Origin of the sequence: Nocardia sp. XZ_19_385, from assembly GCF_015355755.1 — a bacterium.
In the GTDB taxonomy this organism is placed as follows: domain Bacteria; phylum Actinomycetota; class Actinomycetes; order Mycobacteriales; family Mycobacteriaceae; genus Nocardia.
This window is the reverse complement of the sequence record NZ_JACVEE010000002.1, coordinates 966333-1080166: the sequence shown is the minus strand read 5'-3', so window position 1 is coordinate 1080166 and position 113834 is coordinate 966333. Positions and strand designations below refer to the sequence as shown.

The following is a 113834-nucleotide window of genomic DNA, read 5'->3' as shown; positions in this document are numbered from 1 at the left end:
ACGACCGTGCACGGCGTCGAAATCTCCCCGGACATGCTGGCCCGGGCACGTTCGAGTTTCGCGCGCGAAATCGGCGCGGGCCGCCTGCGACTCAGCGAAGGATCGATGACCGCCCTGCCGTTCGACGACGACAGCCTGGACGCGGCCATTACCGTCAACACCATCTATTTCGTGCCGGACCTGGACGCGGCCTGCGCGGAACTCGCCCGTGCCGTGCGCCCCGGCGGCAAGCTGGTGATCGGCATCGGCGACCCCGAGGCGATGACGAAAATGCCGTTCACCGCTTACGGATTCACCCTCCGGCCGGTCGCCGAGGTGAGCGCCGCACTGGAACGCGCGGGCTGCGCCGTCGAACACCGGCAGCTCCCGGGCCGCCCGATTCCCACGCATCTGCTGATCGCCACACCGAAGTGAGCTACATGGCCGCTCCGCCGTCGACGCGGATCTCGCAGCCGGTCATGTAGCGGCCGTCGTCGGAGGCGACCATGGCGACCACGCCGGCGATGTCGTCCGGGCTGCCGAGCGCGCCGCCGTTGAGCCAGCCGGTCAAGCGGGCGAACAGTTTCCAGTCGGCGCCGTCGGGCTGATCCAGGATCGACTTGGTGGTGATCCCGCTGGTGATGCCGGCGGGCAGGATGTTCACCGCGCGCAGGCCCTGCTTGGCGTACTCCAGCGCGATGGCGTGGGTGAAGGCGTTGACGCCGCCCTTGGACGCCGCGTACGCCGCGAGGTAGGGCGCGGCGTTGGTGGCCGCGGTGGAAGACAGATTGACCACGCAGCTGTTCCCGGAATCCAGCAGCGCGGGCAGCGCGGCCTGGGTCATCAGGAAGGTGCCGGTCAGGTTGATGCTGATGACCTGGTTCCAGGCGTCCAGCGGCATCTCGTGCGTGCGCGCGGGTTTGAGGATGCCGGCCGCGTTCACCAGAACGTCGAGGCCGCCGAGGAATTCGAGACCCTCGGCGACGCCCGCGGTGACCGAGGCCGGGTCCGCGATGTTCACCCGCACGGTCCGCAGCCGCTCGGTCGCGTCGCCCGCCTTGTCCGCGGTGGCCTGCAAGCCCGCCTCGTCGATGTCGGCGGCGATCAGCTGGGCCCCTTCGTCGAGTAGGCGCAGGGCGATGCCCTGTCCGATTCCCGACCCCGCTCCGGTCACCAGCACTCGACGGCCCTCATATCTGCGCATGCCCCAAACTAGAACAGGTTCTTACGAGGAAGCAACGGTTTACGACGCCGAATTCCCCGGCGGGCGAGTGCAACACGTTCTACTGTGACTGCATGTCGCCTGATCCGTTCGGCCCCGCCATGCTCGGACCGGTCCACCTGCGCAACCGGATCATCAAAGCGGCGACTTTCGAGGGCCGCACCCCGGACGCGTTGGTGACCGACGAACTCATCGAATTCCACCGCAGGGTCGCGGCGGGCGGAGCGGCCATGACTACCGTCGCCTACTGCGCGGTCGCTCCCGAAGGACGCACCGACCGGCACCAGATCTGGATGCGCCCGGACGCGGTGCCGGGCCTGCAAAAGCTCACCGACGCGGTGCATTCCGAAGGCGCCGCCGTCTCCGCCCAGATCGGACATGCGGGCCCGGTCGCGAACGCGGCCTCCAATCGGCTACCCGCCCTCGCGCCGGGCCGCCAGTTCAATCCGCTCGGCATGCGATTCACCCACGCCGCCACCGAAACCGATCTGCGCCGCGTCATCGACGCGCACGCCGGCGCCGCCCGGCTGGCGGTGCGGGCCGGATTCGACGCCGTCGAACTGCATTTCGGCCACAACTACCTGCTCAGCTCGTTCCTGAGCCCGCTGGAGAACAAGCGCACCGACAGCTACGGCGGCAGCCTGGAAAACCGCGCCCGCCTGGTCCGCCAGACCGCCGACGCGGTGCGCCGCGAAGTCGGCGACTCGATCGCGGTACTCGCCAAGTTCAATATGGACGACGGCGTGCGCGGCGGCTTCCGCGGCGAGGAGAGCCGGACCGTGGCGCGGTGGCTGGAGGCCGACGGCAACCTGGACGCCCTCGAACTCACCGTCGGCAGTTCGCTGCGCAACCCGATGTACCTGTTCCGCGGCGACGTACCGCTGCGTGAGTTCGCCGCGCAGTTCCCGCCGCTGCAGCGCTGGGGCATCCGCGTCGCCGGCCGAAAGTTCCTGCGCACCTACCCCTACCGCGAGGCCTACCTCCTCGAGAAGGCGATGGACTTCCGCGCCGCCCTGAACCTCCCCCTGATCCTGCTCGGCGGCATCGCCTCCCGCACCGCCATCGACGCCGCCATGACCAGCGGTTTCGAATTCGTCGCCATGGCCCGAGCCCTGCTCTACGACCCGAACCTGATCAACCAGCTACGCGCCGAAGACCAGACCGTCTCCCCCTGTACCCACTGCAACCGCTGCATGCCCACCATCTACGAGGGCACCCGCTGCGTACTCACCGCCGGATGAGCGGATCAGCCAGGCAGTTCGGCGGGTAACTCGTCGAGGAACTTCCGGATGACCGGATCCGTCAGTTCGGGATTGGTCCAGGTACACATATGAGTGACGCCGTCAGCGGTGATCGTCTCGAGCCGGGTCTCCCCGCCGAGCTGGCCCCGCAGCGCGGACATCACGTCCTCGGTGAGCACTTGATCCCCGAACCCCCGCATGAGCAGAGCCGGCGCGGTGATTTCGGGCACATGCGACTCGATGCTCTGACGGTCGATCAAGCAGCGCACAGCAAGCCGCCAGCGGGCCCGATCGCCCCCAACCCATTCCCGCACCCACGGTTCCCGATGACGCTCCGGGTCCCCACCAACCTGCGCCGCCGCGATCGACGAACACAACGACTCCAGCGCCCCTGTCCCCTCGACCCACTGCCCCATCAGGACGTTCTCGAACCCCGCTTTCTGCGCGGGGTTGTAAGCAGCAGCCGTGGTGCCGATCAGGATGAGCCCACGCACTCGACCCTAACAGGAACGCGTTCTAGTTACCGCCCCACAAACGCCACGCCCGATCTCACTCCACAACCAAAACGAGACCAAATGCGCACATCCAGGACCACAGTCGGAGGGGTGGTTGTGGGGGGTCCGGGGGGCGAAGCCCCTCCGGCTGGGGTGTGGGGGCTCGGCCCCCACAAGTCACCAAACGAAAAAGGCCCATGCTCTCCATGAGCATGGGCCTTCGACGTTTGGTGGTGGGCGAAGGGGGACTTGAACCCCCACGTCCCGAAGGACACTGGCACCTGAAGCCAGCGCGTCTGCCATTCCGCCACTCGCCCGAGCGACTGGAAGAACTTATCACGGGTGCGTCTCGGAAACGAAATCGCCTGTTCAGCGATATCGTTGATGACTCCTGGGGGCGGTGGGAACCAGCCAGAGTTTCCAGGAGTTACAGGTGTGGACGATCGTGGATATCATGCAATGAACGTGGTCGACACACGACACGCCATGTGTGCGTGTCGTTGTTATGAAATGGGCAATGACTCGGGGAAGACGTTCGACGAAGGGAGGCCGGGGATGGGCATCGTTTCGCGATTCGAAGCTCGACTGCGCGGCACCGTTGACGATGTCTTCGCCCGCGCCTTCGGTGGCAATGTCGTGCCCAAGGAGGTGGAGGCGGCGCTGCAGCGCGAAGCCTCCGAGCACATCGAGGATGTGGGCGGCGGACATCTGCTGGCGCCGAACGATTATGTGATCACCATCAACTCCTCCGATCACGGCAAACTCGACGCCGATCACACACTCACGACCCGTGCGTTCGCCAAACATCTCCAGGACTACATCCGCGATCAGGGGTGGCAGACCTACGGCGAAGTACACGTAGCGTTCGAGGCATCACCTACGCTGCACACCGGACAGTTCAGGGCACGCGGCCGGGTCGATCCCGACGCCGGCAGCGGAGCTACACCAGCTCAACGCCCGGAACCCTCGCCACAACGACCTGCAAACCCGCAACCAGGAGCTGGCCCCATGACGCAGAACTCTGGCTACGACCCGAGCCGTGAGCCCGCGGAGTCCGATCCACGCAATCGCGGGTACGCACCGCCGCCGGCGGGGCGGCCCAACCCGCCCAACGGCGCCTATCGCGAGGAGTACCGCGCACCCTACGAGGCCGGCGCGGACAACTATCGCGCGCCCGAGGGCCAGCAGGGTTACAGCGATTATCAGAACGGCTACGACTACCAGCAGCAGGGCGGCCAGCCGGCCGGCTACCAGGCTCCGGGTGGTTATCAGGCGCCGGGCGGTTATGAGGAGCCCGGCTACGGCCAGGGCGCTCCCGGTTACGGCCAGCAAGGTTATGGCGAACAGGGTTACGGCCAGCAGCCGGCCGGTTACCAGGAGCCCGGTTACGGCCAGGGCGGCGCCGGTTACGGCCAGCAGCCGGGCTACGGCCAGGCCGACTACGGGCAGGCGCCCGCCTACGGCGAGCCGGGCTATGCGGAGCCGGCCTACGGCCAGCCCGGATACGGCCAGCAGCAGGGCTATGGCCAGCCGGGATACGCCGAACCCGGTTACGGCGAACAGGGTTACGCCGAGGAGCAGGGCGGCTACGGCCAGGCCTACTCGCAGCAGGCCGGTTACGGCGCCCAGCCCGGCTATTCCGCGCCCGCCCCGTATTCCGGTGCGGCCCCGGCGGGTTCGGGCTATTCGGCCACCCTGCAGCTGGATGACGGCAGCGGCCGCACCTACCAGCTACGGGAGGGCAGCAACATCATCGGCCGCGGCCAGGACGCGCATTTCCGCCTGCCCGACACCGGTGTTTCGCGCCGCCACATCGAGGTCCGCTGGGACGGCCAGACCGCGATGCTCTCGGATCTGGGCTCCACCAACGGAACCCTGGTCAACGGCTCGCCGGTGCAGGATTGGCAGCTCGCCGACGGCGATGTCATCCGCGCCGGGCATTCCGAGATCCTGATCCGAATCGTCTGATCCCGTAAGCTCGCGTCCAGATCACGACATGACGTGTGCGAACAGCGGTTCTGCGGTCGTATCGTGATCGAAATCGACTGACGGCCCTATGATGCTGCCTACGCGCGGCACCGTCATGGGACCGGGCAAGACCAGCAGGCCGGGTGGGGGCGAATCAGCACCTACGCGGCGGCACCGACAGACACACGGTCGAACAGGAGGTGGAACGCCGTGCAGGGATTGATCCTGCAGTTGACCCGTGCGGGGTTCCTTTTGCTGTTATGGCTGTTCGTATGGGCGGTCCTGCGGACCTTGCGCAGCGACATCTACGCGGCCTCCGGCATCCGGATCCAGCCCAGGGCCGCACGCGGTTCCGCGGTGCTGCCTTCCTTCAGCCGCGGCCAGAAGGGCGCCAAATATCTTGTGGTGACTCAAGGTTCACTCGCCGGCACGCGCATCACGCTCGGCACCCAACCGGTGCTGATCGGGCGCGCGGATGATTCCACGCTGGTACTCACCGATGATTACGCCTCCACCCGGCATGCGCGACTTTCCCCGCGTGGTGACGACTGGTACGTCGAAGACCTCGGCTCGACCAATGGCACCTATCTCGACCGCGGGAAAGTCACCACCGCCGTCCGTGTTCCGCTCGGCACCCCGGTTCGTGTCGGCAAGACAGTGATCGAGCTCCGATCGTGACACTTGTTCTCCGCTACGCAGCGCGCAGCGACCGCGGCCTCGTGCGAGGCAACAACGAGGATTCCGTGTACGCGGGCGCCCGGTTGCTCGCGCTGGCCGATGGCATGGGCGGCCATGCCGCCGGTGAAGTCGCCTCCCAGTTGATGATTGCCGCGCTGGCTCATCTCGACGACGACGAGCCCGGCACCGACTTGCTCGGCAAGCTCGACCACGCGATCCACGAGGGCAATGCCGCGATCGCCGATCAGGTCGAGGAGGAGCCCGAACTCGACGGCATGGGCACCACGCTCACCGCGATCCTGTTCGCCGGCAACAAGCTCGGTCTCGCCCATATCGGCGATTCCCGGGCCTACCTGTTGCGCGGTGGCGAGCTGGCCCAGATCACCAGAGACGACACGTTCGTGCAGTCGCTGGTGGACGAGGGCCGGATCACCCCGGAGCAGGCGCACACCCATCCCCAGCGTTCGCTGATCATGCGCGCGCTCACCGGCAACGAGATCGAGCCGACGCTGATCATGCGGGAGGCCCGCCCGGGCGACCGCTATCTGCTGTGCTCCGACGGCCTCTCCGATGTGGTGAGCGATGAGACCATCGCGAACACCCTGCGCGAGGGCAGCACCGACGAATGCGCCGACCGGCTCATCGAATTGGCGCTGCGCAGCGGCGGCCCGGACAACGTCACCGTGGTCGTCGCCGACGTCATCGATCTCGATTACGGGCAGAGTCATCCGATCGTGGCGGGCGCCGCCTCCGGTCAGGACGAGGACACGCCCCCGCCGAACACCGCGGCCGGCCGGGCCGCCGCGATGCGCCCCCCGCGGGCCGCGCCGCCACGCCGGGCCAGCGCAACTCCGGAACCGGAGCCGCCGGCGAGATCGCACAAGCTCCGCTGGATCCTGCTGTCGCTGGGCCTGGTGCTCGCGGTCGGCGTCGGCCTGCTGGTCGGCTACAAGATGGTGCGCAACAACTATTACGTGGCCGCCGACGGCGGCAAAGTGGTGATTCTGCGCGGACTTCCGGGTTCGGTGCTCGGCTATTCGATCCACGAGGTCGACACCATCGGCTGTGTGAGCAAGAACGGTGAGCTCACCATTCTGAAGACGGGCACCACGCTGCCCGCCGGGTGCCGCGCGCTCGAGGTCGAGGATCTCACCCAGACCGGACGCAATCAGGTCAACCAGGGTCTGCCGCCGGGTTCGCTCAACGATGCCGAAAGCCAGATGCGGCGCTTGGCCTCCCAGCAGCTGCTGCCGGTGTGCACGCCCAAGGAATCGGTGCCGCAGCCCGGTGTCGTGCCGCCGACCTCCACCGAGCCGGCCCCGCCCGCGGACGCTCCGACCACCACGCCGAACCCGGTCGCGACCACCACCGCCCCGGCGCCCCCGGCCGAACCGACTCCTGGGGAGACCCGGGGTACCGACATCAAGACACCGACGAAGGTGGACCCCACCGCGCCGACGTCCACGTCGGCGACCCCCCAGACGCCGGGGGAGAACTGCCGGGTGACGGACTGATGTCCGCACCGTCACCGCCGTCCGCTGGGGCCTATCCCAGTCCGCCAGGCGGCTTCGCGCCCGCGCCGCCGCCGTCCACCCGGCGCAACGTGGAACTGCTGCTGCTGGCGTTCGCGGCCTTGCTGACGACGGTGTCGCTGTTTCTGGTGGAAGCCAGCCAGGAGCAGTCGGTCTCCTGGGATATCGCCAAGTACGGCGCGGCCTACCTGGGTTTGTTCGGGGTGGCCCATCTCGCGGTGCGCCGGTTCGCGCCGTTCGCCGACCCGTTGCTGCTGCCGATTGTGGCGGTGCTCAACGGGATCGGGCTGGTGCTGATCCATCGCCTGGATCTCGGCGCGGCACAGAACGCCCGCTACAACTCGTGGACGGTCCCCTCCCCCGATGCCAGCCCGCAGATCATGTGGACCGCGCTCGGCACCATCGGGTTCATCGCGGTGCTCGCTATCCTGCGCGATTACCGCACGCTGGCCCGCTACAGCTACACCCTCGGGCTGATCGGCCTTGTCGCCCTGATGATTCCGGCGCTGCTGCCCAGCGCGTACTCGGAGACCAACGGCGCCAAGATCTGGATCCGGTTGCCCGGCTTCAGCGTTCAGCCCGGTGAGTTCTCCAAGATCCTGCTGATCATCTTCTTCGCCTCGGTGCTGGTGGCCAAGCGCGATCTGTTCACCACCGCCGGGCGGCACATGCTGGGCATGGAGTTCCCGCGCGCCCGCGACCTCGGGCCGATCCTCGCGGTGTGGATCGTGTGCATCGGCGTGCTGGTCCTGGAAAAGGACCTCGGCACCTCACTGTTGATCTTCTCCACCGTGCTGGTCATGCTCTACATCGCCACCGAGCGGGTGGGCTGGCTGGTCATCGGCGGCGGGCTGCTCGCCATCGGATTCGTCTTCGCCTACAACGCCTTCGGTCACGTCCGGGTGCGCGTGCACACCTGGCTGGATCCGTTCTCGGACTACAACAACACCGGCTACCAGATCTCGCAGTCGATGTTCGGCCTGGCCACCGGCGGTCTGGCGGGCACCGGCCTGGGCAACGGCCGGCCCAACCAGGTGCCCTTCGCCAAGACCGACTTCATCGTCACCACCATCGGTGAGGAGCTCGGCCTGATCGGGCTGACCGCGGTGCTGGTGCTGTTCCTGGTGTTCATCGTGCGCGGCCTGCGCACCGCCCTGGCCGTGCGCGACAGCTTCGGCAAGCTGCTCGCCGCCGGGCTGGCGTTCACCATGGCGATCCAGCTGTTCGTGGTGGTCGGCGGTGTCACCAAACTGATTCCGCTGACCGGTCTCACCACGCCGTTCATGTCCTACGGCGGCTCCTCGCTGCTGGCCAACTATCTGCTGCTGGCCCTGCTGATCAAGATCTCGGACGCGGCCCGCGCACCGGCGCCGGCCCGGAAGAAAGAACCCGCGGCGCCCCTCGCCGATGCCCCGACCGAGCTGTTCCGCAAGGATGCGAGGCCGCAGGAATGAACACTCCCCTACGGCGGGTCGCCGTCGCGGTCATGCTAATGATCGTCGCGCTGCTGATCAACGCCACCTACGTGCAGGTCTCCATCGGCCCCTTCGGGAAGGCCGACAGCCTGCGCCACGATCCGCGCAACTCCCGGGTGCTGCTCGACGAGTACTCGCGCCAGCGCGGCCAGATCTCCGCGAGCGGCACCGTCATGGCCAGTTCGGTCGCCACCGACGACCGCTACAAGTACCTGCGCACCTACCCGACCGAGCCGGCCGCCTACGCCCCGGTCACCGGCTTCTACTCGATGCAGTACGGCAGCAACGGGCTGGAGAAGGCCGAGGATTCGGTGCTCAACGGCTCCGACAGCCAGCTGTTCGGGCGCCGGCTCATCGACATGATCTCCGGCCGCGACCCGCGCGGCGCGAACGTGCTCACCACGCTCAACCCGACGATGCAGCAGGTGGCCTACGACCAGCTGACCGCCAAGGGCTATACCGGTTCGGTCGTCGCGATCGAGCCCAGCACCGGCAAGATCCTCACCATGGTCTCCACGCCCAGCTACGACCCGAACCTGCTGTCCGGGCACGACGGCGCGCGCGGCACCCAGGCGTGGGAGGAACTGAGCCGGGACAAGTCCAAGCCGATGCTCAACCGCGCTGTCTCCCAGACCTATCCGCCCGGGTCCACCTTCAAGGTGGTGACCACCGCGGCCGCGTTGCAGGACGGCATCGCGACCCCGGAGGACCAGTTCACCGCCGCCAATCAGATCGAACTGCCCGGCACGAAAACCACGCTGGAGAACTACAACGGCTCGCACTGCGGCAGCGGCAGCACCGCCTCGCTGTACGACGCGTTCCGGTTGTCCTGCAACACCGCCTTCGCCGAACTCAGCCAGAAGATCGGCGCATCCAACCTCAAGGACGCCGCCGCCGCGTTCGGCGTCGGCCCGAGCCGCGGCATCCCGATCCCGGTCGCCGAATCCACCGTGGGTTCGATTCCCGACAACGCGGCGCTGGCGCAGAGCAGCATCGGGCAGCGCGACGTGGCCCTGACTCCGCTGGAGAACGCGGTCATCGCCGCCACCGTCGCCAACGGCGGCGTCCGGATGGAGCCATACCTGGTCGATTCGCTGCAGGCTCCGGACCTCAGCGAGTTGTCCAAGACCAAGCCGGTCTCGGTCGGCCAGGCCGTGAGCGCCCCGGTCGCCTCCCAGCTGACCAGCATGATGATCGCTTCGGAGCAGAACACCGCGGGCGGTCAGCAGAACCGCGGCTACACCATCGCGTCCAAGACCGGAACCGCCGAGCACGGCGAGAATCCGCGCAATACGCCGCCCCACGCCTGGTACATCGCCTTCGCCCCGGCGCAGAACCCGACCATCGCCATCGCGGTGATCGTGGAGAACGGCGGCGACCGGGCGCTGGCCGCCACCGGCGGTTCCGTGGCCGCGCCGATCGCGAGGGCCGTGCTGGACGCCGGTCTGCGAGGGGGCTGAACGATATGACTGTGCGAGTGAATGTACGGAGTCCCCGATGCTGAACAACGGCGCGCTGATCGCCGACCGCTACCGCCTGCAACGGCTCATCGCCACGGGCGGAATGGGTCAGGTCTGGGAGGCTCTCGACACCCGCCTGGATCGCCGGGTCGCGGTGAAGGTGCTCAAGGCGGAGTTCTCCGCCGATCCCACCTTCCGGCACCGGTTCCGCACCGAGGCCAAAACCACCGCCCTGCTGAACGCTGCCGGCATCGCGGGGATCTACGACTACGGCGAGACCTACGACCCGTCCGCGGGTGAAACCGCCTACCTGGTCATGGAATTGGTCCAGGGCGAGCCGCTGAACACGGTGCTGAACCGGCTCGGCCGGCTCTCGGTGGTGCAGGGCCTGGACATGCTGGAGCAGACCGGGCGCGCGCTCGAGGTGGCCCATGCCGCCGGCGTGGTGCACCGGGATGTGAAGCCGGGCAACATTCTCGTGACGCCGACCGGTCAGGTGAAGATCACCGACTTCGGTATCGCCAAGGCCGTGGACGCCTCACCGGTCACCAAGACCGGCATGGTGATGGGCACCGCCCAGTACATCGCGCCGGAGCAGGCCGTCGGCGAGGACGCGACCTCCTCCAGTGACGTGTACTCGCTCGGCGTGGTCGGCTACGAGGCGCTGGCGGGTCAGCGCCCGTTCACCGGCGACGGCGCGATCACCGTGGCGATGAAGCATGTCCGGGATGATCCGCCGCCGATGCCGTCGGACTTACCGCCGAACGTGCGTGAGCTCATCGAGATCACCATGCGCAAAGACCCGAAGCAGCGCTATGCCAGCGGCGGCGAGTTCGCCGACGCGGTGGCCGCGGTGCGTGCGGGTCATCGCCCGCCGGAGCCGAAGGGCGCGGCCGCCACGGGGACCGGTCCGTTCACCGAGGGCGCCACCCGGGTGCTGCCGCCCGGCCCGACGGTGATCCTGCCCGCGCCACAGCAGGACGGCCCGACCGTGCCCTACAACGGCGCCGCCGCAAGCACTTACGGTGCGCCGGCGACGGCGATGAACCCGGGCAGCACGGCCACCCCGCCGCCCAAGCCCGCCGGTCTCACCAATACCCAGAAGTGGCTCATCGGCCTCGGCATCGGCGCGCTCCTGCTCGGCGGCGCCGCCGCCTGGCTGGCGTTCGGCGGCGACACCAATCCGCAGCCGGATCGTCCCGTCGTGACCACCACGCTGGTCCCGCCGACCACGACCAAGCCGCCGGTCACCACGACGACGCGGCCGGCTCCGCCCCCGCCGCCGGTTACCACCACGGCGCCGCCGCCGACCACCACGGTGCCGCCGACTACCACGACCGAACCGCCGACGACCACCACGGAACCGCCGACGACCACCACCAAACCGCCGACGACGACGCCGGTCCCGAGCACCACGAAGACGGGCAAGACGACCACCGACCGGCCCCCGTACTTCCCCACCCTCGACTTACCATTTCCGGATAGCCCCGGTGCTCGAGGCCCCTCCTCCACTCGTAGCGTGCCTACTCCTTCACAAGGACAACAATGACGACCCCGAAGAATCTCGGTTCTCGCTACGAGCTCGGCGAGATCATCGGATTCGGCGGTATGTCCGAGGTTCACAAGGCCCGTGACCTGCGGCTGAGCCGCGATGTCGCGATCAAGGTCTTGCGTGCGGACCTCGCGCGTGACCCCACGTTCTATCTGCGTTTCAAGCGCGAGGCGCAGAACGCGGCCGCACTGAACCATCCGGCCATCGTCGCGGTGTACGACACCGGCGAGGCCGAGGTGGACGGCGGCCCGCTGCCCTACATCGTGATGGAGTACGTCGACGGCGACACCCTGCGCGATATCGTGCGCGGCAAGGGCCCGCTGCCGCCGCGCCGCGCGATGGAGGTCGTCGCCGACGTCTGTGCCGCACTGGATTTCAGCCACAAGGCCGGAATCGTGCACCGCGATATGAAGCCCGCCAACATCATGATCAACCGCGCGGGCGCGGTGAAGGTGATGGACTTCGGCATCGCGCGCGCCCTCGCCGACAGCTCCAACCCGATGACCCAGACCGCGGCCGTAATCGGTACCGCGCAATATCTTTCGCCCGAGCAGGCCCGCGGTGAAACCGTGGACGCGCGCTCGGACGTGTACTCCGTCGGCTGTGTGCTCTTCGAAATCCTCACCGGCGAACCGCCTTTCACCGGTGACTCGCCGGTCGCGGTGGCCTACCAGCATGTCCGCGAGGATCCGCGGCTGCCCTCGCACGTCTACGCCGGCGTCCCGCGCGAGCTCGACTCGGTGATCCTCAAGGCGATGAGCAAGAACCCGGCCAACCGGTATCAGACCGCGGCCGAGATGCGCGCCGACCTGATCCGGGTGCTCGGTGGGCAGAAGCCCAGCGCGCCGATGGTGATGACCGACGAAGACCGCACCACCGTCTTCGACTCCGATGAGCCTTCCTCGCGCGGCTACCGCATGGTGGAGCGCCGGGACGACACCGCCGAGCAGGAGGCCACCGATCCCGGCGGCCCCCGGCGCACCTGGCTCGCGGTGGGCGTCGCGGCCGCGGTGGCGGTGGCGTTCGCCCTGTTCTGGGTGCTGATCGGCCCGGGCAGCCGGCCGGATCAGGTTGCCATTCCGGATCTTTCGAACAAATCGCAGTCCCAGGCCAAGGATGCGCTGCAGAAGCTCGGCTTCAACGTCGCGGTGGAGCAGAAGCCGGACGGCAAGATCGCCCAGGGCAATGTGATCGCCACCCAGCCGCTGGGTGGTTCCCGCATCGACAAGGGCAGCACCGTCACCCTGGTGGTTTCCACGGGGCCGCAGCAGGTGCCGGTGCCCCGGCTGGACGGGATGACGCAGCAGCAGGCCGAGCAGGTGCTCAATTCGCAAGGCCTGCGCATGGATCCGAACGTGCAGCGCAAGCCGTCCAGTCAGCAGGAGAAGGACAAGGTCATCGGCACCGAACCCTCGGCGGGTTCCAAGGTCGATCTCGACGAGGCCATCATCGTCACCCTCGGCGACGGGCCGGAGAAGGTGCGGGTGCCCTCGGTCGTCGGCCAGGACATCAGCTTGGCCCAGCCGAACCTGGAGGGCAGCGCCGGTTTCACGGTCAGCATCGAAGAGGTCCCGTCGTCCAAGCCGAAGGGTGAGGTGCTTTCGACCAGCCCGTCCGGCGGCACCCAGGCCGATAAGGGCTCCAAGGTGACCGTGCAGGTGTCCAGTGGCGAGATCACCATGCCCAGCGTGACCGGCATGACGCCGTCCCAGGCCGTGGAGGTGCTGCGCTCGAAGGGCTGGACCGGCAGCGCGAGCCAGATCGTCCAGCAGCCGCAGGGCACCTTCGACACGGGCAGCGTGGGACGCATCCTCGGACAATCTCCGGCAACCGGCGCTCCACTGTCCAAGACCGCCACAATCACCATCTCAGTCGGCGTTCTCGGCCCGCCGTGACACTTCCGCTCTGGGCGTACAGCTACTTTCTGGAAAACTCAGACTCCACACAGTGACCCGCTGGAGAATGGGGCTGCTCATCCGAATGCGTCAACCGCAACCAGGAGGTAGCCCCATGACCACTGCCCGCGACATCATGCGTCCCGGCGCGCACTGGATCTCCATGGACGACACCGTCGGCAAAGCCGCGCGGCTCATGGCCGAACTCGGCGTCGGATGCCTGATCGTCTCCGACGACAACGAGCGCATGCGCGGCATCATCACCGACCGCGACATCGTCGTGAAGTGCGTCGCCCAGGGCAAGTCCCCCGGCGCCACCAAGGCCGCCGACCTCTGCGAGGCCACCCCGCGCTGGGTTCCCGCCGACGCCGACGTCGAGGAGGTGCTCGACGAAATGGAAGGCCACCGCGTCAAACGCGTACCGGTGATCGACGAGGACAAGCGGCTCGTCGGCATGATCAGCGAAGCCGACCTGGCCAAGCACCTGGACGACAATCAGCTCGGCGAATGGGTCAACTCCATCTACGGCCGCCCATAGACCATTACGACAGGTCGAGGTGCCGGTTCATCGCCATCGCCTCGTCCGCGAGATCGGCCAACTCGAGCACTTCGACGCCGTGCTGCCGGAGGTTCTCCACACCCACACAGTTCGTCACAAATGTCGTCGGCTCCCGCCACGCGATGACCACCCGCGGAATCCCCGCGCGCAGAATCCGTTCCGTGCACGGCGCGCGCCCCGCGCTCGCCCGCTGCGAACAGGGTTCCAGCGTGCTGTAGATCGTCGCGCGCCCCAGCCGCGCGTCCTCGTCGCCCAACTTGTCGAGCGCCGACTCTTCGGCATGTACCTTCTCGTCGGTCTCCCGGGAGAACCCCGTCGCGATCTCCACCCCATCCGCGACGACCACCGCTCCCACCGAGAACGCCGTCGCACTCGGCGGGCACTCGCGCGCGAGTTCGATTGCCCTGCGCATGAACTGGTGATCGGTATCGTCAGCGGTCATCGGGTGGGGTCTCCTCAGGCGGGGCGGGTGTAGCGCAGCACGGCCATGTCTCCGACCTGCGCGACATCCGCCAACCGCAAACGGCGGTGTGGCCCACCGGGATAGGCAGCGGGTCCGGCGAAGCGTGGCGCGGCCGGGTCGCCGACCAGGATGGGGGCGACGGCGAGATGCAGTTCGTCGGCCAGGTCGGCGGCGAGGAACTCGGTATGGATGCGGGTGCCGCCCTCGACCATCAGCTGGGTGGTGCCGCGCTTGCCGAGATCGGCCAGCAGGGCGGCGAAGTCGACGACCGCGCCGAGGCTGACCACTTCGGCCAGCCCGGACAGCTGCTTGCCGATCCGGGCGACGCCGGCGTCGGTCGTGTAGACGAGCTTGTCGCCGCCGTGGTGCCAGAAGCGCCAGGCCGGATCCAAATCACCGCTCGCCGTGACGGTCACCTTCAGCGGGTACTCCGGCTTGCCCGCGGCGCTGCGGGCGGCGCGGCGTTCGGCACTGTTCACCAGGAGGCGGGGGTTGTCGCGGCGCAGGGTTTCCGCGCCGACCAGGATCGCGTCGGACTCGGCGCGGACCTGATCGACGCGGTCGAAATCCGCGGTGTCCGACAGTTTCAAGCGGTCCGGACTCGCGTCGTCGATGTAGCCGTCGAGGCTGACCGCTACCGAGAGCACCACATGGGGGCGCAGGGTCACTGCGTCACCAGCGCAGCGACCTCCGATTCGAGCATTTCGACCAGGCCCTCGGCGGGGCGTTCGCCGCACACCTCGAGCCAGTTCGCGAGCATGCGGTGGCCGCCTTGGGTGAGGACGGACTCGGGGTGGAACTGGACGCCGTGGATCGGCAGGTCGCGGTGGCGCACGGCCATCACGATGCCGGATTCGGTGCGGCCGGTGACCTCGATCTCGGCCGGGAGGGTGTCCTCGGGGACCGTCAGCGAGTGGTAGCGAGTGGCGGTGAAGGGGTCGGGCAGGCCCGCCAGCACGCCCTTGCCGCTGTGGAACACCAGCGAGGTCTTACCGTGCAGCAGCTCCGGTGCGCGCGTGACGGTGGCGCCGAACGCCTCACCGATCGCCTGATGGCCCAGACACACGCCGAGCAGCGGGGTCGCGGACTTCGCACAGGCATGCACCAGCGGAATGCTGGCGCCCGCACGGTCCGGCGAACCGGGGCCGGGGCTGATCAGAATGCCGTCGAAATCGGCGACTACGGCGTCCAAGTCGGCGAGCTGTGCGTCGTCGTTGCGCCAGACCACGGCCTCGGCTCCGAGCTGGCCCAGGTACTGCACCAGGTTGAAGACGAAGCTGTCGTAGTTGTCGACGACGAGTACGCGCATGCAGACGAGGTTACGTGGGATAGCCTAGAGACACACCGGAGGGCGTCCCAGCCGCGCCCGGATCGGTCCCCGACCTGCACGCCGAACACGAGGACGTCATGCCGAAGTCGAAGGTCCGTAAGAAGACCGACTACACGATCAACCCCGCCAGCCGGACTCCGGTCAAAATCAAGGGCGGCCCGTCGCCCGTCTGGTACGTGGCGATCATGCTGGGCTTCATGGTGGCCGGGCTGCTGTGGCTGCTGGTGTACTACCTGGCGGCCGAGAAGATCACCTGGATGAACGATCTCAACGCCTGGAACTTCCTGATCGGTTTCGGCCTCATGGTGGTCGGCCTGATCATGACCATGCGCTGGCGCTGACCCGCTCGAGCGTGAAGTCTGCCCGAATTAACCGGATAACAGACATGTCATTCATCCCCACCTGTGGATAAAGGTGGGGACAACTCGAGGAACGATTGGGGAAATGCGCACCGATTCCGCCCTGACCTGGTCCACTCGGACCCCCATGCTGGTCGCGGTCACGGTCGGCGGTGTCATCCTCACCGGCGCGGCCGTGCTCAGCACTGACGGCGCCAGCCGCCTGCTGATCGGCCTCGCCGCCACCGGCCTGCTGGGGTTCGCGCTGCTCGGCTACCGGCAGCGGCCGCGGCTCACCATCATCCCGGGGTCCGAACCCCGCCTGGTGGTGCGCTCCCTGACCGGCCCGTCCGAGTACTCCCGCGACCAGATCATCCGCGCCCGCATCGTGAGCTACCGCCGCCTCGGCCGCAAGAATCCGATGCTCGAGATCGATGTCGACGACAACGGCACCGAACGGCTGCTCATCTTCGGCCGCTGGGATCTCGGCACCAACCCGGAAGACGTGTTCGACACCCTTGTCGAACACGGCCTCGCCAGCCTCGCCTGACTCTCACCCTGGTGAATCGCCAACGTTTCACGTGAAGCAAGACAAGGCGGGACAGCTCAGGTCAGCGTGATCGCCCGGACCGCGATGATCACCAGCGAAATCAGCCCGATCGCGGCAATGCTCGCCCAGCCGATGCTGCGCGCCGCCTCCTGCGATTTCGCGCCGAGCCGCTCGGGCAGATACAGCAGGCCGAACGCGGCCAGCGTGCCCGCGACCAGCCCACCGAGGTGCCCCGCGATCGACAGGTGCGGGATCGAGAAGCTGATGAACAGGTTGATGCCGATCAGGATGAACATCTGATTCGCGTTCTGCCGCAAGCGCAGCAGCAGCACCGTGATCGCGCCGAACAGGCCGTACACCGCGCCCGACGCACCGGCCGTCGCCTCGAGTGGCCCCTGGAAGACCATGCAGGCCGCGGCGCCGGCGATCATCGAGACCAGGTAGATCGCGAGATAGCGCAGCCGGCCGAGCGGCGGCTCCAGCGTGCGGCCGATGATCCACAGCGCGAACATATTCAGCGCCAGGTGGATCGGGCCGTAGTGCAGGAAGCCCGAGCCGATCACCCGAATCCAGTCACCGTTGGACACCGCTGCGGGGACCAGCACCCAGTCGTAGAACAGGCGCGAGGTGAAGAAGTTCGTCCCGCCCTGAGCGTTGTCGACCAGGTTCTTGGACTGCCAGGCGGTGATCGCGTAGATCGCCACGTTCAGGACGATCAGCGCGTAGGTCACGTAGGGCGCGGCCGTCTTGCCGGCCACCGCGCCCGCGACGGTCCGGACCTGCCGAGTCCCGCGCTGGCCCTCGCGCACACAGTCGACGCAGTGCTGTCCGACCGAGGCGGGTCGCAGGCATTCGGGACAAGCAGGACGCCCGCAGCGGGTGCACGCCAATCCGGTAGGGCGATCAGGGTGGCGGACGCACGTCGGTGCGGGCGGCTGCGGGTTCATAGCATCATTCGATCGTGATCTTGGAAATCACGACCGGCTCCTTCGGGCGGTCGTTGCGATCGGTCGGGGTGTTCGCGATGGAGTCGACGACCTTGCGGGAATCCGGGTCGATGACCTCACCGAAGATGGTGTGCTTGCGGTTCAGGTGCGACTGCGGGCTCACGGTGATGAAGAACTGGGAGCCGTTGGTGCCCGGGCCCGCGTTCGCCATCGCCAGCAGGTAGCCGCGGTCGAACCGCAACTCCGGGTGGAACTCGTCGCCGAATTCGAAGCCGGGGCCGCCGCGACCGGTGCCGGTCGGGTCGCCGCCCTGGATCATGAATCCGTCCATCACCCGGTGGAAGATCGCGCCGTCGTAGAACGGGCCGGTGCTGCCACCACTCGCGTTCTGCGTGGTGTACTGCGCCGAACCATCCGCGAGGCCAAGGAAGTTCCGCACAGTCTTCGGCGCGTGGTTGCCGAATAGCGCGATCTTGATGTCGCCGTGATTGGTATGCAGCGTCGCGCTCGCAGTCTGAATCGGTGAGGTCACGTCGTCATGCTAGCCGCGGGCGGACCGCTCGCACCCGAAGTGGGTTACCGACGCGTCGCATCACACAGTAGGACCACCTGGGCTTACTGCGGGATCTCGCTGGTTGTGCCAAAGTGGTCGAATGACCTTGGGGCGCCAGCTTGTATCCGCACGTTCTCGTAACCGCCTCGTTGCCGCGGTCGCCGTCGCGCTGGCCGGAGCCGTCGCCTGGTTGCTGCGCAGCCGGCGGCCGCAGCCGCCCGCGGTGGCTCCGGAGCCGCCGCGGATCGGCTACTCGCGCAATGGTTCTCCGCAGCCCGTCAGCGTCGACGGTCGCGGCGAGGCCTAGGCTCAGGCCTCGCCGCAGCCTTCAGCGGCTGACGGTGCGCTTGTACTGACGCAGCGACAGCGGCACGAAGATCAGCAGAATGACCACCACCCAGATCAGCGTGGTCGCGACCGGATGCCGCATCGACCACACATCCGGCGGCGGCATCGCCGGATTGGTGTTGCCGAACAGATCGCGGGCCGCCTGAGTCAGGGCCGAGACGGGATTCCATTCCGCGAACACCCGCAGCACGGTCGGCAGATTCTGCATCGGAACGAAGGTGTTGGCCAGGAAGGTCAGCGGGAACATCACCATGAAGCTGGCGTTGTTGAAGACCTCCGGCGCGCGGACCAGCAGGCCGACCACGGCCATCATCCAGGACACCGCGTAGGCGAACAGCAGCAGCAGGATGTAGGCCAGCACGGCGTCCACCAGCGAGCCGCGGATGCGCCAGCCGACCAGATAGCCGGTCACCGACATCACGAACAGGCTGACCACGTTGATCACGACATCGCTGATCGTGCGGCCGAACAGCACCGCGGCCGGAGCCATCGGCAGCGACCGGAACCGGTCGATGATGCCCTTCTGCATGTCCTCGGCCAGGCCCGCGCCGGTGAACGAGGCGCCGAACACCACGGTCTGGGCGAAGATGCCCGCGATGAGGAATTCGCGGTAGCCGCCCTCCATGCCGGGCACGCTGATCGCGTTGCCGAAGACGTAGGCGAACAGCAGCACGAACATGATCGGCGACATGGTCGAGAAGATCAGCACGTCGGGCACGCGCCTGATCTTGATGACATTGCGCTTGGCGATGGTCAGGCTGTCACTGACGAGATAGGACAGGCGCTCGCCCAGCCCGGCCCGCTCCGGCTCGGCGAAGGTGGTGCCGGACGCGGCGTCTTTACGGAGCTCGGTCATCGGACGCTCCCTTCGGTCTCGAGCTGGGTGCCGGTGCCGTTGACGTAATCCTCGGCTTCGTGCCCGGTGAGCGTCAGGAAGACGTCGTCGAGCGACGGGCGCCGCAGCCCGACATCGTTGATGTGCACGTCGTTGGACCCCAGCAACCCGATCGCGTCGACCAGCGCCTGCGATCCGTTGCTGACCGGGACGGTGATCCGGCGCAGCCCAGGCTCGATGTGGATCTCGCCGTCCGCCAAGCTCTTCAGCACCTGCTCGGCGATCCCCAGTTTCGCGGGATCGGTGACGGTGAGTTCGATACGGTCGCCACCGACCAGTGTCTTGAGCTCGTCGGCGGTGCCGCGCGCGATCACCTTGCCGTGGTCGATCACCGCGATGGAATCGGCCAGCCGATCGGCCTCGTCCATGTACTGGGTGGTGAGCAGCAGCGTGGTGCCGCCCGCCACCAGCTCTTCGATGACATCCCACAGATCGAGCCGGGCGCGCGGATCCAGACCCGTGGTGGGCTCGTCCAGGAACAGCACCGGCGGATTGGCGACGAGCGCGCCGGCCAGGTCGAGCCGGCGGCGCATACCGCCGGAATACCCCTTGACCGGGCGGTCGGCCGCATCGCTGAGCCGGAACCGGTCCAGCAGCTCGCGCGCGCGGTCCTTACTGGCCTGCACGCCCATGTGATAGAGCCGGCCGACCATTTCGAGGTTCTCGAAGCCCGTCAGGTACTCGTCGACGGCGGCGTACTGGCCCGACGTCCCGATCCGGGAACGCAGCGCCTGGGGATTGCGCAGGACGTCGATACCGGCGACGGTGGCGCTGCCCTCATCCGGGATGAGCAGGGTGGTGAACACACGGACCGTGGTGGTCTTGCCCGCGCCGTTGGGGCCGAGCAACGCGGTGACGGTGCCTTCGGGCACCGAGAGATCGAGTCCATCGAGGGCGACCAACTGGCCGTAACGCTTGACCAGACCCTCAGCGACTATTGCGTCGGGCATGACTCTCCTGAGATTTGTAGGTTTCGCGAATGGGCCGATCGATACCCGAGTCAGTATTGCCCTGCGCACCGACAATTTCATCCCTTTTGCCGGGTGCGCCGGTCGCGACGGAGACGTCGAAGGCCGCATCCCGGTCCGGGCGGTGCTCGGGGGTACCGGAACGGAATGCGGCCGATTCAATCGTCGCGCGCGCCACCCCCGTGGGTCGTGCGTAGGCGGCTACCCGTTTCCACGGGAGCCGGTACTCGAGTTCCGAGCGAATCATGTGGCGATCCTCGCACCGGGGTCCGACAAGTTCGGGTAGTCGACATGCCCGAGGCCCCGAGGACACGCGACAAATACGACAGAATCCGGACGAACACGCCAGGCCCAATCCCCCTGTGCGACAGGCAGCGACCGGTCTGCATGTTTCGCCGAAACCGTCAGAGTTCCAGCTGAACGCTGGTTCCGAACCGGTAATTTCCTGAAAGACAACGGTTTTGGCAAACAATCAGCCGATACCGTACCGGCGCCGGTCAACCCGGCCGCCGCACCTCGGCGAACCCGTCGGCATACCCAGGTAAGCCAACCCCAAAAAATCTACGAAAGTGGCGTTCCCCACGCACACACAAAGGCAAATCATCGCGTAGGATCATTCTCGTCGGCCCCTCCCCCCCGGGCCGACCCTACGCGGGCCTCGGCTAACTCCCCCCCTTCGCCGAGGCCCGCTCCCCATTTCCGGGGTAGGTTTCTACCCCATTTCCGCCACGCCAACGCGCCGCCAAGCCGCGGCCAGCCGCTGCGCTCGCACCCGTCCGGCCGTCGCCAGCAGCGGACGATCCCGTTCCCACCGCTCGCGGGTCACCGCGTCGGCCTGCTGCCACAACGGATCCGATTCCGCGAGCAGGCGATCGAACTCCTCGAAGATCCCACCCAGCGCGATATGCACGCCGGGGGAAGCGGGCGCGTCCAGATCCAGGCCCCGCACCATCGCCACCATCGCGAGCAAACGCTGCAGCGTCGAGGGCGACCAGCGCGCCTGCCGGCCCACCCGCACCAGCCACCCCAGCGTCGCCGCGAGCACGTGCACGTCCTCGACCGTCCGGAACGGCTTCAGGAAATCCGCGTACCCATCCCCCGGCAGCAACCGCGCCGCCGCGTCGTCGAAAACCACTGTCGCGTGCGGGATTTCCGGCGCCATCGGCAGCGGCGGCCGGTTCGTCACCGTCACCCCGGGCTGTCCGGCGGCGACCAGCGCCGCGCGCAGCCGAGGCCGGCCATCCACCACTTCCCCGGTACCGGCGATCACCACCAGCTCCCGCGCGTGCTCCCCCATCGTCGTGAACGTCTTGGTACCGCGCACCACCCAGCCACCCTCGGCGGGCACGATCGCGGTCCGGATCGCCGACGGATGCGCCCCGCCCTCCTCGGTCGCCGATACCGCGATCAGGTCCGCCCCCGCCACCTCCGGCAACAGCTTCCGCAAGGCTTCCTGATAGCCGGACAGGAACGCGAAACCCAGCCGGTCCGCCGCGAATCCGCCCGCGACCGCGCGGTCCACCGGAGAGCGGAACGCCCGCGCGACCGCGGTGTGCCGAGCCCACGCCTGTTCGAGATCGGCAGGCGCGGCCTCGGCGATCGGTTCGGTCAGCAGATACTCGAGCACATCGTTCACTCCTGCACGGTATCCCGCGCACCGCCTACGACCTTGCCGAGGCGGCTGCGGTGTGAGCTGCGGCAAATAGCTGGAAACCATCGGCGCTCCCTCCGGGATTCTCGCTTCCCATGGGTGAAACTGGGGCATTGTCCCCAGCCCCCTGGAGGAGCCTGACCTGTGAAGCATCCGGATCTGGCGCGCAAACGGGCCCTGTACGACGCCGAAGCCCGCATCTCCTGGGTGCTGGCCGCACTGGCCGGTTTGATCGGTGCGGCGGCATTCATGCACACTGCCGGCTACTTCGTCACGTTCATGACCGGCAACACCGAGCGCGCCATCCTCGGCCACTTCAGCGACGATCGGGACATGGCTGTCGCCGCGGCCGCGCTGCTGGCGTCCTTCCTGTCCGGTGTCATCGTCGCCTCCTGGTGCCGGCGGCACTTCTGGCACGCGCACCCGCACGGCCCCACCCTGCTCACCACCGTCAGCCTCGCCGTCTCCGCGCTCACCGACCTCTACCTGGTCAGCCACAACGACGACGCCTCCCGGATCGAGTTCATCCCGATCCTGTTCGTCGCCTTCGGCGTCGGCGCCCTGAACACCTCCTTCGTCAAGGACGGCGAAGTCTCGATCCCGCTCAGCTACGTCACCGGCACCATCGTGAAGATGGGCCAGGGCATCGAACGCCACATCGGCGGCGGCGACTACGCCGACTGGCTCGGCTACTTCCTGGTCTACGCCGCCTTCGCCCTCGGCGCGTTCTTCGGCGGCCTGCTCAGCCTCGCGGTCCCCGGCTGGGCCATGCTCATCACCGCGACCGTGGTCTGCCTGCTCACCACCTGCTACACCTACCTGCACCTGGACCGGCACGGCCCACTCGAGGAGAACCCCTGACCCTCGCCAGGGCATCCGACACACTGCGAGCACTGCCGATTCACGCGGTTTCCCCATGTCACGCTGTCGAGCATGCGTAAATCCGTCCGAATCCTGGGCCTGACCATCGGTGTCCTGGCCATGAGCACGACCTTCGCCGGGCCCGCCCACGCCGGTGTCGAGGAGGCCACCTACCTGATGGTGTCGTGCGCCGTGAAAGCGAAAGGCTTCGACTACCCGCTCTGTGTGCTGAACAACCTCGAGACAGCCGGTCTGAAGTAGCCCGTCATGTGTCACTACTGCGGCTGTCGCGATATTCCGTTGATCAAGGAGTTCATCGCCGAGCACGAGGCGGTCTACAACCTCTCGGGCCAGATCGAGCGTGCGCTCGAACACGGCGATATCGCCTCGGCCCAAAGGGATTTGGTGGCGATCGAACGCCAACTGCGGGCGCACTGGGCGGGTGAGGAACAGGGCCTGTTCGCGGTGATGCGCGACGACCCCGACTGCACGAGCTACATCGACGCGCTGGAGGCGGAGCATCGCGAGATGACCCTCGCGCTGACCACAGCGGATCTGACCGCCCCTGAGGGACGCGACCAGGTGCGGGCATCCCTGGCAACGCTGTGGCCGCATATCGCGAAGGAAGAGGACGGATTGTTTCCCATGTCGCTCACCACGTTGTCCGGCGAGCAGTGGGACACCGCCATCGACGCGTGGGAACGGGTACACGGCCGCCAGGTCCCCCGCTGAACGAAAAATGGCCCACGCTCTTGATGAGCGCGAGCCACCTATCGAGTGGAGCCTAGGGGAATCGAACCCCTAACCCCTGCCTTGCAAAGGCAGTGCTCTGCCAATTGAGCTAAGGCCCCTTACCGCCCGAAACGGTACCTGTCGAGCGTTTGCGGAGTCAAACAAGCCCATGGCGAGCGAACTGCCGGATCAGGCAGAGATCAGCGGCTGGTCACTTCGTGCCACAGATCAGCGTCGTCGCGCTTGCGCAGCTTGCTGATTCCGATGAGGACGACGACCGCAATACCAACGGTGAGAAGAAGTTTCATGAGACCCACCCTACTGGGAGGAGAGGAAACGAGAAATGGCTCACGCTCTGTGTGAGCATGAGCCATATTTCGAGTGGAACGGTGGGCCTAGGAGGACTTGAACCTCCGACCTCTTCGTTATCAGCGAAGCGCTCTAACCGCCTGAGCTATAGGCCCGTAACGACTCTGCGGTGTAGTACCCGAGCCGAGGACAAAGATTACCCGACACCCCCTGGTACAACCAAAACGGCTGGTCAGGGGAACATTCCTCGGCGTGCCGGGAAATGCCGAACGGCCGGTGCCGACCCCTTGGTGGGCTGGCACCGGCCGTCGGGAGAACGTTTCCTAGTCGGGGTCGGCCAGGGTGACCTGGATACCGCCGACGAGGTCGCAGCACTGGTTGTAGATGAACGTGCCGACCGTGCCGAGCGCGGTGAACAGCACCACGTTGATCAGCCCGATGACGCCGGCGTAGCCGAAGACCGTGCCCGCGTCGATCAGGCCCACCGAACCGCTGTCCTGGGACACCATGTCGGTGAAGGTGTTGTTGAGCCGCTCCCAGACGCCCATGCCCTCCAGCACGATGTAGAGCAGGCCGACGGCCAGCATCCACACGAAGAACAGGGCCACGCTGATCACCAGCGAGATCTTCAGCGTCGACCAAGGGTCGATGCGGCGGATCTGGACGGTGGCGCGCAGGGGTTCACCGGCGGCCGCCGCGGCGACCGCGACCGGCGCCGCGGGCGACACCGGGTGGTACTGCGGCACCGAGGAGGCCTCCTGCGGCGGCAGCGGGTGCCGGATCTCGGACAGATCGGGCATGTCCTTGATGAGTTCCGGCCGCGCGATGCTGCGCGTCGGTCCGTCGATACCAACGGATTTCACCATCGCCGCTTCCTTGCGCGCGGCTTTGGCGGCAAGGTCGGTGGTGGTGCGGGCGTTGGTAACGCCGCCGTTCAGGCCGCCCGCGGGCCGCCCGGTGACCGGCGCCTGGCCGGGCCGGTACAGGTTGGACTGCGGTTCGCGCTGTGGAAGTTGCGACCAGCCTTCCTGATAAGGCGATTGGCCGCCGCCGGTCTGCTCGACCGGCTCGGACTGTTGCTCCCGCCCTTCGGCGCCGGGGTTGCGGTCCGGCGCCTTGGACGCGAATTCGTTTTGCTGATCCGGATTTTCGTTCGACTGCCCGCCTTCGGCCGAAGCGACCGGCCGGGAAATCGGCCGCGGCGGAATCGGGGACGGTGAGATCCGTTCGGTCACACCGTTCGTGTGCTGCCGCTCGTCATTCGGCTGATTCGGAGTGGTCAATGGGAATCCTTAGATCCGTTCGTTGCCGCCGCTGGTGGATTTACTCGGAACCGGTGCTGTCATCGTCGGCGAGCAGTTCGGGCTCGTCGGCGTTGCGCGCGATAGCAAGCAACGTATCCCCATCCGCGAGGTTCATCAATCGCACGCCCTTGGTCTGTCGTCCAGCCTTACGCACCTGCTTCGCCGCCGTGCGGATTACGCCGCCGCCGGACGTGATCGCGTACAACTCATCCTCGTCGTCGACGATGAGCGCACCGACCAGAGTGCCACGCTTGGCGTCGAACTGGATAGTCAATACACCTTTACCGCCTCGACCCTGTGCGGTGTACTCCTCGATCGCGGTGCGCTTGGAGTAACCGCCGGAGGTCGCGACCAGCAGATAGGTCTCGGGGCGAACCACGTTGAGCGACAACAGCTCATCGTCGGTGTTGAATCGCATGCCCTGCACACCCGAGGTGGCGCGGCCCATCGGGCGCAGCGCTTCGTCGGTGGCGGAGAAGCGAATCGACTGACCGTGCGCCGAGACGAGCAGCAGATCGTCCTCGGCGGCGCACAACGCGGCGCCGACCAGTTCGTCCTCGTCGCGCAGGTTCACCGCGACGATGCCGCCGCTGCGGTTGGAGTCGAAGTCGGTCAGCTTGGACTTCTTCACCAGGCCGTTCTTGGTGGCGAGCACCAGGTACGGCGAGTCCTCGTAGGACTGGATGCGAATGATCTGGGCGATCTTCTCATCCGGCTGGAAGGCGAGCAGGTTCGCCACGTGCTGGCCGCGCGCGGTCCGGCTCGCTTCGGGCAGCTCGTAGGCCTTGGCCCGGTACACCCGGCCCTTGTTGGTGAAGAACAGCAGCCAGTCGTGCGTGCTGGTGATGAAGAAGTGCTTGACGATGTCGTCCTGCTTGAGACCCGCGCCCTGCACGCCCTTGCCGCCGCGCTTCTGCGAGCGGTAGAGGTCGGTCTTGGTGCGCTTGGCGTAACCGGTCTCGGTGACGGTGACGACCACGTCCTCGCGGGCGATCAGATCCTCGTCGGCGACGTCGCCGTCGGCCGCGACGATCCGGGTGCGGCGCTCGTCGCCGAACTTCTCGACGATCTCACGCAGCTCGTCGCGCACGATCGCGCGCTGCCGCTCGGGCTTGTCGAGAATGTCCTTCAGGTCCGCGATCTCGGCTTCGATCTTCTCCAACTCGTCGACGATCTTCTGCCGCTCCAGCGCGGACAGGCGACGCAGCTGCATATCGAGAATGGCCGTGGCCTGGACCTCGTCGATGTCCAGCAGCTGCATCAGGCCGACGCGCGCGGTATCGGTATTGGCCGACCGCCGGATCAGCGCGATGACCTCGTCGAGCGCGTCCAGTGCCTTGACCAGGCCGCGCAGGATGTGGGCCCGCTCCTCGGCCTTGCGGAGCAAGTACCGGGTACGCCGGACGATGACTTCCAACTGATGCGTGACGTAGAGCCGGATCATCTGGTCCAGGCGCAGCGTGCGCGGCACACCGTCGACGATGGACAGCATGTTGGCGCCGAAGCTGGTCTGCAGCTGGGTGTGCTTGTAGAGGTTGTTCAGCACCACCTTGGCGACGGCGTCACGCTTGACCGTCACCACGATGCGCATGCCGACGCGGTCGGAGGACTCGTCGTGGATATCCGAAATGCCCGCGATCTTGCCGTCTTTCACCTGCTCGGCGATCGCGTTGATGAAGTTGTCGGTGTTGACCTGGAACGGCAGCTCGGTGATGACGATGGTGGTGCGGCCGCGATTGTCCTCTTCGATCTCGACGACACCGCGCATGCGGATGGAGCCGCGACCGGTGCGGTAGGCGTCCTGGATGCCCTGGCCGCCGACGATCAGGCCGTAGGTCGGGAAATCCGGACCCTTGACCCGCTCGATGCACGCTTCGAGGGTGGATTCCTCGTCGGCGTCGTAGTTCTCCAGCGCCCAGTAGACGGCTTCGGCGAGCTCATTGAGATTGTGCGGCGGGATATTGGTCGCCATGCCGACGGCGATGCCGTTGGAGCCGTTCATCAGCAGGGCCGGCACCCGGGCGGGCAGCACCGTCGGTTCCTGCGAACGACCGTCGTAGTTCGCTACGAAATCGACCGTCTCGTGGTCGATCTCGCGCAGCATCTCCATGGCGAGCGGCGTCAGACGGCACTCGGTGTAACGCATGGCGGCCGCGCCGTCGTTGCCGCGGGAACCGAAGTTGCCCTGGCCGTCGACCATCGGGTAGCGCAGCGACCACGGCTGGGCCATCCGGACCAGAGTGTCGTAGATCGACGAGTCGCCGTGCGGGTGGTAGTTACCCATGGTCTCGGCGACCGGACGAGCGGACTTCACATAGCCGCGATCGGGACGGTAACCGTTGTCGTACATCGCGTAGAGCACGCGCCGGTGCACCGGCTTGAGGCCGTCGCGCACATCGGGCAGCGCACGGCCCACGATCACGCTCATCGCGTAATCGATGTAGCTGTTCTGCATTTCGTTCTGGATATCGACCGGTTCGATCCGGTCCCCGGCCCCGCCGTTGGGTGGCAGAGTGGTCTCAGTCATGCGGTGGTCTCCTTAGATGGCCAGGCCTGAAAGCGCTGGGAAGCTGCTGGATTCAGGTCGGGCTAGACGTCGAGGAAGCGAACATCCTTGGCATTGCGGGTGATGAAACTGCGACGCGCCTCGACGTCTTCACCCATCAGGATGGAGAACAGTTCGTCGGCGGCGGCGGCGTCATCGAGGGTGATCTGGCGCAGCACCCGCACCGACGGATCCATGGTGGTCTCCCACAGTTCCTTGGGGTTCATCTCGCCCAGACCCTTGTAGCGCTGCACGCCGTCGTCCTTGTTGATCTTCTTGCCGGACGAGAGGCCGGCCTCCATCAGCACGTCGCGCTCCCGGTCGGTGTAGGCGAACTCGGGCTCGCTGCGCTGCCACTTGAGCTTGTACAGCGGCGGCTGCGCGAGGTAGACGTGCCCCTGCTCGACCAGCGGGCGCATGAAACGGAACAGCAGGGTGAGCAGCAGCGTCGAGATGTGCTGGCCATCGATGTCGGCGTCGGCCATCAGCACGATCTTGTGGTACCGCAGCTTGGCGATATCGAACTCGTCGTGGATGCCGGTGCCGAACGCGGTGATGATCGACTGGACCTCGTTGTTCTTGAGGACCCGGTCGATGCGCGCCTTCTCGACGTTGATGATCTTGCCGCGCAGCGGGAGGATGGCCTGGTACATCGAATCTCGGCCGGACTTGGCCGAGCCGCCGGCGGAGTCGCCCTCCACGATGTAGATCTCGGACTTGACCGGGTCCTTGGACCGGCAGTCGGCCAGCTTGCCCGGCAGACCGCCCAGATCGGTGGCGGACTTGCGGCGCACCAGCTCGCGCGCCTTACGCGCCGCGACGCGGGCCTGCGCGGACGAAACCGCCTTGTTCACAATGGTCTTCGCGTCGGCCGGGTTGGCCTCGAACCAGTGCTGGATATGCTCGTTGCACGCCTTCTGCACGAACGACTTGACCTCGGTATTGCCCAGCTTGGTCTTGGTCTGGCCCTCGAACTGCGGCTCACCGACCTTGACGCTCAGGATGGCGGCCAGGCCCTCACGGATGTCGTCGCCAGTGAGGTTGCCGTCCTTGTCCTTGATGAGCTTCTTGTCCTTGGCGTACTTGTTGACCACCGTGGTCAACGCCGCGCGGAAGCCCTCCTCGTGCGTACCACCCTCATGGGTATTGATGGTGTTGGCGAAGGTGTGCACAGATTCCGAGTAGCCGGAATTCCACTGCATCGCGACCTCGAGCTCGTGGCCGGGGCCCTTGCCGGTGAAGGACACGATCGAGTTGTGGATCGGCTGCTTGGTCCGGTTGATGTGCTTGACGTAATCCTCGAGCCCGCCCGGGTAGTGGTACGTGCGGGTCTTCACCTTCGGCGTGCTCGCCGCGGCGGTGTCCTCGGCATGTTTCGGCGCCTCGGCGGTCTCGCTGACCACCTCATCGGTGATTTCGCTGGCGGTGACGCGCTCATCGGTGAGGGTGATGGTGAGTCCCTTGTTCAGGAACGCCATCTCCTGCAGGCGGCGCGAGACCGTCTCGAAGTTGTAGGTGGTGGTCTCGAAGATCTCCGAGTCCGCCCAGAACCGGATGGTGGTACCGGTGCGCTTGGTCGGCTCGCCCTTGATCAGCTGGCCCGGCTTGGCGTCCTTGTAGGTCTGGCTCCAGTGGAAGCCGGCGTTGTCGATCTCGGCCTCGAGCCGGCTCGACAGCGCGTTGACCACGGAGATACCGACACCGTGCAGACCGCCGGACACCGCGTAGGAGTCGGAGTCGAACTTGCCGCCGGCGTGCAGCTGGGTCATGACCACCTCGATGGTGGGGATGCCCTGCGCGTGCATGCCGGTGGGAATGCCGCGGCCGTCGTCGACCACCTCGACGCCGCCGTCGGCGAGGATCCGCACATCGACGCGCGAGGCGTGACCAGCCATCGCCTCGTCTACGGAGTTGTCGACGACTTCCCAGATCAGATGGTGCAGCCCGCGCTCACCCGTGGAGCCGATGTACATACCCGGCCGCTTGCGAACCGCCTCGAGCCCTTCGAGGACCGTGATGGAGGAAGCGTCGTAATCACCGGATGTTGCTTTGGTCGAGCCCGATTCGTTGGCAGCCACTTGTCGGTAGCTCTCCTTACTTGCTGATCCTCGGGACAGCGGCCGGACAGTACGCGTGAAACCCCGTAGTCTGGACTGGTCGAAATCTGGGGTCCGAGAGCGTGCCGATCCGAACGCGCCGAAGGTTCGCCGCTAGTTACGCCACCATCCTACTGGTAGACCCAAGCCACAGTGCACCTAACACACCCCTCACGGCTCCGTGGCTCAAAGAAATCGACTCCACACGTGTCCCGTCGGCCATCCGGCGGTTTGATCCGTCTCTCCGACCGCCTAGGGCGCACTAGTTACTTGCCCCGAAATAGCGTGGTCTACCCGTAGGTGTCGCGTGGGCCGCGACCGCGGACGTGGCGTTCGCCCTTGCGCCAGCTCGGAGCTGCGGGCCCGGTGATCTTCAACTGGGTGACGATGCCGTTCCCCACCGCGGCCGCGATCTTGGCCAGGATCTGGCTCTGCAGCATGCGCAGTTGGGTTGCCCAGGCGGTGGATTCGGCGGCGATGGACAGCACACCGTCCTTCAGCGTCACCGGATTCGCGTGCGAGGCGATGTCCTCCCCCACGACCGTCGACCACTGACCGAAGACCATGCCCTCGGCGACCTTTGCCGACCAGCCTCGATTCTTGGCGAGGGAGCCCGCGAGTTTGAACAGGGGCTGTGGATCACGGGCATCCGGACCCGGGCCGGACCATCCCGAACGACCACGGCGCGCACCGGGGCGCAGGCTCCGCTTCGGCGAGGCCCGGCCCTGGCCGACCGATTTACCGCTGGCCCGCGCCGCCGCCCTGGCCTCCTCGAGGGCGCGCCGGGCCAGATCGACACCGCGCAGCTCCGGTTCGCCGCCGGGTGGTTGTGCACCGGCGCCGTGCTGTTCCGACTGGTCGGTCATCACCTGCTCCGTTCCGGGTTGTCCCCAGTTTTGCCGAGTTGTCCCCAGGCGCTGATGCAGCTGGCCGGGGGTGGAAATCCCGTGGTCAGCGGCTCGAGCACACAAGATCGAACGTCTGTTCGCCCCGGTCAAGTGGGTGTTCTGCACAACAACCACAATTCGAGCCACCAAGCCGCAGGACGGTGGCGGCGGCGATTCGTGCCAAGTTGTCCACAGAACCTGTGGATAACTCTTCGAGCCGGTGACCACCGCCGATCCGGGGACGCGGCGGAGGGAACTCTACGGGAGATCACCGACATCGCGCTGTCCCAAATCGTCAGGTGTGACGATTCGAGAGGTGCGCCGGTCTGCCTCCCCGGTGGTTTCCACCCGCAGCGGCACCGCCTCGAGTTCGGCCGGCACATCTTCGGGGACGGCGGCGGTGATGAGGACCTGCTCGGCGCCGGCGGCCACGGCGGCCAGCGCGGTGCGGCGGCGGCGGTCGAGTTCGGCGAAGACATCGTCGAGCAGCAGGACCGGCTCGGTGCCGCCGGCGCGCAGCAGCTCGAACGCGCCCAGCCGCAACGACAGGGCGAACGACCACGATTCCCCGTGGCTGGCAAAGCCTTTCGCCGGCGAGCTGCCCAGCAGCAGGTCCAGGTCGTCGCGGTGCGGGCCGACCAGGCACACCCCGCGTTCCAATTCCTTGGATCGGGCAATCCCCAACTCGCGCAACATGATCGCTTCCAGATCCGGGGCGTCACCGGGCTGCGGTTCCCGCGCCGGGTCGAGCAATTCCGGTGGCAGATAGCCGCTGCGGTATCCGATTGCGGCGGGCCGGGATTCGGGCGCGATCGATGAATAAGCCTGTGCAAGATGGGGATAAAGATCGTGCACCAGGCGCAGCCGCTGCGCCAGCAACTCTGCGGCATGGGTCGCCAGGTGGCCGTCCCACACGTCGAGGGTGCTCAGATCCGACTTCGAACGTGCCTGTCGTCCAGCGGTTTTCAGCAATGCCGAGCGCTGGCGCAGCACCCGGTCGTAGTCCGCCCGTACCGCGGCGAGCCGTGGGAGCCGAGCTGTGCACAACTCGTCGAGGAAGCGCCGCCGCTCCCCCGGATCGCCGCGGACCAGCGACAAATCCTCCGGCGCGAACAACACCGTCTGCAGAATGCCGAGAATCTCGCGTGGCCGGCGCACCGGCGATCGGTTGATCTGTGCCTTGTTGGCCGCGCCGGCGTTCAGTTCGACATCGATGCGCAATTCCCGGCCGGTGTTGACCACGGTGGCGCCGACTCGGGCCTTCGGGGCGCCTATGCGGATCATCGGCGCATCGGCGGCGACCCGATGGGAGGCGAGTGTCGCCAGGTAACCGATCGCCTCGACCAGGTTCGTCTTGCCGTTGCCATTCGACCCCAAGAAGACGGTGCGGCCTGGGGATAATTCCAGCTCGGCCTGTTCCCAGGACCGGAAATCACGCAGTGACAGCGCCCGGATGAACATCGTTAACCCATTCTGACCTGCGGAAGAACCCGTCCCCACGACGATTGGACCGGGTTGCACCCGGTTATGCACAGACGTTTGCACCCCTGGGGATCAGCCCGGCAGCCGGACCGGCATCAACAGGTAGATGTAGGGGCTCGGCAGCGCGGCGAAGGCACCGGAGTCGAGCACTTCGGGCTCGACCTCGCCGACCGGCAGCAGCACCGCGGGGCGGCTCGGCGTGGTGAACCCGAAGGTGACCCGATCCGAGTGCAGCGCCGAGAGACCGTCGACGAGATAGCCGGGGTTGAACGCGATGGTCAGCGGTTCGCCGCGGAAATCGGCCTCCAGCCACTCCTCGGCGCGGCCGGCGTCGTCGCCACCCGCCGACAGCAGCAGACCCTCGCTGGAGAACTCCAGGCGCACCTGGGCCCCGCGCTCGGCCACCAGCGCGACACGCTTGATGGCTTCGGACAGCGCCGAGACCGACAGCGTGGCAATGGAAGTGTGCTCCTTGGGGAGCAACTGGCGGAACTTGGGGAACTCGGCATCGAGCAGGCGCGTGGTGGTGCGGCGACCGGCGTTCACGATGCCCAGCAGGCCATCCGCGCCCGCTCCTGTGCCCAGGGACAGCTGCACGGGGGCATCGGAGGCACCGAGGGTCTTGGCGGCCTCGGAGAGCGTCTTGGCCGGAATCAGCACCGCGGTCTCGATATCGGACTTCTCCGGCTTCCACTCGATGTGGCGCACCGCGAGGCGGAACCGGTCGGTGGCCGCGAGAACGACCTTGGAGCCCTCGATCTCGACGCGGATACCGGTGAGCATGGGCAGCGTGTCGTCGCGGCCGGCGGCGACGGCGACCTGGCCGACCGCCTCGGCGAAAACATCCACACCGAGTTCACCGGTCATCTGCGGAACTTCGGGAAGCTGGGGATAGTCCTCGACCGGCATGGTGGGCAGGGAGAACTTGGCGCTGCCGCAGCTGATCAGGACCCGGGTGCCGTCGACGGAGACATCGACCGGCTTGTTGGACAGCGCCTTGGTGATGTCGGCCAGCAGGCGGCCGGAGACGAGAACCTCACCGGGACCGGCGACCTCGGCGGCGACGCGCATCTGCGCGGACACCTCGTAGTCGAAGCCGGAGACCGTCAGGCCGTCCTCGTTGGCTACCAGCAGCACACCGCCCAGGACGGGCACCGGAGGCCGGGAGGGGAGGCTGCGTGCGACCCAGGCAACGGATTCCGCGAAATCCTCACGGGCGACCCGAAACTTCATGCTTTCCATCGCCCGATCTGTCCTCTCCCAGTCTTGGAGTCGATACTGCCGTGATCCGTGTGCGGGGCCGAACGTCGTAAGAGGGTACTGGATCGGCCGCCCCTCGAAAGTCTGGCATGGGCGACCGAGAACAAACCGTACTCGGGAAGTCCGGATGAACCTAGCCCGACCCTCCGGTGCATGCACCAGTGAGTGCCGGGATGTGTGTGAACGAGCGAGTTCCGGGTATCGCGTCGATCGAGTCAGCCGAACTTGCCGATGCGTCGATCGGTGCCTGGCTCCTGCCCTCGATGCGCTCTTCGGCGAGTGGCTCGGTGCGTGACCCTCCTCGACGGACTTTCCACACACCCTGTTTTGAAGAGATCTCTCTAATTGAGAGAACTGAAGTAGTAGTAGGCACTGTGGAATCTGTGGACTGCGCCTGTTTTAGCAGGTAGCGATGCATGGTGCCGTGGGGATGGCCGGCGGATGACTCGAGGATGAACCGGGGGTGTCTGTGGACGCCGGAAAGTTGTCCCGCATTCATCCTCGAGTGCTCCTCGAGTTGTTCCACCGTAAACCGGCGTTTGTGCACACGTGTGCAGGAACAGGTGCACAACTCGAGGATTCCTCGAGGACTTAACAGGGACTCCTCGAGGAATCCACAGGCGTTAACCGACTGTCTGCCTGGTCAGTGCCTGTGGGTAGCTGCGGCTGTTAGCGATGGGGACAACTGCCTGTGAGTGGCGGCTCCCAGGCGGCCTCCACAGGGTGTGTGCGAATCGGTGCACAACCTCGAGGATTCCTCGAGGACTTAACAGGAATTCCTCGAGGAATCCACAGGCAAAAAAATGCACCGCCCCAGTTCAGGGCGGTGCACAGGTGTGGATAACGTTATCGGGAGCGTTGTTTGATTCGGGCTGTGAGTTCTTGAACCTGGTCGTACACGCGGCGGCGTTCGGTCATCTCCTTGCGCACTTTTTTCTCCGCGTACATGACCGTGGTGTGGTCTCGGCCGAACGCCTGGCCGATCTTCGGCAGCGACAGATCGGTGAGCTCGCGGCATAGATACATCGCGATCTGGCGGGCTTGCGCTAGCGGCCGGGCCTTGCCGGGACCGGTCAGCTCCTCCAGCGTGGTGTTGAAGTACTCCGCGGTCACCGCCATGATCGTGGCCGCGTTGATCTCCAGCGCCGCGGTTTCCGGCATCAGATCGCGCAGCACCACCTCGGCCAGCGGCAGATCCAGCGGCTGCCCGTTCAGCGAGGCGAACGCGGTGACGCGGATCAGCGCGCCCTCCAGCTCCCGGATATTGCGTTCCACCCGGCTGGCGATCAGCTCCATCACGTCGTGCGGCACGTCGAGCCGGTCCATGCGCGCCTTCTTGCGCAGGATCGCGATCCGGGTCTCCAGCTCCGGCGGCTGCACATCGGTGATCAGGCCCCACTCGAACCTGGTCCGCAGCCGTTCCTCCAGCGTCGCCAGCTGCTTGGGCGGCCGGTCCGAGGACACCACGATCTGTTTGTTGGCGTTGTGCAGGGTGTTGAAGGTGTGGAAGAACTCCTCCTGGATGCCTTCCTTGCCCTCGATGAACTGGATGTCGTCGACCAGCAGGATGTCGGTCTCGCGGTAGCGGCGCTTGAACGCCACCTTCCGATCGTCACGCAGCGAGTTGATGAAGTCGTTGGTGAATTCCTCGGTCGAGACGTACTTCACCCGCATGCCCGGGAACAGCCGCTGGGCATAGTGCCCGGCCGCGTGCAGCAGGTGCGTCTTGCCCAAACCCGAAGCGCCCCAGACGAACAGCGGATTGTAGGCACGCGCGGGCGCCTCCGCGATGGCGACCGCGGCGGCGTGCGCGAACCGGTTGGACGCACCGATGACGAAGGTCTCGAAGGTGTACTTGGCGTTCAGGCTGGCCGAGGAGCTCGGCGCCGGCGTCTCCTGAGTTTTGGTGAAGTAGGTCGGCCAGGAGTTGCGGGCGCTGACGATCGGCTCGTCGTCGTCCTCGTGATCGGGATGCGCGGGCCTGCTGTCGCGGGCCGGCTGTTGTTCGCGGGGCTGGTGCTCCCGGCCGGGGTGTTCCCGCGCCTGGTGCTCCCGCGGCTGGTGTTCCCGGCTCGGATGCTCCCGGCCGGGATGTTCCCGGACCGGCTGATGGACGGCGGCGATCACCGGCTCGGGCTCGTCGTGGTGCGACGACCGACCGCCCGGATCGCGGCCGGGACCACGCATCGGGACCGGCTCGGGGGTGAACAACGACTCCTGTCCGGGCGGCCCGGACTCGCGGCGCGTGGACTGACCATTCGGCCGGGCGGCCGGCTCGGGCGCCGGCGCGGCCGGCGCCGAGACCGGGGCCGGGTAGTCCTGCCCCGAGTAGTAGTCGTTGGCCGGACCGTATTCCGGCATCGGTTCGTACTCCGGCTGCGGCTGATAGTCGGGCTCGTAATTCGGGGCGGGCTGGTAGTCCGCGGCCGGGGCGTAGTCACCGCCACCCTGCTGATAGTCGGGTGCGGAGTCGTAGTCGGTGGTCGCGCCGTAGCGCTGGGGCTGGCCGTAGTCGCCACGCGCCGAATAGTCCGGCGCGGGGGCGCGGCGGGGTTCCCGGCGTTCGGGCCGGCTGGTCATCCGCGCGTGCCGCGGATTGGCCGCCGACCGGTCGCTGGGCGACTGGGGCGGTGCGGCGATCCGCACGCCGAGCCCTTCGACCTGGGGGCCGAGGCGGCGACCCAGGGAACGCAGGATCGGTTCGCGCAGATCGCGTTCGATGGCTTCCTGGGCCAGCGACGAGGGCACCGAGAGCAGAGCGAAGCCCTGCGCCACGGTGATCGGCTTGACCAGCTTCAGCCAGGCCTGCTGTGCTCTGGTCACCGGGGGGATGGCGCCGTCGGGCGAGCCGGTGGTGAGCTCAGCGATCACCTCGGGCCACACAGTGGCCAACACGTTCTGCTCGTCGTCCATGCAGTGTCCTCCCCAGTAGATTTGTCGATAGGCGCAGACGACCGGGGCATGCGGGCATCTAAGGTAGCGGCGAAGGGCAGCCGTCGGCCTACGAATATGCCACCGGAGGGGTGTTTCCACACAATTATCCACAGATGTGGAAAACCCTGGGGACATGTGAAATACGCTTCAGCTCGGCCGGTGTGTCGCTCTCACCTGCCGATATTCAGCTATCGACTGGCTACCGCCGGGGCGCCGCGCACATCCCCGCGGCTAGGGGTGTTGATAGGTGAGCAGGGAGTCCACAGCCCTGTTCATAGGTTGACCTGGTCCGACGACCGGCTTCGTGGGGGCTGAGTTTGACCCACATCTAGGGGGTAAGTACCCTCGTACAGTCACCCCTTGGTGCGGTGGCGGTCCTGTGCTGACCGCGTTGAGGTCGTTACCGACCCTGTGCGCCAGGACCGACGCGCATCGATGATGACCAGACTTGCAATGCTTTGTGTGGCTCAGCATCGCGCAGAATACGTTTTACCGACCAGCTATCGGGCGCCGCCTGGCGCCCACAAACTCGAGGAGTGTTGACCGTGGCCAAGGGCAAGCGGACGTTCCAGCCGAACAACCGTCGTCGGGCGCGCGTCCACGGCTTCCGTCTCCGGATGCGGACCCGTGCGGGCCGCGCCATCGTTGCCGCGCGTCGCGGCAAGGGTCGCAAGACCCTGACTGCCTGATCCTCGCATTCGGACGCTCGGGTGTTGCCTGAGCCGTATCGGTTGCATCATCGTGCCGACTTCTCCCGGACGGTGCGCCGCGGCCAGCGAATCGGGAGGCGAGATCTGGTCGTACACGTGCACGTTCGCGGGTATGACGGAATCGTGGGCACGAGTTCACCTGACGGCGCAGCATCTCCGGGGCTGAAGGCTCCGGCGGGTGCGCTGGTCCGCGTGGGCGGTCCGCGATTCGGATTGATTGTCAGCAAGGCGGTGGGCTCCGCGGTGATTCGACACCGTGTGGCCCGCCGCCTGCGTCATATGTGCGGCAAGGTGATCCACGATCTACCCGCCGAGGCCGATATCGTGATCCGTGCGCTGCCCGGCGCCGCCGACGCCAGCTCGGACGAGCTACTCCGTCAGCTCCGGGGCGCGTTGCGCAAACTCGATGGGGCCCGGTCGTCGTGAGAAGCCTCGTGCGGCTGCCGGCTCGCTTGTTGATCTTCTTGATCGAGCTGTACCGGACCTACGTCTCCCCCACTCGAATGCCGGTGTGCCGCTTCACACCAACCTGTAGCGAGTACGCCGTCACCGCGCTACGCACCCGGGGCCTGTTCGTCGGGCTCGGACTGACGGTCGTGCGACTGCTCAAATGTGCGCCCTGGCACCCTGGTGGGTGGGACCCCGTTCCGGAGCGCCGCACGCGTGCCCGGGATGGGGCCGCTGCCGACACTGCCACGTCCTCCGACGACGCAGCGGCGCCACACGCTTGTAAAGGATCACCGCCCGCGGTGATCGGCGAACCGAACGACGGGAGTGCATAGAGCCGTGCTCGACTTCATTTATTACCCGGTGTCCTGGATCCTCTGGTTCTGGCATCGAGTCTTCGCGGCCATCCCCGGCCTGGGCAAGGACAGCGGTATCGCCTGGGCGCTGGCGGTGGTCTTCCTTGTCTTCACGCTTCGCGTCGTGCTCTACAAGCCGTTTGTGAAGCAGGTCCGCACGACCAAGCAGATGCAGGAGCTGCAGCCCCAAATCAAGGAGCTGCAGAAGAAATACAAGAACGACCGCCAGAAGATGGCGCTGGAGATGCAGAAGCTCCAGAAGGATCACGGCTTCAACCCGCTGATGGGCTGCCTGCCCATCTTGGCGCAGGTGCCGGTGTTCCTCGGTCTGTTCCATGTGCTGCGGTCGTTCAACCGGACCGGCCACGGTTTCGGTCAGCTCGGCATGAGCATCCAGGACAACGCCAACACCCCGAACTACGTCTTCAACGCCGCCGATGTGCAGTCGTTCCTGAGCGCTCGTCTCTTCGGTGCGCCCATCTCGGCCTTCATCACCACCCCGGTGAGCGAGCTGCAGGCGTTCGCGATCGATGGCCAACTGCCCTCCAGGGTCGCCATCGGCGCCGTCGCGATCCCGCTGATGATCATCGCCGGTCTGGCGACGCACTTCAACGCGCGCGCCTCGGTGGCCCGCCAGAGTGCGGAGGCCGCGGCCAACCCGCAGGCCGCGATGATGAACAAGCTCGCGCTGTGGGTGTTCCCGCTCGGCGTGCTCGTCGGTGGCCCGTTCCTGCCGATCGCCATCCTGCTGTACTGGGTCGCGAACAACATCTGGACCTACGGGCAGCAGCACCTCGTCTTCGGCCGTATGGAGAAGGAAGAAGAAGAGAAGAAGCAGCAGAAGCTCGAGCAGCGTGCGCAGAACGCGCCGAAGCCGGGCGCCAAGCCGGTGAACGTCCGGAAGAAGCAGTCGACCGACGCCGATGCGATGGACGTGGTCGAGGATGTGGTGGACACGGTTTCGTCGAACGGCACCGGTGCCGCCAAGCCCAAGAGCTCGGCCCAGCGTCGTTCGGGTGGCGGCCAGAAGCGTCCGAACCGCGGTCGAGCCAACCAGAAGCGGCGGCGCTGACACGCCCGCTCGCACTGAGCAGCAACCCCTTGATCGCGTACCACCCGGCGGCGATGGCCAGGCGGTCGCGGCGAGCAGATGAAGGAAAACCAAATGACTGTTGAGACCGACGGAGGGGACGCCACAGTGGCGACGACGATGGTGAGCGCCGAAACGGAACCAGCTGAAGTCGCGACCGACTCCGAGGAAGCCCTGATCGAAGAGGGCGAAATCGCGGGCGACTACCTCGAGCAGTTGCTCGATGTGCTGGATTTCGACGGCGATATCGATCTGGACGTCGAAGGCGATCGCGCGGTGGTGAGTATTGATGGCGGCCGGGATCTCTCGAAGCTGGTCGGCCGTAATGGCGAGGTGCTCGACGCGCTGCAGGAGCTGACTCGCCTCGCGGTGCAGCAGGCGACCGGTGTGCGTAGCCGGCTGATGTTGGATGTGGCCGGCTGGCGGGCCAAGCGCCGTGAGGAACTGAGCGAGCTCGGTACCGCCGCGGCGCAGCGGGTGCTGGAATCGGGTGCGCCCGAAGCGCTGGCGGCGATGACTCCGTTCGAGCGGAAGATCGTGCACGACGCGGTCGCCGCCGTCGACGGCGTCGAGAGCGAGAGCGAAGGCGTGGAGCCGAATCGCCATGTGGTGGTCGTTCCCGCCTGATTCTTGGGTGGGGTTGGGGGACGGAACGTTTCGTCACCCTGACGTTTTGGACAGGGCCTCTGGTTTCCGGACCGGAGGCCTTCTCCATGTCCCGGGTGCAGTGCTCGGTGTCCGGTTCAATACTGTTGACCTATCGAACGCGGAAGGATGTTTCACGTGGAACGGGATCTCGGTGAAAGCACTCCCCTGCCAACCGAGTTGGAACCGCCCGCCGAAGCCGCCACGGTTTTCGGCGACCGGTTGGATATCGCGCGGATGTACTGTGCGGCGCTCGCCGGCGCCGGCGTGGAGCGCGGGCTGATCGGTCCGCGTGAGGTGCCGCGGCTATGGGATCGGCACATCCTCAACTGTGCGGTGCTCGGCGAGCTGATCCCCGAGGGCGCCACGGTGGTGGACATCGGCAGCGGCGCGGGACTGCCCGGGATCCCGCTCGGCATCGCGCGACCGGATCTCCGGATCACGTTGGTGGAGCCGCTGTTGCGCCGCACCATCTTTCTGAGCGAGTTCATCGAAGCCGCCGGGCTCGACATCACCGTGGTGCGCGGGCGCGCCGAGCAGTCCGGTGTGCTGAAGGAAGCGGGTGGCGCGGACATCGTCACCTCGCGTGCGGTCGCGCCGCTGGCGAAGCTGGCGCAGTGGTCCCTCCCCCTGCTCCGTGATCACGGGCGGATGCTCGCGCTGAAGGGCGTCAGCGCGGCAGAGGAACTGGAGCGCGACGGCCAGGCACTGGCGCGCGCCGGGGCGAGCAATGCTCAGGTCCTCGAGTGCGGCGCGGGTCTGGTTGCCACGCCGACTCTGGTGATCAGTGCGGAACTACTCCCCCGGGCCGAGCGGACTACACGTCGTGCGGTGCGCGGCAAGAAGTCACGCGACTGAGCGGATCCGCACCCGCGCCGCTTGTTTCACATGAAACATCGTCACTCAGTGTCGTACACCGGAGTGCGCTGTTTCATGTGAAACATGCGAAAGTTCAGGCCGTTCGGCAAGGGCGGTACCGGTCAATTCGCTTGTCCTCTGCGCCGCACCGCGATTCAGCTTTCTAATCCCGCTCAGTGCTGGCAAGCTATGTCACGTCGGGCGTGAGCGTTGTTGCCGCGAAGGAATATTGGTACGCGGGATGACTCCGCTCGATGTTCAATCCGACTCAGCTGTTTTGAAGTCACATGCATCGGCGTTCGGCCGATGGTGCGTGATCTGAAGTTCTCGGTTAGGAGCTGTTATGTCGAGCGGTCCGGCGAAGAATGTTTCACGGGAAACGACGTCGCGCGTGCCGGGGATGCTGGACTCCAGCAACCTCGACCAGGAAGCCTTCGGGAGCACACCGTTCGGGCACATCTCCCCTAGCGAGACCCCGATCGCGGCCGAAGCCCAGCGCGCCAGCCAGATATTGCATCCAGGAAAGGTGACTGTGCCGAAACCGCACGAGCAACGCATCATCACCATCGCCAATCAGAAGGGCGGCGTCGGTAAGACGACAACGACGGTGAATCTCGCCGCGGCCCTGGCGCATCAGGGGATGACCGTTCTCGTGATCGATCTCGATCCGCAGGGCAACGCCAGCACCGCCCTCGGTATCGAGCATCATTCGGGTGTGCCCTCCAGCTACGAGCTCCTCATCGGTGAGGTCTCGGTGAAAGAGGCGATCCAGCAGAGTCCGCACAACGAGCGGCTGCTGTGCATCCCCGCCACCATCGATCTGGCCGGCGCCGAGATCGAACTGGTCTCCATGGTGGCCCGCGAAGGCCGACTCAAGGCAGCGATCGAGCAGGCGAACATCGCCGGCTACGACATCGATTACGTGATGATCGACTGCCCGCCTTCGCTCGGTTTGCTCACCGTCAACGCGCTCGTCGCGGCGAAGGAGGTGCTGATTCCGATCCAGTGCGAGTACTACGCGCTGGAGGGTGTCGGGCAGCTGCTCCGCAATATCGGTCTGGTGCAGGCGCATCTGAATCCGCACCTGCACGTGTCCACCGTGATCCTCACGATGTACGACGGCCGCACCAAGCTGGCCGACCAGGTCGCCGACGAGGTCCGCGCCCACTTCGGCGACGCGGTACTGCGCTCGGTGATCCCCCGCAGCGTAAAGGTCTCGGAGGCACCGGGATACGGCATGACGGTGCTCGATTATGATCCAGGCTCCCGGGGTGCGATGAGCTACCTCGACGCGGGTCGGGAAATGGCGCAGCGGGCGATGACGAAGGCCGCTACTGGCGGCGCGGCGTGAGAATGCTCGGTCTGCTGGCGACGAGAAGGGATCGGTAAGCCGATGAGTCAGGCGAAGAAGGGTGGGCTGGGGCGCGGCCTGGCCGCATTGATCCCGACGGGGCCGGCGGCCAATCCGGCGGCCATGGGTGCTACCCATGGCATCGCGCCGGGAATGGGCAGCGCCGCGGCCAACGTGGTGATCGGTGTCGATCCCATCGGCCCGCAGCCTGCCTCGGCCTACCTACATCGGGTCCCCGATCCCACCGACGACGACGCCGATCTGAACCTGGCGGGCGCGACCTACCGCGAGATCCCGCCGGCGCAGATCGAGCCGAACCCGAAGCAGCCGCGCCACGTCTTCGAGGAGGAGGCGCTCGCGGAGCTGGTGCACTCCATCAAAGAGTTCGGCCTCATGCAGCCGATCGTGGTGCGCCGGGTGGAACCGGGCGTCGATCGCTTCCAGCTCGTCATGGGCGAGCGGCGCTGGCGGGCCTGCCAGGAGGCGGGGCTGGAGAGCATTCCGGCCATCGTCCGCGAGACCGCCGATGAGGCGATGCTGCGCGACGCCCTGCTGGAGAACATCCACCGGGTGCAGCTGAATCCGCTGGAAGAGGCGGCGGCCTATCAGCAGCTGCTCGAGGAATTCGACGTCACCCATGAGGAGTTGGCGTCGCGCATCGGCCGTTCCCGGCCGGTGGTCACGAACATGATCCGGTTGCTGAAGCTGCCGATCCCGGTGCAGCGCCGGGTTGCCGCGGGTGTGTTGTCCGCCGGGCACGCGCGTGCTCTGCTCGGGCTCGAGGCCGGCGCCGACGCGCAGGAAGTGCTCGCCGCGCGGATCGTCGCCGAGGGCCTATCGGTGCGCGCCACCGAAGAGGCGGTGACGCTCGCGAATCGCGATCCGGAGAACGCTGCCACTCCCCCGGTTCCGCGCCGCAAGCCGATCCATATGCCGGGTCTGCAGGATGTCGCCGAGCGGTTGTCGGAATCCTTCGACACTCGGGTGACGGTGAGCCTAGGTAAGCGCAAAGGCAAGATTGTCGTCGAGTTCGGTTCCGTCGAGGATCTCGAGCGCATCGTCGGAATGATGCAGGCCGAACAGCTCGGCTAGTGACGAAAATCGCCCCGGAAACCCGGCAACCCCGCACTTGACGCCGAAACGTCACTGTGACGGCGCATTTCAGCGCTCGGTTCTGCCGGTCCGAACGGGCGCACTGACAACAGCACAGACCCTTTCGAGTGACCTGCAAGCAGTCACTAGCGGCGAGTGGAGTGAGGCGGGTTCCCTTTGATCGCTTATTCTTGCGGGCGAGCAATGGCAACAAAGCGGCGTGCGCGAACGCATGGATGAATCGGACAGCTGGAGGCTGAGCAGAGCGGTGTCGACCAGCGTCACAGCACTTTCCCTCGGAGAACTCGATAAGCTCCCGGCACACGCCAGGCGCTGCGTTTTCTGGGAGATGGATCCCGCCGTCGCCGCGGATTCCCGCGCATTCAGCGACCCGGTCTTCGAAAAGGAAGCCTGGCTGTCCACGGTCCTGCTGGAGTGGGGCTCGTGCGGTCAGGTCGCCGCGGTCGACGGCAAGGTCGCGGGATGTGCGTTGTATTCGCCGCCGAGCGACGTTCCGCGCGCCGCCTTGTTCCCCACCTCCCCCGTGAGCCCGGACGCGGTCCTATTGACCACGCTGCGGACCGAATTCCGCTATTCCGACTCCGATGTACCGCACCGGCTGCTGCAGGCGGTGGTGGCCGATCTGGTGCGTCGTGGTGTGCGGGCACTGGAAGTGTTCGGTATCCGCAACGGCCCGGCCACCCAGGCCATGTCCGATCGTTCGGTCGGTTCGATGATGCTGATGGAGCGGATCGGCGCCCCAGTGCGGGAGAACCCGGCCGCCGACTGCTCGCCGGAGACCTGCATGATCGACGCCGACTTCCTGGAGGACGCCGGGTTCGAGGTGGTCGCGGCGCATCACAAGTTCCCGCGCCTGCGGTTGGAGTTGAACTCCGATCACGGCTGGAAGGAAGACGTGGAACGCGCGCTCGATCAGCTGCTGGCGGCCGCGGAGCTCACCGTGCCGTTCCGCATCGGCGCCGCCTAGTACCGACAGCGAAGAGCCCCTGTCCGGATCATCCGGCAGGGGCTCTTTCGTCAGTTGTCGGGGCCGAGGGCGCTCAGGCCCGGTCGGCGGCCGCCAGTTCTTCGGCGAGCAGCTCGGCGAAAGTGTATGTGCCGGTGGGCTGGTCGTCCTGGCCGAGCAGATACAGCCGCTTCACCGAGATCAGGATGGCCTCGGCGATGACATCACGCATGCGCGGATTGGTGAGTACCGACGCGTCGTAATCGTTTGTCAGATAACCGATGTCGATCTGCACCGTCGGCATCTTGGTGAGCCGCAGCAGATCCCAGGTGCGGGAGTGGGTCCGGCAGTCCTGCAACGAGGTTCGGGCCACCACCTCGCGCTGGATGAAATCGGCCAGCACCTGGCCGATCATCGACACCGAGCCGTGCGAGTTGCCGAAGTGGAAGCCCGCCACGCCGTTGGCGGCCGGGCTCGGGTTGGTCGCGCAGCGCAGTGAGATCATCAGATCGGCGTCGAAGCCGTTCGAGGTTTCCGCGCGCTCGGCATCGGTGGGGTTGGCGCCCCACGGCCGGGACAGGAATGTCTCCATGCCGGTGGCGGCCATCCGGCCTTCCAAGCGGCTCGCGAGATCCCAGAGGATCTCCGATTCGTACACGTCGCCGTATTCGGTGGCCACGGGGTGACCCTTGTCGGGACCACCGAGACCCGGATCGATGACGATCCGCTTACCGGTCAGCTGCGGGCCGGCCCGGTGCACGACTTCTTCCTCGGTGATCCGGTGCGGGTTGCCGCCGGTGACGCGGGCGCCGAGCAGTTCCAGCGAGCGGAGCGTTTCCGGGCCGCAGATGCCGTCGGCGGACAACCCGATCTCGCGCTGGAACGCGGTCAGCCCGTCGTGTGTTTCCTTGCCGAAGTAGCCGTCGACGCGATGCACATAGAAGCCGAGGTCCTGCAGGCGACGTTGCAGGGTTGCGACATCGTCGCCGTACAGCGGTGCGGCCAGCTGATAGATGAGAGTCCGGGAGCCCAGCCGGTAGGAGGCTTCCTTGAGCGCGCGATAGGTCGCGGGGCCCACGACGCCGTCGACCAGCAGGCCACGATGTTGCTGGAACGCGCGGACGCCGGAATCGACCTGGTTGTCGAACACCGCTTCGGTGTCTTTCCAGTATTCGCGTGGGTCCGCGGAACCGGTGCCTGCGATGTGCCCGTGTAGAAATCCGAGACTTGCCAGGGTGCTCCGAACCTCTGCGACGGCTGGACCGGTATCGCCGTGACGAAGTCGGTGCATGCGTGAGAGCCCTTTCCTTCCGTCAACCCGGGTACCCACTCATGCGAGGGTCTAACACCCTGCGCACGACCGGAGCTGTGCTCGCGTCGATTGTCTCAGACCTGGCCCGGAATTCGGCAATTCACGGGGTCCAGGGCATCCTACGGCGCGTCGTGGGGCCGCGATGTCCTAATGACACCGCGAATTACAGCACCGGGCTCTGGGGGATTAAACGGGGAGATTACCTGATCGAACCCCGCAGTCGGACTACGGGGTTCGTTAGGGGATTTCCCGGGTCAGATGATGCCTTCGAGCTCGCGCAGCAGCGCCGCCTTGCCCTTGGCACCGACGATCTGCTTGACCGGCTTGCCCTTCTCGAAGAGCACCATGGTCGGGATCGACAGGATCTTGTACTCCTTGGCGGTCTCCGGGTTGGCGTCCACGTCCACCTTGGCGATGGTCAGCTTGTCGGAGTGTGTGCCCGCGATCTCCTCCAGCACCGGCGCGACCATCTTGCAGGGGCCGCACCAGGTGGCCCAGAAGTCGACCAGCACGGGCTTCTCGCTGAGCAGCACCGTATCGGCGAAGTCCTTGTCGGTGACGGTGACCGTGTTTGCGGACATGGATATCTCCTTGAATCGGGAAATGGGGAGGTCTAGTTCGCCGCGACGGGCTTGCCCGCGTGATCGAGCGTGTTGCTGGTGATGTCACCCTGCTCGGCCAGCCAGCGCTCGGCGTCGATCGCGGCACGGCAGCCGGTGCCGGCCGCGGTGATGGCCTGGCGGTAGGTGTGGTCGACCAGGTCGCCCGCGGCGAACACGCCGGGCACCGTGGTGGCGGTGCCGGGGTGCTGCACCTGCACGTAGCCCTCGGCGTCCAGCTCCACCTGGCCCTTGACCAGCTCGCTGCGCGGGTCGTGGCCGATCGCCACGAACAGGCCGGTCGCATCCAGCTCGGAGGTTTCGCCGGTCTTGGTGTCGCGCAGGGTCAGCGAGGTCACCTTGTCGGTGCCGTGCACCTGGAGGACCTCGGCGTTGAGCCGGAACTCGATCTTCTCGTTGGCCTTGGCGCGCTCCAGCATGATCCGCGAGGCGCGGAACTCCTCGCGGCGGTGCACGATGGTGACCTTGTTGGCGAACTTGGTGAGGAAGGTCGCTTCCTCCATCGCCGAGTCGCCGCCGCCGACCACCACGATGTCCTGGCCACGGAAGAAGAAGCCGTCGCAGGTGGCGCAGGCGCTGACGCCGCGGCCCAGCAGGTCCTGCTCCCCCGGCACGCCGAGGTAGCGGGCCGCCGAACCCATGGCGAGGATGATCGCGTAGGCCTGGTAGGTCTCGTCGCCGACGGTGACGGTCTTGATCGGGCCGGCCAGGTCGATCGCGTCGACGTCCTCGGTGCGGACGTCGGCGCCGAAACGCTTGGCCTGCTCCCGCATTTCGTCCATCAGGTCCGGGCCCATGATGCCCTCGCGGAAGCCGGGGAAGTTCTCCACCTCGGTGGTGGTCATCAGGGCGCCACCGAACTGGGTGCCCTCGAAGAGCAGCGGCTGGAGTTCGGCGCGGGCCGCGTACACGGCGGCCGTGTATCCGGCCGGTCCGGAGCCGACGATGATCAGGTCGCGAACTGGCGTTGTCATGGGGCCCTTCCGAGAAGAAAACGTGGGACGGTTCGGTCAACAACAGCCTAATGTCCGTTGTTCCCGGGGGAATTTACCCGTCCCGCGGCCCTAACCGATGTCGGTGACGTTCTTCACCTGCGGATCGCCCGGTGTGCAGTTGGTCCCGACGACCAAGGCGGTGATCTTGCGCCCGTCCGGGCCGCTCAGCAGGATCAGGACCGCCTCGGCGCCCTTGAATCGCATGTCGGTGGAGCCCAGCAGCTTTCGATCGCCCAGGCCGGCCGCGGCGACGCAAGCGGAGAGGGTGGGGCGGTCGGCGAGGGCGCCGGTCACCTCGAAGCGGCCCAGGGCGGCCAGGGCGACGGAGGCGGGGAACACATCGTCGTCGACGGGCGCGGAGGTCGGCGGCTGGGCAGTCGGAGTGCCGGGGGTGGTCGCGGCGTCACGGAAGAGCTGGATCGCGAAACCCGCCCCGGTGAGCAGTACGACGCCCGCGGCGGCCGCCGCGAGCCAGCGCAAACGCCGGCCTCGGCGCTCGGCCAGCGAGATCGGCGCATCGGGGCGTTCCGCCGGCGCTGCCGGTTCCTCGGCGGACTCGAGCTCCTCGGCGAAGGACTCCAGCCGGGCCGCCACGTCGGCGGGCATCGGTTCGGGGGCGCGGTCGCTACCGGCCAGGGCGCGCAGGGCGGCGTTCACCTCGTCGAGCGAGTTCAGGTAGCTGCGGGCCTCCGGATCCTTGCGGACGACGGGCCACAGCTCGGCGCTGACTTCGGGCGTCAGATTGTCCGCGTGCAGGTCGGCGAGCAGCTCCGGCGAGAACGGAGGCTGCGGATCGGACCGTGTCGCCATCGCACCTCCAGTGGTCTCGTATTGCTGCCGTGTAGTACATCGCTGGGTTGTTCGTCACTATTAATGACGCATCCCGGCTACTTCCGGTTCCGTGGATCTCGCAGAAATTCCAGACGTTCTTGCAAACGTTGCCGACCTCGGGCACAGCGACTCTTGATCGTGCCCTCCGGTACGCCCAGCAGCGCGGCCGCGTCGGCCACGCTATACCCCTCCATCTCCACCGCGACCAGGGCGGTGCGCTGGTCCGGCGGCAGCGCGAACAGGGCGCGTTCGACCACCATCGACATCTCCATCTCGGCGAAGGCGTCCCGGTCGTCGAGGGGTTCGGGCACGTTCTCCGGACTCAGCGAGAGCGCGCGGCGGGCCTTGTTGCGCCGGATGCGGTCCAGGCAGGCATTGACCACGATGCGGTGCAGCCAGCTGCGTACCTCGGACTCCCCGCGGAACGACGCGGCGGTGCGATGCGCCGCCAGCAGCGCGTCCTGGAGCGAGTCGGCGGCGTCCTCGCGGGTGTAGGAGGTGCGCACGGCGGTCTGCCACAGGTGGTCGTTGTGCCGGCGCACCAATTCGGAGAAGGCGTGACGCTGCCCGCGCGCATGCGCCCGCAGCAGCTCGATATCGGAGAACTCGTCCGGTGCGAACGGCCGGGCGCGGAAGGCGACCGGACCTGAAGGGCCCCCGCGGGAACCCCCGTTCAATTCGGACAAAGCCAAACCCCTCCGACGGCGCTCGCAAGCGACAGCCAGGCCGGCCGTCACCATCTATTTCCCGCGGCATCCAGGATCGAGACGCTCCCGGGAAAAAGCTCCCCACAGAGAGCGCGTAGCGATCATAACCGGGTGACCGGCCACGTCGGGTACTTGGGAGCCGCACGGATTGGACACGTGCGTGCGAGGGTGGCACGGATTGGACACGTGCGGAGCTTCGATATCTACCGGGCGGCGTCGAAGCGGAGGTCGGCGATCGCGGTTTGGAACTGACCACCGGAATTGCCGAGGCCGGTGACCCAGACGAGCACATAGCGGGCGGGTTGGTCGGCGCGCACCGAGATCTCGGTGACGCCCTCCCCTAGTCGTGCCGAGCCGATCAGCTGGGTCTGATCCAGCGTCGGCGAATCGGTGGGCGAGGTTCTTATCTCCACCGACGTGCCCGGGCTCGGCGAAGTGATCGACACGTTGGTCAGCTTCGCCGGGCTCGGGAGCGTGGCTAGGAGCCCGATGCCCTTCTTCAGGGCGGGGAACTGCTGGAAGTACTGATCCGTCTTCCAGACGGTGCCGGGATTGTGGTCCAGCACCGCGCTCACGGTCCCCGCGTTGTCGGGGGTGCCCTCCGGGGAGAACACCTCGACCTTGGCCACCGGCACCGGCACACCGGCGGGCGCGGCGGCACTCGGCGCCGCCGGGCTACCGGAGGCCTGTGTCGGCGCCGCCGTCGACTCGGTGGTCAGGCCGATATTGCGCTGCTCGTTGAGCGGCTGATCGGAGGCGGTCGGCGCGAACAGGCTGACCATCCACCAGATGATGATGCCGACCACCAGCGCGGCCAGGATGCCCAGGCCGACCATGATCCACATCATCCGCTGCGAGCGTTCCCGTTCCTGCGCGAGCAGTTCCGGGTCGGCCAGCGATTCGTCGACGACGGCCGCGGCCTGCGCGTTCTGGCGCTGACCCAATCTCAGCACCGGGATGAAATCGGTCTTCTGATCGACGACCGACGCCTGCTCCAGCACGTGCTGGACGGTGGCGGCGGTGCGCACACCCTTGTTCGATTCCAGCGAGCGCACGGCGACCGCGGAGATCTCGAAGGGCACCTCGGGCCGGATCTGGCGCGGCTCCACGGGGGTGCCGTCCGGGCCGAAATCGGCCAGGCGCAGACCGCCGACGGTGGCCGCGGCACCGGTCATGCCGCCGGCGCGGATCGGCCAGCGCGCGGTGATCAGCGCGTAGAGCATGGCGCCGAGGCCGCGCACGTCGGACTGTGCGTCGGAATCGGACAGGGTGCCCGGGAAGGCGAGCACGGCGTCACCGGTCGCGCTGATCCGGACGCGATCCGGGTTATCGATGGACAGCGAGCCGCCGCCGCGGTGCGCCAGTTCGGCGGCCGAGGCGAGCGCCCGGATGGCGCGGGCCGCACCGATCGGGGACGGCACGGTTTCGGCCATCTCCCGCAGCGAACGACCGGGCGTCCACTCGGCGACCACGATGCCGCCGGAGCTGCCGCGCACCACGTCGAGGACGCGGGCCAGACCGGGCGAACTGATCCGGCCCAGGCGCAGTGTGCGCGACAGGATCGCCTGCGGGCCATCGTGTCCGGAGTTCTCGCCGGACTTCTGATCGGCGTCGACGAAGGTCAGCGCGACCTCGCGGTCGAGTTTGATGTCGAGGGCCTGCCAGAACTTCAGGCCGCGGGCGCCACCGTGCGGGGCGAGCAGCCGGTAGCGGCCACCGGCCACCGAGGCGCCCGCCATCAGCTTGGGACCGCGCGGGCCCCGGCGGGCACCCGGATCGACGCCCGGGGGCGGCGCCTGCAACGGCGGGATCGGGATCATCCCGGTGTCATACATCGGATCGCGAGGCGCGGGGCCGTCGTTGTCGCGCCGCCCGGGCGCGGGATCCGGAGTGGGGTGTTCGATGTCGGTCTCCAAACCGCCGGCTGTGGCCGCCGCTGTTTCAGGGGCGGACGGGACGCCGCCCACCGCCGCGTCGTCGCTCACCCTCGGTCCTCCTTCGCCCTGATTTATCGAGGTGCCGGCGAATTCGCCACTTGTGCTTCTCTGCCGAACAGGGTACGGGAACTCGCCCCTGCTGGTGCGGTCAACAGCCACGTCTCGGATGACGGGCAGCACCATGGTTTGTGCGTCCATGTACGGGTCGAATCCGGAGTAACCGTACGGGTCCGGCCTGCGGAACACCTGCGTGGCGTACTCGTCCTCGACCGGGGTGTCGAGATCCAGATCGGGCGCGGGGGGCGTGATACCCAGCCGCCGCGACACCGCGACCGTAATTGCAACGATTTCAGGAACACCGGCGAGTCGCATCAAACCGAACGCCACGGCGAGCAGCACGATGCCGTCGATCGCCACCCGGATCAGCGAGCCGGGTCCGCCGAAGGAGTTCGAGAGCCGGTCCAGCCCGAGCACGGTGTCGACGATGAGCATCACCGCACCGCCCGCGATCGAGGCCAGCACCACGCGGGTGATGGTGCGCCCGACATTGGCCATGCGCAGATCGCCGAGACTGCGATGCAGCAGGTAACCGCCGATGCCGGCGCCGACCGCGAAGCTGATGCCGTTCACCGCGCCGAGCACGATCACGACCTGATCGGGGGTGCGCGCGATCATCGGCGCCAGCGCGGAGAGCACGATCTTCACGCCGGTGATGCCGAGGATGATCCAGGTCGGGGTCCAGGCCTGATGCCGGGCGTAGAACACGCGCAGGTGAATCAGCACCAGCGAGTACGGGATCAGCGTGAACGCCGACCAGGCCAGCGCCGTGCCGAGCCGTTGGGCGTCGCCGGAGAAGCGCGCGTACCCGAACAGCGCCTCACCGATCTGCGGGCCCGCCAGGGTGAAGAAGGTGACCACCGGCAGCAGCGCGATCATGCTCAAGCGGGTGGCGACCGACAGATCGTCGACCACCGCGGGGGTGTCGTCGGCGGCGGCGTTGCGGCTCAGCCGCGGCATGATCGCGGTCAGCAGCGTGACAACCAGGACGCCGTACGGCAATTGGAGCAGCAGCCAGGTATAGGAGTAAATGGCCGGGCCGGCGGCGTCCGCCTCGGAGGACACATGGTTGGCGAAGATCATGCCGACCTGGCTGATCGCCACGTACAGGATGATCGCCGCGCCCATCGTGCCGAACTGCCGGAGCCGATCGTCCAGGCCCCACAGCGGGCGCAGATCGATGCCCTCGCGGCGAATCGCGGGCAGCAGGCTCAGTGCCTGGACGACCACACCGAGGGTGACGCCGACACCGAGCACCAGCAGTTTCGGATCGCTCATCCGCACCGGGTTCAGCGTGATCTCACCGGGTGTCAGCGCGTAGAGCGCGAGCACGGCGAGCACCACCACGTTGTTCAGCACCGGCGCCCAGGCGCCGGGCTTGAAGTTCTCCCTGGTGTTCAGGATCGCCGTGAGCAGCGCGGACATGCCGTAGAAGAGGATCGCGGGCAGCAACAAGAAGGTCAGCGCGGTGGTGAGTGCGGTGTTGACCTTGCCGTCGGAGGCCACGAAGACATGGGTCGCGAGGATCGGGGCGAGCGCGGTGGTCAGCACCGTGGCGGTCAGCAGGACCGCGAACGCGGCGGTGATGAGTCGTCTGGTGAAGGCCGCGCCGCGGTCGGGATCTTCCTGTTCGGCGCGCACCAGCGTCGGAACCACGATCGCGCCGAGCACCGCGCCGAGTACCAGCTCGGCGATCATGTTCGGGATCAGGCTCGCGGAGGTGAACGCGGAGGCGATCTCCGGGCCGAGCACGGCCGCCAGCATCAGTACCTTGCCGAAGCCGGTGATGCGGCTGATCAGTGTCGCGACCGCCATCGAACCGGAGTTGCGGAGCAGCCGTCCGCCGGCGCTTTCCTTGGGTTCCGCTTCCGGTTCCTTGGTGGCGACCGGCCACTCCTGGGTGCGCGGGCGCCGCACCGGGTCCGGGCGTTCCGGCCGGCGCTGCTGGTGGGCCGGATGCGCGGGCGCCGGGTTCGGTTGCGGCGGTGGGTAGTTCGGGGGTGCGGCGAGCCGCCTGGTGGGCTGATCCGGATGCGGATGACCAGGCTGGGGCTGCTGACGTGGGTCGGGCCGGCCGGGCGGCATCGGTGGTCTGGGCCGGCCGGGCGGAGGCTGCTGCCGATCGCGCGGGGCGGGCGGCGGCGGGTAGGACTGCTGCCCTGGATGCGGACGCGGCGCCGGTTGACGTGGATCGGGGCCGGGGCGGCCGGGCGGCGGGGGCACCGGTCTGCCTTGCGGCGGCGGAACGGGGCGGCTGACCTGCGGCCGACGCGGCGGCACACCATACGGATCGCGGTGCGTCATGCCCGGCTCTTCTTGCGGCTCGGACTGCTGTAGTCGCCGTTCCCACGGTGCCGCAGGGGCCCGGCGGGCGGGCGGCCCGTCAGGTCTTTCCTCCGGTCGAGGGGGATGAGCGGACAAATCATCGTCGCTCATCATGCCTCCTGTACCGAGCCGGACCTGTGCATCCGGCTTGCTCGAGCTTTCGGCGTTTCGCCATTTGTCACCAAAACACCGACACCCATCGAGCTCTCCCCCATTGTGCACACCTGTGGAAGGGTCGGCTCAACTCTCGTCACGCAGTACCCGTTTCCGTGCCCGCAGGTAGCGGTTGACGCGGCGCCGGGTGCCCGGATCGAACCCTTCGTCGGCCGGATCGGGCTCTCCCCGGAACCGGTGCCACAACCGGCGCCCGGCAAGCAGGAACAACAGCAATCCAGCACATGCGGTAATTATCGCCAACGCCTGACCGTAGGCGTTCGAGCGCACGGAGACCGAGGTCGGATGACCCAGGGGGACGCCGTCGGGTGTGGTAATGGAAATGGGAACGACCAGGTTACGGCTGTCGTCGATCTCGGTCGGGACCTGGAACGAGCGGGTTCCGTTGGGCGGCAACTGCTGTTCGCCGATATCGGTGATATTCGTCTCGGCCGGTGCCTCGATCCGGAATCGGATGCGGATCGAGACCGGCAGATTGTTGCGCGCTACCAGCAGCAACGGGCTCTGTTCGGAGGCCAGGGTGTAGACGCCGCCCGGCGGCAGCACCGTCACCGAGTTGTAGAGACTGTCCAGCTCGCGGGTGGTCTGATCCTGGCGGCGCTGCGCGAAAGTGTCCGGCTGGGCGGAGTTTCCGGTGCGGCGATCCGAGAGGGTCAGCACCCGGATCAGGTCGTCGCGCAAGGGGGTGAGGAAATCCCGTGGCGTCGGCTGGGATTCGGGAACCTCGACCAACGCGTTCAGCAGGTCGGTGATCCGGGCATTCTGGTCCCGCGCCGGGGGCACGAACCGGCTCGGCACCGCGTCGCGTGCGGCCTGGCCCAGATAGTCCAGCTCGTAGGGCTGCGGGTCGGGCGGTTCGGCGAGCAATTCGGTGAACGGGCGCGGGGTCGCGAGGTTGTTGCGCATCAGCAGGTCCAGCTGCTTGAGCAGCGCCGACGCCTCGTCCTTGTTGGCGCCCCACTGCTGCGGGGGCATGAGCAGCTGCGAACGCGGGCGGCCCGCCAGGGGATTGAGCGCGGTCCAGGTGATCGCGCCGAGCGCGTCCTGCAGGCGGGCCGTGCGGGAATCGTTGGTGACGTCGTAGCGGACCCGGCTCGGGGTGTAGGACGGGGTCGGCGGGTTGGAGCCGACCGCGGCCAGTGCTGTCGCCGACCAGATGTCGAAGGGCGCGACGTGCAGCGCGGGGTCGGCGGGCGGGGCCGCCGGCGTCGACGGGGTGGGTGTCGTGGTCGTGGTGGGAGCCGCCGAGGTGGCGGTCGGTGTACTCGACGGCGTTGCGGGCGTGGCGGATTCGGCCGGGGCGGGGTCGTCCTGGGGCGCGGTGATCCCGGGTATTCGGACCATGTCGGGTGCGGCGGGCTCCGGCAGCGCCGTCCGGGAGGTGGTGGCGGCGGTCTGCGGAAGATCGCTGGCGCCCGCCGTGCCGACCGGGACCGCCGCCGTATCGGCGAGCACCGCGGTCTCGAAACCGTGGCTGCGCAACAGCATTCCCGCACCGGAATCGATGCTGCCGGAATCGGGCAGGCTGACGCCGCGCACGGACTTGGTGGTGAGGAGGGTGTCGACGATATCGGCGGGCGCGTTCAACGCGCGCGCGGACAGGTCCGGGTCGTTCACCGCCGCCAGCGCGGACACGTCGACCTGCGCGAACGGCAGCGCCACCGTGCAGGTCGAGGCGGCGACCGTGCGCAACCGGTCCAGCCAGGCCTGCGCCGCCTCGGCGCCGGCGCCCGCGCGGGTCTGGCCGTCCGGATCCGAGGGGCTGGCCAGCACCCGGTAGCCCTTGGTCATGGCCTGCGCGGTGAGCAGCAGATCGGGATCGACGGCGACACAGATCGCGGAAGCCGGGTTGTTGCGGCCGCTGTTGCCGATCGCGGTTTCCAGCGCGGCCAGCAACTGCTCCAGCCGCCCGCCCTTCGCGAGCGAAGCGGCCAGTTCGTCGTCGGTCAGTTCGGCTTTGCCGTCCACGGTGCCGGGGACGCCCGCCACCATGCGCGGACGGTCGGCCAGGGGCCAGATCAGGGTGGTCGCCACCGGGACATCCGGCGGGGCCGGTGCGGCGGGCTCCTCGGGAGTGGGCGGTAAACCGAGCACCGGCAGCAGGAACCGGGCGTCATCCAGACGCGCCTGACTGCCGTAGGCCGGTTCCCCGTTGACATTCAGCAACAACGGATAGATACCGGCCTGCGTCAACCCGAGCGAGGCTTCGCCACTCCCCCGCAGGTCGATACTCAGCGTGAACTGTTTGCGCTGCCCCGGACTGAGCCGCTCGGCCACGTCCTCGAACGGGCCGGTCACCTCGTAGTTGATCTGGTCCAAGCGCAACGCGTACCGCAGGTCACTGGGTGTGGTCACCGCGGCGGCGCGCTGGATCCGGACACTGATGTCGTCGACCACCCGGTCGCCGATATTGGTGACCGTGCCCGACACCGTCAGGCGCGGCTCGCTGGTGGTCGTCACCGTCGACGGCGACACCGAATCCAGCGACAGCTTCAGGAATTTCGGGGTGGACGCATTGTTCGACCCGGTGGGCTGCGCACCGGCCAGCACCGGCACCGCGAGCATCGAACCGATCAGGGTCAGGACCGCCACGATGATCCGGCAGAGTCCTTGCGTCATCGCTTGCCGGTCTCCATCCGGTCGATCAGCTTGTTCGCCACCTCGGCCAGTCGCCGTTCGTCCGCGTACGCGAGCCGGGAATGCAGCTCGCTCAACGGAACCCAGGCGACCTGGGTGACTTCCACATCGGCGTCGGACAGCTCACCGCCGACCGACCGCAGGAGATAATGATGCACGGTCTTGTGTACCCGGCGGCCCTCGGTCACGAACCAGTAATCGATACTGCCCAGTTCGGCGACCACGACACCATTGATTCCGGTCTCCTCGGCCACCTCACGAATCGCGGTTTGCTCGGGCGTTTCGCCCTCTTCGATATGGCCTTTGGGTAGCGACCACAGCAAACGACCACGACGATCGGTGCGCCCGATCAGTGCGGCACTGCGCTTTTCGCCCGGACCGTCGAGCCCGTCGACGACCAGGCCACCGGCGGAAGTTTCCCGCACGGTGCGCATGCGCGGCTTCGGCGCAGCGTTGGGGGCCGAACCGCGGCGCCGAGGCTGGCGGCGTCGACTGTTCGCACGATCGGCCGGAGACACTCAGCAAGCTTAGACGGTGGGTTCGGTACGCCTGAGTCGGAGACCGTGATCCTCGCGCTTAGGAGCTGGTGCGGAAGGTCGGTAAGCTGCCGTTTCGTGGTTTCGCCCAAGTCCGAGGATGCAGCAGTAGATCGACGTACCCGGTTGCTGGCTGCGGCCGCGGTCACCCTTGGGGGGTTGTCGGAGGTGCTGACGCCGCTCGGGGCGCTGTTCGCGGCCCGCGGCCATGACCTCTATCTGGTCGGCGGCAGCGTGCGGGACGCGGTGCTCGGGCGGCTCGGGACCGATCTGGATTTCACGACCGACGCGCGGCCCGATGTGGTGCTGGAGCTCATGCGGGGGTGGGCTGATCACCTGTGGGATACCGGCGGCTTGGCGTTCGGGACGGTCAGTGCGTCCAAGGGCGGTCAGCAGCTGGAGATCACCACCTTCCGGAGTGACAGCTACGACCGGGTTTCGCGCAACCCCGAGGTGACCTTCGGTGACACGCTCGAGGCCGATCTGGTGCGGCGTGATTTCACCGTGAACGCCATGGCGGTCAAGATCGGGGCGGACGGATCGCTGGACTTCCTCGATCCGCTCGGCGGCATGGACGCGCTGCTCGAAGGAATGCTGGATACGCCTGCGGCGCCCGAGGATTCGTTCAACGACGATCCGCTGCGGATGCTGCGCGCGGCCCGGTTCGTCGCGCAGCTCGGGTTCGAACTGCATCCGCGGGTCGGCACCGCGATCACCGCGATGTCCGAGCAGATCGATCGGATCACCGCGGAACGGGTGCGGACCGAGCTGGACAAGCTGATCGGCGGTGCGCATCCGATCGACGGCATCAACATCATGTGCGAGACCGGGCTGGCGCAGCGGGTGCTGCCGGAGGTGCCGGCGATGAAGCTGGAGATCGACGAGCATCACCAGCACAAGGACGTGTACTGGCATTCGCTGACGGTGTTGCAGCAGGCGATCGACCTGGAGGACGGCGATCCGGATCTGGTGCTGCGGTGGGCGGCGCTGCTGCACGACATCGGCAAGCCCGACACCAAGCGCAACGAGCCCGGCGGCGGGGTGAGCTTCCACCACCACGAGGTGGTCGGGGCGAAGATGGTGCGTAAGCGGTTGCGGGCGTTGAAGTATCCGAAGCAGTTCACCGAGGAGGTGGCGCGGCTGGTGTTCCTGCACCTGCGGTTCCACGGCTACGGCAAGGGGCAGTGGACGGATTCGGCGGTGCGCCGCTACGTCACCGATGCCGACGAGCTGCTGCCGCGGCTGCACAAGCTGGTGCGGGCCGACTGCACCACGCGGAACAAGCGGCGGGCTGCCGCGCTGCGGGCCACCTATGACGATCTGGAAGTCCGGATCGAGCGGTTGCAGGAGGAGGAGGACCTGGCGAAGGTCCGGCCCGATCTGGACGGCAACGCGATCATGGAACTGCTCGGGCTGCGACCGGGCCCGCAGGTCGGTAAGGCGTGGTCGTATCTGAAGGAATTGCGCCTGGATCGCGGGCCGATGAGCCGGGACGAGGCCGAGGCCGCGCTGCTCGAATGGTGGAAGACGCAGGCCTGAAACCGATCAGAAGATGATCAGGGTGGTGCCGGTGACGATGGCCGAGCGGATTTGAGCGAGGTCGAACGAGCCCGTCATCTCCGGTAGGTCGACGCGGAAGCGGACCAGGTCGCCGTCGCGGGTGGCGTGCACGATGCGGGCGTGATTCGGCAGGCCGTCCATCAGAATCGCCGGCGCGGTGATCAGGTTGCGCGGTAGTCGCATCCCCCACCAGGTGGCCTTCTCGATCCGCACGGTCAGCAGGTTGTTCTCGACGGCCGCGTCGACCAGCGCGACGAGTTTGTGCTTGCGGTGTCTGGCCTGGATGAGGCCGCTGTCGTGCACGCTCAGTTCCCAGTCGAATCCGCGCTCGTTGAGCCAGCCGACCAGGGCCTCGGTGGTGACGGTGCCGTCCAGGTCGAAGTGCTGGGCGCGGACCCTGGTCGGCACGCCGGGGATCAGCCGGACGCCGTGGGCGATCAGGGTGACCGATTCGATCGAGTGCTTGTCCCAGAGCACCCGGGACAGCACGGTTTTGGTCTGGAAGTGCGCGCCCCGGCGCCGGACCTTGAGGACCTGCAAGGTGGCGTGCAGCTCGTGGCCGAGCAGGGTGGCGTTGATCTCCTGGCCGCCGAACCGGCTCAGGATGCCTTCGCTGAGCATGGTCATCAGCACGTCCGGCATGAGGGCGGTGACGGTGCCCGCGCCCAGGTCGGCCACCGGGTCGACCCAGGACGTGGTGACCGAAACCCACTGGTCTATCCACGACTGGTCGAACAGGCGCTTACCGGCTTCGACGGCCCGCAGCGGCGACCATGACTTCGGATCGAAATACGTGGCCATGATTGGTCCGAGCGTACCGGCGGGGCCCGGAAACGCCCAGCGGCGTGGGAAAATTAGGCATGGACCAGCCCCTCGACCTCAACAGTGATCTCGGCGAAGGCTTCGGCCCCTGGGCGATGGGTGACGACGTGGCCATGCTCGACATCGTCACCAGCGCGAATATCGCCTGCGGGTTCCATGCGGGTGATCCGTCGATCATGCGCCGCACCTGTGCGCTGGCCGTCGGCAAAGGGGTGCGGATCGGTGCGCATGTCGGATATCGGGATCTGGTGGGTTTCGGCAGGCGCGCGCTCGCGGTGCCGCCCGCCGAACTCCGCGACGAGGTGCTCTATCAAATCGGCGCGCTGGACGCTTTCGCACGCGCGGCCGGTGACCGGGTGCGATACGTGAAACCGCATGGTGCGCTCTACCATTCGGCGGCACAGGATCAGGGGCTCGCCGACGCCATAGTCGAGGCGATGACGACATACGATGCGGAGCTCGTGCTGCTCGGGCCGGCGGGCACGCTGCTGGAGCAGGCGGCCGCGGCGGCGAAACTGCGGTTCGTCGGCGAAGCGTTCGCCGATCGGGCCTATCTCCCCGACGGCGCGCTGGCGCCCCGCTCCGCCGCCGGTGCGGTCTTGTCCGCGGACGCGGCTGTCGCGCAGGCGGTTTCGATCGCCACCACCGGCGCCGCGAGCACGGTGGACGGTGGCCAGGTGGCCGTCACGTCGGCGAGTATCTGTGTGCACGGTGACTCGCCCGCCGCTGTCGAGATGGCGCGCCGGATCCGCACCCGGCTGACGGAACTGGGTCTAGCCCTGGAGTCGTTCGCATGACCGAGGTGATCCGTGCCGCCGGTGATCGCGCCCTGCTGGTGGCACCGACCGGCGGGATCGCCGATCTGGCTGCCGCCCTGCGGAACCGAGATGTCCCGGGCGTAGAGGATGTCCTGCCTGCTGCGGAAACCCTTCTGGTGACCTTGGATTCGCCGAACGACGCGGAGCGAGTCCGCCGCGCCCTGGGCGAGCTGCTCGAGGAGGCCGCCGATGATGTTTCCCGTGGAACACTGTCGCGCAACGACTTTCCCGAGCCTTTGGTGATTCCGGTTCGCTATGACGGAGTCGACTTGGACGACGTCGCGCGGCTGCTGAACCTGAGCACCGCGGAAGTGGTCGCCGCCCACACCTCGACGACCTGGCACTGCGGATTCGTCGGCTTCGCCCCGGGCTTCGGCTATCTCGAATCCGCCGACCATCGCCTCACCGTCCCCCGCCGAGACCAGGCGCGAACCGCCATCCCGGCCGGTGCGGTGGCGCTCGCGGGCGGCTACACGGCCGTATATCCGCGCAGTACGCCCGGCGGCTGGCGACTCATCGGCCACACCGACTTACGCATGTGGGATGTCGATCGCGATCCGCCGGCCCTGATCCAGGCCGGGTCCGCCGTGCGCTTCGTCGAGGCGGACGCATGATTCTCATCGATGCCGTCGGTCCCCTGGCCACGGTGCAGGACCTGGGCCGCCCGGGTTGGTTCGGCTCCGGCGTCGGCGTGGCGGGCGCGGCCGACCGCGGCTCCTTCCGCCTGGCCAACCGCCTGGTCGGCAACCCGGAGAACTTCGCGGCGATCGAAGCACTGCTCGGCGGGCTGACGCTGCGGGTCGACCGCCATCACACCGTGGCGGTCACCGGCGCACCCGCGCCCGCCACCGTCGACGGCACCCCCGTCGGTCCCGCCAGCGTGCTGGAACTGCGAGCGGGACAAACACTTCGGCTCGGCCTCGCCGGCACCGGCCTGCGCAGCTATGTCGCGATCCGCGGTGGCATCGACCTCGCCCCGGTCCTCGGATCCCGCAGCCGTGACACCCTGTCCGGCATCGGCCCGGAACCACTGCGCCCCGGCGACCGCCTGCCGATCGGCCCGGCGCCGGACACCCTGCCGATCGTCGACGTGGCGCCGGTGGCCGCACCCACGGCGGCCGCCCTCGAGGTCCGGGTCGTGCTCGGGCCTCGCGACGACTGGTTCACCGACCCCGCTGCCTTGTTCCTCGGCGAGTGGACGGTCTCCGCCGATACCGACCGCGTGGGCGCCCGGCTGGATCGCCGCACCGGTCCGCCCTTGGCGCGCAAAGCATCCGGTGAGCTACCGACCGAGGGCATGGCGCTCGGCTCGATCCAGGTGCCGCCGAGTGGACAACCGGTCGTCTTTCTGGCCGACCACCCGATCACCGGCGGTTACCCAGTTCTCGCAGTCGTCGTGTCCGCCGACATCGACGCGATCGCGCAGGCCCGCCCGGGTCGAATCATTCGCTTCCGCCCGGACCGCTGACCGGAAGGTCAGGACTTCTCGGCGGCTGCTTTGAGAGCTTGCAGGCGGGTCTCCTGGACTTTCTGGATCTTGGCGGTGCTGTAGATCAACGGGATGAGGACGCCGCTCATGGATTCCGAGACGGTGACGCGGGTGTTGTTCGCGTCGACAGGTTCGAGGACGTGGCGGTCGACGGCCTTGAGCCACATTGCTTTTCCGGACCAGGTGAGTTCGCGCTCGGGGGTGACCACGGCGAAGGTGGAGTTGACGACGCCGTTGCCGAGGGTCCACTCGAAGGTGCCGCCGGGAGTCACCTCGGTCAGCGTCTTCAGTTGGAAGCCGGGGTACCAGTTGGGCCAGTTGGCGACGTCGACGAGCAACTGCCAGACCTTGGCCGCGGGGGCCGCGATGACGATGCCGTGCGAGCTGTTGAGCTGAGCCGAGTCGTCCAGGCGGCCGTTGGCGGCGTACTCGCGGTGCAGGGTGCCGAGATCCGGTCCGCTGTAGAACAAACCGCTCGCCATGAGCTTCTCCCTGGGGGTCGACCGTGTAGAGCGGGAGTCCGCTGTCTTCCGGTACACGGCCGACCATACGTTCCACGGCAGGGAATTTCGCCGCGGAACTGTCAGCCCAGAGTGAACAAATTGCAGGCGGTAAGGGTCGTGATTACTACCAGATCTTCACGCGCTCAGCGGGTTCCATGTACAGCGCGTCGCCCGGCTTGACGTCGAAAGCCTCGTAGAAACTGTCCACATTGCGGACGACGGCGTTGCATCGGAATTCCGGCGGCGAGTGCGGGTCGATGGAAAGCCGGCGGATGGCCTCTTCGCTGCGCGCCTTGGTGCGCCAGACCTGCGCCCAGCCGTAGAAGACACGCTGCAAGCCGGTGAGGCCGTCGAGCACCGGAGGTTCGGCGCCCTCCAGCGAGATCCGGTAGGCCTCCAGGGCGATCGAGAGCCCGCCCAGGTCGCCGATGTTCTCGCCGACGGTGAACGCGCCGTTGACCTTGTGGTCGTCGGCGAGCTCCTGCGGCGACAAGGCGTTGTACTGCTCGATCAGAGCCGTTGTGCGCTTACCGAATTCGGCCCGGTCGTCATCGGTCCACCAGTCGACCATATTGCCGTCACCGTCGTACTTCGCGCCCTGATCGTCGAAACCGTGTCCGATCTCGTGGCCGATCACCGCACCGATACCGCCGTAATTCGCGGCGTCGTCGGCATTCATGTCGAAGAACGGCGGCTGCAGAATGGCGGCCGGGAAGACGATTTCGTTCATGCCCGGGTTGTAGTAGGCGTTCACCGTCTGCGGGGTCATGAACCATTCGCTGCGGTCCACCGGGCCACCGAGCTTGTTCAGGTCGCGGTCGTGGTCGGCGGCGTAACCGCGCCGGTAGTTGCCGACCAGGTCGGCCGGATCGATCTCGACCGCGGAGTAATCACGCCAGTTGTCGGGGTAGCCGATCTTCGGAGTGAACTTCTCCAGCTTGGCCAGCGCGGCCTGCCGGGTCTCCGGGCTCATCCAGTCCAGCTGGGAGATATTGCGCCGGTAGGCCTCCTGCAGGTTGGCCACCAGCTCCACCATGCGGGCCTTGGCATCCGGCGGGAAGTGCTGGGCCACATACAGTTTGCCGACCGCCTCACCGAGCAGCGCCTCGACCAGGGACACGCCGCGCTTCCAGCGTTCCCGGTTCTCCGGCTGGCCGCTCAAGGTCCGGCCGTTGAAGTCGAAGCTCTCCTCGACCAGTTCGTCGGTCAGGTAGGCGGCGCGCGAGCGGATGATCCGCCACGCGGTCCAGGCCTTCCAGTCGTCGAGGGATTCCGACGCCCAGGTCTCGGCGAAGGTGCGCAGGAACTCGGGCTGCCGCACGACCACCTCGGCGAACAGTTCGGGTCCGGATTTTTCGACGCCCGCGCCGAGCGCGGAAGTCCAGGCCGCCCAGTCGAACTCGGGGTTCGCCGCGGTGAGCTCGGCGAAAGTGGTGAGGTTGTAGCTCAATTCGGCGTCGCGCCGCTTCACCACGTCCCAGTGCCCGGCCGCGAGTTTCTTCTCCAGTTCGAAGACGCGTTCCCCGATGGCGTCCAGATCCTGCGGCAGCAGCGCCCCGATCCGCGGATCGGTGGCCGCGAGCGCGAACATCCGCCCGATGTGCGCGATGTACTTGGCGCGGATCTCGGCGAAGTCGTCCTGGCGGTAGTAGGACTCGTCGGGCAGGCCGATGCCGGCCTGGCTGGTGTGCGCCAGATATCGATTGGAGTTCTTGTCGTCGGTGTCGACGTAGAAGGCGATCGCGCCACCGACGCCGGTGCGCTGCAGTCGACCGAGCAGCGCCGCGAAATCGGAGCGCTCGCCGACCGCTTGGACCGCGGCGAGTTCGTCGGCGATCGGGGCCAGCCCGGCCGCGGTGACGGTCTCGGTGTCCATGAAGCTGGAGTACAGATCGCCGATCTTGCGGGCATCGGTGCCCGCCTCGGCCTGTTCGGCGGCCGCATTCTGGATGATTGCCTGCACGTCCAGCTCGGCCTGGTCGTAGAGCGCGCGGAAGGCGCCGTCGACCGACCGGTCGGCGGGAATCTCGTAGGTGTCCAGCCATTTGCCGTTGACATGCGCGAACAGGTCGTCCTGCACCCGCACGGCGTCATTCAGGTGAGACAGATCGATACCGGAGGGGCTCGTCAGTTCGGAAGTCACGGTCTCCAGTATGCCGTCGCGCCGGAGTGCTCGGTGGGGCGGAAAGCATCCGGGCAGCAAGCAACCAGACAACAACTACCCGCGACCAGCACAGCGGGTGAGAACGGCTTCGCAGCCGAGGTAAGGGATCTAGCGGGTTTGCAGGGTGCGGTCGAATTCCCCGTCGCGGGCGCCCGCCCGGAAGGCGGTCCATTCGTCAGGGGTGTAGGTGAGGGTGATGTCGCGGTGGCGCAACGTCGCGCTGCCGTCGGCGGAGGTGTGCACGAGCAACTGAGCGTGTGCTCGCCCACTGTTGAGGAGCTTCAGGAACGAATTCCATTGGCTCTCGGTGACCGTGATGATGGGCTCTTCGGCAAGGCGGTTGGCCGGGTTGCGGCGGTATTTGCTGTCACGGATGAGCACCGCATCACCATCGAACCGGACCTCTACGCATTGATTGCCGTTGTTGGATCGAGACGATGTGAACCAGCCGGTGTGATCCGGCCTTGGGCTTGCGGTGGTGGCCATGCGCAGGATTTTACACTTTGTCATAGGCTCTGATCAGCGCCAATGATCCGTCACGAGAAAGAGATTGGCCGAGCGCGCGGACGTAGGCGAAGCCGAGATCGCGCACCATGTCCGGATCTTCGACGGCGCCGCCGAAGACCGCGCTCTCGGCCCAGCCGAAGGTCGGGAGCTGCTGGCCGGCGAAGTCGATCAGATGGAAACTGGAGCCGCCGAGGATCGCGCCCGCGGTGGCGGTGAACGGGATCACCCGCACCTCGATGTGGTCGTGCTTCTCCAGCAGATCGGACAGGTGGCTCAACTGCCCGCGCAGCACCTGCGGCCCGCCGGTCTGCTGACGCAGTGCGGCTTCCCCGATGACCGCCGTCAGCTCCACCGGGCCCGGCCCGAATAGTCGTTCCTGCCGCCGCATCCGGATCCCCACCAGCTGTTCCACCTGCACCGGCCGGATCATCACGTCGGCACTGATCAGCGCGCGGGCGTAGTCCTCGGTCTGCAGCAGACCGGGCACGATCAGGCTGTCGTAGCTACGGATGCTCTGCGCGCCGAATTCCATGCCGTAGAGGCGTTGCAGTTCCGGGCCGAGCAGGGCCGAGGACTTGGTCCACCAGCCGCGCTGCTTGCTGGCCTCCAAGAGCGCGAGCAGTTCCGCGCGTTCTTCGGCGTCGACCTCGAGCAGTTCGAGCACCGGGCCGATGGTGTTCACGGTGAGGACGCGGCGGCCCTTTTCCACATGTGACCAGTTGGCGGCGGTGAAGCCGACGCGTTTGGCGAAGGTCGCGGAGTCGAAGCCACGCTGTTCCCGTAGTTCCCGCAGCCGCAACACCAGTTCCCAACGCGCGACGGTAGGCGAAACGGGTGCCATGACTGGCGATGCTACGCCCGGGCGATTCCCCTGCGTGTGACTATTGTCAACCCAGTTTGGCCGGGCTACTGTCGCATCCAAGCTGGTCAGCTCACCCGTCATATCGATCCATCGATGCATCGAGGCGAGGTTCGTATGAGTACGTCCCGCAGAGATCCCGGGAGTCCTGAAGCTTTCGCGGCGACCCAGGATGCCCTCGCCCGGTGCCGCCGATATCGCAAGGAGCATGGGCTATACGGGGTGGTCGATCCGGCGCTCGGCCGAATCATGCTGGAGGTGGGCGCGGTTGGCGCGGTCGTCATGCCCGCCACGCTCGGCGAGCGGGTGCGGGCGCTGCTGGCGCTCGGGCAGGCGAGCAGCGGGCCGGTCATCGCGCATCCGCGTTCAGGCCGGTGGACGTTTCTGACCGGGCCGACCGATAACTCGTATCTGGATATGGCGCTGTTCTCGGATCTGTTCCGGGTGTGCGCGTCGGTCGCGCTGCCGGGCAGCAGATTGGTGCTGCCCTCCCCCGCCGACGAGGAAGGCGGCTACCGGGTGTGGATCGACCCGCCGCAGCGCGACTTCCGTCCGTTGCTCGGTGATGTGGTGGCGGCGACTCGCGCCTGCTCGGCCCGCATCAAAGAACCCGCGCGAGAATGAGCTACTGCCCGCCCAGGCGCGCGTGCATCTCCCAGATGAGGATTTCCGCGGGCGCGTGGGCGGTGACGCGCTGACCGCCGGATCTGGTGAGCCGCACGGCATCGCCCCCGTACAGCGGGCCCACGCCTTCCATCTCCACTTCACCGCGCGCGACGAACACATGCAGATACGGCGCGTCGGGTAGGTCGATGACCTGCGGCGCGCCCTCCGCGCCGAGCATCCGCGCCACATGAAACGCCGAGTGGCTGCTGTTGATGGCGATGGCGGTGCGATCGCGATAACGCGGCAGGCCCGAGGCCACCGTCACCAGGCCACCGCCGGCTAGTTCGTCGTCGATTTCGAGCTGCTGATAGCCGGGGGTCAGGCCGGGCTCGTCCGGCACCACCCACATCTGGACGAAATGCACCGGGTCTTCGTGCGCGGCGGCGGCATCGGAGAGCCGCCAGGAGTCGTTCTTCTCCGAATGCAGGATCCCCGCGCCCGCGCTCATCCGCTGCGCCAGGCCCGGATAGATGACACCGCTGTGGCCAAGCGAATCCTGATGCACCAGGCTGCCGCCTAGCACCCAGGTCACTATCTCCATGTCGCGGTGCGGGTGGGTCTCGAATCCTTGCCCGGGCAGCACGACATCTTCGTTGTTGACCAGCAGCAACCCGTGGTGGGTGTTCTCGGGGTCGTAGTGCTCACCGAAGGAGAAGGAGTGCTTCGAGTCCAGCCACGATATCCGGGTCTTCATACGGTCGCCGCCGCGGTGGATGTCGACGTGGGGAGTCGCGAGCGTGGACATAGATAAGGTCCCTCCTTCTCCGACCTGCGTTTCAGGGTGGGAGCACCTCCGACGGGGTACCCCGAATTCCGAGTAAATTGTCCTGCACTCGGCATTTTACCCAGCGACTTTCGGGTGAACGCCAGGTGAGGAGTACCGGCCAGGCTGGGGAACGGGGCAAATGGCCCAGTAGGGTACGCAAAATATCTGCGCGGCAACGGAACCGGAGGTGATCCACGATGCGTCCAGAGACGCTCGAGCGCATCGAGCGAGATCTGCGCGCCGCCGCGCGGGCCGAGGGCATCACCGACTTCGTGGTCGGCGTCGCGGTCTTCCAGGACCGCAAACTGCTGGTGGTGCGCCGGGTGCCGGACGCCTATTACGGCGGGATGTACGAGCTACCCGGCGGCGGCGTCGAGTCCGGGGAGACCTTCGCCGAATGTGTCGAGCGGGAATTGCACGAGGAGACCGGGCTGCGGGCGCGCGGCATCCTGGAATTCCTCGGCGGCGTCGACTACGCCACCCGCACCAAGGCCAAAGTCCGCAAATTCTCCTACATCGTCGAAGCGGAGCCCGGCCGGGTGGAACTGGCCCCCGGCGAGCACGACGCGCACGCCTGGATCGACGCGGGCGCCCTCGAGGTGCTGCCCTTCACGCCCGATACCCGCGAGACCATCCGGGCCCTGGTCGATTCGCTGGATCAGCCGCATCCGGCCTGACCGGCCGCGCTCATCGGCCACCCGGCACAATCAGCACGATGTCGACAGCCTCCGCCCCGCCCGAGTCGGTGCCGTTGCGTACCGCGCTGCGCGACAGTCCGGGCGTGCTGCGCCTGTCGATCGTGCGGTTCACCGGACAGTTCGGCGACGGGATGTTCCAGGCGGCGCTCTCCGGGGCGATCCTGTTCAATCCGGAGCGGCAGACCGATCCGCTCGCGATCGCCGCCGGTTTCGCGGTGCTGCTGCTGCCGTATTCGCTGATCGGGCCGTATGCGGGCGCGCTGCTGGATCGCTGGGACCGGCGCGCGGTGCTGTTGGTGGCCAATGTCTTACGGGCGGTGCTGATCGGCGCGGTCGCGCTCGGACTGCTCGCGGGGGTCGGCGAGACACCGCTGCTGCTCGGCGCACTGGCGGTGGTCGGGATCAGCCGGTTCGTGCTGGCCGGGGTGTCGGCGGCGCTGCCGCGGGTGCTGGCGCAGCAGTGGCTGGTGCCGATGAACTCGGTGCTCGCGACGGTGGCATCGGCGTGCGCCGGGGTGGGTGCGGCGGCGTCGGTGGCGATCATCGGCGTGCTCGGCGCGGGCGATTTCGCGTCGGCGGTGGCGGTCGGGGTGAGTGCCGCCGGGTCGGTGGCCGGCGCGGTGCTCGCCACCGGGTTCCGGGCGCGGGTGCTCGGGCCCGAGGACGGCGCCGCGGGCCACGGGAGCGCGCTGCACGCGATCGCGACAGGGCTGCGCACCGGTGCGGTCGCGGTGTGGCATTCGGCGCAGGTGACCACCGCGATGATCGGTATCGGCGCGCATCGAATCGTGTTCGGCACCAACACATTGATCATGGTGCTGGTCTTGCGTGAGACCCCGGTGGCCGGTGGGTCCGGATTGGCCAGTGGGCTGCTCGGGTTCGGTGTCGCGATCGCGGCGGCCGCGGCGGGCATGCTGGTGGCGGCGGTCGTCGCGCCGCTGCTGATTCCGCGGCTCGGGCGGCCGCGCACGGTGGTGGCTGGGATGCTGACCGCGACGCTGGTGCAGTTGACGCTGGTGACGCCGATCGCGGTGGCGCAGGCCGGGCCCGTCGCCGAATACGCGCATTATCTGCTGCTGGTGGGTGCGTTCCTGTTCGGATTGGCCGGGCAGACGATCAAGCTGACCGGTGACGCGACGATGCAGATCGATATCGATGACGCGCGGCGCGGGCAGGTATTCGCGCTACAGGACACCGTCTTCAATATCGCCTTCGTGCTGGCGATTGCCGTTGCGGCGCTGGTGATTCCGGCCGACGGCCGATCGCTGCCGGTGGTACTCACCGGTGCCGCAGTGTATTTCGCCGGAATTGTGGCAATTGTGCTCAATGCCCGGCGCGCTCGTCATTCATTCGGCCAGGATGCCTCGGTCTGATCCAGGAGCTCGAAATCGCGCGGCGTGCGCAGCGAATCATGAGGCAGCACCGGATATTCCGCGAGCACCTGCGCGAGATCGGCGGTCATGACATTGTCCGGCGCGGGTTCGAGTGCGGGCTCCGGTTCCGGCCGGATGGTCCACTCCAGTGGTTCGTTGGCCGAGTCGAAGCCGGTGACCAGGTGATTCCAGGTGCCCAGGCCGGACGGGTCGGTGTAGAAGTGGTCGAGCACGCCGTCGTCGTTCAGGTCGAGCGCGGCCACGTCGGCGACACCGGCGCCGTGGGTGTCCCACAGCGCGTCGTCGAACAGGCCGTCACCGTCGAAATCCAACTGCACCGCGTCGACCGTGCCGGTGCGGGCCAATTCCAGATCGGCCGGTGAGGACCACACATGGACTTCGCCGGCACCCGTCCCGAAGACGTATTCGATATCGCTCATATCCACTTGGACGCAGCCCCGCGGAATTCGGTTCCATATCGAATGTATTCCGACCGCCCGGCTTCCCACAGCTCCGGGCGCGCTCCGGTAAGTTGACCTTCCGGTTTCGATCCGAATCGACAGGGAGTCAACAGATCATGGGATTGCTGCCGGAGAAGCTGGATGCTCCAGTCGTCTTCGGAGTCGTCCTCACCGGACTGCTCTGCATGCCGCCGCCCGCCCAGGCCGAATCGCATCCCTGGGCGCCGCCGCCGGTCAATCTGTGCGGTGAGATCGGCTTCGATCCGCTCTTGCGCCTGCCCGATCCGAGCCTGCCGCCGCCACCGCCGGTCCATATTCCGCCGAAGATCGAGATTCCGATCATCGTCCCCGAGTTCACGCCGGTGCCGGTGCCTGATCCGCCACAGGACAACACCCGGGTCGAACAGGAGCGACTGCCCGCGGATCCGTGCCGCAACCCGTGCCCGGATATCCGGGATACGCCCAAGCCCGAGGAATCGACGGAACCGGAGTCCCCGGAGACCCCGGATACCGGGTCGAGCTCAGGTTCCGGCTCGAATTCCGGCTCGGGCAAGTTCGAGTTGCCCCGGCTCGAGATCAAACCGGAAATCGAACCCATTCCGATCCCGTACGAGCGGGAGGTCCCCGGCGAGCAGGTAGAAGCGCAACCCGCCCCGGCGCGGGTGGTGCATCCCATCGAACCCGGCCCGGTGGCCGAACCCGTCGCCGCGCCGCGGGTCGAGCAGGTGGAGTTGGTCAACCAGGTCACCGGCCGCGGCTCGATCAACCGCACCGACATGCGCTGGCAGGTCGACGGCACCGACCTCGGCCTGATGTGGGAGACCAAGCCGGGTGAGGTCGCCGTGGTCTTCGGCGACACCTTCGGCGACGGCTGGGTCACCGGCGGCGCGGGCGGCCCGGACTGGCGCAGCAACGTGCTCGGATTCAGCACCGACCGCGATCTCGCCGACGGCCTGACCATCGACACCTTCGTGCAGGACAGCCGCTGCCACGCGGCCGAATTCCTGTCCAGCCGCAAGGTCAAGAACTGGGAGACCACGGTCATCCCGACCTCGGGCTTCGCCCTGGGCGATCGCCAGTACATGAGCTACATGTCGGTGAACCGCTGGAGCCGCATCCCCGGCCTGTGGTCCACCAACTACGGCGGCATCGCCTACTCCGACGACGGCGGCAACACCTGGGTCAAGGACCAGCATGCCAAGTGGGACAACGTGTTCGGCCGCGGCCGGTTCCAGGTCGCCGCGATGGTTCCGCAGGGCGACTACGTCTACATGTTCGGCACACCGAACGGCCGCGTCGGCATGATCGCGCTGGCCCGCGTCGCCAAGGCCGAGGTTCTCAACAAGTCGGCCTATCAGTACTGGGTCGACGGCAACTGGGCGCCGGCCGCCGAGAACGACGCCTCCCCGGTGGTTCTCGGCCTCGCCAGTGAGATCTCGGTGCGCTACGACGCGGCCGCGGAGCAGTGGCAGATGGTCTACCTGGATCCGGGCAAGGCCTCGATCGTAGTCCGGAATTCCGCTACGCCCCAGGGCATTTGGACCGAAGCGGCACCGCTGGTCTCCACCGCCGACTATCCGAAGTCCTACGGCGGCTTCATCCATCCCTGGTCCACCACCGAGGACCTCTACTTCATGGTGTCGGCCTGGGACAGCTACAACGTCTACCTGATGCACGCGAAGCTGAAGCCGCCGGAGTGAGTCAGCGCAGGCGCTGCTCGGTGTCGGCGTCGAAGAAGAAGATCTCGTTCAGCTTGGGGCGCAGCCGCAGGCGATCGCCGAGCGAGATCTGGAAGTGCCGGTCGACGCGGGCCACGACCTTGCCGGAGCGGCTGGACCACTGCTCGGTGATCGGGTGGCTGTAGACGAACGACTCGGCGCCGAGTTCCTCGAGTAGCTCGGCGTCGACGGCCAGGCTGTTGTCCGGATCGGTGGTGACCTCCCAGGATTCCGGGCGGATGCCGACGATGATGCGGGACCGGGAGCTGTTGTTGGGCACCGGGATCCGCAGATCGTTGAGGACGGCGCGGCCGTCTTCGACGGGAGCTTCGAGCAGGTTCATGCCCGGGGAACCGATGAAGCCCGCGACGAAGGTGTTCAGCGGGTTGTCGTAGAGCTCGCGCGGCGCGGCGATCTGCTGCAGTTTGCCGTCGAGCATCACCGCGACGCGGTGCCCCATCGTCATGGCCTCGACCTGGTCGTGGGTCACGTAGACGGTGGTGGTGCCCAAGCGTTTCTGCAGGGCCGCGATCTGCGAGCGGGTGCTGACCCGGAGTTTGGCGTCCAGGTTGGACAGCGGCTCGTCCATGCAGAAGACCTGGGGGCGGCGGACGATGGCGCGGCCCATGGCGACGCGCTGGCGCTGGCCGCCCGAGAGTTTCGCGGGCTTGCGGTCCAGCAGGGTTTCGAGCTCCAGCATCTTCGCGGCCTCGACCACCCGAACCTTGGTGTCGGACTTGCTCATTCCCATATTGCGCAGCGCGAAGCCCATGTTCTCCGCGACCGTCATGTTCGGGTAGAGCGCGTAGGACTGGAACACCATGGCGACGTCACGGGCCCGAGGGGGCAGCCCCGTGACGTCTTTACCGCCGATCAGGATGCGCCCCTGCTCGACCGATTCCAGCCCTGCGAGCATGCGCAGACTGGTGGATTTGCCACACCCCGACGGGCCGACGAGGACGATGAATTCCCCGTCGGCGATGTCGAGTTCGAGTTTGTCGACAGCAGGGCTCGGCGCACCGGGATACTGGTGCGTCACCCCGTCGAAGTGCACTGTAGCCATGCTGTCCGTCTCCTAACGCGTTGTTACTTGGGCAGTTTCGGGGTGATCTGCCGGTCGATGATCGCTTGCAGCTGGCTCTGCACCCCGGCGAACGCGGTCGCCGGATCGGCGTTCTGGAGCGCGATCTGCTCCAGGCCCGTGCCGATGATCTGGTCACCGCCGGGGACGAAGACACGGGCGTAGTCCTGCGATTTGGTCAGCGCCAGCTGGTCGATGGCGACCTTGGCCTTGGGGTTCTTGGTCAAGAACTCCTGCTCGCTCGGATCGTTGACCGCCGATTTCCGCACCGGCATGTACCCGGTGTTCTGCGAGAAGTACGCGGTGTTCGCGGCGTTGGTGATGAACTCGATGAACTTGAGCGCGTTGACCTTCCGCTCATCGGAGATGCGCGCCGGGATCGCCAGACCCGCACCGCCGGTGGTGACACCGGGTCCGCTGGGATGCGGCAGGAACGCGGTGCCGAATTCCAGCTTGCCTTCGGAGTTCTTCGTGATACCCCGCAGGTCGCCGGTCGAGGCGATGGTGGAGGCGATGACGCCCGCACCGAAGTCCGTCGCGATCGCCGGCTTCACACCCGCGTACTTCTTGGTGTGGACCATATCCCGCAGGAACTGTCCGGCCTTGATGGTGTTGGGGTCGGTGAACTTCAAAGTCCACTTGTCGGAGTACGCGCCACCGAAGGTCCAATTCGGTCCTTGGAAGGTCCACGCGAAGTAGTTTTTCGCGTCACCCCAGCCGTGCGCCAGCTTGCCGTCGCCGACGATGGACTGGATTCTCGGGCCCCACTCGTCGAATTCCTGCCAGCTTTCCGGGCCGCGGTCGGGCAGACCGGCTTTCGACCAGACGTCCTTGTTGTAGTAGAACAGCGGCGTCGAGCGGGCGTAGGGCAGCGCGTAATGCTTGCCGTTGAACAGGTAGTCCGCGGCGAGCGCGTCGACGTAGTCGTCGAGCTTCACCCCGGCCTCGCCGAAGTGCCCGTCCAGCGGTTCGATGGTGCCGTTGAGCGCGTAGTTGAACCACCAGACATCCGACAGCACAACGACATCCGGCAGGTCACCACCGGAGAGCGCCGCGTTGAACTTCTGCGACACCTCCTCGTAGTTCTTGCCCGCGTCGACCAGGTTCACCTTCAAATCGGGGAACTTGGCCTGGAAGCGGTTGATCAGCTCGAGCTCGTAATCCTTCGAGGTGCCCGGGTGATTCGACCACCAGTTGATGGTCTTGCCATCCCCGCCCTGTTTGCCGCCGCCTCCGCCCGCGCACGCGGTGAGGGCGATGCCGGCGGCGGCCGCGCCGGCCAGGCCGATGAACCCGCGTCTGGACAGATGGGGGAATTGTGAAGGGGGCATTGGGATCTCCTGTTTTCAGCCCTTGACCGCACCAGAGGTGAGGCCTTTGATCATGTGGCGTTGCAGTAGCAGGAACACGATGAGAATCGGCAGCATGGTGAGCAGCGTCCCCGACATGACCGGTCCCCAGTTGGTGACGGAGGTGTTCTCGGTGTTCTGCAAGAGCGTCAGACCCACCGGCAGCGTGGCGACCTCGGTGCTGTCGGCCATGAGGAACGGCCAGAGGTACTCATTCCATTCGTTGACGAGCGTGACCACCGCGAACGCCACCATGGTCGGACCCGACATGGGCAGCACCACCCGGGTCAACAGCCGCCACCAGCCGGCGCCGTCCATGCGCGCCGCCTCGATCACTTCCGAGGGCAGCGACAGGAAGTGATTGCGCATGAGGAAGGTGCCGAAGGCGACGCCGCAGAGCGGAACGATGATGCCCTGGAAAGTATTTCGCCAGCCGAGCTGGGCGATCAGCGCGTAGTTGGAGATGACGGTGATCTGGTTGGGCACCATGAGCGCGGCGATGATGACCAGGAAGACGAACGTCTTGCCGGGGAAGCGCAGGAAGACCAGGCCATACGCGCTGAGCACCCCGAGCACGAATTTCACCACCGCGATGACGCCGGTGACGATCAGCGAGTTCCGGAGGAAGGTCCAGTACGGCAGCGTCGTCGTCGCGTCGCTGTAGTTCTGCGGACGCCAGGTGTGCGGCCAATAGACGGCGGGCTGGGTGTAGATGTCCGGGCGTTCCTTGAACGAGGTGATGAAGATCCAGAACAGGGGCACACCCACGATGATCAGCACGCACACCATGGCGGCGTAGCCGAGCAACGTCGCCAGCCGCTGCTGGCGACGGTACGAAATCGTTTCGACAGCAGTCGTTTTCACTGCTCACCCCCATCCATGACGCGCACCTGAAAGAGGGTCACCAGCAGTAGCACCAGGAACATGATGGTGGCGACGGTGGCGCCGTAACCGGCGCGGAAGTTCACGAACGTCTCCTGATACACCTGGTAGACCATGGTGGAGGTGCTGGTGCCGAGCGGCCCGCCGCGCGTCATCACATTGATGATGTCGAAGACTTGCAGCGAGTTCAGCAGCACCGTGATGGACAGGAAGAATGTCGTCGGGCGCAGCTGCGGCAGCAGCACTTTGGTGAATGTCGTCCACCGGCTGGCTCCGTCGATCTCGGCCGCTTCCATCAGTTCGGCCCGGACCCCCTGCAGCGCGGCCAGATAGATGACGAAGGCGTAGCCCAGGTTCTTCCAGATATAGGTGACCGTCACCATGAACAGAGCCCACTCGGGGTCCTGGTAGAAATCGGGCACCTGCGCCACGCCCAGCTTGTGCAGCACATCCTGGATCAACCCGAAGCTGGGATCGAAGACGAACTGGAAGGCGACGCCGATCGCGGCGCCGGAGATGACGAACGGCGCGAATACCGCGGAGCGGACCACATTGCGGCCGAACAGCTTCCGGTCCAGCAGCAGCGCCAGCGCCAGGCCCAGCACCATGGATCCGACCACGGCGGCCACGGTGAAGATGAGGGTGTTGGAAACGATCTGCCAGGAGTCGTCGCGGCCGAACCACTCCGTGTAGTTCTCGAAGCCGATGTAGGTGACGAACTGGTCGGAGATATTGAAGTCGGTGAAGGAGAGCCGGATGTTGTCGATCAGCGGCCGGTATGTGAACAGCGTGAGCAGCGCCAGGTTCGGGGCTACCAGCACGAAGAACAGTGCGTAGTCCTGCCACGGCCGCCCGCGCCACCCCTTACCTCGGGGTTGCGGGAGTACACGCTCGGGTCTGGATCGCACCGCGGAAGCTTTGCGGCGCACAGCAAATAGAGAGTTAACGCCGTCGGGCGTCGAGCTGAACACTCCGCGCATGCGCGCAAGTGAACCAAGGACCAGACAAACCGGTCAGCGGATTCGCGTAATTGATCATTTAGTTCCGGGAACGCCGAAGGGCCACCGGAATCCGGTGGCCCTTCTTCGTTCAGCTAGGACGCGGTCAGTTCCAGTCGCCCAAACCGTCACGCGCGTTGAGGGTTCCGCCGGTGGTGTTCTGCACGATCACCGGATCGCCCTTCTTCACGTTCTCGAAGAACCAGCGACCGTTGTCGGTGCTCACGTTCAGGCAGCCGTGGCTGGCGTTCGAAACACCTTGCTGTGCGACCGACCACGGCGCGGCGTGCACGAAGATACCGCTGTTGGAGATCCGGGTGGCGTACTCGACCTCGACCTTGTAGCCCTCGGGATCGGTGATCGGCACACCGTAGGTGGAGGAGTCCATCGTCATCTTCTTCAGCTGCTCGCCGACGATGTAGATGCCGTTGGGGGTCTCGTGCTTGGGCTTGCCCATCGAGATCGGCATGGTCTTCACGACCTCACCGTTGCGGGTGATGGTCATGGTGTGGCTGGCGTCGTCGGCGGTGGCGATCACCGCGTCACCGATCTTGAAGGCGCTGCGGGTCTCGCCCGCCTCCACGGTCACGTCGGTGTTGTCCGGCCAGAAATCGTTCGGCCGGAAACGCACCTGCTTGTCGCCCCACCAGGTGAAGTGGCCGGGCGCGGTCTTGGACGAGGTCACCTTGATGACCTTCTCCACGGCCGCGCGGTCGCCCTCGGCGATCGGGTCCTTGAAGTTGATGATGATCGGCTGCGCGACGCCGACCGTGTCGCCGTCGGCGATATTGATGCTCGGCGGCGCGAAGGTGACCTTCGGGGCCGGATCGGTGGCCGAGGAGCCCAGCCCGGGGAACCCGGGGATCAGCGGCTCGGCCTGAGCCGGAGCGACGATCAGGGCACCGGCCGCCGCGATGGCCGCAGACAATAGGACGCCCTGCCGGAGCCGACGGGAGAGCCGGGATTGCGATCTCGGCAGCGACCTGTTGTGCGAACCGGCATGCATAGGTACCTCATCCATTCCAAGAAATAAATAGAACTGACCCGACCCCGTCCGTCCTTCCTACCCGCCGGGCGCGACCGGAAGCCAGCGCGTTTCGGGATTGATACGGGCCGACCGGCCGGTGTGTCCTACGACACAGAAGTTGTTGAGGGTCACCAACATTGACTAAAGGTGCCGGTCACCCCGGCGAGTCCCGGGCGGGATCGAATCGCGTCCGTCCGTACGGTTTTGGTAGCCACCAAACCGGTTCGTGATGAAGATCACGCCGTTCTAGGCGCGCAGCCCGAACGGTGTCGCCAGGCAGCTCGCCCCGGTGGCCGAGTTCCACGCGAAGGCCCCCGACCCGAGGCACACCACCGTGTTCTCGGCGGTGCTGACCTGAGCCCGCGATCCGTTCACCGCGATCGAGATGCCGAGAGTGTCGCTCGCCGGCCCCTCGCCGGAGAGCGTGGTGAGTGCGATCGCGTCCGGCCCCAGGCCGATGGCGATCGGCATGCCGCCCGTGCCTTCGCTGGCGCCGACCCCACCGGCCGCGCCGATGCCGAGCGCGACCGCGCCGAGGGTGGCATTGGCGTAGCCGACGCCGTCGAAACCGGCGGCCCGCGCCTGCCCGATCGCGTCGGTGACCGCGCGACAGGCGGTGCGCCCATCGATGACGGTGATGTCGACGCCACTGTCGGACGCGCAGTGCACATCGGTGGCGGTGGCCGGGCCGGGCAACAGGAACGAGGCTCCGGCCGCAGCGGACGCCACACCGAGCGCGCTGATCAGCTTCACGGACTGCCCCTTTCCCTCCACCGGTCACCCCACCCTAGTGGGCAAAGTTGAAAGAATCGTGTTTCTACTGGTCCCCGGCACGGCGCGGCAGTGGCGCCGGCGCCTTGTTACGAGTCGACGCACGGGCGGCGATTATGTAAGCATGGCGTGTTATTTCGGCGGGCAGCTCGGGAGGACTGTACGTGTCAGGTCAACTCGAGCGACTCGCGCTCGGCATCAGTGCTGTGGTGGCCGTGCTGGCCCTGGTCGCGTGCGGGGAAACCATTCCGGGTCAGGCCAGGCCGGCCGGGGACGGAACCGTCGACGCGGTGGAGACCAGCACCACGAAAACCTCGACGGCGAAACCGAGTTCGAGCCCCAGGTCGAGCACGAGCAAATCCGGTAGCCCGACCACCCCGGACCAGGGTGGTGACATCGACTTCGACGCGGCCGTCGGCGACTGCGTCAGCCTCGGCGGCGCCAGCAACGACCCGAAGATCGAGAAGGTCGCCTGCGGCAGTAAGACTTCGAACTACAAGATCATCGGCAAGGTGCCCAACACCTCGCAGTGTGTCAGCGATCGCGACAGCTATTACGCCGAGAAGCGCAACGGCGTGCAGACCGGAGCGCTGTGCCTGGACATCGACTGGGTGGTCGGCGACTGCATGGACGTCGGCGGTGAGGACCCCAAGCGCGTCGACTGCACCGACACCACCGCCGCCGAGGGCGTGAAGGTGGTCAGCATCAAACAGAACACCGCCGAGGTGGCGTCCTGCGGCACGGGCTCCGGATTCACCTACAAGGAACGCAAATTCGTGGTGTGCGTCTCGGACATGTAGCCCCGCGCTGTCGGTGCGGGTAGCTACCTTGTATCGGTGAGCACCCTCTCGGAGTTGCCCCGCTTGCAGTCGGCCAACGGCCGCTGGATCCTGCTCGCGACGATTCTCGGTTCGTCGGTGGCCTCGCTGGACGCGACGGTCGTCAACATCGCGCTGCCCCGCATCGGCGCGGATCTGGACACCGATGTGGCGGGCCTGCAGTGGACCTTGAACGGGTACACGCTCACCCTGGCGGCGTTCATCCTGCTCGGCGGCTCGCTCGGTGACCGGCTCGGCCGGCGCAAGGTCTTCATCTGGGGCGCCATCGGTTTCGCGATCGCCTCGGTGCTCTGCGGCGCCGCGATGAATATCGAGATGCTCGTGGCCGCGCGCGTCCTGCAGGGCATCGCGGGCGCGATGCTCACCCCGGGCAGCCTAGCGCTGATCTCCTCCTCCATCGACAACCGCGACCAGGGCGCCGCGATCGGGCTGTGGTCCGGGTTCGGCGGCGTCGCGGGCGCGCTCGGCCCGTTCCTCGGCGGCTGGCTCATCGACGTGGTGGGCTGGCGGTCCATCTTCTTCCTCAATGTGCCGCTGGTGCTGGTGGTCGTGCTGGTGGCGCTGCGCCACGTGCCGGAGAGCCGGGATCCGGACGCCGTTGCCCGCCTGGATGTTCCGGGCGCGGTAGTGGTCGCGCTCGCGCTCGGTGCGCTCACCTTCGGCTTGATCGAGACCAACGCGCTGCTCATCGCCGGTGGTCTGCTGCTGCTGGCCGCCTTCGTGGTGATCGAACTGCGCAGCGATCATCCGCTGGTGCTGCCGGCGCTGTTCCGCTCCCGGGTCTTCACCGCGGCGAACCTGGTCACCCTGGCGGTGTACGCGGCACTCGGCGGCGTGTTCTTCCTGCTCGTGCTGGAACTGCAACTGGTGGCGGGCTATTCGCCGCTGATGTCGGGGGTGGCCACGGTCCCGATCACGCTGATCATGCTGGTGCTGTCGGCGCCGGCCGGCCGCTGGGCGCAGGTGCACGGCGCCCGCCTCCCGATGACGCTCGGTCCGCTGCTCGCCGCCGCGGGCCTGATCCTGTTGCTGCGCATCGGCCCCGACACCGTCTACCTCACCGATGTGCTGCCCGGCGTGTTCGTCTTCGGGCTCGGGTTGGCGGTGCTGGTCGCCCCGCTCACCGGGGCCGTGCTCGGCGCGGTGCCGGCCAGCGAGGCCGGTGTCGCCTCCGGCGTCAACAACGCCGTCGCCCGCACCGCCCAGCTGCTCGCGGTGGCCGCGCTGCCCGGCCTGGCGGGCATCTCCGGATCCCTGTCCGACGCAACCGAGTTCGACCGCGGCTTCGCTACCGCGATGTGGATCTGTGTGGGGCTGCTGGTGGCCGGAGCGCTGCTGGCGGCGGTGCTCTTGCGTCCGGAGCGCAAACCGCCGGTGCAGCTGCGTAAGGCGCCGGAGCCGGACCGCATCGACTGCGTCCCGCAGTGCGCGATCTCCGGCCCGGCGGTCGCCCCGCGCCGATCGCTGTCGGGGGCCTGAGATCCGCTGCCCGGAAACGACGATGGGCGGGCGCCTGTGCGCCCGCCCATCCTCGAGTTGTCCGTCCTAGATAGGCCGGTAACCAGCTCCGACGCCGCCACGGGCGTTGATGTCATCCATGATCACGTTCATGTTGGTGCCGACCTCGGGACCGAAGCAGGCCAGGGCGAGGTAGGCGTTCACCATGCCGACCAGCGTCGAGCCGACGACCACCGGCGCACCGGAATCGCCTTCCACGACACACATCTGGGACCAGGTCTCGATCTTGCTGTCGAACACGTCACCCCACGCCAGACCGCAGGTATTGCCGGTGGTCCGGCCTTCCTTGCAGACGATCTGCGGGAACGACGGCGGTGCACCGATTCCCGTGATGGTGACGCCGCCGATCCGGTTCACCGGCACGATCCGGCCCGGCTCGAACTGGATGACCGCGTAGTCGAGGTCGTGGTTGGAGTAGACGAATCTGCCGATCACGCCCGCGTCGCGGTCGGACTCGGCGTAGACCTGCGCACCCGCCTCGCCGCAGTGGCCGGCGGTGAGCCCGACGAGCCGGTCCGCATTGTCGTAACCGACTGTGGTGACGGTGCATTCGAATTGGTTGTCGATGATGATCCCGGAGCCACCACCCAGGACCGGCGGGGCGGGCGCGGCTTGCGCGGCTCCAGCGCCCGTCCCGAGCAGCGCCGCACCCAGGGCTACGGCGAAGGCAGCGTGCGCCACCTTGGCGAGTTTGCTGAACATGTCCCTCCAGACGTCGGAAGCCCGCACGATATCAATCTGTCGCACCCATCGTGTCAGTATTCGGTCTCGGGCGCGTCATGTAGGGGTGGGTGTCGCTGATAGCGAGGCCCTATTGAAACCGTTTGAACGGTCGTGAGATTTGTATTTCGGGGACGGCATCCGATTGTGCAATTGGCATTCGAAAACAGTCGTTTTTTAGATGAATGTTTTCCTGGTAATTACCCCGAGATACTCCCCACCAGGCGGTAACACCGCAGGTTAACTGTAACGGGTTCTAGAACTTGGCCTGGCTTTTTGGGGCACATCCCAAATGATGGACGCCTATCCCTGGCCTTTTCCCAAGCAGTGACATCAATCTATGACTGCAATCACATGACCATGGTGTGTTCTGCACTACTCCGTAGTAAGGTGCGTCAAGCAAACAGTCGTCGGGGTTGTCCAACCTGGCGTCGAGAGGGGATAGCGAGTGCAGTCGACCAAGAGCCCACCGAGGTCACGGTTCAGTGATGCGGTCGATTGGACGAGGGGTTACTGGGAAGATCATCCGAAGAAGTCGCTGGAGACCTTCGGCCGCCAGATCCTCATGGGAATCGCGGCTGTCGCAGAGCTTTTCGTCTCGATCTTCCGGCGCCGCTTCCCCTTCAACGAATTCGTCCGCCAGTGCGCCTTCATGTCCAATGTGGCCGCGGCGCCAACGCTGTTGGTAGCCATCCCGATCGGCGTGATCGTCTCGATCCAGGTCGGCGCGGTCGCCGGCCAGGTCGGCGCCACCTCGTTCATCGGCGCGGCCAACGGCCTGGGCATCATTCAGCAGGGCGCGCCGCTGGTCACCTCGATCATGATCGCCGGCGCGGTCGGTTCGGCGATCTGCGCCGACCTCGGCTCGCGCACCATTCGTGAAGAGATCGACGCCATGAAGGTGATGGGCGTGGACCCGATGCGCCGCCTGGTCGCCCCTCGGCTCGGCGCCGCCATGCTGGTCAGCGTGTTGCTCTGCGGCTTCGTGGTTTTCGTCGGCTTCCTGACCGGCTACATCTTCAATATCTTCGCCCAGAACGGCACCCCCGGCTCTTACATCGGCACCTTCTCCTCGTTCGCCGTCACCTTCGATTTGTTCGTCGCGCTGCTGAAGTCGCTGATCTTCGGCCTGCTCGCGGCGATCATCGCCTGCGACACCGGGCTCAATACGCGCGGCGGACCTGGCGGTGTCGCCAATTCGGTGAACTCGGCGGTGGTTTCCTCCGCAATCATGTTGTTCGGGGTGAATCTCATCATCACCCAGATCTACAACACTCTCTTCCCCCCACAGGTGGTCTGAGCCGGTGTCCTCAACTTATGTGCCGCCACTGCTGCGGCCCCTTCAGCAACTCAGGCGTGCCGGGCAAGCTCCGGTCGACCTGCTCGCGCGCCTGGGTCACCAGGTCTTCTTCTTCCTGCGGTCGGTCGGCTCGATCCCGTTGGCGCTCAAGCACTACCCCAAGGAAGTGTGGCGCCTGCTCTCCGACGTCACCTGGGGCAACGGCAATCTGGTGGTCGGCGGCGGCACCATCGGCGTCGTCGTCATCCTGAGCGCGTTCGGCGGTATGACGGTCGCCATCCAAGGCCATACCTCGCTGAACCTGCTGGGTCTGAGCCCGATCACCGGCGCCATCTCGGCCTTCGCCACCACGCGTGAACTCGGACCGCTGCTGGCCTCCCTGGCATTCGCCGCGCAGGCCGGGTGCCGGTTCACCGCGCAACTGGGCGCGATGCGGATCTCCGAGGAGATCGACGCGCTGGAATCCATTGCGATCCGCCCGCTTCCGTACTTGGTGAGTACCCGGATGTTCGCCGCGATCGTGGCCATCATCCCGCTGTACTGCCTGGGCCTGGCCGTCGCCTACATCTCCTGCTCGCTCACCGTGCAGATGATCGGCGGCACCGCCAGCGGAACGTACGCGCACTACTTCTATCAGTTCCTGATACCCACGGACGTGATCTACTCACTGGCGAAAGCGATCCTGTTCGTCGCGATCACCACGTTCATCCAGTGCTACTACGGCTTTTTCGCCTCGGGTGGCCCGGAAGGCGTCGGTGTCGCGGCCGGCCGGGCGATCAAGATGTGCATCATCCTGGTCGTCTTCGCGGACCTGTTCATGACGCTGGCGATCTGGGGTACCGACGCTGGAATCCGGATATCGGGGTAGGGCGAGATGATCATTGATCCGAGTGGGCGCGGGCCCACGATGCGGCAGCTGATGGTGGCCGGTGTGGCGGGACTTATCGTCTTCGCGCTGATCATGGGCTTCCTGATGGCTCGCTACCGCGGCTATTTCGTGCCGAAGGTGAATGTGGTCGCGCAGTTGACCACCACCGGCGACGGACTCCCGGCCAAGGCGGATGTGAAGTTCCGCGGCGTGCTGGTGGGCGCCGTCAAGGACGTCGACGTCGCGGCCCGGGGCGAAACGCAGAACGTCCGGATCGAGATGAAACCCGATCTGGCCAAGGGCGTTCCGTCCAATGTCACCGCGCGTGTGGTGCCGTCCAACCTGTTCGCTGTCACCTCGGTCGAGCTGGTCTTCAACGGTCCGTCCGATCAGTTCCTGCGCGAGGGCGCGGTGATCGAGGAGGATCGCAGCCAGGGCACCATCGCGTTGCAGGACACCCTGACCTCGGTCGAGAAGGTACTCGACAAGATCGACCCGGTGCAGTTCGGCCGCGTGCTCGGCACGCTGTCGCAGGCGCTGGACGGCAGCGGCCGGATGCCCGGCTCCACCGTCGAGCGGCTGGATCGCTGGCTGCTGTCGGTGGACCAGTCGATCCCGGATCTCGGTGTGATGCTGGGTGACTTCGCGGGCTCGCTGCACGCGCTGAACCAGTCCGCGCCGGAACTGCTCGACGTGGTGAACAGCTCGGTGCAGACCGCGCGCACCATCGCCGATCGCCGCGCCCAGCTGGTCGAGCTGATCACCGGCACCAGCTCCACCGTGGACAAGGTGAACGATCTGTTCGCGCGCAATCCCGATGTGGGCAAGCAGCTCACGGCCGGCACCAGTGACACCTTCGGCGCGCTGGCCGCGGATCCGCAGTCCGTCACCCAGGCGATCGTGAACCTGGGCAATTCGACGGCCAAGCTGAACACCGTCTTCACCTGGGGTCCGCAGAAGCAGATGGTGTGGAACCTCGGACTGACCTTCACTCCGTACAAGCCGTGGACCGCCGCGGACTGCCCGCGCTACGACGAGCTGGCCGGACCGAGCTGCGCCACCGCGCCGGCGGAGGCGATCCTGCCGCCGCTGCCGGAGAATCTGAAGCCACGCAGGCTGGACTCGTCCATCGGCTTGCCCGCGTTGCTGCCGATCCCGGGTCTGCCGATGATCCCGGGCCTGACCACCGAAGGTGCGCCCGCGCCGACCGCACAGGATCCGACCAAGCCGTTCGCCGGCACTCCGCTGGAGGGTCTGTTCCCGTGGCTGCCGGGTCTGCTCGGCGGCGAGCCGGCGCCCGCGGCCCCCGCCGCTCCGGCGGAACAGCCGGAGGTCAAGCCGGCCGCCGCGCCCATCTCCTACCAAGGCGAGGACGCGATGACGCAGCTGCTCGGTCGCAAGCCGACGGCGTCGGAAGTGTTGTTGCTGAGCACGATCATGAGGAACGGAACCCTGCAAGTGACTCCAAGTGGGGGTAGCCGGTGAGTATCAAGAAACCACTGATCGGCTTCGGTCTCTTCGCGATCGTCTCGATCCTGGTGACCGTGGTCGTCTGGAACACCTTGGCGCGCATCGTGCCCGGCGACACCAGGACCTACTCGGCCGTCTTCAGCGACGTGCTCGGTCTGCGCGAGGGCGATGACGTCCGGATGGCGGGTGTGCGTGTCGGCAAGATCGAGAAGATCGAGCTGGACTCGAAGAACAATGCCAAGGTGACCTTCATCGTCCAGGCCGACCAGACGGTCTACGACGACACCAAAGCGCTGGTCCGCTACCAGAACCTGATCGGCCAGCGCTACGTCGCGCTGGCCCCGGGCCAATCCTCGTCGCCGCAGCCGCTGAAGAACAAGGCGACCATTCCGCTGGAGCACACCGAACCGTCCTTCGACGTGTCGGCGCTGCTCAACGGTTTCCAGCCGCTGTTCCAGGTGCTGCAGCCCGACCAGGTGAACCGCCTGTCGGAGACCTTCATCCAGGCGCTGCAGGGTGACGGCGTCTCGTTGAGCGCGTTCGTCGCCCAGGCCGCGGCCTTGGCCTCGGACTTCCAGCGCCGCGACGTCATCCTCACCGACGTGATCGTGAACCTGTCCGGCGTGATGCAGGGGCTGGCCAAGCGAGGTGATGAATTGGAGACCCTGGTGACCCAGACCCGGTCACTGATCGGCGGGTTGTACGAACAGGGCCAGTCGCTGCAGACCTCGACGGTGGCGATCGCGGACGCGACCAGCTCGCTGGTCGACATGATCGGCAAGGTGCAGCCGAAGATCCAAGAGGCGCAGAACTCCACGCGCTCGGCACTGACCCTGTTGATCGCCACGGGCGCGCAGCTCGATCAGGCGGCGGTCGATTTGCCCGCCGTCCTCGCCAACGCGGGTGTCTTCACCTCCGAAGGCACCTTCGCCAACGCCTATCTCTGCCATCTGGATATCTCGCTGTACGGGGTGTTGTTCCCGCGCGGTTTTATCGAGCGGACCGGACTCGGCGGCAAAACTCACTCGGCGGTGTGCAGGCCATGATGACCAAACTCAAGCGCAGATTCGACAACAACCGCTACTTCTGGCTCGGCATCCTCGGTGCTGCCGTCGTCGTGGTGCTGCTGGTGGTCTCCAGCGTGTTCCGGCTCCTCGGGGTCGGCGACCAGACGGTGAAGGCGGAATTCGCCCAGGCCGCCGGCATCCGCGTCGGCGACAAGGTGGACGTCGCCGGCGTGCCGGTGGGCACCGTGGCCGGGGCGAAGATCGAGGGCGATCACGTCCTGCTGGAGCTGAACGTCAACAGCGACCTGAAGCTGGGCCCGGACGCGCGCGCGTCCATCAAGATGGCCACGCTGCTCGGCGCTCGCTATGTCGACCTGGAACCGGGCGACGGCTCCGGCCTGCCCGGCAAGCGAATCCCGAAGTCCAACACCGACGTTCCGTACAACCTCGCGGACGTGGTGCAGATCGGCACGCCGAAGTTCGAGGCGCTCGACACGCAGAAGCTCAACGAGTCGCTGAACCTGATCAACCAGGAACTCAGCAACCCGGAGCTGATGGCCCAGGCGCTCGACTCGGTCGGTGCGCTGGCCAAGGTCATGGACAAGCGCAAGACCGAGGTGGACGGCCTGCTCAAGGACCTGAACAAGGTCACCCAGCTGCTCGCCGACAACCGCAACAGCGTGCTGCTGATCATCACCCAGGGTGAGGCGATCGCCAACCGGGTGATGGAACGCCAGGGTCTGCTGCGTCAGCTGCTCGACAACGTGGCCACGCTGACCCGCCAGCTGCAGGAGCTCGGCGCCGAGAACGACGGTCAGCTCGGGCCCACGCTGGACCAGCTCAACACCGTGGCCGAGGGCCTGCAGAAGAACAAGGACAACCTGGACCGGCTGCTGTCCATCGCGCCGACCTCGGTGCGCTACCTGGCCAACGCCTGGGGCAGCAACGGCAACTACGCCGAAGTCGGCCTGCCGTGGCTGTTCCCCGACAACTGGCTGTGCCGGGTGTCCGTGATCGAGGGGTGCCAGTGATGAACGTGAGGACCCTGTTGAGGAATCAGAAGCTCCGTCGCTCAGTCTTACTGGGCGCGACCGCGCTGGCCATCGGCAGCTGCTCGATCTTGCCGAGCTCGGTGAACAACGCGCTCGGCACCACCACGCGCATCACCGCCGACTTCGAGAACATCGCCGGTATGTACGAGGGCAACCCGATCACGGTGCTCGGGTTGCAGGTGGGCAAGGTCGACAAGATCGTGCCCAAGGGCACCTTCGTCGAGGTGCACATGTCCATCGACAACGACACCAAGATCCCCAAAGAGGCGATCGCCGCGATCATCTCGCCGTCCATCGTCACCGACCGGCACATCGAGCTGACCCCGGTCTACACCGGCGGCGACGCGCTGAAGGACGGCGAGCACCTGCCGTTGCAGCGCACCCGCACTCCGGTCGAACTGGACACGATGATCAAGACCATCGACCAGTTCGCGGCGGCGCTCAAGCCGCAGGAAGGCCAGGAGGGCATCGGCGCGCTCTCCGGCCGGGTGCTGTACCCGATGGTGAACGGCAACGGCGAGAAGATGCGCGACACCCTCAACGCGCTGTCCGGCGCGTTGAAGGTCGGCGTCGACAACAAGGACGCGGTCTCCAACATCATCATCAAGCTCAACGAGCTGACCACGATGCTGGCCGAAAACGACCAATCGGTGCGCGATTTCAGCAACCGGATGACTCAGATGACCGGCTTGCTGGCCGAGCAGGCACCCGGTCTGCAAGCGACGCTGCAGCAGATCAACGACTTCCTGGCCAACACCAGCTCGGTGTTCGTGCAGTACGAGGACAAGCTGTCGGGCACGCTCACCGGCTTGACCACCGTGACCGACCAGCTGCGCGCGAACGCCTACGGCCTCACCGAGATCGTCGACACGGCACCGATGCTGCTGCAGAACATGGACCGCGTGGTGAACCGCGACAAGCAGTTCATCCGGCTGCACGGCGTCATCGGCACCGCGCTCAGCGGCGAGATCGTCAGCGTGTTCTGTGAGCGGATCCAGATGCGGGCCGACGGCTGCCGCACCGGCAACATGCAGGACTTCGGGCCGGACTACGGTCTGACCGCCGCACTGCTCGGACTGACGAAATGACGAACCGAATGAGCAAGGCTCGTAAAGCGATTGTGGCACTGGCGGGGGTGGCGGCCATCGGGGTCAGCTCCGGTTGCGGGTTCACCGTCGAGGAGTTGCCGCTGCCCAAGCCGGGCCCCGGCGACGACACCTACATCCTGCACGCGGTCTTCGAGAACGCGCTGAATCTGCCCGATCAGGCCAAGGTGAAGATCGGTGGTTCCGATGTCGGCGTGGTCTCCAACATCAAGACCAAGAACTTCCAGGCCGTCGTCGACCTGACCATCCGCAAGGACATCGAATTGCCCAAGGGCAGTACGGCGGAACTGCGGCAGGCGACCCCGCTCGGCGATGTCTTCGTCGCGGTCTCCAAGCCGAAGACCGATCCCGGCGTGCAGATGCTCCAGGACGGCGACACGTTGCCGCTGGATGTGACCTCGGCCGGCGCCACCGTCGAAGAGCTGTTGCTCTCGGTCTCCATGCTGTTCAACGGCGGCGGCATCGCCAGCCTGAGCCGGCTGACCTCGGAGCTGGACTCCATCGTCGGCGGCCGCGGCGACCAACTCGCGCATCTGATCAAGGAAATGACCGGTGTTGTCGGCAGTCTCAACGCCAACACCCAGCACATCGACAACGTGCTCGGGAACTTCAGCACGCTGGCCACCACCATCGAGGTCCGGCGCAACGAACTCGGTGAGGTCGCCGACACCCTGCCGCCGATGATCGGCGCGGTCGCGGAGAACAACCGGGCGCTCGGGGATCTGCTCACCAAGGTGGCGACCACCAGCGCGGCGCTCGGGGACTTCTCGAACACCACCGGTGATCAGCTGGGCGACCTGCTGGTGAATCTGCGCAACCTGATGGACGCGCTGGCCGCGACCGGCGACAAGTTCGGGTACGCGCTCGACCAGCTGCACGAGATCCGGCCGAAGGCCGACGCCAGCTTCAAGGGCAAGGGCTTGGCCACCTACGCCACCCTGACCATGTTCGATGTCGGTCTGCTGACCGACCCGGCGAACAGCAAGATGTTCGACCTGAACGATCTGTCCGACTTCACGGGCAGCTTCCTTCAGGTACTGCAGGTGATTCAGAACCGGGTGGAGGGGGGCCAGCGATGAACAGAGTCGGAAACGTGCTCCGAAGCAAGCTGTTCCTGTCCAACGCGGGGCTGGTCCTGGTGCTGATCGTCGGCGCCACCTACCTGTTGATCAGCATCATGCGGGTCAATCCGCTGCAGGAGACCTACTCGGTCACGGTCAATCTGGACCGCTCCGGCGGCTTGCAGCCCGGCAACGATGTGACCCTGCGTGGCTACCGGGTCGGCAAGGTCAAGTCCATCCAGTTGACCAATCGGGGTCAGGCCATCGCCGCGACCGCCGAGATCGATTCCGATTACCGGATCCCGCAGGACACCCTGATCTCGGTGCAGGCGCTGTCCGGCGTGGGTGAGCAGTACATCGATTTCCGGCCGGAGGGTGAGCAGGGCCCGTTCCTGCGTGACGGCTCGGTGGTCGACTTCGATGCCTCGCGGATCAAGACCCCGACTCCGGTCTGGTCGGTGCTCGACAACACCACCGCCCTGATCTCGCAGGTCGACCCGGACAAGTTCGCCGTCATCCTGTCCGAGCTGGATATCGCGCTCAGCGGTGGCCCGGATCAGCTGCGCGGCCTGGTCAACGGCATCAGCCTGGCCTCCTACGGCCTGGATAATCTGCTGCCGCAGACCACCAACCTGATCGCGAACCTGCAGACCATCACCGAGACCACCTCGCACGCTCAGCCCGACCTGGCGACCCTGACCGCGAATTCCGGTGTGCTGTTCAACCAGTTCAACAACGCCAACGCGGAGCTGCAGGCGATCCTGGATCAGGCCCCGGGACAGTTCTCCAGCCTGGGCGCGGTGCTGGACCGGACGGCCGATCCGATCACCAGCCTGGCCGCCAACTTCGTGGCTATCACCAAGGCCGCGCAGTTGCGCAAGCCGGCGCTGCGGGCGTTGTTCCCGTCGCTGGCGCTGGGACTGGACGCGCTCGGCGTGCCCGCCCACGATGGTGAATTCCACACCATCCTCGATGTCTGGCCCCGCCCGACCTGCTACTACGACACCCCGATGATCCGTAACGAGGTCGTGTCGGACAACACCATGCCCAAGTGGAACTACTGCGTGAATCCGCCTCCGGGCCAGCAGATCCGGGGCGCGGCCAATGCGCCGCGTCCAGACGTGCCGAACAACGGCGCGCAGATGCCGCCGAACGCCGATCCGAACGAACGGACGTTGCCGCCGGTGCGGTGAGCGAACGAAGTGAGCGAACCATGTCACAGCGTGCCTGACACATGCCGAAGCCGAGCGTCAGCGAGGCGCAGGCATGAGTCACACCCCGTCCGAGGGCACTCCCACTGGACGGGGCATACTCGCAGCAACGCGTACGGTTCGCCCAGGTGAGCCGCTAGCCGATCGGCGCCCCCGGGCGCCGGGAAAGTGCAGGTTGTATCGATGTCCAAGGACGACGCCGACACCAACAAAGACGCCGAGGTCACCGAGAAGATCGAGGCTACGGACAAGGCCGAGGCCGATAAGACGGTCAAGGCCGAGACCGCCGCGGTGACGGCGAAGCCGGACCTGGCCAAGAAGGACGCCAAAGCCGACGTTCCGAAGGCCGCGGACTCCCCCGCCGGTTCCGGGGGTCGCTCCTCGAACCTGGTGCCGATCATCGCCGCTTTCGCCGCCGGCATCCTGCTCGTCGCGGCGGCCACCGCCGTGACCCTGTTCTACATGCAGGCCAGCAAGAAGAGCGACGAGCTGGCCGCCATCGACTCCGCCACCAAGACTGCCTGCGCCTTCGGCCGCGACGTCTCGACCTATGACTTCTCCAAGGACCTCCCCGCCTACTTCAGCAAGGTCAAGGACGGCGCCACCGGCGAGTTCCTCAAGGAATTCGACGACGCCAGCAAGGCGCTGAGCGACGCCATGGTGCAGGCGCAGGTGAAGTCCTGGACCGACAACGTCGAGTGCGGCTACCAGTCCGGCGACACCAGCCAGGCCAAGGTGCTGGTCACGCTGGCCAACTACCGCACCAACTTCACCCAGGCCACTCCCGATCGGCAGTACGTCGCGATCGTCGCGGATCTGCAGTACACCGACGGCAAGTGGAAGGTGAGCAAGCTGGATTCGCCGATGCTCAAGGGCGCGGGCTCCGCGCTGCCGGGCGCGACGAACCCCGCGCCGCAGGCGAACACCCCCGCCCCGGCGCCGAGCGGTGAGCCGAAGCCGGGTAACTAGCCCCCCAGGGCAAAGAAAGAGCCTCCGGCGCAGTGGGTCCCAGTACCACTGAGCCGGAGGCTCTTTTGGCTGCTCAGAACAGGGTCAAGGTCTGAGCAGCCGCAGGCGCGGACGCCTTCTCCGGGGTCGGTGCCGGAGTCGGCTTCGCGGGCGCCGCCGGTGCCTTCTCGGCCACCGGCTTATCTACTGGCAGCGCCGTGTCGGTGCTAGGCCCTGCCGCTGCCGCCTTCCGTGCTGCTTCCCCAGCCAGCACGTCAGCCTTTTCATTGAAGTAATTCCCCACGTGCCCGCGCACCCAGCGGAACCGCACCGGTCCGGGACGGGTGGCGATGGCCCGATCGATCTGCTTGATGATCTCGACGTTCTTCACCGCGCCGCCGCTGGCGGTGCGCCAGCCGTTGATCCGCCAGCCGTTGATCCACTCCGAGGAGCATTTGATGGCGTAGAGCGAGTCGCTCTCGATGAGCAGCGGCTCGGCTCCCGGGTGCGCGATGATCGCCTCGTACACCGCCCGCAGCTCGGCGATCTGGTTGGTACCGGACGCGCCTCCCCCATTGTTGGATCCCCCCTGGTGATTGACCCAAGCCCAGCCGATGGCGCCGCCGGGGTTGCGGAGGCAGGATCCGTCGGTGCTCACGATGATCATGGCTGGCACCCTACGCAATCCGGCCGACAAGATCGGTACCGTGGAATTCCTCTATCTCCCTTCGCAATTGCGACTCGGTGCGGCGTAGCGCCGAGCGCACCGCGGAATCCACCAGGCGGGCGCATACGCGGCCGGTGAATCCTCGCGGAGCAGAGTACTCCGCTTCGGAGGTGAGCACCGCACGCCCGTAGCCGAGCGGATCGAAGCGCAAGGTCAGCGTCCCGGAAAGCGGACCACGCAGGGTATAGCCGATCACCACATTGCGGCGGTACTCGGTGATTTCGCAGTCCAGAACAGGTCGCCAGATCGCGATCCGGGCGGTGGCGGCGTACCGGGCGCCGAGGCCGTGGTCCATCTCGCCGATCGGTTCGAACGCGCCGACGGCGAACATCCAGTCCGGAACGAAGACGTAGTTGTCGGTGTAACTGAACGCCGCCTCAACTGGAGCGCCGACATCGCTCGCGTACTTGATGTGGCCCATGCGGCCCTCCCTGCCCGATTTCCGGCGGCGATCCACGGCTGCGCTAAAAGTACTACAGCTCTCCTCTTTATTAAGGCTTATCCGGGAATCCCCGCGAAACTTCAGCTGCGCAGCAAATCGACGATGTGGGCGGCGATCGGCATGGCCGAGGTGGCGGCGGGTGAGGGTGCGTTGAGGACGTGCACCATGCGCGGCGTGCGTTCGATCATGAAGTCGTGCACCAGGGTTCCGTCGCGCAGCACCGCTTGGGCGCGGATGCCCGCCTCTTTCGGCTGCAGGTCGGCGAGCGTCAATTCCGGGCAGTAGCGACGGCATTCCGCCAGATAGCCGCGCTTGAACAGGGAGTTGCGCAGTTCCCGCACACCGGTTCTCAGGTGGTTTCGCGCGACGTGGTGCAGGCCGCGGTAGCCGAGGACCTCGCGGGCGTCGCGCAGGTCGACGCTGCCTTTGCGGTAGCCCTCGCGGGCGAGACCGAGCACCGCGTTCGGGCCGACGGTCAGGGAGCCGTCGATGGTCGGGCTCAGATGGACGCCGAGGAACGGGAGGCTCGGATCGGGCACCGGATAGATCAGGGTGCGCACCAGGCCTTTTCGTTCCGGTGGCAGCTGGTAGTACTCGCCTCGGAAGGGCACGATGCGAAAATCGGTGGGCAGGCCCGCGAGCCGGGCCATGCGATCCGCTTGCAGGCCCGCGCAAACGACCAGCTGCCGGGCGGTCCAGGAACCGGCCGGGCCGGTCGCGGTGACCGTATCGCCGGTTTCGGTGAGGGCCGTGACCTCCGCACCGAGCACAATTTCCCCGCCCGCTCGGCGTACCGAATCAGCGAGTGCGACAACAACTTTCGTGAAGTCGATGATGCCAGTGCCCGGGACGAACAGGGCGCCGGTGCCGGTGACCCGGGGTTCGCGGCGGCGCAGCTCGGCGGCATCCAGCAGCTCGACTTCGACACCGTTGCTGACCGACCGCTCGTGCAGGGCCAGCATGCGCCGATACTCCCCGGAATCGGTGGCTACCAGCAGTTTTCCGCAGACTTCGAACGGAATGCCCTGCGCGGCCGCGAATTCCTTGGTCCACTGTGCGCCGCGGCGGCACAGTTCGGCCTTCAGGCTGCCCGGCTCGTAGTAGATGCCGGAATGGATGACACCACTGTTGTGCCCGGTCTGGTGGGTGGCCAGGGCCTGGGATTTCTCCAGCAGGACCAGGCTGGATCCGGGATAACGACGCAGGATTTCGTCTGCGGTGGCGACGCCGACGATGCCGCCGCCGAGCACGCAGAAGTCGTACGGAGTGGAGGTCGTCACACGGTAATGGTGCCAGGCGTGGACGCCGGTGCGGGGCTGCGGTTCAACTGGATCGCGTGCTCGCCGAGTGCCGGGTCGGAGAAGACCAGGGTGACGCCGGAGCGGGTGTCGAGTTCGGTGCGCAGGCGCGTGACGCCGGGCAGTTCGTCCTGTGCGCCGAGGCCCTCGCGGACCGGTTCGGACAGCAGGATGTTCGACAGCGTCGAGAACACGTTGGTATCGAGGGTGATTGCGAAGGTATTGGTGCGGACCGGCGCGACGTGCGCGCCGACGTAGGCGGTATCGCCCAGATGCAGCGTCCCGGCCAGCCCAGGCGGTGTGCCCGGCACGGTCGAAACGACCTGCGGGACAACCTGTTCCGGTACGGCAGTGGGTGTCCGGAAATGCGCGGGCAGTGGGGTGTGCTCGCTGGTCAACAGCACTTTGCCGACGGCCGGATCGAATCCGGGCTCGTCCGAGGTGGATTCGCCGGGCTCGAGCGCCGGGGCGGGCGGCGCTGACTCCGAACGCTGGATATCGGTCATCTGGCTCATGATGTAAGCGCCTGCGGCGCCGGTGAACCCGATACTTGCGGCACCGGCGAGCACGATGGCGATATGCCGGATGACCTGGGCAGGATTGTGTGCGTGCACGATGCTTCCCCTTCCCTGGGCGCCCCTTATCTCCCCTGACGACGGCCCGCATCGTTGAAAGCCGTACGCCCGTCCAGATTACGGCCCCGGGTGCGACGCCCGCGCGTACGTGCGAGCAGGATCACAACGCGCGGTGCGCAAGTGTGAACTCTGCGAATGCGGGTAGATGACACCGGCATGTTTCTGGAAGGCGTCTTACGGGTAAATAGGGGGGTAGTCGGCGAGCGTCATCCTCGACTGCCACATCGAGACACCCGGCCAACGGCGTCCGGCCGACACGAACGGCGCACCCAAGTGTGATGCTCGCCGGCTCCCGAATTCTCGGATCGGGGGCCGGGTGGCTCCGGCCGGACTTCGCGTCCGGCCGGTTACCCGTTTCAGCTGAACTGACCCGCTTTTCGTCCTTCGCCGGTGGGTCCGGCGAAGGCCTGCGCGATGGTCAGCCAATGCGTGGCGTCCGCACCCTTCGTCTCCAGCGCCAGATCGTCACGATGACGGCGCTGTGTCACCAGCAGGCAGAAGTCCAAGGCCGAGCCCGTGATTCGCTGCTCCGCGTCCGCCGGGCCCCAGGTCCACACCGAACCGTCGGGCGCGCTCAGCTCCACCCGGAACTCCTCCGCGGGCGGATTCTCGCCGCGCACCTGATAGGCGAAGTTCCTGGTCCGGACCCCGATGTGGGCGATATTGCGCAGCCGCGCGGCCGGCGCGCGGGTGGCGCCGAGGGCGTCCGCGACGTCTTGGCCGTGGGCCCAGGTCTCCATGATGCGGGCGGTGATCATCGAGGCCGCGCTCATCGGCGGGCCGAACCAGGGCAGCTTGGTTCCGGCGGGCACCGCGCGCAGCGCGTCGATCAGCCCGGTGCGGCCGCGCTGCCACCGATCCAGCAGCTCCGCGGGCGGCGCCGTGGCGGCTTCCGCTGCCGCTTCGTCGACGAAGGTGAGCGCCTTCGGCCCGGCCTCGGCGACCAGGGCCATGAAGCGTTCGGCATCGGCGGCGGCGATGGTGGCGACCTCGTCGGTCCAGGCGAGGTGGCCGATCTGGTGCGCGACGGTCCACCCCTCGGCGGGCGTGAGCCGCGCCCAATCCGCCGGGGCCAGCGGGGCAACCAGCGATTCCAGGTCCGCGCATTCCGCGGCGAAATCGCCGAGCAGCGCCTCTAGGTCAGCCATGCCGCTCAGCATCGCAGCGGGGTCGGAAAAATGCAAGCACGCGTGCTTGTTTATCGCGCGGTCACCAACCGAACAGCACCAGGTGCGCCGCACCCACCACCAGCCCGAGCAGCGCACCGTGCAGATACAACAGCCACGCGTCCTGCTCGACCGAGGCGTAGAACATCTCCATGAACTCCCCCGGGCTCAGCTGCTGCAGCTTGCGCGCGGCGAACTCATCGATCTTCTTTGCCTGCTCGCGGGAGAACTCCTCGTCGGCGATCATGCTCGGTGCCAGGCCCACCGCCGCCCCGGCCGCGCCGACCTTCAGATTGTCGAACTGCCGCTTACCGAACGCGGCCCGCACCATCGACGTGGTCGGGCCCAGCTGCCGGTGGATCTCATCGGCGACCAGGCGCTCGATCAGCTGCCGGGTCTTGTCGCCGTTGGGGCCATCGAGTAGTTCGCTCGCCAGATTCGGCAGCGTCAATACCTGATAGGCCAGGATGTGCGCGAGATCCGTCGCCGCCTGCGGCTGCCGCTTGGCCAGCAGCGCCTGCCGCCACAGGTACTTGTAGCGCGGCTGTGGATCGCCCGGCTCGAACACCATTTTGACCGCGATGACATTGACAGTCACACCGATCGCCGCCGCGCCGGCCAGCACGATCACCCACGCGGGCAGCCAGCCGATGATCGGAATCTGCTGGTGCACATGCAGATACAGCGCCATCAATAGGCCGAACGGCCCGCCGAGCAGGCCGATCCGCACCATGAACTTCAGTTCCGGGGCCGCGATGGTGGTGGTCAGGTCCTTGAGGATGTACGGGTTGTCCTGCAGGTACCGGATGACGAAGCTCTTGATATCGATGAGCTGATCGATGTTGTCGCCGAGGGTTTCGAAGGCACGCTCGCACAGCGCCGGCAGTTCCTTGTCGATGCGCTGGTAGATCACCTGCTTGACCTGCCGCGGCACCGACCGCCACAACTCCGGGTTCTCCCGGTACATGATCTCGTCGACGATCGGTTTCACCTGGGCGCGGGCCAGTTCGGCGATGTAGTCGGCGATGCCGTCGAGGTCGAGCTCGTGGATGAAGTCGCGGGGGCTGCCGATCCGCATCAGCGCTTTGTCGACGCAGATACTGGCCATCTTCTCCGCCCGCGCCGGAATGAAGCCCTGGAAGCCGAGCCGCCGCCCGTCACCGGAGAAGGTGGGCAGCACCTGGACCCGGCGCGGGAAATACGGATACAGCAGATGCAGGCCCGGAATCCGGATACCGCGGAACTGCACTGGCCAGAACAGCATCAGCACGCCGGTCCAGTTGGTGAGCCAGCCGGCCAGCGCGCTGAAGATCGGGAACGTGATCAGTTCGACCACGAACTTGGACTGGCCGGTCAGCTGCTCCCAGTCGATGAACACGCCGGAGGCGAGTGTCGCCATCGTGGGATCCCCCTAGAGCCTGACCTGAGAAGTTAAGGCCCCAACAGTCTCATTGCGTTCACAGGGGTGTCAACGCGGGCGGGCTGGTGCAGATAGGTGCCGAAGCCCTGCACCCAGTCGATCAGCCGGCGCTGCCGCCGCCGCAGGTCGCGCATGGTGGGACCGCCCGGACCGAGGCTGTGCCGGGTGGCCTGGCGGGCCATCCGGCGGGTGCGCCGGGTGATCAGCATGGCGGGTTCCTCGGCCGGAGCGATCCCCCGCTCGACGGCGGCGGAGATGGTGGAACGGAACCAGCGCCGCTCGCCCCGCAGCACCGCCGTGTAGATCAGCGCGAAGATCAGCACCGCCGCAACCATCCGCAGCCCCACGATGACGAGCGCCAGACCGTCGTCCGGCTGCGGCGAATCCCACAGGAAGTGGAACAGGACGCCGAGCAGATAGAACTGCACGAACACCCGGACCCGTTTGGCCATCGGCCAATCCGAGCGTGCGACGGCCTGCACGATGCCGATGCCGGCGAGCGCGGTGAGCATCCAGTGCGAGGTGATCCCGGTGACGAACCGCAGCGCGCCCACCAGGATCGCGTCGGCGGCCGTGGGCTGAGCCGCGTTCAGTCCGGCGTTGGCCTCGTAGGTGGCGTTCTCCACGACCTGGAAACCGAGTCCGGTGAATCCGCCGAGCAGCAGGCCGTGGATGGGCCGCCACAGCCGCGACCGGCACAGCCAGGCGACCACGAAGACACCCAGGCCCTTGATCGCCTCCTCGACGATCGGCGCGGAGATCGCGGCCTGCCAGTTGATGGCGAACGCGTCACCGGCCAGGTTCTTGATGACCTCGAGGTTGTGGTCGTTGGCCCACATGGCGACGCCCGGTCCGGCCAGTGCGCCCCAGAGAAAGCCCAGGACCAGGGGTCCGATGATCCAGCGATGTGCCCGCAGCCGGTCCAGGTGCAGGATCAGCCCGCCGAAGACGACGAGGCCGGCGAGCACGAACGGCGCGCCGGCGAGGCTGTCGCGCCAGGTCAGGAGCAGCACCGGCAGCAACTGGTAGAGCAGGCCGAGTCCGCCCGCGAGCAGCGCCGCGCAGTAGACCCAGAACACCGGGGATCTGATCACTGCTCGACCTGGAGCGTGTCGACGATCTGGTCCAGCTGATCCAGTGTCGCGTCGTCGCCGTGCAGCACCAGCGTCACCACGAGATTCTTGTTGCCGAGGATGGCGCAGACGCCCTTGGCCTCGGTGCCGCGGCAGACCGGTCCGGCGAATCCGTGCCGGTTCCACAGCTCCCAGTCCCGGTCCCATTCGGCGGGGAAGCCCTCGACGCCCAGCACCTTCAGCCGCCAGTCGGCCGCTGCGCCGAAGTCGGTCACGCCGTTGACGACGTTCACGGCGAGGACCGAATCGTCTCTGGTCAGCAGGGCGGCGGAGCCGTCGCCGGTCGCGCGGCGGTCCCAGCCGTCGACGCCGGCGAAGTTGACGGTGTCGGGTTCGGTGCCCGCCGCGGACAGCTCGATGACCGAACCCGCGCTCTGCGGGGTTTCCCGGTCCGGGACGACGAGGGCCAGGATCGCGGGAACGGCGATGAGCGCGGCCAGCACCACGAGGACGACAGCGGCGACTCTCCAGTCGACGCGCCGCGGCGGCGGGCTCTGCAGGACATCCGCCATCCGCACCGCGGGATTCCGCCAGGCGGGATCCGGATCCCAATCATCGTGTGGCACGCCACTCATATCCAACGCTCCGCTCGGCCTCTATCGCGTCAAGTAACCGAAGAAACTGGCCATCACCTGCGGCTCAGTCGGCCCAACGATAGGGCAGCCGGACGACCATTCCGGTGAGCGACGCGGCGCGGCTGCCAGCGCGTATTCGCCGACAGCGAACGTGGGCACGGATCTGGAACAAACCCGGAACGGGCGGGGTTGACTGGGCATCGCTCAACTTTCAGAAGGGTCGAAGACGTGACTACACCTCAGAACCTGCCGGTGCTGTTCCTCACCGATCCGATCGTGCTGCCGGGCATGGTCGTGCCCATCGAACTCGACGAATCCGCGCAGGCCGCGATCGATGCCGCGCAGGCTGCCAAGACGGATCAGGTACTCGTCGCACCCCGGCTGGACAACGGCTACGCCTCCTACGGTGTGGTCGCCACCATCGAGCAGGTCGGGCGGATGCGCGGTGGCGCGCCCGCCGCGGTCCTGAAGGCCGAACGGCGGGCCAAGATCGGTCACGGGGTCACCGGGCCGGGCGCCGCGCTGTGGGTCGAGGCCGAACCGGTCGAGTCCGGTGTGGCCGACGGACGCACCAAAGAGCTTGCGGCCGAATACAAGAAGCTCGTCGTCTCGGTGCTGCAGCGGCGCGAGGCCTGGCAGATCATCGACGCCGTCAATCAGCTCGACGATCCCTCCGCGATCGCCGACACGGCCGGCTACGCCTCCTACCTGACTGCCGACCAGAAGCGGGAACTACTCGAAACCCCGGATATCGCAGCGCGTTTGACCACGCTGATCGACTGGACCAAGGCGCACATCGCCGAGGCCGAGGTCACCGAGAAGATCAGTGACGAGGTGCGCGAGAACCTCGAGAAGACCCAGCGCGAATTCCTGCTGCGCCAGCAGCTCAACGCGATTCGCAAGGAACTCGGCGAGGACGAACCCGACGGCGCCGACGACTACCGGACCCGCGTCGAGCAGGCCGACCTGCCCGCCGAGGTGCGGGAAGCGGCGTTGCGCGAGGTGAGCCGGTTGGAGCGGTCCAGTGATCAGAGCCCGGAAACCGGGTGGATCCGCACCTGGCTGGACACCGTCCTGGAACTGCCGTGGACGGTGAGAACCGAGGACAGCACCGATATTTCGGCGGCGCGCGCGGTATTGGACGCCGATCACCACGGGCTGGACGAGGTCAAGGACCGCATGGTCGAGTACCTGGCCGTGCGTGCCCGCCGCGCCCAGCGCGGACTCGAAGTGGTCGGTGGCCGCGGCTCCGGCGCGGTGCTGGTGCTCGCCGGTCCGCCCGGCGTCGGCAAGACCTCGCTCGGTGAATCCGTCGCCCGGTCCCTGGGCCGCAAGTTCGTCCGCGTCGCCCTGGGCGGCGTGCGCGACGAGGCCGAGATCCGCGGCCACCGGCGCACCTACGTGGGTGCGCTGCCCGGCCGGATCGTGCGCGCCATGAAGGAAGCGGGATCGATGAATCCCGTTGTGCTGCTGGACGAGATCGACAAGGTCGGCGCGGACTTCCGCGGTGATCCGGCGGCGGCGCTGCTCGAGGTGCTCGACCCCGCGCAGAACCACACCTTCCGCGATCACTACCTGGATCTGGATCTCGACCTGTCCGACGTGCTGTTCATCGCCACCGCGAACGTGGTGGAGTCCATCCCCGGCCCGCTGCTGGACCGGATGGAGCTGATCACCGTCGACGGGTACACCGAGGAGGACAAGGTCGCCATCGCCCGCGACTTCCTGGTGCCGCGGCAGTTGGAGCGCAACGCGCTGACCGCCGAGGAGGTTTCGATCAGCGAGGCGGCGCTGCGGGAGATCGCGGCGAACTACACCCGGGAAGCGGGTGTCCGGCAGATGGAGCGGTTGGTCGCGAAAGCCTTGCGCAAGGCCGCGACTCGGCTCGCCTCGGCGCCGAGCCTGGGTTACGACACCGAACTGGGCTACGACACCGGTTCGGGCGCAACGGCTCTGACCATCGATCTCGATGACCTGAAGGACTACCTGGGTCGCCCGCGCTTCACCCCGGACGGGATGGAACGCACCGCGGTCCCCGGTGTCGCAACAGGTTTGGCGGTGACCGGCATGGGTGGCGATGTCCTCTACATCGAGGCCAACGCCGCCGAGGGCGAGCGTGCGCTCACCCTGACCGGGCAGCTCGGCGACGTCATGAAGGAGTCGGCGTCGATCGCCCTCACCTACGTGCGCTCGCACCTGGAGGAGATCGGCATCGAACCGAAGGTGCTGGACCGCAATATCCACATCCACTTCCCGGCGGGCGCGGTGCCGAAGGACGGTCCGTCGGCGGGCGTCACCATGGTGACGGCGCTGGTGTCGCTGGCGCTGGGGCGTCAGGTGCGCGCGGATGTGGGCATGACCGGTGAGGTCACGCTGAACGGGCGGGTCCTGCCGATCGGCGGCGTCAAGCAGAAGCTGATGGCCGCGCAGCGCAACGGTCTGAAGACGGTCTTCATCCCGGCCCGCAACGAACCGGACCTGGATGACGTCCCGGCCGAAGTCCTTGCCGCCCTGGATGTTCGCCCCGTCGCCGACGTGGCCGACATCCTGGCCTACGCCATCGAACCGGTGCGCGAAGCGTCGCTGACTGCCCCGAAGTTCGCCGCGACCGCCTGAGATAGCCGAACCGGGCCGGGCACGGAATCCTCCGTGCCCGGCCCGGTTTCGTTTCAGTTGCCGTCGAGGGTGCGCTCGACCGAGCGGGTAGTGCCCTGCGCCACGGCGCACAGCACCGGCTCGGAATCGTCTGTCTCGGCATAGATTTCGCAGCTGACGACCGCCTGGCGGCGGGTGGCGCCGGTGACCTTGGCTTCGGCGCGCAGCCGCGTGCCGGATGCCGGGCGCAAGTAGGTGATGGTGAAACCGCCGGTCAGGACATTCGCGCCGAGCACAGTGCCGGCCGCGAAGGTCAGGGCGTTGTCGGCGGCGTAGGACAGCACTCCCCCGTGCACGAAACCGAACTGCTGGCCGAGCTCCGGCCGGATCGGGATGATCAGGGTGGCGGCCCCGTCGCCGAAGGCGGTGACCTCGGTGCCTACTAGTTGGGCGAAGGGCTGGGCGGCCAGAACCTGCTGGGCGAGTTCGTGATTCAAGGTGATCGAGTCGGTCATCGGGAAGCTCCTCGGTGGCGTCGGGCGGGGTCAGCGGTCGTCAGCGCGGAGCGCTACCCAGGCGGCGTCGGCCAGTTCTTTGCCGACATCCTTGGGCGCGGTGCGCATATCGCCGCCGAGCCATTGGCGTGCGTACTCCTGCGCCGGGCCGAGCCACAGCGCGTAGACGAGGTCGAATTCCAGGTCGCGGACCGCGCCGTAGCGGGCATGGGTGCGCCACCAGCGGTACACGTTGACGAAGAATTCCCGGTTGCTGTCGCTGTCGCGCATGCCGGGCGGCCGGGATGAGGCGAGAACCTTTGCCCGGTACTGGTTTTCGGTGACCCACCGCAGATGCTCGCGCACGCCCGCGGTGACCCCTTCCTGTGCGTCGGTGCTCTGCCCCACCGCGACCCAGAAGTGCTCCTGATAGTCGGCCAGCGCGTGCGCCCACACCTGGCGGTACAGCTCGGCCTTGTCCGGGAAGTGGTGATAGAGCGCCCCGACGCTGGCCCCCGCGGCATCGCGGATCTGCGTCAGCGTCGCATCGAGCGTGCCGTGCTCGGCGAACTGCCGCTCGGCCGCCAGCAGCAACCGATCTCGAATCTTCATATCCAGAATTAAATTCTGTTTTGCGGACATGCGCAAGGGCTGCGGGTGTTTCCGCGGGCTCAGTAGGGTCGGCGGCGGAGCCAGGTCCAGAAGTTCCGGCGCGGATTGCGGGCCTCGATGTAGCCGGACTTCACGCGGCCGTCGAAGCGCAGCAGCGGTGCGCCGGTCAGGTGCGGTACCCGCAGCTTGCTCGTCATGTGGCCGCTATCCACCGTGACCTGATCGAAGTCGATGCCCCAGCCATAAGGCAGCACCAGTTCCAGCGAACCAGAACCGATAGCGACGTGCGGGTTCACCTCCTGGTGGACGCACACTGCTTCGGTGAAGTCGAGGTGGATATCGCCCGAACCGCATTCGAGGGTGATGCTCGTCGGGACCACCCAGCGGCCCCGCTTGTCCCGCGATCCGCTCTTGGTGCGCAACTCGATCGGCGGCGCGGCCATCCCGGGCAGATCCGCGGTCACCGCGACCAACTCGTCCTTGGTCCGCGCCGCGTAGACCTGCGCCAGCCGCCGGTCCAGTTCGATCAGGTCGAGCCGGCCCTCGCCGACCGCGACCTGCAGCTGCCGTGCGGCGAGCGCGCGTTCCGGGTCACCGACCCGCACAGCGGGTACCGGTAGTGCATTGTCGGCCGATTCCGTCATCGAGCCCTCCCTCGCTCGGCTCCACCGAATCCTACGACGCGTGTCTCGGTATCGCGCGTGAGCTGGACATTTGCCCCTGCTTGTCGGTGCGATGGGGTAAGACAGACATATGGCCAGATGGCTGCTGCATGTCGATCTCGACCAGTTCCAGGCGGCGGTGGAGTTCCGCCGTCATCCGGAACTGCGCGGTCAGCCGGTCATCGTCGGCGGCAACGGTGATCCCAGCGAGCCGCGCAAGGTGGTCACCTGCGCGTCCTATCCGGCCCGGGCCTACGGGGTGCACGCGGGGATGGCGTTGCGCTCGGCGCAGCGCAAATGCCCCGACGGTGTCTTCCTGCCGCTGGACATGGTGACCTACGAGGAAGCCTCCGAGGAGGTGATGTCGCTGCTGCGTACCTTCCCCGGCCGGGTCGAGGTGTGGGGGTGGGATGAGGCCTTCGTCGCCGCCGATACCGATGATCCGGAGCGGCTCGCCACCGAAATCCGCAGCGCCATCGCCGAGTTGGAGCTCACCTGCGGTGTCGGGATCGGCGACAACAAGCTCACCGCCAAACTCGCCACCGGTTTCGCCAAATCCGTGAGCAAATCCGATGCGCCGGCGGCGGGCGACGGTACCGGCATGTTCCGCCTCACCGCCGCCAATTGGACCGAGGTGATGGCGCACCGCCCGACCTCGGCACTGTGGGGTGTCGGGAAACGGATCGCCGCCCGCATGTCCGAGCTGGGCATCGAAACCGTCGGCGATCTGATGGCCGCCGACCGGCAGCGCCTGGCCGCCGAGTTCGGCCCGAACACCGGGCCCTACCTGTGGGTGCTCGGCAGGGGTAAGGGCGACACCGATGTGGTCACCGAGCCGCGAGTCCCCGTGGGCCGCAGCAAATCCGAGACCTTCGCGCAGGATTTGACCGAGCGTGCCGACATCGAAGCCCAGGTCGCCCGCCTCGCCACCGAGGTCGCCGAGGAAATGGCCGCCGCGGGCCGCACCCCGTTCCGGGTCTCGGTCACGGTGCGCAGCAACACTTTCTATACCCGCAGCAAACAAACGAAACTGCCCGAACCGACCGGCGACGTGGCCGTCATCGTAGACACCGCCGTGCGCATTCTGGACCGCTTCGAGCTGGAGCGCCCGGTCCGTCTGCTCGGCGTCCGCCTCGAACTCCTGCCCGAATAGCGGTTATCGCCAGCGATGTACGACGGCGACGGGTCTACCGGCAAAGTCCGCGGCGGTCACCGCCAACTGCCACCCGGCGTACGCGCTGTCCTGCAGAAATCCCTTGCCTGTGTCGACGTCCACCCAGGATCCGTCGGGTAGTAGGCAGGTGTCGGTTCCGATGTCGGAGAGCTGATTCCACGCGTCGACCCAACGCATTTCGATTTCCGCGGCAGAGACGTGGTCCGCAGGATCTTGGTGCGTCATGCGACCACACTAGGTTTCCCGGATGCTCTTCTCCACCTGTGGAATCCCACCACTACACCGGCGGCACTCGTATGCTCGAGGCCATGGAGTTCTGGGCGATGGTGGCGCACCGGTCGGATAACGGCATCGAATTGACGCGGCAGAAGGTCGGCGAGGAATTCCTCGGCCCGGGCACCGTGCTGATCAAAGTGCACTATTCGAGTGCGAACTTCAAGGACGGTCTGGCCGTCACCGCGGGTGGCGGCGTGGTCCGCGAGTACCCGATAGTGCCGGGCATCGACCTCACCGGTGAGGTCGTCAGCTCCGAGGACGACCACTTCGTCCCCGGCGATCTGGTGGTGGCGCACGGCTACGACATCGGGGTCTCGCACCACGGCGGTTTCGCCGAGTACGCCCGCGTCCCGGCCGAGTGGGTGGTGAAGCTGGAGGGCTTGTCCCCCCGCGAGGCCGCCGCCCTGGGCACCGCGGGCTTCACCGCGGCCATGAGCGTGCAGGAACTGCTGAACCGCGGACTCACCCCCTCCGATGGCTCGGTGCTGGTCACCGGCGCGACGGGCGGAGTGGGCAGTGTCGCGGTCGACATCCTTGCCGGCCTCGGTTTCGAGGTGGTCGCCTCCACCGGCAAAAAGGATGCGGCAGAACTGTTTTCCGCACTCGGCGCCACCGAGGTCATCGGCCGCCTCCCCGAAGACCCGGACGCGAAACTTCGCCCCCTGTCCAAGGCCCGCTGGTCCGCGGCCGTCGACAGCGTCGGCGGAAAGTCTCTCGCCTACGTCCTCAGCTGCATCGCCTACGGCGGCACCGTCGCGGTCAGCGGCCTCACCGGCGGCGCCGACCTCCCCACCACCGTCATGCCCTTCATCCTGCGCGGCGTCGCCCTCTTCGGCATCGACTCCGCCCACTTCCCCATCGACCAGCGCCGTGACCTCTGGACCCGCCTCGGCAAAGAACTGAAACCCCAGCATCTTTCCGCCATCGAGAACCTCGCCCCCGTCACCGAGGCCCCCGAGGTTCTGCGCGCCATCCAATCCGGATCCCATTCCGGCCGAACTGTTCTGGCTGTCGCGGGCGCCTTCTGACCTCCGGCCGCGGTTACAGTCCAGCGACTGCGAGGGCAAGGACCAGCGGGGCCCACCACAACCGTTCGAGGAACTGCGCGTCCGCTGCCGACAGGTTCAACCACAGTGCGGCAATCAACAGCGAGATCGACAGTCCGGTTGTGCAGAACGCCGCGACCAGCAGGGCCCAGGTTGCCCGTCGAAGCCGGGGCCACATGCCCTTTCTCCGCAGCGAGGCCTAGGTGGCCACCAACGACGTCAGACCGGTCACGATCATGAGCACGGAGTAGGTCAGGGCGAAGATCTCACCGGGAAGATCAGTGACGGACAACGTATTCAGGGTCGGCGAATGTCTGATGTCACTCAGGCTCCAGGATCCGACGAGCACCGTCGCCCCCACGATCCACAGGGCGCCGACATAGCGGTCGAGCCGCCGGGAATCGGTGAGAATCTGCAACGCGATCACCGTGAACGCACAGAACGAGATGGTCGCCAGCAGGACAGAGGCAAGCAGCGCGGTCGCGCTACCGATCAGCTCCAGTGAGATGTGGTTGACCCGGTTCACCACCGGGGGTATCGCCAGGATGTAGGCGGCGCTCAAGATAGCGAAAGCTGTTGTGAAAAACCTGGATTCAGGTGCTGACCGCCACCACCGCAGCCGATATGCCGTCACAACCGCCAAGACGATCGCCCACCCCGTTGCTTCGAACATCACGCCCGCGATTCTAGGTAGGCGGCTTCGGTAGCCCGAGCATTCCGCCGTAGATTCGCACGGCACGATCCCCGATCCCCTCGGGCTTCGCACCGTCGGCGGCTATCAAATCGAAGGCCAGCGCATAGATTTCCTCGACGGTGGTCTCGAGTGCGCGGGCGATGGCCCAGAGCTGGCCTGGTTTGGGGTGCGCCTGGCCTCGTTCGATCCGATCCCAGGTGGCGCGCTTGATCTCGACCGCCGTGTAGATCGGCTCCCGTTCTTTCCCCTTCGCGCGGCGAAGATCCCGAATCGCCTGAGCGACAGCGTAATCCAGTCGCTTCTGTTCTTCGGCGTTCAGTGAATCTCCCGTCGCCTCCGTCCTCGGTTCGTCGGTTCCGGATATTACATGCGCGCGGTGACCGCCAGCGATTGCGGTACTCAATTCTGAGTACTATGTTTTGGAGGCAGCGTGGGGGCCCGCGCCGATCGGGAGAAAATCCGTTGCATCCGTTGATGATTGGCCGATGCGCGTACCGGCCCGAGTGGGGATCCACGCTGGCCCCGAGTTGCAGCCGAAGGGGGGTTGCAACCCGGGGGTATACAAGAAACCCGGCCGGTTCGGGGGGTCCGAACCGGCCGGGCTTCTTGTATTCGTTTGTGCTACCTGGCAATTGCGAGCTCTGCGGTTTTCTCGACCGTTTCCGGTGCGGTCTTGTTGGGCCGCATGACGAACAGGGCAACGATCGCGGCGGCCAGGACGCCCACGCCGCCGACGAGGAAGCTGGCGGTCATGCCGGTGGCGAAAGCCTCTCGGGCGGTGTTGATCAGCGTGGAGTCGCCGGTGGCGGCGGCGACCGCGAAGGCGTCGCCGATGGAGTGGCGGGCGGCTTCGGGTGCGTCGTCGGGCATGGCGTTGGTGAAGCCGGTGGACAGGATGGAGCCGAGGACCGCGATACCGAGAGCGGCGCCGGCCTGCTGGATGGTGTCGTTCAGTGCGGAACCCGCACCCGCCTGCTCCTCCGGGACCGCGCTCATCAGGGCGGCGATGGCGGCGGGCTGGGCGAATCCGGCACCGGCGCCGAGCACGACCAGGGCGATGGCGACAGTGGTGAATCCGCTGTCCGCCTGCAGGTTCGACAGCAGGCCCAGGCCGGCGGTGGTGATCAGCATGCCGGTGACGGCGAGGGCGCGGTTGCCGACCTTGGTGCCCAGGCCGGCGCCGATACCGTTGCAGACGATAGAGGCCAGCAGCATCGGGATGAGCGCCATACCGGCCTGGGTGGGCGAGTAGCCGAGCACGAACTGCAGGTACTGGGTCAGCACCAGCAGAATGCCGCCGTTGGCGACCTGCACCAGGGTGAGCGAGAGGCTACCGCCGGCGAAGTCGCGGTCCCGGAACAGGTTCAGCGGCACCATCGGTTCGGCGACGCGCTTCTCCCAGACGATGAACGACACCAGGCTGACGACGGCGATGGTGAGGGTGATCAAAGTGGAGGCGTGATCGAAGCCGCCCTTGGGGAATTCGATAATGGTCCAGACCAGGGCGGTCATACCGATCATGGACAGGACGGCCCCGGGCACGTCGGGCTTGGTCTGCGGACCCTTCGATTCCGGCATCAGCACCAGCGCCGCGATGATGGCCACGATCGCCACCGGAATGTTGATCAAGAACGCCGCGCCCCACCAGAAGTGCGCGATCAGCACGCCGCCGAGCACCGGACCCCCGATCAGGCCGAGCACCGACGCGGCGCTCCACGCGCCCATCGCCTTACGCCGTTCCTCGTCGTCGAAAACGGTGATCAGGATGGACAGCGTGCTCGGCAGCACCAGCGCGCCACCGATGCCCATCACGGTGCGGGCCACGATCATCTCGACCGAGCTGTCGGCCAGCGTCGCGCCGAGTGAGGCCAACCCGAACAGGGCCAGGCCGATGATCATCACCCGCCGCCGGCCGTACCGGTCGGCCAGGCTGCCCGCGGTGAGCAGCAGGCCGGCGAACACCAGGATGTAGGAATCCAGGATCCACTGAATGTCCTGAGCGCTCGCGCCGAGGTCCTCGGCCAGCGACGGCACCGCCACCGCCAGCACGAAATTGTCGATGACCAGGACCAGGGTGCTCAGGCACAGCACCACCAGGATCCACCAGCGCTTCGGGTTGCGGGTGTCGATCGCGTCCATCGGAAACTCTTCTCTCGCTGTGTTGCGTACGCTGTTTGCGTGTTGCGAACACTGTACGCATCAATTCATGGCGTTCGCAAGTGCGAACATGGTGCGCTAGGCTGGCGGAAACGAAAGGAAGCCTTATGCCCAGCGAGAAGCCGCAGGTCGGATCGGTGTGGACGCGCCCGCGCAAAGGCCGGGATCAACCCGCGCTCACCCGCGAGCACATCGTCGCGGAGGCCATCGCCCTGCTGGACGCCGAGGGCATGGATGCCCTGACCATGCGCCAGCTCGGTGCCCGCCTCAACGCCGGGGCCACGTCCCTGTACCGCCATGTCGCCAACCGCGACGAACTGATCGAACTGGTGGTGGACGAGGTCTACGGCGAGATCGCCATCCCGGGCATCGACTCCCCAGCCGAATGGCGCACCGCCACCGTCCAATTCGCTGGCAACATGCGCGCCATGATCCTGCGTCACCCCTGGATGGCCATCACCCTGAGTCAGGTCGGTCTGTCACACCTGGGCCCCAACGTCACTCGGATGACCGACCGCATGATCGCCCTGTTCCAAGCCGGCGGTTTCGCCGCTGATGAAGTCGGCGACGCCATCAGCGCACTGAGCTCCTACGTCGTCGGCGGCAGCGTCAGCGAAGCCGCCTGGCTCACCACCATCGCCCGGTCCGGCCAGACCGAAGCCGAATTGGTGGCCGGGCTGCGCCCCGCCGTCGAACAGGCCGCCGCCGAATTCCCCCGCCTCACCGCCGATCTCGCCACCGAAAGCTGGAACCAGGACCCGGCCGAAGTCCGCACCCGCAAGTTCACCTATGGGCTGGAGCGGCTCCTCGACGGGCTCGACCCCCGCCGCAACGCCTGAGTCGCCGACAGCCGCGCCCCACCTGTGCGGTGGCACGGGTGGGGTCGTGGAACTGCGGATTTGGTCAGGCGGCGACTTCGACTGTGTCGTCGGCGAATTGGGTGCGGTACAGCTCGGCGTAGCGGCCTTCGGCGGCCAGGAGCTGGGTGTGGGTGCCGCGTTCCATGATGCGGCCGTCTTCCAGGACGAGGATGAGGTCGGCGGCGCGGATGGTGGAGAGGCGGTGCGCGATCACCAGGGCGGTGCGGCCTTCGAGCGCTTCGGAAAGCGCTTCCTGGACAGCGGCTTCCGAGGTGGAATCCAGGGAGGCGGTGGCCTCGTCGAGGATGACCACCCGGGGCTGCTTGAGCAGCAGGCGGGCGATGGTGAGACGTTGGCGTTCGCCGCCGGAGAGGCGGTAGCCGCGTTCGCCGACCACGGTGTCCAGGCCGTCCTGCAACGAGGCCACCAGGTCGCCCAGGCGGGCGCGCTCCAGGGCATCCCACAGCTGCGCTTCGGTGGCTTCCGGGCGGGCCAGCAGCAGGTTCGAGCGGATCGAATCGTGGAAGAGATGGCCGTCCTGGGTGACCAGGCCGACGGTGTCGCGCAACGACTCGGTGCTCAGCTCCCGCACATCGGTGCCGTTCAGGCGCACCGCGCCGCTGTCCACGTCGTAGAGCCGGGAAACCAGTTGGGCCACAGTCGATTTACCGGCTCCCGAGGAACCGACCAATGCGACCAGCTGGCCGGGCTCGGCTCGCAGCGACACATTGTGGAGCACATCCACCCCACCCCGGGTGTCCAGCGTAGCGACTTCTTCCAGCGAGGCCAGCGATACCTTGTCGGCGGACGGGTAGCCGAAGGTGACGCCGTCCAACTCCACCGCGACCGGACCCGCGGGCACCGGCACCGCACCGGGCGCGTCCTCGATCAACGGCTTCAGATCCAGCACCTCGAAGACCCGCTCGAAGCTCACCAGCGCGGCCATGATCTCCATGCGGGCGCTGGCCAGCGCGGTCAGCGGGGTGTACAGCCTGGTCAGCAGCAGTGAAAGGGCAACGACCGCACCGGCATCCAACTGCCCGCGCAGGGCGTACCAGCCACCGAGGCCGTAGACCAGGGCGAGTGCCAGCGCCGACACCAAGGTGAGCGAGGTGACGAATACCGTCTGCAGCATCGCCGTGCGCACCCCGATATCGCGGACCCGGCGCGCCCGCAGCGCGAACTCATCCGATTCCTGCACCGGCCGGCCGAACAGCTTCACCAGGGTGGCGCCCGGCGCGGAGAACCGCTCCGTCATCTGCGTACTCATCGCCGCGTTCAGCTTCGCCGCCTCCCGCTGCAGCGTGGCGAGCCGATTGCCCATCCGCCGGGCCGGGATCACGAACACCGGCAGCAGCACCAGCGCGAGCAGGGTGATCCGCCACGAAATGGTGAGCATCACGCCGAGTGTGAGCAGCAGCGTCACCAGGTTCGCGACCACGCCGGACAGGGTGTCGCTGAACGCCCGCTGCGCCCCGATCACATCATTGTTCAAGCGGCTGACCAGCGCACCTGTGCGAGTCCGGGTGAAGAACGCGATCGGCATCTTCTGCACATGGTCGAACACCGCGGTACGCAGATCCAGGATCAAGCCCTCACCGATCCGCGACGACAACCACCGCGTACCGACCCCGAGCGCGGCATCGAGGAGCGCGATCACACCGATGACCAGCGCGAGGATGACGACCACCCGCGCCGCCGCGCCGCCGACAATGTTGTTGACGACCCGCCCGGCCAGCACCGGAGTGGCCACCGCCAGCAACGCCGACACCACGCTGAACACCAGGAACACCGCGATCCGCGCCCGATGCGGCTGCGCGAACCGCAGGATCCGCTTGGCCGTCGCCATGCTGAACGGACGCTGCTCATCGGGCGCGTTCATCCGCCGATACATCTGGCTGTACGCCACCGATTCGATATTCACGCTCGCACTCCCTCTCACTCCCAGCCCATTCAAGCCGGTACCCCCGACACTAGAACCTCAACATTTGTTCAGATCAAGCCATTCCCCGGCCACACCGTCCTTCCGAACCTAACGCCGCCTCGAAAACCAAGGGAGGCTCTGCCGCTACCACTCACGACGGCTGCCGCCATACCCCCGGTGACGCGCAGGTGCCCCGGGGTGTTCAGGCGCGGGCATAGGCTGGCGGGGTGAGCGAGGATCGGGTGGTGGAGGCGTTGCGCGAGCGGGTCAGCTGCGCGGTCGATCTGTCGCCGCGGCGACGTGCGGAGTACTCGTCCGACGCCTCGAACTATCGGGTGCTGCCTGCGGCGGTCGTCTTTCCGCGCGGCGATGAAGACGTGGCGGGGGTGCTCGAATTCGCCAGGGGTAATGGGCTTTCGGTGACGGCGCGTGGGGGCGGGACCTCGGTGGCCGGCAATGCGATCGGGGAAGGGATCGTGCTGGATTTCAGCCGGTACATGAATCAGGTGCTGGAGCTGGATCTGGAACAGCGGGTGGCGCGGGTGCAACCCGGGGTGGTGCTGTCGGAGTTGCAGCGGCAGGCGCGGGGGCACGGGTTGCGATTCGGACCGGATCCGTCGACGCAGGATCGGTGCACGCTCGGGGGGATGATCGGGAACAATGCCTGCGGACCGCGGGCCGTGGCCTGGGGGCGGACCTCGGACAACGTGCGGGAACTGCGGATACTCGACGGGCACGGGGTCGAGCGGAGCCTGGGCAACGACCTGGCTGTCGTGCCAGGGCTGCCGGAATTCACCAGGGCGAACCTCGCCGTGCTGCGGACCGATCTCGGACGGTTCGACCGGCAAGCCTCCGGGTACGGGCTGGAACATCTGCTGCCGGAACGTGGTTCGGCGGTAGCGAAAGCGTTCGTCGGTACCGAGGGCACCTGTGGACTACTCCTCGATGCCACCGTCGACTTGGTTGCCCTGCCCGAGGCGACCGTACTGACAGTGCTCGGTTACGACGACATGGCCAGCGCCGCAGACGATGTCGCGGCCGTTATGCGCTGCACCCCGATCGCTGTCGAAGGAATCGATTCGCGTCTGGTCGATATCGTGCGTGCACACCGGGGGACAGTCCCGGAGCTACCGCGCGGCGGCGGGTGGCTGTTCGTGGAAACCGCGGGTGACAGTCCCCAAGGAGCGTGGGACGCCGCCGTGGGCCTGTGCAAAACCGCCAGCGCGCTCGACGCTCGTATCGTCACCGAACCTGCTGAAGCAGCGGCACTTTGGCGTATCCGAGCCGACGGCGCCGGTCTGGCCGGTCGGACACCCGACGGGAAACCGGCTTGGCCTGGCTGGGAAGACGCCGCGGTCCCGCCCGAGCACCTCGGCGCGTACCTGCGCGACTTCGCCGACCTCACCCGCGACCACGACGTCGACGGCCTGCTCTACGGCCACATCGGTGACGGCTGTATCCACGTGCGCCTGGATCTGCCGATCAAAGATGCGCCACAACGCTTCCGGGCATTTCTTTTCGATGCCGCCGAACTGGTGGTCCGCTACGGTGGCTCCCTCTCCGGCGAACACGGTGACGGCCGCGCCCGATCAGAACTCCTGCCGATCATGTACTCCCGAGCAGTCCTCGACGTATTCGCGGAGTACAAAGCACTTTTCGACCCGGATCACGTCCTCAACCCCGGTGTCCTGGTGAATCCCCAGCCGATCGACACCGACCTGCGAGCTACGGCGCTACCAATAGTCGCCGCCACCAACGGTTTCGCTTTCCCGCACGACGACGGCGACCTCGCCACCGCCGTCCACCGCTGTGTCGGCGTCGGAAAGTGCCGAGCCGACACCGGCCCCTCCGGCGGCTTCATGTGCCCGTCCTATCTCGCGACCGCCGACGAAAAGGACAGCACCCGCGGCCGGGCCCGCGTCCTCCAAGAGGTTGTCCGCGGCGCCCTCCCGTGGGACTCCCCCGCCGTCGCCGAATCCCTCGACCTTTGCTTGTCCTGCAAGGCCTGTCGCTCCGACTGCCCCGCCGGCGTTGACCTCGCCACCTACAAATCCGAAGCCCTGCACCGCCGGTACCGCCGTCGCCTCCGCCCCGTCGACCACTACACCCTCGGCTGGCTCCCCCGCTGGCTCGCCCTGGCAACCCGGATGCCGCGCACCGCCAACGCCGCGGCGAACATCGAATGGCTCCGCCGAATCGGTCTGCGCGCCGCGGGAATCGACCCCCGGCGCGCAGTCCCCCGTCTCGCAGACCGCAGCCTGCGACGCCAACTGCGCGAAAGTAGCTGGGCCCCGGAGGTCCTAGATCCCGCAAACCGCCGCCTACTGCGCAAACGCCGGTGGCACGCGCGGGTGATCGAGGCCTCCGGTTCCGAATCCGTGGAACAACCGGAAGTCCTGCTCTGGATCGACACCTTCACCAATGCTTTCGACCCCGAAATCGCACTTACGGCAATTCGATTGCTGCGATCGCTCGGCTATCGGGTCCGAATTCCACAGCGCCGGGTGTGCTGTGGACTGACGTGGATAAGTACGGGCCAGCTGGATGCGGCGCGAGCGCGGTTGCGAGCAACGTTGGACGAGCTCGACGAGCACGTGCGAGGGGGCGGGATCGTGGTCGGCTTGGAGCCGTCCTGCACCGCGGTGCTGCGGGCCGATCTACCGGAGCTGCTGCCCGACGACCCGCGTGCGGCGCGGACCGCCGCAGCCGTCCGTACCCTCGCGGAGTTTCTTGCGGCACAACCCAACTGGCGGCCCGCGCGCAAAGAGGGTGCGGAGGTGGTGGTGCAGCCGCACTGCCATCAGCACGCCGTGCTGGGCTTCGACGCCGACCGGCAACTACTGGCCAGGATGGGCGTGCGAGTGCGGGAGATCGCCGGATGCTGCGGTCTCGCAGGCAATTTCGGCATGCAGCAGGGGCACTACGACGTTTCGGTGCAGGTCGCCGAGAACGGCCTGCTGCCTGCCCTACGCGAGGAGCAGGATGCGACGCTGCTCGCCGACGGCTTCTCGTGCCGTACCCAAGCCGAGCAACTGGCGGGACGTAAGGGCGTGCACTTGGCCCAGTACCTGCTGGACGACTGAGCTCGCCGCACGCAGCGGCGAGCTCACGCGACCTTCAGCTGCCGAAGGGCAGGGTGCCGGGCGGGATGGAGTAGCCCGAGCTGCCGGGGGAAATGGCGCCCCAGAAATTGAGCAGCGCGTTGAGCAGGTTGGTGACCATGAAATATTTCCTCCGAGCGTGACGACTGGCAAAAGCTTTGCGGAACAAGATCGTTATCGCCACCGGCAATTCTCCTGTTAGCCCGGTGCGGATATCGCGGCGCGCGACGGGCAGAATGGTGCGGTGCGTGAACAGGCGGCTGTTGCCGAATCCGGCCTGGTCCGGACGGTGACCTCGGACCGCCCGGTCGATCTCGCCCACACTATTGCCCCCTTGCGCCGGGGCATGGGTGATCCTTGCCACATCGATGCCGCGGACGGCACGCACTGGCATGCCTCGCGGATGCCGTCCGGCCCGGTGACCTATCGCCTCGCCCAATCCGATCGGCATTCGGTGCGGGCCCGCGCCTGGGGTCCGGGCGCCGCCGAATTCTTGGACCGGCTCGAGCACATGCTCTGCCTCGACGAGGACGTCTCCGCTTTCACCCCGGACCACCCGAAGCTGGTCGAGGCGCACCGCCGCTTCCCCGGCCTGCGCATGCTGCGCACCGGCTTGGTCTTCGAGGCGCTCGTGCCCGCCGTCCTGGAACAGAAGGTGCATACCCAATCCGCGTTCGCCTCGTGGCGCAGCCTGGTCCGGAGATTCGGTACGCCGGCACCCGGCCCCGCCCCGGCCGGCCTCACCCTGCCCCCGGATGCCGACACCTGGCGGCGGATCCCCTCGTGGACCTACCACCGCGCTAATGTCGGCCCGCAACGCTCCCAGACCATCGTCCGCGCCGCCCGGCTCGCGGAATCATTGGAGCGCACCGCGATTCAGGACCCTGCCGAAGCCGCGCGCCTGCTGCGCACCATCCCGGGCATCGGTATCTGGACCGCCGCCGAAATCGGCCAGCGCGCCTTCGGTGACGCGGACGCCCTCTCGGTGGGCGATTTCCACCTCGCCGCGATCGTGGGCTGGACCCTGCTCGGCCGCCCGATCGAGGACGACGAGATGGTCGACTACTTGGAACCCC

At 67.0% G+C, this 113834-nt stretch carries 109 protein-coding genes and 3 tRNA genes (2 of these 112 cut by a window edge); 50 read left to right on the top strand and 62 right to left on the bottom strand.

The window, feature by feature from the left end; translation table 11 throughout:
• On the top strand, positions 1 to 414 hold the 3' portion of the coding sequence (locus IBX22_RS17710) for a class I SAM-dependent methyltransferase (protein ID WP_194816653.1). It extends 210 nt beyond the left edge of the window; 414 of the gene's 624 nt are visible here — the last part of the coding sequence; its start codon lies beyond the left edge, outside the window; the stop codon is at positions 412 to 414.
• Position 415: 1 nt separating this feature from the next.
• On the opposite strand, the gene IBX22_RS17705 is transcribed toward IBX22_RS17710, so the two are convergent.
• Complete coding sequence (locus IBX22_RS17705; RefSeq protein WP_194816652.1) at positions 416 to 1183, bottom strand: SDR family NAD(P)-dependent oxidoreductase; 768 nt, start codon at positions 1181 to 1183, stop codon at positions 416 to 418.
• 92 nt (positions 1184 to 1275) lie between these two features.
• On the opposite strand from IBX22_RS17705, the gene IBX22_RS17700 reads away from it, so the two are divergent.
• On the top strand, positions 1276 to 2442 hold the full coding sequence (locus IBX22_RS17700) for an NADH:flavin oxidoreductase (protein ID WP_194816651.1): 1167 nt from the start codon (positions 1276 to 1278) through the stop codon (positions 2440 to 2442).
• A 5-nt stretch (positions 2443 to 2447) separates the two neighbouring features.
• Here the strand turns inward: IBX22_RS17700 and IBX22_RS17695 are convergent, their stop codons facing one another.
• Together IBX22_RS17695 and IBX22_RS17690 are read right to left on the bottom strand one after the other, a co-directional pair.
• Entirely contained in the window at positions 2448 to 2936 is a 489-nt protein-coding gene (locus tag IBX22_RS17695; RefSeq protein ID WP_194816650.1) for an alpha/beta fold hydrolase, read from the bottom strand.
• Between the two features lie 231 nt (positions 2937 to 3167).
• Positions 3168 to 3253: transfer RNA gene (locus tag IBX22_RS17690), tRNA-Leu, on the bottom strand.
• Positions 3254 to 3491: 238 nt separating this feature from the next.
• Here IBX22_RS17690 and IBX22_RS17685 point away from each other — a divergent pair.
• The 8 genes from IBX22_RS17685 (at position 3492) to IBX22_RS17650 (ending at position 14034) form a co-directional block, all read left to right on the top strand.
• The gene (locus tag IBX22_RS17685; protein ID WP_194816649.1) at positions 3492 to 4904 is read left to right on the top strand and encodes a DUF3662 and FHA domain-containing protein; all 1413 of its coding nucleotides are present in this window, start codon (positions 3492 to 3494) and stop codon (positions 4902 to 4904) included.
• 210 nt (positions 4905 to 5114) lie between these two features.
• Entirely contained in the window at positions 5115 to 5582 is a 468-nt protein-coding gene (locus tag IBX22_RS17680) for an FHA domain-containing protein (protein ID WP_194816648.1), read from the top strand.
• The gene (locus IBX22_RS17675) at positions 5579 to 7096 is read left to right on the top strand and encodes a PP2C family serine/threonine-protein phosphatase (protein WP_194816647.1); all 1518 of its coding nucleotides are present in this window, start codon (positions 5579 to 5581) and stop codon (positions 7094 to 7096) included. Before IBX22_RS17680 ends, IBX22_RS17675 begins: the two co-directional genes overlap by 4 nt.
• Positions 7096 to 8568: an FtsW/RodA/SpoVE family cell cycle protein gene (locus IBX22_RS17670; RefSeq protein ID WP_194816646.1), complete on the top strand. Its 1473-nt coding sequence runs from the start codon at positions 7096 to 7098 to the stop codon at positions 8566 to 8568. The genes IBX22_RS17675 and IBX22_RS17670 overlap by 1 nt, the downstream gene beginning before the upstream one ends.
• Positions 8565 to 10049 carry a penicillin-binding protein 2 gene (locus IBX22_RS17665; protein ID WP_194816645.1) on the top strand — a complete coding sequence of 495 codons (1485 nt, stop codon included), beginning with the start codon at positions 8565 to 8567 and terminating at the stop codon, positions 10047 to 10049. Before IBX22_RS17670 ends, IBX22_RS17665 begins: the two co-directional genes overlap by 4 nt.
• A 37-nt stretch (positions 10050 to 10086) precedes the next feature.
• Entirely contained in the window at positions 10087 to 11598 is a 1512-nt protein-coding gene (locus IBX22_RS17660; RefSeq protein ID WP_194816644.1) for a protein kinase, read from the top strand.
• On the top strand, positions 11595 to 13496 hold the full coding sequence (gene pknB, locus IBX22_RS17655) for a Stk1 family PASTA domain-containing Ser/Thr kinase (protein WP_194816643.1): 1902 nt from the start codon (positions 11595 to 11597) through the stop codon (positions 13494 to 13496). The genes IBX22_RS17660 and pknB overlap by 4 nt, the downstream gene beginning before the upstream one ends.
• Before the next feature lie 115 nt (positions 13497 to 13611).
• The gene (locus tag IBX22_RS17650) at positions 13612 to 14034 is read left to right on the top strand and encodes a CBS domain-containing protein (RefSeq protein ID WP_194816642.1); all 423 of its coding nucleotides are present in this window, start codon (positions 13612 to 13614) and stop codon (positions 14032 to 14034) included.
• 4 nt (positions 14035 to 14038) lie between these two features.
• Here the strand turns inward: IBX22_RS17650 and IBX22_RS17645 are convergent, their stop codons facing one another.
• From IBX22_RS17645 to IBX22_RS17635, 3 genes are read right to left on the bottom strand one after another with little or no spacing between them, the layout of a single operon-like run.
• Complete coding sequence (locus IBX22_RS17645; RefSeq protein WP_194816641.1) at positions 14039 to 14497, bottom strand: deaminase; 459 nt, start codon at positions 14495 to 14497, stop codon at positions 14039 to 14041.
• A gap of 14 nt (positions 14498 to 14511) precedes the next feature.
• On the bottom strand, positions 14512 to 15186 hold the full coding sequence (locus tag IBX22_RS17640) for a dihydrofolate reductase family protein (protein ID WP_194816640.1): 675 nt from the start codon (positions 15184 to 15186) through the stop codon (positions 14512 to 14514).
• Entirely contained in the window at positions 15183 to 15827 is a 645-nt protein-coding gene (locus IBX22_RS17635; RefSeq protein ID WP_194816639.1) for an aminodeoxychorismate/anthranilate synthase component II, read from the bottom strand. Before IBX22_RS17635 ends, IBX22_RS17640 begins: the two co-directional genes overlap by 4 nt.
• Before the next feature lie 98 nt (positions 15828 to 15925).
• Between IBX22_RS17635 and crgA the strand changes: the two genes are divergently transcribed.
• Together crgA and IBX22_RS17625 are read left to right on the top strand one after the other, a co-directional pair.
• Positions 15926 to 16189, top strand: a complete 264-nt coding sequence (gene crgA, locus IBX22_RS17630) for a cell division protein CrgA (RefSeq protein WP_194816638.1) — start codon at positions 15926 to 15928, stop codon at positions 16187 to 16189.
• Between the two features lie 103 nt (positions 16190 to 16292).
• Positions 16293 to 16736: a PH domain-containing protein gene (locus IBX22_RS17625; protein ID WP_194816637.1), complete on the top strand. Its 444-nt coding sequence runs from the start codon at positions 16293 to 16295 to the stop codon at positions 16734 to 16736.
• Positions 16737 to 16792: 56 nt separating this feature from the next.
• Here IBX22_RS17625 and IBX22_RS17620 read toward each other — a convergent pair whose 3' ends face one another.
• Positions 16793 to 17683 carry a rhomboid family intramembrane serine protease gene (locus IBX22_RS17620; protein ID WP_194816636.1) on the bottom strand — a complete coding sequence of 297 codons (891 nt, stop codon included), beginning with the start codon at positions 17681 to 17683 and terminating at the stop codon, positions 16793 to 16795.
• 4 nt (positions 17684 to 17687) lie between these two features.
• Positions 17688 to 18215 carry a peptidylprolyl isomerase gene (locus tag IBX22_RS17615; protein WP_194816635.1) on the bottom strand — a complete coding sequence of 176 codons (528 nt, stop codon included), beginning with the start codon at positions 18213 to 18215 and terminating at the stop codon, positions 17688 to 17690.
• A gap of 121 nt (positions 18216 to 18336) precedes the next feature.
• Between IBX22_RS17615 and IBX22_RS17610 the strand changes: the two genes are divergently transcribed.
• Positions 18337 to 18543, top strand: a complete 207-nt coding sequence (locus IBX22_RS17610) for a hypothetical protein (RefSeq protein WP_194816634.1) — start codon at positions 18337 to 18339, stop codon at positions 18541 to 18543.
• Between the two features lie 21 nt (positions 18544 to 18564).
• On the opposite strand, the gene IBX22_RS17605 is transcribed toward IBX22_RS17610, so the two are convergent.
• From IBX22_RS17605 to IBX22_RS17590, 4 genes are all read right to left on the bottom strand, one after another.
• Positions 18565 to 19440: an ABC transporter permease gene (locus tag IBX22_RS17605; RefSeq protein WP_194816633.1), complete on the bottom strand. Its 876-nt coding sequence runs from the start codon at positions 19438 to 19440 to the stop codon at positions 18565 to 18567.
• Complete coding sequence (locus IBX22_RS17600; RefSeq protein WP_194816632.1) at positions 19437 to 20429, bottom strand: ATP-binding cassette domain-containing protein; 993 nt, start codon at positions 20427 to 20429, stop codon at positions 19437 to 19439. Before IBX22_RS17600 ends, IBX22_RS17605 begins: the two co-directional genes overlap by 4 nt.
• A complete protein-coding gene (locus IBX22_RS17595; protein WP_194816631.1) occupies positions 20407 to 20694 on the bottom strand; it encodes a hypothetical protein in 288 nt (95 codons plus the stop codon). The genes IBX22_RS17600 and IBX22_RS17595 overlap by 23 nt, the downstream gene beginning before the upstream one ends.
• Positions 20695 to 21159: 465 nt before the next feature.
• A complete protein-coding gene (locus tag IBX22_RS17590) occupies positions 21160 to 22083 on the bottom strand; it encodes an acyl-CoA dehydrogenase family protein (RefSeq protein ID WP_194816630.1) in 924 nt (307 codons plus the stop codon).
• A gap of 159 nt (positions 22084 to 22242) precedes the next feature.
• On the opposite strand from IBX22_RS17590, the gene IBX22_RS17585 reads away from it, so the two are divergent.
• The 3 genes from IBX22_RS17585 (at position 22243) to IBX22_RS17575 (ending at position 23691) form a co-directional block, all read left to right on the top strand.
• Entirely contained in the window at positions 22243 to 22959 is a 717-nt protein-coding gene (locus tag IBX22_RS17585; protein WP_309234655.1) for a YoaK family protein, read from the top strand.
• Between the two features lie 72 nt (positions 22960 to 23031).
• On the top strand, positions 23032 to 23220 hold the full coding sequence (locus IBX22_RS17580; protein WP_194816629.1) for a hypothetical protein: 189 nt from the start codon (positions 23032 to 23034) through the stop codon (positions 23218 to 23220).
• Positions 23221 to 23226: 6 nt separating this feature from the next.
• On the top strand, positions 23227 to 23691 hold the full coding sequence (locus IBX22_RS17575) for a hemerythrin domain-containing protein (protein ID WP_194816628.1): 465 nt from the start codon (positions 23227 to 23229) through the stop codon (positions 23689 to 23691).
• A 46-nt stretch (positions 23692 to 23737) separates the two neighbouring features.
• Here IBX22_RS17575 and IBX22_RS17570 read toward each other — a convergent pair.
• The 10 genes from IBX22_RS17570 to dnaA form a co-directional block, all read right to left on the bottom strand.
• Positions 23738 to 23810, bottom strand: a tRNA-Ala gene (locus IBX22_RS17570).
• An 81-nt stretch (positions 23811 to 23891) separates the two neighbouring features.
• Entirely contained in the window at positions 23892 to 23999 is a 108-nt protein-coding gene (locus IBX22_RS37480; RefSeq protein WP_228538854.1) for a DLW-39 family protein, read from the bottom strand.
• A gap of 82 nt (positions 24000 to 24081) precedes the next feature.
• A tRNA-Ile gene (locus tag IBX22_RS17565) sits at positions 24082 to 24155 on the bottom strand.
• Between the two features lie 168 nt (positions 24156 to 24323).
• Complete coding sequence (locus tag IBX22_RS17560) at positions 24324 to 25283, bottom strand: DUF3566 domain-containing protein (protein WP_194816627.1); 960 nt, start codon at positions 25281 to 25283, stop codon at positions 24324 to 24326.
• Positions 25284 to 25323: 40 nt separating this feature from the next.
• A complete protein-coding gene (gyrA, locus tag IBX22_RS17555) occupies positions 25324 to 27831 on the bottom strand; it encodes a DNA gyrase subunit A (protein ID WP_194816626.1) in 2508 nt (835 codons plus the stop codon).
• Between the two features lie 62 nt (positions 27832 to 27893).
• A complete protein-coding gene (gene gyrB / locus IBX22_RS17550; RefSeq protein ID WP_194816625.1) occupies positions 27894 to 29927 on the bottom strand; it encodes a DNA topoisomerase (ATP-hydrolyzing) subunit B in 2034 nt (677 codons plus the stop codon).
• 308 nt (positions 29928 to 30235) lie between these two features.
• Entirely contained in the window at positions 30236 to 30811 is a 576-nt protein-coding gene (locus IBX22_RS17545) for a DUF721 family protein (RefSeq protein WP_194816624.1), read from the bottom strand.
• Positions 30812 to 31090: 279 nt separating this feature from the next.
• The gene (gene recF / locus IBX22_RS17540) at positions 31091 to 32293 is read right to left on the bottom strand and encodes a DNA replication/repair protein RecF (protein ID WP_194816623.1); all 1203 of its coding nucleotides are present in this window, start codon (positions 32291 to 32293) and stop codon (positions 31091 to 31093) included.
• A 93-nt stretch (positions 32294 to 32386) separates the two neighbouring features.
• A complete protein-coding gene (dnaN, locus tag IBX22_RS17535; RefSeq protein ID WP_194817762.1) occupies positions 32387 to 33547 on the bottom strand; it encodes a DNA polymerase III subunit beta in 1161 nt (386 codons plus the stop codon).
• An 873-nt stretch (positions 33548 to 34420) separates the two neighbouring features.
• Complete coding sequence (gene dnaA / locus IBX22_RS17530; RefSeq protein ID WP_194816622.1) at positions 34421 to 36487, bottom strand: chromosomal replication initiator protein DnaA; 2067 nt, start codon at positions 36485 to 36487, stop codon at positions 34421 to 34423.
• 566 nt (positions 36488 to 37053) lie between these two features.
• Between dnaA and rpmH the strand changes: the two genes are divergently transcribed.
• The 9 genes from rpmH (at position 37054) to IBX22_RS17485 (ending at position 44045) form a co-directional block, all read left to right on the top strand.
• The gene (gene rpmH, locus IBX22_RS17525; protein ID WP_194816621.1) at positions 37054 to 37197 is read left to right on the top strand and encodes a 50S ribosomal protein L34; all 144 of its coding nucleotides are present in this window, start codon (positions 37054 to 37056) and stop codon (positions 37195 to 37197) included.
• Between the two features lie 21 nt (positions 37198 to 37218).
• On the top strand, positions 37219 to 37644 hold the full coding sequence (gene rnpA, locus IBX22_RS17520) for a ribonuclease P protein component (RefSeq protein WP_194816620.1): 426 nt from the start codon (positions 37219 to 37221) through the stop codon (positions 37642 to 37644).
• Positions 37641 to 38000, top strand: a complete 360-nt coding sequence (gene yidD / locus IBX22_RS17515; RefSeq protein ID WP_194816619.1) for a membrane protein insertion efficiency factor YidD — start codon at positions 37641 to 37643, stop codon at positions 37998 to 38000. Before rnpA ends, yidD begins: the two co-directional genes overlap by 4 nt.
• Before the next feature lie 4 nt (positions 38001 to 38004).
• Positions 38005 to 39093: a membrane protein insertase YidC gene (gene yidC, locus IBX22_RS17510; protein WP_194816618.1), complete on the top strand. Its 1089-nt coding sequence runs from the start codon at positions 38005 to 38007 to the stop codon at positions 39091 to 39093.
• Between the two features lie 138 nt (positions 39094 to 39231).
• Positions 39232 to 39738: a protein jag gene (locus tag IBX22_RS17505; protein WP_194817761.1), complete on the top strand. Its 507-nt coding sequence runs from the start codon at positions 39232 to 39234 to the stop codon at positions 39736 to 39738.
• A 147-nt stretch (positions 39739 to 39885) separates the two neighbouring features.
• Positions 39886 to 40614, top strand: a complete 729-nt coding sequence (rsmG, locus tag IBX22_RS17500) for a 16S rRNA (guanine(527)-N(7))-methyltransferase RsmG (protein ID WP_194816617.1) — start codon at positions 39886 to 39888, stop codon at positions 40612 to 40614.
• 400 nt (positions 40615 to 41014) lie between these two features.
• Positions 41015 to 41965 (top strand): ParA family protein, encoded by a 951-nt coding sequence (locus IBX22_RS17495; protein ID WP_228539102.1) that lies wholly within the window; start codon positions 41015 to 41017, stop codon positions 41963 to 41965.
• A gap of 42 nt (positions 41966 to 42007) precedes the next feature.
• A complete protein-coding gene (locus IBX22_RS17490) occupies positions 42008 to 43057 on the top strand; it encodes a ParB/RepB/Spo0J family partition protein (protein ID WP_194816616.1) in 1050 nt (349 codons plus the stop codon).
• A 268-nt stretch (positions 43058 to 43325) separates the two neighbouring features.
• Complete coding sequence (locus IBX22_RS17485; RefSeq protein WP_194816615.1) at positions 43326 to 44045, top strand: GNAT family N-acetyltransferase; 720 nt, start codon at positions 43326 to 43328, stop codon at positions 44043 to 44045.
• Between the two features lie 73 nt (positions 44046 to 44118).
• Here IBX22_RS17485 and IBX22_RS17480 read toward each other — a convergent pair whose 3' ends face one another.
• The 8 genes from IBX22_RS17480 to IBX22_RS17445 form a co-directional block, all read right to left on the bottom strand.
• Positions 44119 to 45315 carry an N-acetylmuramoyl-L-alanine amidase gene (locus IBX22_RS17480; RefSeq protein WP_194816614.1) on the bottom strand — a complete coding sequence of 399 codons (1197 nt, stop codon included), beginning with the start codon at positions 45313 to 45315 and terminating at the stop codon, positions 44119 to 44121.
• Positions 45316 to 45590: 275 nt separating this feature from the next.
• Positions 45591 to 45917 carry a thioredoxin gene (gene trxA, locus IBX22_RS17475; protein WP_194816613.1) on the bottom strand — a complete coding sequence of 109 codons (327 nt, stop codon included), beginning with the start codon at positions 45915 to 45917 and terminating at the stop codon, positions 45591 to 45593.
• Positions 45918 to 45949: 32 nt separating this feature from the next.
• Positions 45950 to 46930: a thioredoxin-disulfide reductase gene (gene trxB, locus IBX22_RS17470; protein ID WP_194816612.1), complete on the bottom strand. Its 981-nt coding sequence runs from the start codon at positions 46928 to 46930 to the stop codon at positions 45950 to 45952.
• A gap of 90 nt (positions 46931 to 47020) precedes the next feature.
• Positions 47021 to 47761 carry a hypothetical protein gene (locus tag IBX22_RS17465; RefSeq protein ID WP_194816611.1) on the bottom strand — a complete coding sequence of 247 codons (741 nt, stop codon included), beginning with the start codon at positions 47759 to 47761 and terminating at the stop codon, positions 47021 to 47023.
• A gap of 77 nt (positions 47762 to 47838) precedes the next feature.
• Positions 47839 to 48468 carry an RNA polymerase sigma factor SigM gene (sigM, locus tag IBX22_RS17460; RefSeq protein ID WP_375540247.1) on the bottom strand — a complete coding sequence of 210 codons (630 nt, stop codon included), beginning with the start codon at positions 48466 to 48468 and terminating at the stop codon, positions 47839 to 47841.
• Positions 48469 to 48692: 224 nt separating this feature from the next.
• A complete protein-coding gene (locus IBX22_RS17455; protein ID WP_228538852.1) occupies positions 48693 to 52919 on the bottom strand; it encodes a murein biosynthesis integral membrane protein MurJ in 4227 nt (1408 codons plus the stop codon).
• A 129-nt stretch (positions 52920 to 53048) separates the two neighbouring features.
• Positions 53049 to 55601 (bottom strand): DUF6049 family protein, encoded by a 2553-nt coding sequence (locus IBX22_RS17450; RefSeq protein WP_194816609.1) that lies wholly within the window; start codon positions 55599 to 55601, stop codon positions 53049 to 53051.
• Entirely contained in the window at positions 55598 to 56137 is a 540-nt protein-coding gene (locus tag IBX22_RS17445) for an NUDIX hydrolase (RefSeq protein ID WP_194816608.1), read from the bottom strand. The genes IBX22_RS17450 and IBX22_RS17445 overlap by 4 nt, the downstream gene beginning before the upstream one ends.
• A gap of 96 nt (positions 56138 to 56233) precedes the next feature.
• On the opposite strand from IBX22_RS17445, the gene IBX22_RS17440 reads away from it, so the two are divergent.
• Positions 56234 to 57694, top strand: a complete 1461-nt coding sequence (locus tag IBX22_RS17440) for a CCA tRNA nucleotidyltransferase (RefSeq protein ID WP_194816607.1) — start codon at positions 56234 to 56236, stop codon at positions 57692 to 57694.
• A gap of 6 nt (positions 57695 to 57700) precedes the next feature.
• Here IBX22_RS17440 and IBX22_RS17435 read toward each other — a convergent pair whose 3' ends face one another.
• Positions 57701 to 58516 (bottom strand): hypothetical protein, encoded by an 816-nt coding sequence (locus IBX22_RS17435; RefSeq protein ID WP_194816606.1) that lies wholly within the window; start codon positions 58514 to 58516, stop codon positions 57701 to 57703.
• 59 nt (positions 58517 to 58575) lie between these two features.
• Between IBX22_RS17435 and IBX22_RS17430 the strand changes: the two genes are divergently transcribed.
• From IBX22_RS17430 to IBX22_RS17420, 3 genes are read left to right on the top strand one after another with little or no spacing between them, the layout of a single operon-like run.
• Positions 58576 to 59334, top strand: coding sequence for a LamB/YcsF family protein (locus IBX22_RS17430; protein WP_194816605.1), 759 nt, complete (start codon positions 58576 to 58578; stop codon positions 59332 to 59334).
• Positions 59331 to 59969: an allophanate hydrolase subunit 1 gene (locus tag IBX22_RS17425; RefSeq protein WP_194816604.1), complete on the top strand. Its 639-nt coding sequence runs from the start codon at positions 59331 to 59333 to the stop codon at positions 59967 to 59969. The genes IBX22_RS17430 and IBX22_RS17425 overlap by 4 nt, the downstream gene beginning before the upstream one ends.
• A complete protein-coding gene (locus IBX22_RS17420; RefSeq protein ID WP_194816603.1) occupies positions 59966 to 60823 on the top strand; it encodes a biotin-dependent carboxyltransferase family protein in 858 nt (285 codons plus the stop codon). Before IBX22_RS17425 ends, IBX22_RS17420 begins: the two co-directional genes overlap by 4 nt.
• Before the next feature lie 8 nt (positions 60824 to 60831).
• On the opposite strand, the gene IBX22_RS17415 is transcribed toward IBX22_RS17420, so the two are convergent.
• The 4 genes from IBX22_RS17415 to IBX22_RS17400 form a co-directional block, all read right to left on the bottom strand.
• On the bottom strand, positions 60832 to 61326 hold the full coding sequence (locus IBX22_RS17415; RefSeq protein ID WP_194816602.1) for an SRPBCC family protein: 495 nt from the start codon (positions 61324 to 61326) through the stop codon (positions 60832 to 60834).
• Between the two features lie 145 nt (positions 61327 to 61471).
• A complete protein-coding gene (locus IBX22_RS17410) occupies positions 61472 to 63490 on the bottom strand; it encodes a M13 family metallopeptidase (RefSeq protein WP_309234653.1) in 2019 nt (672 codons plus the stop codon).
• Positions 63491 to 63619: 129 nt separating this feature from the next.
• Entirely contained in the window at positions 63620 to 63997 is a 378-nt protein-coding gene (locus IBX22_RS17405; RefSeq protein WP_194816601.1) for a DUF397 domain-containing protein, read from the bottom strand.
• Positions 63998 to 64007: 10 nt separating this feature from the next.
• Entirely contained in the window at positions 64008 to 64859 is an 852-nt protein-coding gene (locus IBX22_RS17400; protein ID WP_194816600.1) for a helix-turn-helix transcriptional regulator, read from the bottom strand.
• 135 nt (positions 64860 to 64994) lie between these two features.
• Here IBX22_RS17400 and IBX22_RS17395 point away from each other — a divergent pair, with 135 nt between their 5' ends.
• Entirely contained in the window at positions 64995 to 65501 is a 507-nt protein-coding gene (locus tag IBX22_RS17395; RefSeq protein WP_194816599.1) for a hypothetical protein, read from the top strand.
• Position 65502: 1 nt separating this feature from the next.
• Here IBX22_RS17395 and IBX22_RS17390 read toward each other — a convergent pair whose 3' ends face one another.
• The gene (locus IBX22_RS17390; RefSeq protein WP_194816598.1) at positions 65503 to 66288 is read right to left on the bottom strand and encodes a pirin-like bicupin family protein; all 786 of its coding nucleotides are present in this window, start codon (positions 66286 to 66288) and stop codon (positions 65503 to 65505) included.
• Between the two features lie 218 nt (positions 66289 to 66506).
• On the opposite strand from IBX22_RS17390, the gene IBX22_RS17385 reads away from it, so the two are divergent.
• Both IBX22_RS17385 and IBX22_RS17380 read left to right on the top strand, forming a co-directional pair.
• The gene (locus tag IBX22_RS17385; RefSeq protein ID WP_194816597.1) at positions 66507 to 66986 is read left to right on the top strand and encodes an NUDIX domain-containing protein; all 480 of its coding nucleotides are present in this window, start codon (positions 66507 to 66509) and stop codon (positions 66984 to 66986) included.
• A gap of 38 nt (positions 66987 to 67024) precedes the next feature.
• Positions 67025 to 68380 carry a hypothetical protein gene (locus tag IBX22_RS17380; protein WP_194816596.1) on the top strand — a complete coding sequence of 452 codons (1356 nt, stop codon included), beginning with the start codon at positions 67025 to 67027 and terminating at the stop codon, positions 68378 to 68380.
• Here the strand turns inward: IBX22_RS17380 and IBX22_RS17375 are convergent.
• Positions 68350 to 68820, bottom strand: a complete 471-nt coding sequence (locus IBX22_RS17375) for a hypothetical protein (RefSeq protein WP_194816595.1) — start codon at positions 68818 to 68820, stop codon at positions 68350 to 68352. The genes IBX22_RS17380 and IBX22_RS17375 overlap by 31 nt on opposite strands.
• 137 nt (positions 68821 to 68957) lie before the next feature.
• Between IBX22_RS17375 and IBX22_RS17370 the strand changes: the two genes are divergently transcribed.
• Positions 68958 to 70541: a DUF4185 domain-containing protein gene (locus tag IBX22_RS17370; protein WP_194816594.1), complete on the top strand. Its 1584-nt coding sequence runs from the start codon at positions 68958 to 68960 to the stop codon at positions 70539 to 70541.
• A gap of 1 nt (position 70542) precedes the next feature.
• Here the strand turns inward: IBX22_RS17370 and IBX22_RS17365 are convergent, their stop codons facing one another.
• The 6 genes from IBX22_RS17365 to IBX22_RS17340 form a co-directional block, all read right to left on the bottom strand.
• Positions 70543 to 71622, bottom strand: a complete 1080-nt coding sequence (locus tag IBX22_RS17365) for an ABC transporter ATP-binding protein (RefSeq protein WP_194816593.1) — start codon at positions 71620 to 71622, stop codon at positions 70543 to 70545.
• Positions 71623 to 71645: 23 nt separating this feature from the next.
• Positions 71646 to 72971, bottom strand: coding sequence for an ABC transporter substrate-binding protein (locus IBX22_RS17360; protein ID WP_194816592.1), 1326 nt, complete (start codon positions 72969 to 72971; stop codon positions 71646 to 71648).
• Positions 72972 to 72986: 15 nt separating this feature from the next.
• Positions 72987 to 73778, bottom strand: a complete 792-nt coding sequence (locus IBX22_RS17355) for a carbohydrate ABC transporter permease (RefSeq protein WP_228539098.1) — start codon at positions 73776 to 73778, stop codon at positions 72987 to 72989.
• A 71-nt stretch (positions 73779 to 73849) separates the two neighbouring features.
• Positions 73850 to 74779 (bottom strand): carbohydrate ABC transporter permease, encoded by a 930-nt coding sequence (locus IBX22_RS17350; protein ID WP_194816590.1) that lies wholly within the window; start codon positions 74777 to 74779, stop codon positions 73850 to 73852.
• Positions 74780 to 74975: 196 nt separating this feature from the next.
• On the bottom strand, positions 74976 to 75875 hold the full coding sequence (locus IBX22_RS17345) for a L,D-transpeptidase (protein WP_375540269.1): 900 nt from the start codon (positions 75873 to 75875) through the stop codon (positions 74976 to 74978).
• 267 nt (positions 75876 to 76142) lie between these two features.
• Positions 76143 to 76649 carry a DUF6764 family protein gene (locus tag IBX22_RS17340; protein ID WP_194816588.1) on the bottom strand — a complete coding sequence of 169 codons (507 nt, stop codon included), beginning with the start codon at positions 76647 to 76649 and terminating at the stop codon, positions 76143 to 76145.
• 182 nt (positions 76650 to 76831) lie between these two features.
• On the opposite strand from IBX22_RS17340, the gene IBX22_RS17335 reads away from it, so the two are divergent.
• Positions 76832 to 77467: a hypothetical protein gene (locus IBX22_RS17335; RefSeq protein WP_194816587.1), complete on the top strand. Its 636-nt coding sequence runs from the start codon at positions 76832 to 76834 to the stop codon at positions 77465 to 77467.
• Positions 77468 to 77503: 36 nt separating this feature from the next.
• Complete coding sequence (locus tag IBX22_RS17330; protein WP_309234650.1) at positions 77504 to 78985, top strand: MFS transporter; 1482 nt, start codon at positions 77504 to 77506, stop codon at positions 78983 to 78985.
• A 66-nt stretch (positions 78986 to 79051) separates the two neighbouring features.
• Here the strand turns inward: IBX22_RS17330 and IBX22_RS17325 are convergent, their stop codons facing one another.
• Entirely contained in the window at positions 79052 to 79726 is a 675-nt protein-coding gene (locus IBX22_RS17325) for a S1 family peptidase (RefSeq protein ID WP_194816586.1), read from the bottom strand.
• 466 nt (positions 79727 to 80192) lie between these two features.
• Between IBX22_RS17325 and IBX22_RS17320 the strand changes: the two genes are divergently transcribed.
• From IBX22_RS17320 to IBX22_RS17280, 9 genes are all read left to right on the top strand, one after another.
• Positions 80193 to 81044 (top strand): ABC transporter permease, encoded by an 852-nt coding sequence (locus IBX22_RS17320; RefSeq protein WP_194816585.1) that lies wholly within the window; start codon positions 80193 to 80195, stop codon positions 81042 to 81044.
• A 4-nt stretch (positions 81045 to 81048) separates the two neighbouring features.
• Positions 81049 to 81912: an ABC transporter permease gene (locus IBX22_RS17315; protein WP_194816584.1), complete on the top strand. Its 864-nt coding sequence runs from the start codon at positions 81049 to 81051 to the stop codon at positions 81910 to 81912.
• A 6-nt stretch (positions 81913 to 81918) separates the two neighbouring features.
• Positions 81919 to 83397, top strand: a complete 1479-nt coding sequence (locus IBX22_RS17310; protein WP_194816583.1) for an MCE family protein — start codon at positions 81919 to 81921, stop codon at positions 83395 to 83397.
• Positions 83394 to 84428 (top strand): MCE family protein, encoded by a 1035-nt coding sequence (locus IBX22_RS17305; RefSeq protein WP_194816582.1) that lies wholly within the window; start codon positions 83394 to 83396, stop codon positions 84426 to 84428. The genes IBX22_RS17310 and IBX22_RS17305 overlap by 4 nt, the downstream gene beginning before the upstream one ends.
• Positions 84428 to 85420, top strand: a complete 993-nt coding sequence (locus IBX22_RS17300; RefSeq protein WP_194817756.1) for an MCE family protein — start codon at positions 84428 to 84430, stop codon at positions 85418 to 85420. The genes IBX22_RS17305 and IBX22_RS17300 overlap by 1 nt, the downstream gene beginning before the upstream one ends.
• Entirely contained in the window at positions 85420 to 86529 is a 1110-nt protein-coding gene (locus tag IBX22_RS17295) for an MlaD family protein (RefSeq protein WP_194816581.1), read from the top strand. Before IBX22_RS17300 ends, IBX22_RS17295 begins: the two co-directional genes overlap by 1 nt.
• Positions 86530 to 86537: 8 nt before the next feature.
• Positions 86538 to 87626, top strand: coding sequence for an MCE family protein (locus tag IBX22_RS17290; RefSeq protein WP_228538850.1), 1089 nt, complete (start codon positions 86538 to 86540; stop codon positions 87624 to 87626).
• Complete coding sequence (locus IBX22_RS17285) at positions 87623 to 88801, top strand: MlaD family protein (protein ID WP_194816579.1); 1179 nt, start codon at positions 87623 to 87625, stop codon at positions 88799 to 88801. Before IBX22_RS17290 ends, IBX22_RS17285 begins: the two co-directional genes overlap by 4 nt.
• 201 nt (positions 88802 to 89002) lie before the next feature.
• Positions 89003 to 89788, top strand: coding sequence for a hypothetical protein (locus tag IBX22_RS17280; RefSeq protein ID WP_194816578.1), 786 nt, complete (start codon positions 89003 to 89005; stop codon positions 89786 to 89788).
• A 73-nt stretch (positions 89789 to 89861) separates the two neighbouring features.
• On the opposite strand, the gene IBX22_RS17275 is transcribed toward IBX22_RS17280, so the two are convergent.
• From IBX22_RS17275 to IBX22_RS17240, 8 genes are all read right to left on the bottom strand, one after another.
• Positions 89862 to 90434 carry a ribonuclease H gene (locus IBX22_RS17275; RefSeq protein WP_194816577.1) on the bottom strand — a complete coding sequence of 191 codons (573 nt, stop codon included), beginning with the start codon at positions 90432 to 90434 and terminating at the stop codon, positions 89862 to 89864.
• A 10-nt stretch (positions 90435 to 90444) separates the two neighbouring features.
• On the bottom strand, positions 90445 to 90915 hold the full coding sequence (locus IBX22_RS17270; RefSeq protein ID WP_194816576.1) for an SRPBCC family protein: 471 nt from the start codon (positions 90913 to 90915) through the stop codon (positions 90445 to 90447).
• Between the two features lie 101 nt (positions 90916 to 91016).
• Positions 91017 to 92216, bottom strand: coding sequence for an L-2-hydroxyglutarate oxidase (gene lhgO, locus IBX22_RS17265; protein ID WP_194816575.1), 1200 nt, complete (start codon positions 92214 to 92216; stop codon positions 91017 to 91019).
• Positions 92213 to 92848, bottom strand: a complete 636-nt coding sequence (locus IBX22_RS17260; protein ID WP_194816574.1) for a hypothetical protein — start codon at positions 92846 to 92848, stop codon at positions 92213 to 92215. The genes lhgO and IBX22_RS17260 overlap by 4 nt, the downstream gene beginning before the upstream one ends.
• A 377-nt stretch (positions 92849 to 93225) precedes the next feature.
• Entirely contained in the window at positions 93226 to 94017 is a 792-nt protein-coding gene (locus IBX22_RS17255; RefSeq protein WP_194816573.1) for a TIGR03084 family metal-binding protein, read from the bottom strand.
• A gap of 61 nt (positions 94018 to 94078) precedes the next feature.
• Positions 94079 to 95434, bottom strand: coding sequence for a hypothetical protein (locus IBX22_RS17250; RefSeq protein ID WP_194816572.1), 1356 nt, complete (start codon positions 95432 to 95434; stop codon positions 94079 to 94081).
• A gap of 32 nt (positions 95435 to 95466) precedes the next feature.
• Entirely contained in the window at positions 95467 to 96549 is a 1083-nt protein-coding gene (locus IBX22_RS17245; RefSeq protein WP_194816571.1) for a PrsW family intramembrane metalloprotease, read from the bottom strand.
• A complete protein-coding gene (locus IBX22_RS17240) occupies positions 96546 to 97163 on the bottom strand; it encodes a hypothetical protein (RefSeq protein ID WP_194816570.1) in 618 nt (205 codons plus the stop codon). Before IBX22_RS17240 ends, IBX22_RS17245 begins: the two co-directional genes overlap by 4 nt.
• Before the next feature lie 228 nt (positions 97164 to 97391).
• Here IBX22_RS17240 and lon point away from each other — a divergent pair, with 228 nt between their 5' ends.
• Positions 97392 to 99779 (top strand): endopeptidase La, encoded by a 2388-nt coding sequence (gene lon, locus IBX22_RS17235; protein WP_309234649.1) that lies wholly within the window; start codon positions 97392 to 97394, stop codon positions 99777 to 99779.
• Positions 99780 to 99832: 53 nt separating this feature from the next.
• On the opposite strand, the gene IBX22_RS17230 is transcribed toward lon, so the two are convergent.
• Genes IBX22_RS17230 through IBX22_RS17220 form a run of 3 tightly spaced genes read right to left on the bottom strand, consistent with a single transcriptional unit; the run spans position 99833 to position 101508 of the window.
• Positions 99833 to 100273 carry a PaaI family thioesterase gene (locus tag IBX22_RS17230; RefSeq protein WP_194816569.1) on the bottom strand — a complete coding sequence of 147 codons (441 nt, stop codon included), beginning with the start codon at positions 100271 to 100273 and terminating at the stop codon, positions 99833 to 99835.
• A gap of 30 nt (positions 100274 to 100303) precedes the next feature.
• Positions 100304 to 100864 (bottom strand): TetR/AcrR family transcriptional regulator, encoded by a 561-nt coding sequence (locus IBX22_RS17225; protein ID WP_194816568.1) that lies wholly within the window; start codon positions 100862 to 100864, stop codon positions 100304 to 100306.
• Between the two features lie 59 nt (positions 100865 to 100923).
• A complete protein-coding gene (locus IBX22_RS17220; RefSeq protein WP_194816567.1) occupies positions 100924 to 101508 on the bottom strand; it encodes a DUF1707 domain-containing protein in 585 nt (194 codons plus the stop codon).
• Between the two features lie 109 nt (positions 101509 to 101617).
• On the opposite strand from IBX22_RS17220, the gene IBX22_RS17215 reads away from it, so the two are divergent.
• The gene (locus tag IBX22_RS17215) at positions 101618 to 102679 is read left to right on the top strand and encodes a DNA polymerase IV (protein WP_194816566.1); all 1062 of its coding nucleotides are present in this window, start codon (positions 101618 to 101620) and stop codon (positions 102677 to 102679) included.
• 3 nt (positions 102680 to 102682) lie between these two features.
• Here the strand turns inward: IBX22_RS17215 and IBX22_RS17210 are convergent, their stop codons facing one another.
• Positions 102683 to 102925 carry a hypothetical protein gene (locus IBX22_RS17210; protein ID WP_194816565.1) on the bottom strand — a complete coding sequence of 81 codons (243 nt, stop codon included), beginning with the start codon at positions 102923 to 102925 and terminating at the stop codon, positions 102683 to 102685.
• Between the two features lie 83 nt (positions 102926 to 103008).
• Between IBX22_RS17210 and IBX22_RS17205 the strand changes: the two genes are divergently transcribed.
• Positions 103009 to 104004, top strand: coding sequence for an oxidoreductase (locus IBX22_RS17205; RefSeq protein WP_194816564.1), 996 nt, complete (start codon positions 103009 to 103011; stop codon positions 104002 to 104004).
• 13 nt (positions 104005 to 104017) lie between these two features.
• Here the strand turns inward: IBX22_RS17205 and IBX22_RS17200 are convergent, their stop codons facing one another.
• The 4 genes from IBX22_RS17200 to IBX22_RS17185 form a co-directional block, all read right to left on the bottom strand.
• Positions 104018 to 104200, bottom strand: a complete 183-nt coding sequence (locus IBX22_RS17200) for a hypothetical protein (RefSeq protein WP_194816563.1) — start codon at positions 104198 to 104200, stop codon at positions 104018 to 104020.
• 21 nt (positions 104201 to 104221) lie between these two features.
• Positions 104222 to 104584 carry a hypothetical protein gene (locus IBX22_RS17195; protein WP_194816562.1) on the bottom strand — a complete coding sequence of 121 codons (363 nt, stop codon included), beginning with the start codon at positions 104582 to 104584 and terminating at the stop codon, positions 104222 to 104224.
• A 124-nt stretch (positions 104585 to 104708) separates the two neighbouring features.
• Positions 104709 to 105119: a helix-turn-helix domain-containing protein gene (locus IBX22_RS17190; RefSeq protein WP_194816561.1), complete on the bottom strand. Its 411-nt coding sequence runs from the start codon at positions 105117 to 105119 to the stop codon at positions 104709 to 104711.
• Positions 105120 to 105337: 218 nt separating this feature from the next.
• Positions 105338 to 106855, bottom strand: coding sequence for an MFS transporter (locus IBX22_RS17185; protein ID WP_194816560.1), 1518 nt, complete (start codon positions 106853 to 106855; stop codon positions 105338 to 105340).
• Between the two features lie 125 nt (positions 106856 to 106980).
• Between IBX22_RS17185 and IBX22_RS17180 the strand changes: the two genes are divergently transcribed.
• Positions 106981 to 107712 carry a TetR/AcrR family transcriptional regulator gene (locus IBX22_RS17180; protein WP_194816559.1) on the top strand — a complete coding sequence of 244 codons (732 nt, stop codon included), beginning with the start codon at positions 106981 to 106983 and terminating at the stop codon, positions 107710 to 107712.
• Between the two features lie 64 nt (positions 107713 to 107776).
• Here IBX22_RS17180 and IBX22_RS17175 read toward each other — a convergent pair whose 3' ends face one another.
• A complete protein-coding gene (locus IBX22_RS17175) occupies positions 107777 to 109627 on the bottom strand; it encodes an ABC transporter ATP-binding protein (RefSeq protein WP_228539087.1) in 1851 nt (616 codons plus the stop codon).
• 257 nt (positions 109628 to 109884) lie between these two features.
• Between IBX22_RS17175 and IBX22_RS17170 the strand changes: the two genes are divergently transcribed.
• Complete coding sequence (locus tag IBX22_RS17170; RefSeq protein WP_194816557.1) at positions 109885 to 112740, top strand: FAD-binding and (Fe-S)-binding domain-containing protein; 2856 nt, start codon at positions 109885 to 109887, stop codon at positions 112738 to 112740.
• 34 nt (positions 112741 to 112774) lie between these two features.
• Here IBX22_RS17170 and IBX22_RS17165 read toward each other — a convergent pair whose 3' ends face one another.
• Positions 112775 to 113080: a hypothetical protein gene (locus tag IBX22_RS17165; RefSeq protein WP_194817885.1), complete on the bottom strand. Its 306-nt coding sequence runs from the start codon at positions 113078 to 113080 to the stop codon at positions 112775 to 112777.
• Here IBX22_RS17165 and IBX22_RS17160 point away from each other — a divergent pair.
• Positions 113003 to 113834: the 5' portion of a DNA-3-methyladenine glycosylase gene (locus IBX22_RS17160; protein WP_194816556.1), read on the top strand. The gene runs 107 nt beyond the window's last position; 832 of the gene's 939 nt are visible here — the first part of the coding sequence; the start codon lies at positions 113003 to 113005; its stop codon lies off the right edge, out of view. The genes IBX22_RS17165 and IBX22_RS17160 overlap by 78 nt on opposite strands.

Bases quoted from the DNA above. Each gene is read 5' to 3' on its own strand.
- IBX22_RS17705 (WP_194816652.1), bottom strand. From the start codon at position 1,183: ATGCGCAGATATGAGGGCCGTCGAGTGCTGGTGACCGGAGCGGGGTCG.
- IBX22_RS17700 (WP_194816651.1), top strand. From the start codon at position 1,276: ATGTCGCCTGATCCGTTCGGCCCCGCCATGCTCGGACCGGTCCACCTG.
- IBX22_RS17685 (WP_194816649.1), top strand. From the start codon at position 3,492: ATGGGCATCGTTTCGCGATTCGAAGCTCGACTGCGCGGCACCGTTGAC.
- IBX22_RS17670 (WP_194816646.1), top strand. From the start codon at position 7,096: ATGTCCGCACCGTCACCGCCGTCCGCTGGGGCCTATCCCAGTCCGCCA.
- IBX22_RS17665 (WP_194816645.1), top strand. From the start codon at position 8,565: ATGAACACTCCCCTACGGCGGGTCGCCGTCGCGGTCATGCTAATGATC.
- IBX22_RS17660 (WP_194816644.1), top strand. From the start codon at position 10,087: ATGCTGAACAACGGCGCGCTGATCGCCGACCGCTACCGCCTGCAACGG.
- pknB (WP_194816643.1), top strand. From the start codon at position 11,595: ATGACGACCCCGAAGAATCTCGGTTCTCGCTACGAGCTCGGCGAGATC.
- IBX22_RS17650 (WP_194816642.1), top strand. From the start codon at position 13,612: ATGACCACTGCCCGCGACATCATGCGTCCCGGCGCGCACTGGATCTCC.
- IBX22_RS17645 (WP_194816641.1), bottom strand. From the start codon at position 14,497: ATGACCGCTGACGATACCGATCACCAGTTCATGCGCAGGGCAATCGAA.
- IBX22_RS17635 (WP_194816639.1), bottom strand. From the start codon at position 15,827: ATGCGCGTACTCGTCGTCGACAACTACGACAGCTTCGTCTTCAACCTG.
- crgA (WP_194816638.1), top strand. From the start codon at position 15,926: ATGCCGAAGTCGAAGGTCCGTAAGAAGACCGACTACACGATCAACCCC.
- IBX22_RS17625 (WP_194816637.1), top strand. From the start codon at position 16,293: ATGCGCACCGATTCCGCCCTGACCTGGTCCACTCGGACCCCCATGCTG.
- IBX22_RS17620 (WP_194816636.1), bottom strand. From the start codon at position 17,683: ATGAACCCGCAGCCGCCCGCACCGACGTGCGTCCGCCACCCTGATCGC.
- IBX22_RS17610 (WP_194816634.1), top strand. From the start codon at position 18,337: ATGACCTTGGGGCGCCAGCTTGTATCCGCACGTTCTCGTAACCGCCTC.
- IBX22_RS17605 (WP_194816633.1), bottom strand. From the start codon at position 19,440: ATGACCGAGCTCCGTAAAGACGCCGCGTCCGGCACCACCTTCGCCGAG.
- IBX22_RS17600 (WP_194816632.1), bottom strand. From the start codon at position 20,429: ATGCCCGACGCAATAGTCGCTGAGGGTCTGGTCAAGCGTTACGGCCAG.
- IBX22_RS17595 (WP_194816631.1), bottom strand. From the start codon at position 20,694: ATGATTCGCTCGGAACTCGAGTACCGGCTCCCGTGGAAACGGGTAGCC.
- IBX22_RS17580 (WP_194816629.1), top strand. From the start codon at position 23,032: ATGCGTAAATCCGTCCGAATCCTGGGCCTGACCATCGGTGTCCTGGCC.
- IBX22_RS17575 (WP_194816628.1), top strand. From the start codon at position 23,227: ATGTGTCACTACTGCGGCTGTCGCGATATTCCGTTGATCAAGGAGTTC.
- IBX22_RS37480 (WP_228538854.1), bottom strand. From the start codon at position 23,999: ATGAAACTTCTTCTCACCGTTGGTATTGCGGTCGTCGTCCTCATCGGA.
- gyrA (WP_194816626.1), bottom strand. From the start codon at position 27,831: ATGACTGAGACCACTCTGCCACCCAACGGCGGGGCCGGGGACCGGATC.
- IBX22_RS17545 (WP_194816624.1), bottom strand. From the start codon at position 30,811: ATGACCGACCAGTCGGAACAGCACGGCGCCGGTGCACAACCACCCGGC.
- recF (WP_194816623.1), bottom strand. From the start codon at position 32,293: ATGTTCATCCGGGCGCTGTCACTGCGTGATTTCCGGTCCTGGGAACAG.
- dnaN (WP_194817762.1), bottom strand. From the start codon at position 33,547: ATGAAGTTTCGGGTCGCCCGTGAGGATTTCGCGGAATCCGTTGCCTGG.
- dnaA (WP_194816622.1), bottom strand. From the start codon at position 36,487: ATGGACGACGAGCAGAACGTGTTGGCCACTGTGTGGCCCGAGGTGATC.
- IBX22_RS17505 (WP_194817761.1), top strand. From the start codon at position 39,232: ATGGTGAGCGCCGAAACGGAACCAGCTGAAGTCGCGACCGACTCCGAG.
- rsmG (WP_194816617.1), top strand. From the start codon at position 39,886: ATGTTTCACGTGGAACGGGATCTCGGTGAAAGCACTCCCCTGCCAACC.
- IBX22_RS17495 (WP_228539102.1), top strand. From the start codon at position 41,015: ATGCTGGACTCCAGCAACCTCGACCAGGAAGCCTTCGGGAGCACACCG.
- IBX22_RS17490 (WP_194816616.1), top strand. From the start codon at position 42,008: ATGAGTCAGGCGAAGAAGGGTGGGCTGGGGCGCGGCCTGGCCGCATTG.
- IBX22_RS17480 (WP_194816614.1), bottom strand. From the start codon at position 45,315: ATGCACCGACTTCGTCACGGCGATACCGGTCCAGCCGTCGCAGAGGTT.
- trxA (WP_194816613.1), bottom strand. From the start codon at position 45,917: ATGTCCGCAAACACGGTCACCGTCACCGACAAGGACTTCGCCGATACG.
- trxB (WP_194816612.1), bottom strand. From the start codon at position 46,930: ATGACAACGCCAGTTCGCGACCTGATCATCGTCGGCTCCGGACCGGCC.
- IBX22_RS17465 (WP_194816611.1), bottom strand. From the start codon at position 47,761: ATGGCGACACGGTCCGATCCGCAGCCTCCGTTCTCGCCGGAGCTGCTC.
- IBX22_RS17455 (WP_228538852.1), bottom strand. From the start codon at position 52,919: ATGAGCGACGATGATTTGTCCGCTCATCCCCCTCGACCGGAGGAAAGA.
- IBX22_RS17450 (WP_194816609.1), bottom strand. From the start codon at position 55,601: ATGACGCAAGGACTCTGCCGGATCATCGTGGCGGTCCTGACCCTGATC.
- IBX22_RS17435 (WP_194816606.1), bottom strand. From the start codon at position 58,516: ATGGCCACGTATTTCGATCCGAAGTCATGGTCGCCGCTGCGGGCCGTC.
- IBX22_RS17430 (WP_194816605.1), top strand. From the start codon at position 58,576: ATGGACCAGCCCCTCGACCTCAACAGTGATCTCGGCGAAGGCTTCGGC.
- IBX22_RS17425 (WP_194816604.1), top strand. From the start codon at position 59,331: ATGACCGAGGTGATCCGTGCCGCCGGTGATCGCGCCCTGCTGGTGGCA.
- IBX22_RS17420 (WP_194816603.1), top strand. From the start codon at position 59,966: ATGATTCTCATCGATGCCGTCGGTCCCCTGGCCACGGTGCAGGACCTG.
- IBX22_RS17415 (WP_194816602.1), bottom strand. From the start codon at position 61,326: ATGGCGAGCGGTTTGTTCTACAGCGGACCGGATCTCGGCACCCTGCAC.
- IBX22_RS17405 (WP_194816601.1), bottom strand. From the start codon at position 63,997: ATGGCCACCACCGCAAGCCCAAGGCCGGATCACACCGGCTGGTTCACA.
- IBX22_RS17400 (WP_194816600.1), bottom strand. From the start codon at position 64,859: ATGGCACCCGTTTCGCCTACCGTCGCGCGTTGGGAACTGGTGTTGCGG.
- IBX22_RS17395 (WP_194816599.1), top strand. From the start codon at position 64,995: ATGAGTACGTCCCGCAGAGATCCCGGGAGTCCTGAAGCTTTCGCGGCG.
- IBX22_RS17390 (WP_194816598.1), bottom strand. From the start codon at position 66,288: ATGTCCACGCTCGCGACTCCCCACGTCGACATCCACCGCGGCGGCGAC.
- IBX22_RS17385 (WP_194816597.1), top strand. From the start codon at position 66,507: ATGCGTCCAGAGACGCTCGAGCGCATCGAGCGAGATCTGCGCGCCGCC.
- IBX22_RS17380 (WP_194816596.1), top strand. From the start codon at position 67,025: ATGTCGACAGCCTCCGCCCCGCCCGAGTCGGTGCCGTTGCGTACCGCG.
- IBX22_RS17375 (WP_194816595.1), bottom strand. From the start codon at position 68,820: ATGAGCGATATCGAATACGTCTTCGGGACGGGTGCCGGCGAAGTCCAT.
- IBX22_RS17370 (WP_194816594.1), top strand. From the start codon at position 68,958: ATGGGATTGCTGCCGGAGAAGCTGGATGCTCCAGTCGTCTTCGGAGTC.
- IBX22_RS17365 (WP_194816593.1), bottom strand. From the start codon at position 71,622: ATGGCTACAGTGCACTTCGACGGGGTGACGCACCAGTATCCCGGTGCG.
- IBX22_RS17360 (WP_194816592.1), bottom strand. From the start codon at position 72,971: ATGCCCCCTTCACAATTCCCCCATCTGTCCAGACGCGGGTTCATCGGC.
- IBX22_RS17355 (WP_228539098.1), bottom strand. From the start codon at position 73,778: ATGGTGTGCGTGCTGATCATCGTGGGTGTGCCCCTGTTCTGGATCTTC.
- IBX22_RS17345 (WP_375540269.1), bottom strand. From the start codon at position 75,875: ATGCATGCCGGTTCGCACAACAGGTCGCTGCCGAGATCGCAATCCCGG.
- IBX22_RS17325 (WP_194816586.1), bottom strand. From the start codon at position 79,726: ATGTTCAGCAAACTCGCCAAGGTGGCGCACGCTGCCTTCGCCGTAGCC.
- IBX22_RS17310 (WP_194816583.1), top strand. From the start codon at position 81,919: ATGATCATTGATCCGAGTGGGCGCGGGCCCACGATGCGGCAGCTGATG.
- IBX22_RS17300 (WP_194817756.1), top strand. From the start codon at position 84,428: ATGACCAAACTCAAGCGCAGATTCGACAACAACCGCTACTTCTGGCTC.
- IBX22_RS17295 (WP_194816581.1), top strand. From the start codon at position 85,420: ATGAACGTGAGGACCCTGTTGAGGAATCAGAAGCTCCGTCGCTCAGTC.
- IBX22_RS17290 (WP_228538850.1), top strand. From the start codon at position 86,538: ATGAGCAAGGCTCGTAAAGCGATTGTGGCACTGGCGGGGGTGGCGGCC.
- IBX22_RS17285 (WP_194816579.1), top strand. From the start codon at position 87,623: ATGAACAGAGTCGGAAACGTGCTCCGAAGCAAGCTGTTCCTGTCCAAC.
- IBX22_RS17280 (WP_194816578.1), top strand. From the start codon at position 89,003: ATGTCCAAGGACGACGCCGACACCAACAAAGACGCCGAGGTCACCGAG.
- IBX22_RS17275 (WP_194816577.1), bottom strand. From the start codon at position 90,434: ATGATCATCGTGAGCACCGACGGATCCTGCCTCCGCAACCCCGGCGGC.
- IBX22_RS17270 (WP_194816576.1), bottom strand. From the start codon at position 90,915: ATGGGCCACATCAAGTACGCGAGCGATGTCGGCGCTCCAGTTGAGGCG.
- IBX22_RS17255 (WP_194816573.1), bottom strand. From the start codon at position 94,017: ATGGCTGACCTAGAGGCGCTGCTCGGCGATTTCGCCGCGGAATGCGCG.
- IBX22_RS17250 (WP_194816572.1), bottom strand. From the start codon at position 95,434: ATGGCGACACTCGCCTCCGGCGTGTTCATCGACTGGGAGCAGCTGACC.
- IBX22_RS17240 (WP_194816570.1), bottom strand. From the start codon at position 97,163: ATGAGTGGCGTGCCACACGATGATTGGGATCCGGATCCCGCCTGGCGG.
- IBX22_RS17230 (WP_194816569.1), bottom strand. From the start codon at position 100,273: ATGACCGACTCGATCACCTTGAATCACGAACTCGCCCAGCAGGTTCTG.
- IBX22_RS17225 (WP_194816568.1), bottom strand. From the start codon at position 100,864: ATGAAGATTCGAGATCGGTTGCTGCTGGCGGCCGAGCGGCAGTTCGCC.
- IBX22_RS17220 (WP_194816567.1), bottom strand. From the start codon at position 101,508: ATGACGGAATCGGCCGACAATGCACTACCGGTACCCGCTGTGCGGGTC.
- IBX22_RS17215 (WP_194816566.1), top strand. From the start codon at position 101,618: ATGGCCAGATGGCTGCTGCATGTCGATCTCGACCAGTTCCAGGCGGCG.
- IBX22_RS17210 (WP_194816565.1), bottom strand. From the start codon at position 102,925: ATGACGCACCAAGATCCTGCGGACCACGTCTCTGCCGCGGAAATCGAA.
- IBX22_RS17205 (WP_194816564.1), top strand. From the start codon at position 103,009: ATGGAGTTCTGGGCGATGGTGGCGCACCGGTCGGATAACGGCATCGAA.
- IBX22_RS17200 (WP_194816563.1), bottom strand. From the start codon at position 104,200: ATGTGGCCCCGGCTTCGACGGGCAACCTGGGCCCTGCTGGTCGCGGCG.
- IBX22_RS17185 (WP_194816560.1), bottom strand. From the start codon at position 106,855: ATGGACGCGATCGACACCCGCAACCCGAAGCGCTGGTGGATCCTGGTG.
- IBX22_RS17180 (WP_194816559.1), top strand. From the start codon at position 106,981: ATGCCCAGCGAGAAGCCGCAGGTCGGATCGGTGTGGACGCGCCCGCGC.
- IBX22_RS17175 (WP_228539087.1), bottom strand. From the start codon at position 109,627: ATGTATCGGCGGATGAACGCGCCCGATGAGCAGCGTCCGTTCAGCATG.